This window comes from Nocardia sp. CDC519 (genome assembly GCF_059509835.1).
Map to the genome: position 1 here is coordinate 6,184,153 of NZ_CM183377.1, position 86,764 is coordinate 6,270,916.

The 86,764-nt window shown below is 68.4% G+C and carries 80 protein-coding genes, 2 tRNA genes, 1 rRNA gene and 2 pseudogenes (1 of these 85 cut by a window edge); 24 read left to right on the forward strand and 61 right to left on the reverse strand.

The genetic code is table 11. From position 1 onward, the window contains the following. The 3 genes in view from AC5W7N_RS28150 to AC5W7N_RS28160 are tightly spaced (at most 56 nt apart) and all read left to right on the forward strand, a layout consistent with a single transcriptional unit that may run on beyond the window. Positions 1–11, forward strand: the final stretch of a protein-coding gene (locus tag AC5W7N_RS28150; protein WP_014350462.1) for a DUF6766 family protein. The gene continues 322 nt to the left of window position 1, outside the view; the window shows 11 of its 333 coding nt (coding positions 323–333); the start codon falls outside the window, past its left edge; its stop codon occupies positions 9–11. A 56-nt stretch (positions 12–67) separates the two neighbouring features. Further along, positions 68–394: a plasmid stabilization protein gene (locus AC5W7N_RS28155; protein WP_163812577.1), complete on the forward strand. Its 327-nt coding sequence runs from the start codon at positions 68–70 to the stop codon at positions 392–394. A gap of 9 nt (positions 395–403) precedes the next feature. Continuing rightward, positions 404–1,045 (forward strand): UdgX family uracil-DNA binding protein, encoded by a 642-nt coding sequence (locus tag AC5W7N_RS28160; protein ID WP_194991036.1) that lies wholly within the window; start codon positions 404–406, stop codon positions 1,043–1,045. Between the two features lie 267 nt (positions 1,046–1,312). On the opposite strand, the gene AC5W7N_RS28165 is transcribed toward AC5W7N_RS28160, so the two are convergent. The 6 genes from AC5W7N_RS28165 to mbp1 all read right to left on the reverse strand — a co-directional run bounded on the left by AC5W7N_RS28165 (position 1,313) and on the right by mbp1 (position 6,574). Beyond that, positions 1,313–2,125, reverse strand: a complete 813-nt coding sequence (locus tag AC5W7N_RS28165; protein WP_495922687.1) for an RNA polymerase sigma factor SigF — start codon at positions 2,123–2,125, stop codon at positions 1,313–1,315. Beyond that, a complete protein-coding gene (locus AC5W7N_RS28170) occupies positions 2,115–2,549 on the reverse strand; it encodes an ATP-binding protein (RefSeq protein WP_163812571.1) in 435 nt (144 codons plus the stop codon). The genes AC5W7N_RS28165 and AC5W7N_RS28170 overlap by 11 nt, the downstream gene beginning before the upstream one ends. A 79-nt stretch (positions 2,550–2,628) precedes the next feature. Then, a complete protein-coding gene (locus AC5W7N_RS28175) occupies positions 2,629–3,324 on the reverse strand; it encodes a PAS and ANTAR domain-containing protein (RefSeq protein ID WP_324197461.1) in 696 nt (231 codons plus the stop codon). A gap of 93 nt (positions 3,325–3,417) precedes the next feature. Further along, positions 3,418–3,828: an STAS domain-containing protein gene (locus AC5W7N_RS28180; protein WP_163812567.1), complete on the reverse strand. Its 411-nt coding sequence runs from the start codon at positions 3,826–3,828 to the stop codon at positions 3,418–3,420. 201 nt (positions 3,829–4,029) lie between these two features. Continuing rightward, positions 4,030–6,123 (reverse strand): catalase, encoded by a 2,094-nt coding sequence (locus tag AC5W7N_RS28185; protein WP_163812924.1) that lies wholly within the window; start codon positions 6,121–6,123, stop codon positions 4,030–4,032. Between the two features lie 208 nt (positions 6,124–6,331). Next, on the reverse strand, positions 6,332–6,574 hold the full coding sequence (mbp1, locus tag AC5W7N_RS28190; protein ID WP_163812565.1) for a microaggregate-binding protein 1: 243 nt from the start codon (positions 6,572–6,574) through the stop codon (positions 6,332–6,334). A 199-nt stretch (positions 6,575–6,773) separates the two neighbouring features. Here mbp1 and AC5W7N_RS28195 point away from each other — a divergent pair, with 199 nt between their 5' ends. Beyond that, complete coding sequence (locus AC5W7N_RS28195; RefSeq protein ID WP_163812922.1) at positions 6,774–7,004, forward strand: hypothetical protein; 231 nt, start codon at positions 6,774–6,776, stop codon at positions 7,002–7,004. Between the two features lie 5 nt (positions 7,005–7,009). Continuing rightward, positions 7,010–7,243 (forward strand): metallothionein, encoded by a 234-nt coding sequence (locus tag AC5W7N_RS28200; protein ID WP_163812563.1) that lies wholly within the window; start codon positions 7,010–7,012, stop codon positions 7,241–7,243. Positions 7,244–7,256: 13 nt separating this feature from the next. Here the strand turns inward: AC5W7N_RS28200 and AC5W7N_RS28205 are convergent, their stop codons facing one another. Next, a complete protein-coding gene (locus AC5W7N_RS28205; RefSeq protein ID WP_195007395.1) occupies positions 7,257–8,723 on the reverse strand; it encodes an aminotransferase class I/II-fold pyridoxal phosphate-dependent enzyme in 1,467 nt (488 codons plus the stop codon). 72 nt (positions 8,724–8,795) lie between these two features. Between AC5W7N_RS28205 and AC5W7N_RS28210 the strand changes: the two genes are divergently transcribed. Beyond that, positions 8,796–9,905, forward strand: a complete 1,110-nt coding sequence (locus AC5W7N_RS28210; protein WP_495922691.1) for a glutamate--cysteine ligase 2 — start codon at positions 8,796–8,798, stop codon at positions 9,903–9,905. Positions 9,906–9,952: 47 nt separating this feature from the next. Here AC5W7N_RS28210 and ptsP read toward each other — a convergent pair whose 3' ends face one another. Then, positions 9,953–11,638 (reverse strand): phosphoenolpyruvate--protein phosphotransferase, encoded by a 1,686-nt coding sequence (gene ptsP, locus AC5W7N_RS28215; RefSeq protein ID WP_495922693.1) that lies wholly within the window; start codon positions 11,636–11,638, stop codon positions 9,953–9,955. Positions 11,639–11,781: 143 nt separating this feature from the next. Here ptsP and AC5W7N_RS28220 point away from each other — a divergent pair, with 143 nt between their 5' ends. The 4 genes from AC5W7N_RS28220 to AC5W7N_RS28235 all read left to right on the forward strand — a co-directional run bounded on the left by AC5W7N_RS28220 (position 11,782) and on the right by AC5W7N_RS28235 (position 16,049). Continuing rightward, positions 11,782–12,549, forward strand: coding sequence for a DeoR/GlpR family DNA-binding transcription regulator (locus AC5W7N_RS28220; protein WP_163812555.1), 768 nt, complete (start codon positions 11,782–11,784; stop codon positions 12,547–12,549). A 70-nt stretch (positions 12,550–12,619) separates the two neighbouring features. Continuing rightward, positions 12,620–13,567, forward strand: a complete 948-nt coding sequence (gene pfkB, locus AC5W7N_RS28225; protein ID WP_495922695.1) for a 1-phosphofructokinase — start codon at positions 12,620–12,622, stop codon at positions 13,565–13,567. 13 nt (positions 13,568–13,580) lie between these two features. Further along, positions 13,581–15,722 carry a PTS fructose transporter subunit IIABC gene (locus AC5W7N_RS28230; RefSeq protein WP_495922696.1) on the forward strand — a complete coding sequence of 714 codons (2,142 nt, stop codon included), beginning with the start codon at positions 13,581–13,583 and terminating at the stop codon, positions 15,720–15,722. A gap of 69 nt (positions 15,723–15,791) precedes the next feature. Continuing rightward, positions 15,792–16,049, forward strand: coding sequence for an HPr family phosphocarrier protein (locus AC5W7N_RS28235; RefSeq protein WP_163812549.1), 258 nt, complete (start codon positions 15,792–15,794; stop codon positions 16,047–16,049). A 58-nt stretch (positions 16,050–16,107) separates the two neighbouring features. On the opposite strand, the gene der is transcribed toward AC5W7N_RS28235, so the two are convergent. The 12 genes from der to steA form a co-directional block, all read right to left on the reverse strand. Beyond that, the gene (der, locus tag AC5W7N_RS28240; protein ID WP_163812547.1) at positions 16,108–17,520 is read right to left on the reverse strand and encodes a ribosome biogenesis GTPase Der; all 1,413 of its coding nucleotides are present in this window, start codon (positions 17,518–17,520) and stop codon (positions 16,108–16,110) included. After that, positions 17,517–18,194 carry a (d)CMP kinase gene (gene cmk, locus AC5W7N_RS28245; protein ID WP_495924222.1) on the reverse strand — a complete coding sequence of 226 codons (678 nt, stop codon included), beginning with the start codon at positions 18,192–18,194 and terminating at the stop codon, positions 17,517–17,519. Before cmk ends, der begins: the two co-directional genes overlap by 4 nt. A 65-nt stretch (positions 18,195–18,259) precedes the next feature. Further along, a complete protein-coding gene (locus AC5W7N_RS28250) occupies positions 18,260–19,375 on the reverse strand; it encodes a pseudouridine synthase (RefSeq protein ID WP_495922698.1) in 1,116 nt (371 codons plus the stop codon). A gap of 9 nt (positions 19,376–19,384) precedes the next feature. Beyond that, positions 19,385–20,041, reverse strand: coding sequence for an SMC-Scp complex subunit ScpB (gene scpB, locus AC5W7N_RS28255; RefSeq protein ID WP_163812543.1), 657 nt, complete (start codon positions 20,039–20,041; stop codon positions 19,385–19,387). Then, positions 20,038–20,910, reverse strand: a complete 873-nt coding sequence (locus AC5W7N_RS28260) for a segregation and condensation protein A (protein ID WP_163812918.1) — start codon at positions 20,908–20,910, stop codon at positions 20,038–20,040. Before AC5W7N_RS28260 ends, scpB begins: the two co-directional genes overlap by 4 nt. 230 nt (positions 20,911–21,140) lie before the next feature. Further along, positions 21,141–22,091, reverse strand: coding sequence for a ParA family protein (locus AC5W7N_RS28265; protein WP_228807037.1), 951 nt, complete (start codon positions 22,089–22,091; stop codon positions 21,141–21,143). A 326-nt stretch (positions 22,092–22,417) separates the two neighbouring features. Beyond that, entirely contained in the window at positions 22,418–23,347 is a 930-nt protein-coding gene (gene xerD, locus AC5W7N_RS28270; RefSeq protein ID WP_163812541.1) for a site-specific tyrosine recombinase XerD, read from the reverse strand. Positions 23,348–23,359: 12 nt separating this feature from the next. Further along, positions 23,360–24,013, reverse strand: coding sequence for an NUDIX domain-containing protein (locus AC5W7N_RS28275; protein ID WP_194992414.1), 654 nt, complete (start codon positions 24,011–24,013; stop codon positions 23,360–23,362). Beyond that, positions 24,014–25,738: a CTP synthase gene (gene pyrG / locus AC5W7N_RS28280; RefSeq protein ID WP_051016407.1), complete on the reverse strand. Its 1,725-nt coding sequence runs from the start codon at positions 25,736–25,738 to the stop codon at positions 24,014–24,016. A gap of 207 nt (positions 25,739–25,945) precedes the next feature. Continuing rightward, a complete protein-coding gene (locus AC5W7N_RS28285; protein WP_163812536.1) occupies positions 25,946–26,809 on the reverse strand; it encodes a hypothetical protein in 864 nt (287 codons plus the stop codon). A 236-nt stretch (positions 26,810–27,045) separates the two neighbouring features. Further along, complete coding sequence (locus AC5W7N_RS28290; protein ID WP_195021575.1) at positions 27,046–27,990, reverse strand: copper transporter; 945 nt, start codon at positions 27,988–27,990, stop codon at positions 27,046–27,048. Further along, positions 27,987–29,201 (reverse strand): putative cytokinetic ring protein SteA, encoded by a 1,215-nt coding sequence (gene steA, locus AC5W7N_RS28295; RefSeq protein WP_163812531.1) that lies wholly within the window; start codon positions 29,199–29,201, stop codon positions 27,987–27,989. The genes AC5W7N_RS28290 and steA overlap by 4 nt, the downstream gene beginning before the upstream one ends. A 178-nt stretch (positions 29,202–29,379) precedes the next feature. Here steA and AC5W7N_RS28300 point away from each other — a divergent pair, with 178 nt between their 5' ends. The 3 genes from AC5W7N_RS28300 to AC5W7N_RS28310 all read left to right on the forward strand — a co-directional run bounded on the left by AC5W7N_RS28300 (position 29,380) and on the right by AC5W7N_RS28310 (position 31,736). Then, a complete protein-coding gene (locus AC5W7N_RS28300; protein WP_163812529.1) occupies positions 29,380–30,726 on the forward strand; it encodes a GntP family permease in 1,347 nt (448 codons plus the stop codon). After that, positions 30,684–31,223, forward strand: coding sequence for a gluconokinase (locus tag AC5W7N_RS28305; protein ID WP_194989501.1), 540 nt, complete (start codon positions 30,684–30,686; stop codon positions 31,221–31,223). Before AC5W7N_RS28300 ends, AC5W7N_RS28305 begins: the two co-directional genes overlap by 43 nt. A gap of 93 nt (positions 31,224–31,316) precedes the next feature. After that, on the forward strand, positions 31,317–31,736 hold the full coding sequence (locus tag AC5W7N_RS28310) for an SRPBCC family protein (RefSeq protein ID WP_163812525.1): 420 nt from the start codon (positions 31,317–31,319) through the stop codon (positions 31,734–31,736). A gap of 147 nt (positions 31,737–31,883) precedes the next feature. Here the strand turns inward: AC5W7N_RS28310 and recN are convergent, their stop codons facing one another. Genes recN through AC5W7N_RS28335 form a run of 5 tightly spaced genes read right to left on the reverse strand, consistent with a single transcriptional unit; the run spans position 31,884 to position 36,589 of the window. Further along, on the reverse strand, positions 31,884–33,656 hold the full coding sequence (gene recN / locus AC5W7N_RS28315) for a DNA repair protein RecN (protein WP_163812523.1): 1,773 nt from the start codon (positions 33,654–33,656) through the stop codon (positions 31,884–31,886). Continuing rightward, positions 33,634–34,605: an NAD kinase gene (locus AC5W7N_RS28320; protein WP_416381952.1), complete on the reverse strand. Its 972-nt coding sequence runs from the start codon at positions 34,603–34,605 to the stop codon at positions 33,634–33,636. The genes recN and AC5W7N_RS28320 overlap by 23 nt, the downstream gene beginning before the upstream one ends. Beyond that, positions 34,602–35,423: a TlyA family RNA methyltransferase gene (locus AC5W7N_RS28325; protein ID WP_495922701.1), complete on the reverse strand. Its 822-nt coding sequence runs from the start codon at positions 35,421–35,423 to the stop codon at positions 34,602–34,604. Before AC5W7N_RS28325 ends, AC5W7N_RS28320 begins: the two co-directional genes overlap by 4 nt. A 1-nt stretch (position 35,424) precedes the next feature. Next, positions 35,425–35,700: a hypothetical protein gene (locus AC5W7N_RS28330; protein ID WP_163812519.1), complete on the reverse strand. Its 276-nt coding sequence runs from the start codon at positions 35,698–35,700 to the stop codon at positions 35,425–35,427. A gap of 13 nt (positions 35,701–35,713) precedes the next feature. Then, positions 35,714–36,589 carry an HAD-IIA family hydrolase gene (locus AC5W7N_RS28335; protein WP_178127732.1) on the reverse strand — a complete coding sequence of 292 codons (876 nt, stop codon included), beginning with the start codon at positions 36,587–36,589 and terminating at the stop codon, positions 35,714–35,716. Positions 36,590–36,778: 189 nt separating this feature from the next. On the opposite strand from AC5W7N_RS28335, the gene AC5W7N_RS28340 reads away from it, so the two are divergent. Then, positions 36,779–37,561 carry an SDR family oxidoreductase gene (locus AC5W7N_RS28340; protein WP_495922702.1) on the forward strand — a complete coding sequence of 261 codons (783 nt, stop codon included), beginning with the start codon at positions 36,779–36,781 and terminating at the stop codon, positions 37,559–37,561. 14 nt (positions 37,562–37,575) lie between these two features. Here the strand turns inward: AC5W7N_RS28340 and AC5W7N_RS28345 are convergent, their stop codons facing one another. From AC5W7N_RS28345 to argS, 25 genes are all read right to left on the reverse strand, one after another. Then, positions 37,576–38,448 (reverse strand): tetratricopeptide repeat protein, encoded by an 873-nt coding sequence (locus AC5W7N_RS28345; protein ID WP_495924224.1) that lies wholly within the window; start codon positions 38,446–38,448, stop codon positions 37,576–37,578. Positions 38,449–40,428: 1,980 nt separating this feature from the next. Continuing rightward, a 5S ribosomal RNA gene (rrf, locus tag AC5W7N_RS28350) occupies positions 40,429–40,545 on the reverse strand. A 649-nt stretch (positions 40,546–41,194) separates the two neighbouring features. Next, complete coding sequence (gene murA / locus AC5W7N_RS28355) at positions 41,195–42,454, reverse strand: UDP-N-acetylglucosamine 1-carboxyvinyltransferase (RefSeq protein WP_163813936.1); 1,260 nt, start codon at positions 42,452–42,454, stop codon at positions 41,195–41,197. Between the two features lie 85 nt (positions 42,455–42,539). Continuing rightward, the gene (locus tag AC5W7N_RS28360) at positions 42,540–43,133 is read right to left on the reverse strand and encodes a cob(I)yrinic acid a,c-diamide adenosyltransferase (protein WP_194992740.1); all 594 of its coding nucleotides are present in this window, start codon (positions 43,131–43,133) and stop codon (positions 42,540–42,542) included. Positions 43,134–43,176: 43 nt separating this feature from the next. Next, the gene (locus AC5W7N_RS28365) at positions 43,177–43,599 is read right to left on the reverse strand and encodes a DUF2550 domain-containing protein (RefSeq protein ID WP_175585901.1); all 423 of its coding nucleotides are present in this window, start codon (positions 43,597–43,599) and stop codon (positions 43,177–43,179) included. Between the two features lie 247 nt (positions 43,600–43,846). Beyond that, entirely contained in the window at positions 43,847–44,224 is a 378-nt protein-coding gene (locus AC5W7N_RS28370; protein ID WP_163813933.1) for a F0F1 ATP synthase subunit epsilon, read from the reverse strand. Between the two features lie 6 nt (positions 44,225–44,230). After that, positions 44,231–45,679: a F0F1 ATP synthase subunit beta gene (atpD, locus tag AC5W7N_RS28375; RefSeq protein WP_104362174.1), complete on the reverse strand. Its 1,449-nt coding sequence runs from the start codon at positions 45,677–45,679 to the stop codon at positions 44,231–44,233. A 25-nt stretch (positions 45,680–45,704) separates the two neighbouring features. After that, positions 45,705–46,676 carry a F0F1 ATP synthase subunit gamma gene (locus AC5W7N_RS28380; protein ID WP_194990840.1) on the reverse strand — a complete coding sequence of 324 codons (972 nt, stop codon included), beginning with the start codon at positions 46,674–46,676 and terminating at the stop codon, positions 45,705–45,707. Positions 46,677–46,734: 58 nt separating this feature from the next. Continuing rightward, on the reverse strand, positions 46,735–48,375 hold the full coding sequence (atpA, locus tag AC5W7N_RS28385) for a F0F1 ATP synthase subunit alpha (RefSeq protein ID WP_163813932.1): 1,641 nt from the start codon (positions 48,373–48,375) through the stop codon (positions 46,735–46,737). Positions 48,376–48,426: 51 nt separating this feature from the next. Continuing rightward, positions 48,427–49,236, reverse strand: a complete 810-nt coding sequence (locus AC5W7N_RS28390; protein ID WP_194990838.1) for a F0F1 ATP synthase subunit delta — start codon at positions 49,234–49,236, stop codon at positions 48,427–48,429. Positions 49,237–49,255: 19 nt separating this feature from the next. Further along, positions 49,256–49,816 (reverse strand): F0F1 ATP synthase subunit B, encoded by a 561-nt coding sequence (locus AC5W7N_RS28395; RefSeq protein ID WP_163813930.1) that lies wholly within the window; start codon positions 49,814–49,816, stop codon positions 49,256–49,258. 5 nt (positions 49,817–49,821) lie between these two features. Continuing rightward, complete coding sequence (locus AC5W7N_RS28400) at positions 49,822–50,067, reverse strand: ATP synthase F0 subunit C (protein WP_011207590.1); 246 nt, start codon at positions 50,065–50,067, stop codon at positions 49,822–49,824. Between the two features lie 76 nt (positions 50,068–50,143). Further along, positions 50,144–50,992 (reverse strand): F0F1 ATP synthase subunit A, encoded by an 849-nt coding sequence (gene atpB, locus AC5W7N_RS28405; protein ID WP_081505323.1) that lies wholly within the window; start codon positions 50,990–50,992, stop codon positions 50,144–50,146. Positions 50,993–51,230: 238 nt separating this feature from the next. Continuing rightward, positions 51,231–51,695 carry a Cg1360 family ATP-synthase-associated protein gene (locus AC5W7N_RS28410; protein WP_163813929.1) on the reverse strand — a complete coding sequence of 155 codons (465 nt, stop codon included), beginning with the start codon at positions 51,693–51,695 and terminating at the stop codon, positions 51,231–51,233. Between the two features lie 33 nt (positions 51,696–51,728). After that, on the reverse strand, positions 51,729–52,910 hold the full coding sequence (locus AC5W7N_RS28415; protein WP_228815292.1) for an MraY family glycosyltransferase: 1,182 nt from the start codon (positions 52,908–52,910) through the stop codon (positions 51,729–51,731). Positions 52,911–52,964: 54 nt separating this feature from the next. Then, positions 52,965–53,630, reverse strand: coding sequence for an L-threonylcarbamoyladenylate synthase (locus tag AC5W7N_RS28420; protein ID WP_138445854.1), 666 nt, complete (start codon positions 53,628–53,630; stop codon positions 52,965–52,967). 139 nt (positions 53,631–53,769) lie between these two features. Further along, positions 53,770–54,642 carry a peptide chain release factor N(5)-glutamine methyltransferase gene (prmC, locus tag AC5W7N_RS28425; RefSeq protein ID WP_495922708.1) on the reverse strand — a complete coding sequence of 291 codons (873 nt, stop codon included), beginning with the start codon at positions 54,640–54,642 and terminating at the stop codon, positions 53,770–53,772. Between the two features lie 78 nt (positions 54,643–54,720). Next, positions 54,721–55,791: a peptide chain release factor 1 gene (gene prfA / locus AC5W7N_RS28430; RefSeq protein WP_014349401.1), complete on the reverse strand. Its 1,071-nt coding sequence runs from the start codon at positions 55,789–55,791 to the stop codon at positions 54,721–54,723. Between the two features lie 97 nt (positions 55,792–55,888). Continuing rightward, complete coding sequence (rpmE, locus tag AC5W7N_RS28435; protein ID WP_036533791.1) at positions 55,889–56,119, reverse strand: 50S ribosomal protein L31; 231 nt, start codon at positions 56,117–56,119, stop codon at positions 55,889–55,891. Between the two features lie 765 nt (positions 56,120–56,884). Next, positions 56,885–58,933 (reverse strand): transcription termination factor Rho, encoded by a 2,049-nt coding sequence (rho, locus tag AC5W7N_RS28440; protein ID WP_194990834.1) that lies wholly within the window; start codon positions 58,931–58,933, stop codon positions 56,885–56,887. A gap of 315 nt (positions 58,934–59,248) precedes the next feature. Beyond that, positions 59,249–60,211, reverse strand: a complete 963-nt coding sequence (gene thrB / locus AC5W7N_RS28445; RefSeq protein WP_163813951.1) for a homoserine kinase — start codon at positions 60,209–60,211, stop codon at positions 59,249–59,251. A gap of 25 nt (positions 60,212–60,236) precedes the next feature. Beyond that, positions 60,237–61,334 (reverse strand): threonine synthase, encoded by a 1,098-nt coding sequence (gene thrC / locus AC5W7N_RS28450; protein ID WP_495922710.1) that lies wholly within the window; start codon positions 61,332–61,334, stop codon positions 60,237–60,239. Then, positions 61,331–62,620, reverse strand: a complete 1,290-nt coding sequence (locus tag AC5W7N_RS28455; RefSeq protein WP_178127935.1) for a homoserine dehydrogenase — start codon at positions 62,618–62,620, stop codon at positions 61,331–61,333. The genes thrC and AC5W7N_RS28455 overlap by 4 nt, the downstream gene beginning before the upstream one ends. 127 nt (positions 62,621–62,747) lie before the next feature. Continuing rightward, positions 62,748–64,163, reverse strand: a complete 1,416-nt coding sequence (gene lysA / locus AC5W7N_RS28460; RefSeq protein ID WP_163813923.1) for a diaminopimelate decarboxylase — start codon at positions 64,161–64,163, stop codon at positions 62,748–62,750. Positions 64,164–64,209: 46 nt separating this feature from the next. After that, positions 64,210–65,871: an arginine--tRNA ligase gene (argS, locus tag AC5W7N_RS28465; protein WP_195020724.1), complete on the reverse strand. Its 1,662-nt coding sequence runs from the start codon at positions 65,869–65,871 to the stop codon at positions 64,210–64,212. Positions 65,872–65,986: 115 nt separating this feature from the next. Between argS and AC5W7N_RS28470 the strand changes: the two genes are divergently transcribed. The 3 genes from AC5W7N_RS28470 to AC5W7N_RS28480 all read left to right on the forward strand — a co-directional run bounded on the left by AC5W7N_RS28470 (position 65,987) and on the right by AC5W7N_RS28480 (position 67,930). Then, positions 65,987–66,934: a thioredoxin-like domain-containing protein gene (locus tag AC5W7N_RS28470; protein WP_163813921.1), complete on the forward strand. Its 948-nt coding sequence runs from the start codon at positions 65,987–65,989 to the stop codon at positions 66,932–66,934. Next, positions 66,935–67,771, forward strand: a complete 837-nt coding sequence (locus tag AC5W7N_RS28475; RefSeq protein ID WP_495922711.1) for a DUF305 domain-containing protein — start codon at positions 66,935–66,937, stop codon at positions 67,769–67,771. Between the two features lie 86 nt (positions 67,772–67,857). Continuing rightward, positions 67,858–67,930: transfer RNA gene (locus AC5W7N_RS28480), tRNA-Arg, on the forward strand. An 86-nt stretch (positions 67,931–68,016) separates the two neighbouring features. Here AC5W7N_RS28480 and AC5W7N_RS28485 read toward each other — a convergent pair. After that, positions 68,017–68,868 carry a hypothetical protein gene (locus tag AC5W7N_RS28485; protein WP_495922713.1) on the reverse strand — a complete coding sequence of 284 codons (852 nt, stop codon included), beginning with the start codon at positions 68,866–68,868 and terminating at the stop codon, positions 68,017–68,019. 384 nt (positions 68,869–69,252) lie between these two features. On the opposite strand from AC5W7N_RS28485, the gene AC5W7N_RS28490 reads away from it, so the two are divergent. Next, positions 69,253–69,942, forward strand: a complete 690-nt coding sequence (locus tag AC5W7N_RS28490; protein ID WP_462736688.1) for an Rv0361 family membrane protein — start codon at positions 69,253–69,255, stop codon at positions 69,940–69,942. A gap of 10 nt (positions 69,943–69,952) precedes the next feature. Further along, complete coding sequence (locus AC5W7N_RS28495) at positions 69,953–71,374, forward strand: metallophosphoesterase family protein (RefSeq protein ID WP_495922715.1); 1,422 nt, start codon at positions 69,953–69,955, stop codon at positions 71,372–71,374. A gap of 66 nt (positions 71,375–71,440) precedes the next feature. Here the strand turns inward: AC5W7N_RS28495 and AC5W7N_RS28500 are convergent. Further along, positions 71,441–71,515: transfer RNA gene (locus AC5W7N_RS28500), tRNA-Cys, on the reverse strand. Between the two features lie 118 nt (positions 71,516–71,633). Between AC5W7N_RS28500 and AC5W7N_RS28505 the strand changes: the two genes are divergently transcribed. Together AC5W7N_RS28505 and AC5W7N_RS28510 are read left to right on the forward strand one after the other, a co-directional pair. After that, entirely contained in the window at positions 71,634–72,182 is a 549-nt protein-coding gene (locus tag AC5W7N_RS28505; RefSeq protein ID WP_175585900.1) for a MarR family winged helix-turn-helix transcriptional regulator, read from the forward strand. Positions 72,183–72,507: 325 nt separating this feature from the next. Beyond that, positions 72,508–73,110 (forward strand): annotated as a pseudogene (locus AC5W7N_RS28510) (Hsp70 family protein); the annotation flags it as partial. Positions 73,111–73,428: 318 nt separating this feature from the next. Here the strand turns inward: AC5W7N_RS28510 and AC5W7N_RS28515 are convergent. The 6 genes from AC5W7N_RS28515 to AC5W7N_RS28540 all read right to left on the reverse strand — a co-directional run bounded on the left by AC5W7N_RS28515 (position 73,429) and on the right by AC5W7N_RS28540 (position 79,386). Next, on the reverse strand, positions 73,429–74,205 hold the full coding sequence (locus AC5W7N_RS28515; RefSeq protein ID WP_194990472.1) for an enoyl-CoA hydratase: 777 nt from the start codon (positions 74,203–74,205) through the stop codon (positions 73,429–73,431). Next, a complete protein-coding gene (mmsB, locus tag AC5W7N_RS28520) occupies positions 74,202–75,065 on the reverse strand; it encodes a 3-hydroxyisobutyrate dehydrogenase (RefSeq protein ID WP_228806401.1) in 864 nt (287 codons plus the stop codon). Before mmsB ends, AC5W7N_RS28515 begins: the two co-directional genes overlap by 4 nt. A gap of 44 nt (positions 75,066–75,109) precedes the next feature. After that, positions 75,110–76,201, reverse strand: a complete 1,092-nt coding sequence (locus AC5W7N_RS28525; RefSeq protein ID WP_194990473.1) for an enoyl-CoA hydratase/isomerase family protein — start codon at positions 76,199–76,201, stop codon at positions 75,110–75,112. Further along, entirely contained in the window at positions 76,198–77,355 is a 1,158-nt protein-coding gene (locus AC5W7N_RS28530) for an acyl-CoA dehydrogenase family protein (RefSeq protein WP_163813909.1), read from the reverse strand. The genes AC5W7N_RS28525 and AC5W7N_RS28530 overlap by 4 nt, the downstream gene beginning before the upstream one ends. Before the next feature lie 4 nt (positions 77,356–77,359). Then, positions 77,360–78,862, reverse strand: coding sequence for a CoA-acylating methylmalonate-semialdehyde dehydrogenase (locus AC5W7N_RS28535; RefSeq protein ID WP_194990474.1), 1,503 nt, complete (start codon positions 78,860–78,862; stop codon positions 77,360–77,362). A gap of 122 nt (positions 78,863–78,984) precedes the next feature. Beyond that, a complete protein-coding gene (locus AC5W7N_RS28540) occupies positions 78,985–79,386 on the reverse strand; it encodes a Dabb family protein (protein WP_163813906.1) in 402 nt (133 codons plus the stop codon). Between the two features lie 106 nt (positions 79,387–79,492). Here AC5W7N_RS28540 and AC5W7N_RS28545 point away from each other — a divergent pair, with 106 nt between their 5' ends. Continuing rightward, positions 79,493–80,128 carry a TetR/AcrR family transcriptional regulator gene (locus AC5W7N_RS28545; RefSeq protein WP_309138998.1) on the forward strand — a complete coding sequence of 212 codons (636 nt, stop codon included), beginning with the start codon at positions 79,493–79,495 and terminating at the stop codon, positions 80,126–80,128. A gap of 13 nt (positions 80,129–80,141) precedes the next feature. Here AC5W7N_RS28545 and AC5W7N_RS28550 read toward each other — a convergent pair whose 3' ends face one another. Beyond that, positions 80,142–81,146: a DUF2157 domain-containing protein gene (locus AC5W7N_RS28550; RefSeq protein WP_495922718.1), complete on the reverse strand. Its 1,005-nt coding sequence runs from the start codon at positions 81,144–81,146 to the stop codon at positions 80,142–80,144. Between the two features lie 109 nt (positions 81,147–81,255). Between AC5W7N_RS28550 and AC5W7N_RS28555 the strand changes: the two genes are divergently transcribed. Next, positions 81,256–82,332, forward strand: coding sequence for an amidohydrolase family protein (locus AC5W7N_RS28555; protein ID WP_163813904.1), 1,077 nt, complete (start codon positions 81,256–81,258; stop codon positions 82,330–82,332). A gap of 1 nt (position 82,333) precedes the next feature. On the opposite strand, the gene AC5W7N_RS28560 is transcribed toward AC5W7N_RS28555, so the two are convergent. Both AC5W7N_RS28560 and AC5W7N_RS28565 read right to left on the reverse strand, forming a co-directional pair. Continuing rightward, on the reverse strand, positions 82,334–83,104 hold the full coding sequence (locus tag AC5W7N_RS28560) for an SWIM zinc finger family protein (RefSeq protein ID WP_495922720.1): 771 nt from the start codon (positions 83,102–83,104) through the stop codon (positions 82,334–82,336). Further along, positions 83,101–85,916, reverse strand: a pseudogene (locus AC5W7N_RS28565) (DEAD/DEAH box helicase). The gene AC5W7N_RS28560 and the pseudogene AC5W7N_RS28565 overlap by 4 nt, the downstream one beginning before the upstream one ends. A gap of 236 nt (positions 85,917–86,152) precedes the next feature. Here AC5W7N_RS28565 and AC5W7N_RS28570 point away from each other — a divergent pair. Next, positions 86,153–86,515, forward strand: coding sequence for a hypothetical protein (locus tag AC5W7N_RS28570; RefSeq protein ID WP_163813900.1), 363 nt, complete (start codon positions 86,153–86,155; stop codon positions 86,513–86,515). Positions 86,516–86,764 lie beyond the last annotated feature (249 nt).

Sequence of the window (86,764 nt, forward strand, 5' to 3'; positions counted from 1 at the left end):
CGGTTGTCTGAGCCGTTGATTGTTCACGCGCGAGGCGGGTACCCGTCCCGCAGACAGGAGGTGTGTCATGCCGAAGGAATGGACCGACAAACAGGAACGGCAGTACGAGCACATCAAGGATTCGGCCAAGGATCGTGGTGCGGGCACCAAGCGCGCCAAGGAGATCGCGGCCCGCACGGTCAACAAGAACCGCGCCCAATCCGGTCAGTCCAAGACCGCGAGCCGCTCCTCCACCCGTGATGTCTCGCCGCAGCATCGTGGCGGCAAGCGTTCGCACAGTGGCTCGAAGGGCCCGACCCGCGACCAGCTGTACAACGAGGCCAGACAGCGCAACATCAAGGGCAGGTCGAAGATGTCCAAGGCGCAGTTGGCCAAGGCCCTCGGCCGGTCGTAGGGCTCACCGATGAGCACCACCGCGCGGCGCGCTGCGCAGAAGCCGCCCGGTGCCGCCGAGTTCGTGCCGCCCGACGCGGATCTCGAGCAGTTACGCGAGGCCGCGGCGGGCTGCCGCGGCTGCGAGCTGTACCGCGAGGCCACCCAGACCGTCTTCGGTGAGGGCCCGTCCGCCGCACGGGTGGTGATGGTCGGCGAACAACCCGGTGATCAGGAGGACCGCGCGGGCCATCCGTTCGTCGGCCCGGCGGGCCGGCTGCTCGATCGTGCCCTGGCCGAGGCCGGTTTCGACCGCGATGAGGTGTATGTGACCAACGCGGTCAAGCATTTCAAGTTCGTCGAACGCGGCAAACGCCGCATCCACAAACAACCGAGCCGCACCGAGGTGGTGGCCTGTTCGGCGTGGCTCACCGCCGAACTCGACCTGGTGGCACCGGATCTGGTCGTGTGCCTGGGCTCGGTGGCCGCCAAGGCGGTGCTCGGCCCCTCGACCACGGTGGGAGAGTTGCGCGGCGTCGTGCTCGATCGTCCCGGCTATCAGGTGACGGCGACGGTGCATCCGTCGGCGGTGCTGCGCTCCACCGACCGCAAGGCCGCCTACGCCGAGTTCGTCGGCGATCTGGCCCGCATCCACGACATGGCACTGCCTTGATCACCGATGATCACCGACCAGCCCCCTCCCGGCAGACCCGCGAGACGAAGGAGCCGGCGTGCGAACCGACCAGCTGACCCAACCGATTCCCCCGCACGAACCCGATCCGGTGCCCCCTGCCCCGCCACCGGCTCCGATTCCCGAACCCGAGCCGGTGCCGCCTGCCCCGCGACCGGGCGATCCGCCGACGCCGCCGATCCCGCCGCCACCGGACCCGGGCCCGTCACCTGATCCGATGCCACCGACCCCGGTGTGAGCCGGCCACATTCAGTCGCGCAACGCCTGCTCGCGCACCCAGTCCAGGGTGCGCGACAGGATGCGGGATACGTGCATCTGGGAGACGCCGAGCTGTTCGGCGATCTGATTCTGGGTCATCGATTCGAAAAACCGCATGCGCAGCACCTGCTGCTCTCGTTCGGGTAGCTCGGCGATATACGGCTGAACCGCAAGATAGTCCTCGACGTATTGGTAGGACGGCTCCTCCACGCCGAGCGATTCGGTGAGCGGCAGCGGCGCGTTTTCGGAATCATCGCCGCCGGTCACCGTGTCGATCGAGGAGCTCTGGTAGGCGTTGCCCGCGATCAAGGCCTGCGTCACCTCGACCAGGTCGACGCCGAGTTCCTCGGCCAGTTCTCTGGCCCGCGGCATCCGGCCCAATCGCTGCGAGAGTTTGTCGGTGGCGGGTCCGATGGTGAGCTGAATCTCCTTGACCCGCCGCGGAACTCGCACCGACCAGGTGTTGTCGCGGAAGTACCGGCGGACCTCGCCCATGATCGTCGGGACCGCGAAGGACAGGAACGACGATCCACGCACGGGATCGAACCGGTCGATCGCATGCAGCAGGCCCACCCGCGCCACCTGCAGCAGGTCTTCGAACATTTCGCCGCGCCCGGCGAACTTGCGCGCGATGTGTTCGGCCAGCGGCAGGCAGCGGTCGACGATCTCCTCGCGCATCCGGTCGTGGCGAGGATCGTCACCGGGGATTGCGGCGAGTTTGTCCAGCAGCGGCTCGATGTGGTCGTAGCTGTCCTCGCCGGAATGGCGGCGGGCCTGACGAGGCCGCTGCCGCTCAGCCGCCATCGGAGCCCCCGCGCACCCACGTGAAGCGCGCCGTGGTGGGGTATCCGCCTGCGTTCTGGTCGAAGGGATGTTGCTCGGTGCTGATCGACTCGGTCAGGGTGCGCACGATGTGCCAGCCGAAGCTGTGCCGTTCGCCCACCGCTTCGGTGGCCGCCACCGACGTCACCGCGACGGTCATCCGATTTTCGCCATAGCTGAAATCGCAGGTGAGTTCCGAGCCGGGGACGGCGTCCAGAATCAGCGAGGTCGCCACCTCGTCGAGCGCGAGGCGGATATCGGTGACCTCGTCCAGGGCGAAGTCCGCGATCAACGAGACGGTTTCGGTCAGTGCGCGCAACATCAGCAGCTGGCCCAGTTCCGCGGGCACACGCACACCCACCGTCGTCGTGGGGTCCGCGGTTATGCGGGAAACATGCTCGGTCATGCGCACCACCTTGTCCGCCCTGATCGGGTGTCATCTGCTCGCTTACCCGGCATCATCCGCGCGAAACGCGCGGCGCGGACTATCCGGGGATGCGTTGATGCACGGTGAGCAGCAGATGATCGAACTCCGAACGCAGCCGCGGCGGCGCGCTGCGCAGCGTGGGCAGCTCGGCGATCAATTGCGCGGCCAGCGCCCGCACCTTGACGTTGGTTTCCTGCGAACGCCAGGTCAGTACCCGGAACGCCTGGTCGGCGCTGATGCCGTACACCAGCATCAGCACGCCTTTGGCCTGTTCGATGATCGCGCGCGCGGACAGCAGTTCCGGCAGCGCGTCGTCCAGTGTTTCCCTGCGCTGTTCCTCGAGGGTCTCGGTGACGTCGATGTAGTAGCCGGCCGTGCCGACTACTCCGCCGCCGTCGTCGGTCATGGTGTCGGCGACGACGATCACATGGTGGGTGCGGCCCTCGATATCGATGATGCGGTGCTTGCTACAGAACGGTTCCCCGTCGGTGAGGGCGTGGTCGAGCAGGTCGGCCACGTAGCCACGGTCGTCGGGGTGTTTGTGGTCGAGCAGCAGCTCGGTCGTCGGGGTCACAGCGCCCGGCTCGTAGCCGTGCATCCGAGCCACCTCGTCGGACCATTCCCAGCGTTGCTCGTCGAACCAGAACCGGAAACCGCCGACGTCTTCGACGCAGCTGGTTTCGGCGAGATGTTCGAACGCCTCGGTGTCATCGGTGTCGATTCCGCTCGCGGAGACCGATCCATTGTCCGTCACCGCTCGATTATCGACTGTGGAGTCCACACATGCCATCAATTCGGCGGGCGAGGATGCCGCCGCAGGTCGGCGGTGGTGGTGGGATCGCACAGGTCAGCCGCCGAGCGCTGCCTGCATGGTGGGGTAATAGCGGAACAGGGGGCGGACTCCGGTCACCTCGAGCACTCGCTCGACTTCCTTGCGGCCGCACACCAGGCGCAGGTCGAGCCCACGCGCGGCCGCATCGGACTTCGCGCAGACCAGCAACGCGGCCGACCGGATGCTCATGAAGCCGGCGGCCCGTAGATCGAGAACGACGATCGAGCGGTCGGTGTGCATGCACCTGCACAGCAGGTCGTAGAAGTCGTCGTAGAGTGCGGCATCGAGTTCGCCTTCCACCCGGGCGACGGCGCAACCGCGGCGAATACCGTCTTGCTGGGTCAACCGCCGGATATCGCGACCGTGCTGGGGCCTGGCCAGCCGGTGTAGTTCTTCGGCGTGTTGATGTTCGGTCACCAACGACATCGAATCCTCCTGTTGGACAGGGGCTTCCGATTCGTCTCCGTACCCGCGAGCGGGGACGGAGCGACGGCCGAAATGGCGAGCTCGACGACGGAGAGACAACCACCGCTACCGAACTACGAACATTCTGGCCGTGGAACCGGGGTCGGCTGGAGTCTCAACCTGGACCCCATTCTGGCATGCGAACCTGCCCCTGTCACACGATCAGGCGGGAACTCGATCCGTGACGCGCTGCCAGAGGCGATGCCCGGCCAGCGCCTCGGCGAAGGCGGCGACGAATCCGTCCGGGATGCTCGCGCCCTCGGCCGCGGCGACCACCACACCGTCCACGGCGAAGTCGGTCTCACCGGGGTTCAACTCACCGGGCAGGCCGGCGGCCCGCAGCACCTGCGTGCCCGCGCCGACCGCACCGACCGGTTTGGCGTGCTTGAACGCCTCCAGCACGAAGTGCACCGCCGGGCCGGATTCGGCGAGCGTCCCCGCGGAGTCGCCGCCACCGGCGACGATCACACCGTCGTAGAGCACCGAGGCCATCGTCGGAAGGGCGCGATCCACCAGCACCGGATCGCCGGAGCCGTCGGCCCGCAGCCGCCCGCCGTGCGGGGCCAGCACTTCGGCCGTCGCGCCCCGTTCGGCCAGCGCGGATCGGAGGATGTCGATGCCGGTCGAGTCGGCGCCGTCGGCGGCCAGGATCGCGATCTTGCGGGTGGCGATGGTGTCGGGTGCGAGGTTCAACTGCGACAGGGCAGGTGAGACCTGCACGTCGTCGACGCTTTCGCCGTCGGGGATCGGCAGCCCGAGTTCGACCGCGACCCGGCTCGCCAAACCGGGATCGATGCGCACCAGGTGGTCGAGCACCCGGGAGCGGATCTCCACTCGCCGGACCTTGCCGAGTTCGAAGCCGAAGGCCGCCACGATGTGCTCGGCCTCCGGCGGCGACATGCTGCGCCAGAACATCCGCGGCTGCCGGTAGTACTCCTTGAAGCTTTCCGCACGGATCCGCTGGGTCTCACCGTCGACCCGGCGGGTGTAGTGCCGGAAGACGTCGGCATCGGCCAGCGCCGGGCAGCCGCCGCCGATGGTGTTCTTGGTGTAGAACGCTTCCCCGCGCGGTACCGCGTGCTGGCCGTACCCGTCCTGCTGATGGTTGCGCACATCGGCCAGCGGGCGGTTGACCGGCAGTTGCGCGAAGTTCGGGCCGCCGAGCCGGATCAGCTGGGTGTCCAGGTAGGAGAAGTTGCGCATCTGCAACAGCGGGTCGTTGGTGAAATCGATGCCGGGCACCAGATTGGCGGTGTGGAAGGCGACCTGCTCGGTTTCGGCGAAGAAGTTGTCGGGGTTGCGGTTGAGCACCATCTCCCCCACCGGGCGCACCGGGACCTGCTCCTCCGGGATGATCTTGGTGGAGTCGAGCAGATCGAAGTCGAAATCGAACTCCTTGTCCTCTGGCACCAACTGCACACCCAGTTCCCAGCTGGGGAAATCGCCGGCCTCGATGGCGTCCCACAGGTCGCGCCGATTGAAGTCGGGGTCGCGGCCGGCGACCTGCTGGCATTCATCCCACAGCAGCGAATGCACGCCGAGGCGCGGCTTCCAATGGAACTTCACGAACGTGCCCTTCCCCTCCGCGTTCACGAAACGGAAGGTGTGCACGCCGAAGCCCTGCATCATCCGGTAGCTGCGCGGCAGCGCCCGGTCCGACATCAACCACATGATCGCGTGCAACGACTCGGGCTGTTCGGCGACGAAATCCCACAGGGTGTCGTGTGCGGACTGCGCCTGCGGAATCTCGTTGTGCGGCTCGGGTTTCACCGCGTGCACGAAGTCGGGGAACTTGATGCCGTCCTGGATGAAGAACACCGGGAAGTTGTTGCCGACCAGGTCGTAGTTGCCCTGCTCGGTATAGAACTTGGTGGCGAAACCACGCACGTCGCGCACCGTGTCGGCCGAGCCACGCGAGCCTGCGACGGTGGAGAACCGCACGAACACCGGCGTACGCACCTGAGGTTCGGTGAGGAATTTCGCGACCGTGTAATCGGCGAGCCAGCTGTCATAGGGCCGGAAGAAGCCGTAGGCGCCTGCGCCGCGGGCGTGCACCACCCGCTCGGGGATGCGTTCGTGATCGAAATGGGTGACCTTTTCCCTGGCGTGGAAATCGTCGAGCAGGGTGGGGCCGCGCTCACCGGCCGCGAGCGCGTCGTCGGTGTGGTCCACGCGCACGCCCTGCTGGGTGGTCAGGTAGCCGCGGTCACGGTCCTGTCTGACCGGCTGCAACTGTTCGCTCTTGGCGTCCTCGATCGGTGACGTCTCGGTCGGCTGTTCGGTGCGTTCGTCCACGGTGGGCCCTCCAGGCTGGTCGAGGCAAACCCTGTCGTGGGGCGGCTTCCCCCGTGAACGCGCACTAAACCGCCGCGCGATTCGAAAAACCTGTCCGCAGACGACAGCGGTTGCCGGGCACAGTGCCACGGCAACCGCTGTTCGTTACCACCGATTCGGATCGGACGGCTTACTCGCCTTGATGCGAACGCTGTCGCGCCTCGTCGAGATCGGCTTCACGACGCTGCTTTTCGGCTTCGGCCTCCTTCTTGGCGGCCTCGCGCTGAGAATCGGCCTTCTCTTGCTGCGCCCGGCCTTCATCGCGCAGCTCATCGTTGCCGAGTACCGTCCCTGCGGCCTCCTTGGCCTTGCCTTTGACACCTTCGACGACGCCTTCAACGCCCTCGCGGGGACCGCTGTTGGACTCCGACACGATTGTCACCTCCGTGTGATCGGTTCCTGCTGGACAGTCGCCGCATACCCGGTATGAGCGGGCTCAATCCGAGGGTGTCCGCCATCACGGCCCCGGTGTTTGTTCTGGCGGGCGCCGGGTAGCGCCTCGGTGACGGCGAAATGCGCCGTCGAGGTCATCACCGATGACGATCACAACCGCCCAGGAGGTGCGGAAAACAATGGCCATCGAACAGGAAACCGGGCACATCACCGGAACCAAGGACAAGGACTACAACCTCATCTGGTTCGCCGAGGCGTCGATGAGCAACGCGCTGCGGATGGAGGTCTACAGCCAGGACGCCGAACGCGCCGGCGACACCGAGCTGGCCGAATTCTTCCGTCGCGCCCAGGGCGAGAGCCGTAAGGGCGCCGAGCAGGCCAAGGCTCTGCTCGCCAAGCGTTTGAGTTGATCACCATGGCGATCTGCGATACCTGCGGCAACGACTACGACAAGAGCTTCACGGTCAGTCGTGACGGGCAGTCGTGGACGTTCGACAGTTTCGAATGCGCCGCGAGCCGGCTGGCACCCGCCTGCGCGCACTGCGGGTGCCGAGTGCTCGGGCACGGCGTCGAGGCCGGCCAGCAGGTCTACTGCTGTGCGCATTGCGCCCGCCGGGCCGGCCACGACGCGCTCGTCGATCACGTGTAATGCCGGTGGCCGATCAGCGTCGTGAGACGACGCGGATGGTGCGCAGCGACTGGTCGGCGGCATCGGGGACGTTCATTCCGGCCGCCACCCCGGAACGGAGATAGTCCACCACCGCGTCGTCGATCAGTTCGCCCGGTACCACCACCGGAATGCCCGGTGGGTACGGGGTGAGCTGCTCGGCGGCGATCCGGCCTGCCGCCTCGTCGGCGGGCACCGATTCCTGCGGGCCGAAGAACGCATCGCGCGGCAACATGACCGTGTCGAGCTGGATCTCCGATGGTGACGGCAGCCGGATCGGTGGCGCCGCGTCGGCCGGATCGAGCTGCTCACGCCAGGCCCGTATCCCCTCCACCAGTGCGTCGATGCTGGTGTCGTCATCGGCCATGGACAGTGTCGCCAGGATTCTGCGGTGATCGCTGAGACCGAGGTCGAGCAGGCGATGTTCGCGCAGCCAGTCCGCGGCCTGATACCCCGTGGCGCCGGTGTTCTCGATGTCCATCAGCACCTGCAACCGGTCCAGATCATGGGAGGCCTGATGGCCGAGCAGCACGTCGTCGAGGACCTCGATACCGGGGATCCGATCCAGTTCGCGGCGCGCGCGTTCGGCGACTCGCAGTGCGGCGCCGAGCAATTCGTGGCCTTCCTGCACCATCTGCCTGCGCCAGCCGTCCAGTGCCGAATAGATCAGCACGTTGGGGCTCGTGGTCATCAGCAGGTCCGCGCAGGCACTCAGCAGCGAACGGTCGATGAGATCGCCTTGCACGTGGAACACCGAGCCCTGTTCGAAGCCCATGCCCATCTTGTGCACGCTCACCACGCAGACGTCGGCGCCCACGTCCATCGCCCAGGTCGGCAGGTCGGGATGGAAGGGCAGGTGCGCGCCCCACGCCTCGTCCACGATCAGCGGCTTGCCCCGTTCGTGACAGACCTCGACGATGCCGGCCAGATCGGCGCAGGTGCCGTACGGGCTCGGGCTGACGACGAGCGCGCCCGCCGCGTCGGGATGGCGTTCCCAGGCCTCACGCACCTGCTGCGGTGACGGCGGATGCGACATATGCCGTTCGGCATCCCAGCGGGGCGTGATCCAGCGTGGTTGCACCCCGGAGAACACCAGCCCGGCCACGATCGACTTGTGGCTGTCCCTGGCGACCAGCAGCCCGCCGTCTTTGCCGCCGGCCACCGCCATCATCGCCGCCTTCACCGACAGCGAACTGCCGCAGGTGGAGAAGAAGGTCGTCTCGGCGCCGACCGCGTCGGCCATCAGCGCTTCGGCATCGGCCAGATATCCCCCGCGCATCAGCCGATCGTCGAGGCCCGGCCCGGCGAGCACGTCGGAGCGGAAGGCGTCGATACCGATGGTCTCGGCGACCCTCTTGTCGATACCGCGCCCCTGCCGGTGGCCGGGTGGTGTGTACCCGTATCTGCCCGCGCGCCGGTACTCGGCCAGCGCATCGAGCAAAGGTGCTCGTGCATGATCCATGTTGGCTGGCCTACCCGATCGGCCGGGAATTATGTCGGCGCGGGCAGCGAGGGAGGCGAGTAACCTACGAGAATGGACGCGGCCTCATCGACAGTCGGCGTTGAAGAGGAATTTCTCCTGGCGGATCCGGACAGCGGCGCACCGGCGGCGAAAAACGTCGAGGTGGCCCAGTCCGCGAAGGACATCGGTATCGATCTGCAACTGGAACTGACCCGCTGCCAAGTGGAGACGTGCACCGGCGTGCACACCCATACCGGAGAATTGCTCGCCGAATTGCGTACGCTGCGCGGCGGGGTGGCCGCCTGTGCTCGCGAACACGACACCCGCCTGCTCGCGGTCGCGATTCCGCCGACGGTCCCCGAGGCATTCCCGGTCACCGACACTCCGCGCTACCAGCGGATCGCCCGCAATTTCGGGATGCTCGCCCATGAACAGGGCCTGTGCGGCTGCCATATCCACGTCGGGATTCCCGATCGGGAAACGGCCATCCAGGTCAGCAATTTCCTGCGGCCGTCGCTGCCGATCTTCCTGGCGCTCACCGCCAATTCCTCGATCTATCGCGGCTCCGATACCGGCTACGCCAGTTGGCGCAGCGTGCTGTGGCGGCGCTGGCCCAGCGCCGGGCCGCCGCCGTATTTCGCCGATGCCGACGGCTACGACGCGATGGTTGACATGATGTTGTCCAGCGGCAGCATTCTGGACAAGAAAATGGTCTATTGGGATATCCGGCCCTCGATCACCTTTCCCACCGTCGAGGTTCGGGTCAGCGATATGCCGGCGACGGTGACCGAGACGGCCATGCTCGCCACCCTGGTACGGGCCACCGTGATGACTGCTCGCGCCGACCTCGACCGCGGCCGTACCGCGCCGATGGTGTCGGCGGAGGTGCTGCGAGCCGCGTACTGGAAGGCCGCTCGCTCGGGGCTCGACGGCGACGGCGTCGACCCGATCGACTGCCGGGTGGCGCCCATGCGCACGCTGCTCGGTGAGCTGCTCGATCGGATCGACCCGGCGCTGACGGCACTGGGCGTCGGCGACTTCGTCCACGAGACGATCGGGGTGGTGCTCGAGCGCGGGAACGGGGCACACCGTCAGCGCGAGGCCTTCCACGCGCGCGGCGAGATCACCGATGTCCTCACGGTCTTACAGGACGCCACGCTCGAAGGGTGCGTGTCGGCGTAGCCGGATGGCAGCGCATCGGTCGTCGCCGGCGAGCGTATTCCCTGAGTTCAGTGCAGGATTCGCCGCGCACGCTCCCGCGCGTCATGCGGGTCGGTCGCGTCGAGCACGGCGGCGGCCGCGGCCCCGCACTCGGCCAGCGTGACCGCCGACAGCTGCGCCCCGACACCGGCGACCGCGGGCGCGGCCGCGGACAGCGAGGTGACACCGAGCCCGGCCAGCACGCACGCCAGCAGCGGGTCGGCGGCGGCTTCACCACACACGCCCACCGGTTTCCCCGCCTGGCTGCCCGCGGCGGCGGTCCGGGCGACCAGGGCCAGCACGGCCGGCTGCCAGGGATCGGTGAGCGCCGCGAGATCCGGCGACATCCGGTCGGCGGCCATCGTGTACTGCGCGAGATCATTGGTGCCGATCGACACGAAATCGACCTCGGCCAGGATGGCCTCGGCCAGCAGCGCCGCGGCGGGCACCTCGATCATCACCCCGGCGATCAACCCCCGGTCGCGGACCTTGCTCGCGAACGCGCGCGCTTCACCGACGGTGGCGATCATCGGGGCCATCACCATGGGTGGCGTGGCGCGGCCGGTGGCCGCGGCGGCGATGGCGTCGAGCTGACGGTCCAGGATGCCGCTGTCGCGGGCGGCGATGCGGATTCCGCGCACACCCAGCGCCGGGTTGGCTTCCTCGGGGTGATCGGCGAAACGCAGGGGCTTATCGGAGCCTGCGTCCAGGGTTCGGATCACCACTTTCGCGGCGGGATAGGCGTCGAGCACCTCGCGGTAGATTCCGGCCTGCTCCTGCACGGATGGTTCGGAATCGCGGTCGAGGAAACACAATTCGGTGCGGAACAGGCCGATGCCCTCGGCCGGTGTCTCGGTCGCCGCCCGCGCGCCTGCGCCGTCCTGGACGTTGGCGAGAATGTCCACGCGGTGGCCGTCGCTGGTGGCGCCGGGACCGGTCCAGCGCGCGTTTCTGGTGGCCGTCGTGCGGTAGTCGGCGACAGCGGCCAGCGCGCGAGCCGGCTCCGGGTCGACGGTGACGGTGCCCGCCGCGCCGTCGATCAGCAGCTCGGTGCCGGCTTCGACCTCGTCCAGGCCGGTCACCGCGACCACGCACGGGATACCGAGCTGACGGGCGATGATCGCGGTGTGGCTGGTCGCGCCGCCGAGCGAGGTGGCAAGCCCGACGATGCGGGTGGGGTCCAAGCCCGCGGTATCGGCAGGCGCCAGGTCGCGCGCGATGAGGATGGACGGACGATCCGGTGTGGGGACGCCGGGCTCGGGCAGCCCGAGTATTTCGGCCACCACCCGATCGCACACATCGCGCAGATCGGTGACTCGTTCGGCCATCACCCCACCGACCTTGGTGAACATCGCCGCGAACTGTTCGGTGGCGGCGGCGGCCGCGGCAGGCGCGGCGACGCCGGTGGCGATCAGCTTCTCGGCCGCGCCGAGCCAACCGCGATCGGTGGCCATGGCGGCGTTCGCCGAGAGTACCTCGGCCGCGGCCCCGCTCGCCGCACTCGACCGGGCCCGCAGCCGCTGCGCGACCGTCTCCGCGGCCGAGTGCAGGGCGGTGATCTCCGATGCCCGATCGGACTCGGCGATTGTGTCCGATCGGGCATCCACTGCCACCCGCGAATGGGGGCGAACCGCGGGCGCGGCCGCCACGCCAGGCACCGCCGGTGTTCCGCGCAGAACCGATTCAACGGCTTCTACCTGCTGCAATCGGGTCATTTGCGGTCTCCTTCGCACCGAAATCGGACTGTGGTGTTCATATCAGCCATCGAGTGGATGTGATCCAGACTACTCCAAACCATTGACAAAGCAACACACTCAGACGTAAAACAACATAAACCAACATTCGCAGGAGGATCGGGATGTACGCAGAGGAGCGGCAGCAGGCCATCGCCACCCTGGTGGGGCAGCGCGGTCGCGTTTCGGTGACCGATCTGTCCGAGCAGTACGGCGTCACCAGTGAAACCGTGCGGCGAGACCTCGCGGTGCTGGACCGGATGGGTCTGGTGCGCCGGGTGCACGGCGGAGCCGTCCCTGCCGCCGCCCTCACCGCGATCGAACTGGGCACCTCCGAACGCGAGACCACGCACACCGCCGAAAAGGAACGCATCGCCAAGGCCGCCGTGGAATTCCTGCCACCCACCGGCGGCAGTGTGCTCTTCGACGCGGGCACCACCACCGCACGAGTCGCGGCGCTGCTGCCTGCCGACCGCGAGCTGGTCGGGGTGACGAACTCGCTGCCGGTGGCGACCAGGCTCAGCGGCCATGCCTGCGTGCAGTTGCATCTGCTCGGCGGGCGGGTGCGTGGGGTCACCCAGGCCGCCGTCGGCGCGGAGACGCTGCGCGTGCTGGCCGGGATGCGGGTCGATACCGCATTCATCGGCACCAACGCGCTCACCCCGGCCCACGGTCTGTCCACCCCGGACGTCGACGAGGCGGCGGTCAAGCGGGCCATGGTGGCCAGTGCCCATCGCGTGGTGGTGGTCGCCGATTCGTCCAAGATCGGCCGCGAGGATTTCGTACGCTTCGCCGGCATCGACGAGATCGACGTGCTGGTCACCGATTCCGGTATTCCGGCCTCGGTGCGCAACGAACTCACCGGCAGCGGCATCGAGGTGGTAGCGGCATGATCGGTCAGCGCCCGGAGGAGGCAGCGTGCGTAACCACGGAGGGCGCCCGATCATGCCCGGAGGATGCCGCGTGATCGTCACACTCACCGCGAATCCGAGTATCGACCGCACCGTCACCCTGGCCGAACCGCTGCTGCGCGGGGCGGTGCACCGGGCACGCGGCGTCGCCACCCATCCGGGCGGCAAGGGCGTCAACGTTTCCCGGGTGGTCGCCGCCGCTGGCGTGCCCACCGTCGCCGTCCTGCCCGGCAACGCCGACGATCCGCTGCTGCGCGCGCTCACCGAGGCCGGGATCGAGCATCGCAGCGTGCCGACCGCCGGTTCGGCGCGGATCAACCTCACCGTCGCCGAAGCCGACGGCACCACCACCAAGATCAACGAGCCCGGCCACCCACTGAGCACCGCCGCGCTGGAGGCGCTGGCCGCGCTCCTGAGTGAGCTCGCGGCAGCAGCCGATTGGGTGGTGCTCTCGGGTTCGCTACCGCCTGCCGTACCCGCCGACTGGTACGTCGAGCTGATCCGCCGAATGCCCGGCACCCGGATCGCCGTCGACACCTCCGACGCGCCACTGCTCGCCCTCGCGGACGGAACGTCGGTGGCGCCACAGCTGATCAAACCCAATACCGACGAACTCGCCCAGCTGACGGGCACTTCCGCCGACACGCTGGAAGAACCCCTGGTGGCCGCGCGCGCCGCCGCCGGACTCCTCGACCGCGGCTTCGGCGCGGTGCTGGCGACGCTCGGCGCCGCGGGCGCGGTCCTGGTCACCGCCGACGGCGCCTGGCATGCCGCCGCACCCGCCATCCGTCCGCGCAGCACCGTCGGTGCAGGCGATTCCGCCCTCGCGGGCTACCTGCTCGCCGATCTAGCCGGCGCCGCACCCGCCGACCGGCTACGCCGCGCCGTCGCCTACGGCAGCGCGGCTACCGCACTGCCCGGCACCGGCCTGCCCGGTCCCCACCACACCGACCCCGACGCCGTGTCCGTCACGGCGCTGGACCTCCTCCCCCATTCCTGAAGGGCGCACCGCGATGGCCGATTCGATCATCACCCCGGAAACGATCACGCTCGACGCCGATCTCGGCGCCTCGAAACAGGATGTGATCGCCGCCCTCGCACAGCGGATCACCGATGCCGGACGCGCCGAGGACGCGGCCGCGCTCACCTCCGCGGCGCTGGCCAGGGAGGAGCAGTCGGCCACCGGGCTGCCGAACGGCCTCGCCATCCCGCACTGCCGGGCCGCCACCGTCCTGCGGCCCTCCCTCGGTTTCGCGCGCCTGGCACCGAAGGTCGATTTCGGCGCCCCCGACGGCCCCGCCGATCTCGTGTTCCTGATCGCGGCACCGGAGGGCGCGGGTGCCGAACATATGAAGCTGTTGTCGAGCCTGGCGCGAGCACTGGTGAAACCGGAGTTCGTCGGCAGTCTGCGCGCGGCGGACAGCGCTGATGCTGTTGTCGCACTGGTGGATTCGGTGCTCGCTCCGCCGACAGGCAGCACGGCCACCGACCCCGCAGGAGCGGCGGCCGGCGCAGGGGCCACCTCTTCGGTCGGCGCCGTAGCTCCGCCAGGATCGTCTGCGGGTAGCGGGACCGCCGGCGTCGACAACGGCGCATCCGACAGCACGAATGCCACCGCGGCACCGGCGATACCCACTGCCACCGAAGAAGTTCCGGCCGAACAGGCTGCTGGATCGGTCGGCGCCGCCACTCGCTCGATCATCGCCGTCACCGCCTGCCCCACCGGCATCGCACACACCTACATGGCCGCCGACGCGCTGGTGGCCGCGGGTGAGCGGGCCGGGGTGCGGGTTCAGGTAGAAACCCAGGGGTCCAGCGGCACCACCCCGCTCTCGGCCGCCACCATCGCCGCCGCCGACGCCGTCATCCTGGCCACCGATGTCGGGGTGAAGGGCCGGGAGCGGTTCGCGGGCAAGCCCATTGTGGAATCCGGGGTGAAGCGAGCCATCAACGAGCCCGACGCGATGATCGCCGATGCGCTGCGCGTGGCCCGCGATCCCGCCGCGGCCGCCGCGACGACAACCACGGCACCGGAACCCGAGCCCGCCGCACTGGGCTGGGGTACCCGGTTACGCCAGATCCTGCTCACCGGCGTCAGCTACATGATTCCGTTCGTCGCGGCGGGCGGGCTGCTGATCGCACTCGGTTTCCTGGTCGGCGGCTACGAGATCGCCGACAACGCGTCCTCGATCGTGCTGGACAATTCACTCACCTCGCTACCGCCGGGCGGACTGGCCACCTATCTGGGTGCGGTGCTGTATCAGCTTGGTTCGCTCGCGTTCGGCTTCCTGGTGCCTGCGCTGGCCGGCTACATCGCCTTCGCCATCGCCGACCGGCCCGGTCTGGCACCGGGTTTCACCGCGGGCGCGGTGGCCCTCTTCGTCGGGGCGGGGTTCCTCGGCGGCCTGGTCGGTGGTCTGATCGCCGGGTTCGCGGCACTGTGGGTGAGCCGGATTCCGGTGCCGCAGTGGGCGCGTGGGTTGATGCCGGTGGTGATGATCCCGCTGTTCGCCTCGCTCATCGTCGGGCTGCTCATGCTCACCGTGCTCGGCAAACCGCTGGCGGTGGTGACCGAGAGCCTGACCGATTGGCTCAACGGACTGTCGGGGACCTCGGCCGTCGCGCTCGGCGTCATCCTCGGCCTGATGATGTGCTTCGACCTGGGCGGCCCGGTCAACAAGGCCGCGTACTCGTTCGCCGCGGCGGGCCTGTCGGTGACCGATCCGGCGACGCTGAAGATCATGGCCGCGGTCATGGCGGCGGGCATGGTGCCGCCGCTGGCCATGGCGCTGGCCTCGACCGTGCTGCGGCCGGGCCTGTTCACTCCCGCCGAACGCGAGAACGGCAAGGCCGCCTGGCTGCTGGGCGCCTCGTTCATCTCCGAAGGCGCCATCCCGTTCGCGGCCGCCGACCCGCTGCGGGTGATCCCGTCGATGATGGCCGGCGGCGCGGTCACCGGGGCGCTGGTGATGGCAACCGGGGTGACGCTGAGCGCACCGCATGGCGGCATCTTCGTCTTCTTCGCCGTCGGGCAGATCGCCTGGTATCTGGTCGCCATCGCGGCCGGCACCGTCACCGCCGCGGCCTGCGTCACGGCCGCCAAGTCCTTCGGCCGGGCCCCGACGAGCACCGATACCGCGCTCGTCGCCGCCTGAGCACCCGAAAGCCGCACCGCGCACCCCGTCCACGCTGCACACTCGTATCCACCCCACCAAGGAGAAGAAATGCCGAGTACCACCGTCACCGTCGGTTCCTCGATCGGCCTGCACGCCCGCCCCGCCGCGTTGATCGCCGAGGCCGTTGCCGCGGCAGGCGTCCCGGTCACCCTGGCCCTGCCCGGTGGTGAGCCCGTGGATGCGGGCTCGTCGCTGATGATCATGACCCTCGGCGCCACCTGCGGCACCGAGGTCGTGGTCAGCAGCGATGATCAGCCGACGCTGGACAAGATCGTCGGCATGGTCGCCAGCGATCTCGACGCCTGAGCCGGCAGCCGCGACCGAGCAAGGGCACGGCCCGTCCCGGTGCGGACGGGCCGCAGCACTACTTCCGTGGCCGCTTCTCGCGCACTCGCACCGAGATCCGCACCGGCGAACCGGCGAAACCGAACTCCTCACGCAGCCTGCGCTCCAGGAAGCGGCGGTAGCCCGCCTCCAGGAAGCCGGTGGTGAACAGCACGAACGTCGGCGGACGTGTGGTCGCCTGGGTGGCGAACAGGATGCGCGGCAGCCGCCCGCCGCGCATCGGCGGCGGAGTCGCGGCGACGACTTCCTTGAGCCAGTTGTTCAACCGGCCCGTCGGAATCCGCTTGTCCCAGGATTCCAGCGCCGTCTCCATCGCGGGCACCAGCTTCTGCACCGCCCGGCCGGTGTGCGCGGAGATATTGACCCGCTGCGCCCACGGCACCCGCACCAGCTCGCGGTCGATCTCCTTCTCCAACTGCAAGCGGCGGTCCTCGTCGACCAGATCCCACTTGTTGAACGCCAGCACCAGCGCGCGACCGGAATCGGCGACCAGGCTGATCACCCGCAGGTCCTGTTCGGTGATCGGCTGGGAGGCATCGATCAGCATGATCGCCACCTCGGAGGCCTCCAGCGCCGACTTGGTGCGCAGCGAGGCGTAGAACTCGGTACCGCTGGCGGTGGACACCTTGCGGCGCAAACCCGCGGTATCGACGAACTTCCAGATCTTGCCGCCCAATTCGACCAGGGTGTCGACCGGGTCGACGGTGGTTCCGGCGACGTCGTGCACCACCGACCGCTCATCGCCTGCCAGCTTGTTCAGCAGGCTCGACTTGCCGACGTTCGGCTTGCCGACCAACGCCACGCGGCGCGGGCCGGTCCCGCCGGTGCCCTCACGCGGGGTTTCCGGCAGCACCTCGAGCACGTCGTCGAGCAGATCGCCGGTGCCGCGGCCATGGGCGGCCGACACCATGCGCGGCTCACCGAGTCCGAGCGACCACAGCGTGGCGGCATCGGCCTCCACCCGCTGATCGTCGACCTTGTTGGCGACCAGGATGACCGGCGTCTTGGACCGGCGCAGCACCTTCACCGCGGCCTCGTCGGTCGCGGTGGCGCCGACGGTGGCGTCGACGACGAGCAGGATCGCGTCGGCGGTGTTCATCGCCAATTCGGCCTGCCTGGCCACCGACTGCTGCAGGCCCTTGGCATCGGGTTCCCAGCCGCCGGTGTCCTGCACCAGGAATCGGCGCCCGGCCCAATTCGCCTCGTAGGAGACGCGGTCGCGGGTCACGCCGGGAATGTCTTCCACCACGGCCTCTCGGCGGCCGAGGATCCGGTTGACCAGCGTCGACTTGCCGACGTTCGGCCGTCCGACGACGGCGAGTGTCGGCATCGCGATATGTTCGCCCGCCTCCAGGTCACCGTCGAGATCGGTGATCTCCCATTCGGATTCGTCGCTCCATACGCCGTCGCCGGCGAGCACGTCCTCGGTCATTTGGCCTCTCCCGTCGTGCGCACCGAAACCTGCTGCGCGACAACGCGGTACAGCTCGTCGATGACCTCGTCCATGCTCAGTTCGCTGGTGTCGACCAGCACCGCGTCCGCGGCCGGACGCAGCGGGGACACCTTGCGGGTGGAATCGAGGGTGTCGCGGCGCTGCACGTCGGCCAGCACCGCGGCGTAGTCGTCACCCCGGCCCTCGGCGATGTTCTGCTGATTGCGCCGCTGGGCCCGCGCCTCGGCGGAAGCGGACAGATAGATCTTGGCGTCGGCGTCGGTCAGCACGACGGTGCCGATATCGCGGCCCTCGACCACGATCCGGCCGGCCGATACCGCGATCTCACGCTGCAGGGCGACCAGTGCCTCGCGCACCTCGGGCACCGCCGACACCGCCGACACCGCCTTGGTGACCGCGTCGCCGCGGATCTCAGCGGAGACGTCGGCGCCGTCGAGCTGGATCAGCTCATGGCTGGGGTCGGTGCCGATGGTCAGCGGCAGGTCCACCACCGCGGCCGCGATGGCGGCCGGATCGCCGAGGTCGACGCCCGCGCGCAGCACGCGCAGCGTCGCCACCCGGTACATGGCGCCGGTGTCGAGATAGCGGGCGCCCAGACGTGCGGCGAGCCGGCGCGACACGCTGGACTTGCCGGTCCCCGACGGCCCGTCCATCGCCACCACCAGCGACGAGGACCCCGACAGCTGTTCGGGCACCTCGACCGCGCTGTCCACACTGTTCACAACGACACCGCCTCGTAGAGTTTGCCGATTTCATCGCGACCCAGCACCCGGAGGGTGCCCGGTCGTTGATCGCCCAGCGCCACCGGGCCGATATCGGTGCGCACCAGCCGCGTCACCGGATGGCCGACCGCGTCCAGCAGCCGGCGCACGATGTGCTTACGCCCTTCGTGCAACACGATCTTGACCAGCGAACGTCCCTCGCCGATATCGAGCACCTGGAAGCGGTCGACCTTGGCGGGGCCGTCCTCCAGTTCGACGCCGTCGCGCAGCTGCTTGCCGACCGCGCGGTGCACCTCACCGTTGACGGTGGCCAGGTAGGTCTTGGACACCTCGAACGAGGGATGCATCAGCCGGTGCGCCAGATCGCCGTCGTTGGTGAGCAGCAGCAGGCCCTCGGTGTCGGCGTCCAGGCGTCCGACGTGGAACAACCGCTGCCCGGCCGCGATGCGTTCGGCGACGATATCGCCCACACAGGGCCTGCCCAGATCGTCCGACATCGTCGACTGCCAGCCCTTGGGCTTGTTCAGCGCCAGGTGCACCAGCTCCTCGCGCACCACCACCCGGGTGCCGTCCACCCGGATCACGGCGTGCTGCGGGTCGATGCGCAGGCCCTGCTCGCGCACGATCATGCCGTCGACCTCGACGCGACCCTGCGCGATCATGTCCTCGGCGGCGCGCCGGGACGCGACCCCGGCCTTGGCCAGCACCTTCTGCAAACGCTCGCCCTCACCCCAGGGCAGTTTGGTGTGCGCGCCCGGAGCCGGCTCGACGTGCTGGCGCTTGGCGGGCTTGGCATTGCTCAGCTGCGGCGACGAGGCGGTCTGACGCTGCGGCTTGGCGGATTTGTTCTTGCGGGGCGGCTGCGCGCGGTCGGGCCTGCGGGCCGCGCCCTGCGCGCCGCGCTGCGACGGGGCCGCGGAGCCACCGCGCTGGGCGCCTGCCGATCCACTGGTGCCGCGCCGGGGGTCCGCACCCGTCGCGGCGCCCCGCGGGGTGACCCCGCGCTGGGCCGCACGCGCATCACGGGAGCCGATCGGGCGGCCACCCCTCGGGTGCTGGTCGTTACGTTTCCTACGGTCCGGTGTGCCATCTCGGCGAGCGGGTGTATTCACGTTGTCCTGTCAATCCTCGGTGCCGAGGTCCAGATCGTCCTCGGCGGGTTTCTTCAGCCTGGTGTAGCGGGGGTCCGTCTCCAGGCTCTCGTTGATCTCATCGATCAGGTCGACGCCCGGTAGCAGGGGCGCCAGTGGTGGCAGATCGCTCAGTGACGCCAGCCCGACCCGTTCCAGGAACAGTTCGGTCGTGCGGTAGAGCGTCCCGTTGGTCTCCGGGTCGACGCCTGCTTCGGCGATCAACCCTCTGGCCAGCAGGGTGCGCATGACGCCGTCGACGTTCACGCCGCGCACCGCGCTGACCCTGGTCCGGGTCACCGGCTGGCGGTATGCCACCACCGCCAGCGTTTCCAAGGCGGCCCTGGTCAGTTTCGACCGGGCGCCGTCGAGCAGCAGCCGTTCGACATACGGTGCGTACTCGCTGCGAGTATAGAAGCGCCACCCGTCACCGGCGAAACGCAGATCGATCCCGGAGCGCCGGGCCGACAGCTCGGCCGACATCTCGCGCAGGGTGCGCTCGACCCGCTCGGCACTGTCGTCGAGGGCCGCTGCCAGCTGTTCTACCGGGGCGGGAGTGTCGACGATGAGCAGAATCGCCTCGAGCGCCGAGCGGAATTCGTCGTCGTCGAGGGGTTCGGGGGTGAACTCTGCCACTGCCTCGGTCATCCGTAGTCCTCTTCGATGGTCACCACGTTATCTGCTTGCCCGTCCTCGGGTTGATCGCCGATCCAGCTCACCGCCAGCGGGCCGAGCGGATCGGGCTGATCGAACTCGATGCTCTTGCCGCGATAGAGCTCCAGCAAGGCAAGGAAGCGCGCTACGATTTCGATCGGCGCACCGCAGTCGGCGACCAGTTCGGCGAAGGTCGTCCACCCGCCCGCACCGCGCTCCTCGAGACGTTCGAGCACGATCGCGGCCTGTTCGGCGACCGAGACGGCGTGCGCGTGCAAATGGTCGAGACCCACCGTCGGCACGGGCCGCGGCCGGAACGCCGCCGCCGCGATCTCGGCGAACCCGGCGGCGTCCACACCCAGGGTCACCTCTGGCAGCAGGTCGGTGAAGCGGTCCTCGAGCCCCACGGCGCGCGGGTACCGGCGCAGCGCCGCCGCCTCCAGCTCCCCGAGCAGTTCGGCGACCTGCTTGAAGGCCCGGTACTGCAGCAGCCGGGCGAAGAGCAGGTCGCGCGCCTCGAGCAGTTCCAGATCCTCGGCGTCGGTCATCTCCCCCGACGGCAGCAGCCGCGCCGCCTTCAGATCCAGCAGGGTGGCGGCCACCACCAGGAACTCGGTGGTCTGATCGAGGATCTTGTCCGCGCGCAGCCCCGACTGCTCGGCCAGGTCCGCCGTCAACGCCTTGGTGTAGGCGATGAACTCGTCGGTCACCTTGTGCAACGCCACCTCGGTGACGTCGAGACGACGCTGACTGATCAGGGTCAGCAGCAGATCGAAGGGGCCTTCGAAGTTGCTCAGCCGCAGATGGAATCCGGACGGGCGCTCGGGCTCGGTGCCTGTGGCCGACCCGGGCTCGGCGCCCACGGTCGAGCCGGGCTCCGAGCCCGCATTCGAGCCGGCTTCGGCGCTCGTAGTCGAATCAGGCTCGGCGCCCACGGTCGAGCCGGGCTCGGTGCCCGCATTCGAGCCAGGTTCGGTGCCCGCACTCGAGCCGGGCTCGGTGCTCACAGCCGAGCCGGGTTCGCTGCTCGCGGTCGAATCGGTGGAGCCTGGGTTATCGGTGCTGGTCGACAGTGCTGGCTCGGACGCTCCGGTCACCGGCCGGACCGGTGGATGACTTCCCGCGCCATCGCCCGATAGGCTTCCGCGCCACCGGATTTCGGGGCCCACGTGGTGATCGGCTCGCCTGCGACGCTGGCATCGGGGAAGCGCACGGTGCGCGAGATCGCGGTGTCGTACACCAGGTCACCGAACACCTCCACCACGCGGGACATGACCTGCCGCGAATGGAGCAGTCGCGCATCGAACATGGTGACGACGATGCCGTAGAGGCTCAGACGCGGATTGAGCCGGTCACGCACCTTCTCCACGGTGTCGTTGAGCAGGGCGAGCCCGCGCAGCGAGAAGTACTCGCATTCCATCGGGATGATCACACCGTCGGAGCAGGCCAGCGCGTTCACCGTGAGCAGTCCGAGCGAGGGCTGGCAGTCGATGAGGATGTAGTCGTAGCGCGAGCGCACCGATTCCAGGGCCCGCCCGAGGGTCTGCTCCCGGCCGACCTCGTTGACCAGCTGGATCTCCGCCGCCGACAGATCGATATTGCTGGGCAGCAGATCCATGTTCTCGACCCTGGTCTGCATCAGCACGTCGTCGATGGAGACCTTCGAACCGACCAGCAGGTTGTGCACGGTGAGGTCGAGGTCGTGGTGGGCCACGCCGAGCCCGGCCGAGAGCGCGCCCTGCGGATCGAGATCGACCAGCAGCACCTTGCGCCCGTATTCGGCCAGCGCCGCACCGAGATTGATGGTGGAGGTGGTCTTGCCGACCCCGCCCTTCTGATTGCACATGGCGATGATCAGGGCCTCACCGCCGGGTGCCACGGCGGGCGGTTCGGGAACCAGACGCAACGGACGTCCGGTGGGGCCGAGCTCGACATCGTCGGGCACCGGCGCCGCTTCCACGGCGTTGCCCCACACCGAGGGGGTTCCGGTGTCGGCGTCGAGTCCCGCGCCGGCGTCCGTAAGCGGCTCCGTCCCAGCACCCATCGGCGGCTCTGCCGCTCCGGCTGTCGTCACGATCCGCTGCTCCTTATACGTTCCTGCCCGTTCCCCGCCGAGCGTAGCGAGGCCGATCAGTGCACGACCTCACTTTCGGATGGTCCAGCTCTCGGTAGACGCTACCGCTAGTTCGTCCCCGAGTGCCGCGAGTCCGACCGGCGTGTTCGCGACGCCACGCCGCGTCACGGATAACAAAACGCTACCTGTTCGTTGTCATTGCCATTGCGGAGCACTGTCGAACCGGTGACCTTTCCCGCCGGACCGGCCCTCGGCGCCTGGTCGAAGCCGCCAGGAGCGGGTGAATCCGGCGGCGCTCATGTCGCGCGCGGATGGGCAGTCGCCCAGACCTCGCGCAGGGTCTTGACGGTCACCAGGGTGTAGATCTGCGTGGTGGTGACCGAGGCGTGGCCGAGTAGTTCTTGGACAACGCGCACGTCGGCGCCGCCGTCGAGCAGATGCGTGGCAAACGAATGCCGCAGCGTGTGCGGGGAGACGCTGGCGCCGATCCCCGAACGTTCGGCCGCGCTCTGTAACACCTGCCATGCGCTCTGCCGCGACAGTCGTCCACCGCGTGCGTTCAGGAACAACGCACCCGCGTTGCCGCGCCCACGCGCCGCGAGCACCGGGCGGCCGCGCACCAGATAGGCATCCACGGCCGCCAGCGCCGGACGCCCGATCGGCACGATGCGCTGTTTACCGCCCTTACCGCGCAACACCACCGCACGCTCGGGCATATCGAGATCGTCGACATCGAGCCCGACCATCTCCGAGATCCGGGCCCCGGTGGAATACAACAGTTCCAGCAGCGCCCGGTCCCGCAGTCCGCGCGCCACCCCCTCACCGCTGGTGCCGCAATCACCGCCCGCCGCTTCCAGCAGCTTCAGCACCTCGTCATAGGGCAACGCCTTGGGCAGCCTGCGCCCAGGGGCCGGCGGTTTCACCGCATGCGCCACGTCGGTGCTGGTCATGCCCTCGGCGGTGGCGAACCGGTGCAGGCCACGGACGGCGATCAGCGCCCGGGCCACCGATCCCGCAGCCAGCGGCGGATGCCCGGCGCCGCCGGAACGCAGCGCCATGGCGAACTCGGCGACATCGCCTTCCGCGACGGCATCGAGATCGCCGATGCCGCGACCGGCCAGGAAGGCCCGGTACCGCTCCAGATCACGCCGATAGGCGGACAGGGTGTTGCGTGCGGCGCCCCGCTCGACGGCCAGATGGTCGAGGTAGGCGTCCACCTCCCGCACCGTGGCGGCCCGTCAGTCCTGCGCCCGGCGTGCTTGCCTGCCCAGCAGCGCCGTCGGCTGCCCGGGCCATGGCACGTCCGCCGCACGCGGGGCCAGTCCCTGCGCCCGTGCCGCCGACACCGCGAGCACACCGGCCACGGCGGTGGCGTTGACGATCTCGCCGGCCAGCGCGGCCCGCACCGCCTGCTCCAGCGGCATCCGCACCAACTCCAGATCGGCTTCCTCGTGCTCGGGTTCGGGGCGCTCGGTGTCATAGAGCCCACGGGCCAGATACACCCGCAGCGCCTCGTCGGTGAAACCCGGCGACAACGCCACATCCACCAGTACCGACCACTCGCGTGCGGCCAGGCCCGTCTCCTCGGCCAACTCACGTTTGGCCGCTTCGAGCGGGTCCTCGCCGTCGATGTCGAGCAACCCGGCGGGAAGTTCGAGCAGCCGGATGCCCAGCGGATGACGGTACTGGCGGATCAGCACGATGTTGTCGTCGTCGTCCAGCGCGGCCACGGCGACGGCGCCGTGATGCTCGACCACTTCCCGTTCGACGACCCGGCCGTCCGGCATGGCCACCTGATCCAGCCGCAACGCCAGGATCGCGCCGGAATACACCGTCCGGCTGGACACGGTCTCGAAGTCGTGGCTACCCGGCACGGTGGAATTGTCGCTCATCTACGAGGCCTGATCACCCGCATTGGCCAATTCCTCACCGGGAATGTCGACCGGAAGCCGTTCGGCCGCCTTGTATTTCAAGGCTGCCGCGATCAGCGCCGCGAACAGCGGATGCGGCCGGGTCGGGCGCGACTTGAGTTCGGGATGGGCCTGGGTGGCGACGAAGAACGGGTGCTTGTCGGCGGGCAGCTCGACGAACTCGACCAGATGCCCGTCGGGTGAGGTGCCGCTGAACTTCAGTCCGCTCTTGGCGATCTTGTCGCGGTAGGCGTTGTTCACCTCGTAGCGATGACGGTGCCGCTCGGAGACCTCGGTGGTGCCGTAGGCCTGCGCCACCACCGAACCCTTTGCCAGCACCGCCGGGTAGGCGCCCAGGCGCATGGTGCCGCCCAGATCGGCTTCCCCGGCCACGGCCTGCTCCTGGTCGGCCATGGTGGAGATGACCGGGTGGGTGGTGTCGGGCTCGAACTCGGCGGAGTTGGCGTCGGTGAGCCCCACCGAACGCGCCGCCTCGATCACCATGCACTGCAAGCCGAGGCACAACCCGAGCAGCGGCAGTCCGCGGGTGCGGGCGTAGCGAATGGCGCCGACCTTGCCCTCGATTCCGCGGATACCGAACCCGCCGGGGATGAGGACCGCGTCCACGTCACGCAGCGCGGCCTGCGCTCCGGCCGGGGTCTCACAGTCGTCGGACTGCACCCAGCGGATCTGCACCTTGGCCCGCGAGGCGAATCCGCCCGCGCGCAGCGCCTCGGTGACCGACAGGTAGGCATCGGGCAGATCGACGTACTTGCCGACCAGCGCGACCTCAACGGTTTCGCGCGGGGAATGCACCCGATCGAGCAGATCGCCCCACACCGTCCAGTCCACATCGCGGAACGGCAGACCGAGCTTGCGCACCACATAGGCGTCCAGGCCCTCGCGGTGCAGCACCTTGGGGATGTCGTAGATCGAGGGGGCGTCCGGGGTGGAGATGCAGGCGTCGACCTCGACGTCGCACATCAGCGCGATCTTGCTCTTGAGCGACTGCGGGACCTCGCGGTCGCAGCGCAGGATCAGCGCGTCGGGCTGGATGCCGATATTGCGCAGCGCGGCCACCGAATGCTGGGTGGGCTTGGTCTTGAGTTCCCCCGACGGCGCCAGGTACGGCACCAGCGAGACGTGCAGGAAGAAGACGTTGTCGCGGCCGACGTCGTGGCGGATCTGCCGGGCGGCTTCCAGGAACGGCTGCGATTCGATGTCGCCGACGGTGCCACCGATCTCGGTGATCACCACATCCGGTTCCTGACCTTGCAGGTCCGGGCCGCGCATGGCCAGGATGCGCGCCTTGATCTCGTCGGTGATGTGCGGGATCACCTGCACCGTGTCACCGAGGTATTCACCGCGGCGCTCCTTGGCGATGACCGACGAATAGATCTGCCCTGTCGTCACATTCGCGTCCCTGGACAGATCCCGGTCCAGGAAGCGTTCGTAGTGTCCGACGTCGAGGTCGGTTTCGGCACCGTCCTCGGTCACGAACACCTCTCCGTGCTGGAACGGATTCATGGTGCCCGGATCGACGTTCAAGTACGGGTCGAGCTTCTGCATCGTGACCCGCAGTCCCCGCGCGGTCAGCAGTTGACCGAGGCTGGAGGCGGTAAGACCCTTACCGAGTGAGGAGGCGACACCACCGCTGACGAAGATGTGTTTGGTGGCAGTTCGCGCCTGAATCCGTGTTTGACCCACGGGTCTTCACGGTAACACGAAACCCCCGGTCCTCTGTACGCCACGCCCGGTTTGCCACCCGATCGCTCGCACTCGCTCATACCACCCTCTTGCCGCTGCGACCCAGCTCACGCCCTGCCCCATCTCGGCATGGCCCGGATGCTGCCGACAGCACGGGTGGTCGTGCCGTCGTTCGGATCGTCTCGGCTTCGGGAGGTATGACCATTCTCAGCCCACGATGATGCTCCACTTTCCGAACTGTCCGGGAGGGAAGTCCTTCAGGTTCACGTAGTCACCGGCGGTATCGAGCTCGCCGGAGGCGCCGGCCCCCTGGAGATGCGAATCGGAATGACCGCTGTTGTAGAAAAAGAGCCGATCATCGTCGACGGAAACAACGTGGGTCCAATGCCCGAATTGCCCGGGAGGAAAGTCCTTCAGGTTGACATAGTCGCCAGAGCTAGCTATCTCACCGGACGCAGCCCACGGTTGCTGGTACCCGTTGTAGAAGAAGAGCCGGTTGCCACCGGCGGGCGCGATCATCCACCACGGGCCGAAGTGCCCCGCCGGGAAATCCATCAGGTTGACATACTCACCCGAGTCGTCGATCTCGGCGGTGACAGCTCCCCGAGTCTGAACGTTGTAGAAGAAGAGTCTGTTCCGGCCAACCGGAACGATGTGCGTCCACTTTCCGAATTTTCCGGGTGGGAAGTCCTTCAGGTTGACGTAGTCGCCGGTGGCATCGAGTTTCCCGACCGCGCCGGCCCCGGTAACCGCTGTGTAGAAAAAGAGCCGGCCATCGCCCAGCGGCACCACCGCCCACTGACCGAATTGTCCCGCGGGAAAGTCTCTCAGGTTGACATAGTTACCCGCGGCATCGATCTCTCCCGAAGCGGACTGTGTCGTTTGATAGTTGTGGAAGAAGAGCCGCTGACCGTCGGCGGGCACAATAAAGTGCCACTGTCCGAATTGACCGGCTGGATAGTCCTTCAGGTTGACGTAGTTACCCGAGGCATCCAGTTTCCCTGATGCGGCAGCTCCGGAGTGACTGTAGAAGAACATGACGACCCCTTCTTCGATGGTGTAAATCGCCACTGCTGTTCGATTCGGTCCAGCCAGATCGGTCGCGATTGGCGCCGCAAGCTCGCCCGGAGGTAGCAAGCCTCTTCGGCGACGCCACCAGGAGCCATGACCTCCGCACTGCCATCGAACCCGCCATGGCCCGTCCGGTCAATGGGCAGTCAGACCGGCATGGCGAGCATGGACAGTCCCGGGACCTGTAGCCGCCGATACAGTCGGTGACCTGCTCGGGCAGGTCAACCGGGTGGCGCTCAGCCCGGCAGGGCGGCGAGGGTCAGGGAGGTCGCGGTGGGGCCGGTGCCGTAGCGGCCGGTGCGCCCGGCCAGTTGCTCGGACAGGGCAAGGGCGGTGGTGACGCGGCCGAGTTCGCGGTCGAGGTTGTCGACGGTGGTGACGGCGGCGGCGAGGGGGGCGTCGTCGCGGACGACGGCGAGCGGGCCCGCGCCTTCGGCGGAGCCCGGGCGACCGGCCAGGACCACGCCCGCGCCGCGAGCACGCAGAGCGCCGGCGAAGCGGGCGGTATTGGCGCCGCGGCTGTTCTCCCCGGCCTTCGAGCCGTCACCGGTGACGACGACGGCCAGCTGGGCCGGCTGCACGGGGGTGTCGCCGTAGGCCAGGAATCCGCCGCCGCGCAGCGTCTCCAGGGCCAGGCCCAGTTCCTGCGGCGTGCTGCGCGGCTGCCCCGACGCCGGATCGAGCAGCAGCACCAGGCCGAGCAGATCGCCGGCCAGGCTGCCCTGGTCGACGGCACCGGTGCGCAGTTCGGCGCCCGCCGGGATGACGTTGGTGAGAGTCGAACGCATCCGGTCACCCTCGGTGGCGTCGACGAACGCCTCGGTGAACGCGATCCGGCCGGTGACGGCGGCGCCCGCGGTCTGCAACGCGGCCACGACACCGTCCACATCGCCGGGATCGGCGTCGGGGGTGGTGAACACCACGACGCTGCGGTCGGCGAGGGTGCCGCCGAGCAGCCGCGGCGCGGAACGGGCGATGAAGGCATCGGCGCCGTTCATCTGCCCGGTCAAGCGTTGATTCTCTGCGGTGAGGGTATCGACCTGGGCGCGTAGATCGTCCTTGTCGCTGCGCAGACCCGACAGCAGGTCCGAGGCCAGGGTCTGTGATCCGAGCACCACGCCAAGGGCGAGCGCGAGGAAGATCGCCGCGATCGAAATCGCGTGCTGGCGAAGCGAGATCACGCCGCCGTCCCACCCCGTAGGTCACGCGCCCAGAGCACGAACCGGTTCCAGGTGTCGGCGCCCCAATCCAGCATCTCGGTGCCGGAATTCGAGGCCAGCACCACCACGATCACCGCGATCAGCGCGGCCAGCACCACCAGCGCGATCGCGGTGCCGGACACTCGGTTGCGGTACAGGGTGGCCACCGCGGTGGCGTCCATCAGCGTCGAACCGATCTTGAGCCGCGTCAGGAAGGTCGCCGGGTTGCTGTCGCGGCGTCCGCGGTCGAAGAATTCGTCGAGCGAGGCGGCGGCTCCGGCGGTGACGATCAGCGCCGCACCGTGGTGGTGGGCCAGCAGCAACGCCAGATCCGTCGGTGCACCGGAGGACGGGAACGTCGTCGCGCCGATGCCCAGATCCTGGATGCGTTCCAGTCCCTTGGCGTGGCCGTCGGTGTCGGCGGGCAGGATCACCTCCGCACCGGATTTCAATGTCGCGGTGGTGATCTCGTCCGGGTCGCCGACGATCAGGTCCGGGCGGTAGCCGCCTTTGGTCAGGGTGTCGGCGCCGCGCCCGACGCCGACCATGATCGGCGCGTACTCCTTGATGAACGGCTTGAGCTTCTTCAGATCCTCCGCGTGCCCCGGCCCGTCGCCGACGACGACCACATGCCTGCCGCGCATCTCCAGTTCCAGATCCGGCACGCCGATCCCATCGATGAGCAGCGCCGATTCGGTGCGCACGAATTCGATGGTGTTGCCTGCGAACGCTTCCAGATGATCGGCGAGGCCGTTGCGGGCCTCGATCATCCGTTCCGCGATGGCGGCCTCGGTGAGTTCGATGGCCTCGACGAGGACTTCCGGCTCCTTCTTGGTGAGCCGGTCGGCGTAGACGACGCCACCGTCGATGCGGATCTTGGCGCCGTCCTTGATCTTGCTGAACGCATCCGAGCTCACCGTGTCCAGCAGCAGGATGTCGTTGGCCACCAGCACTTCCGGGCCGAGGTTCGGGTAGCGGCCCGAGATCGACGGCGAGGTGTTGATCACCGCGACCACGCCCGCTTCGACGAGACGGTCGGCGGTGAGCCGGTCCAGGTCCATTTCGTCGAGCACGACGATGTCGCCGGGACCGACCCGTTTGAGCAGACGCCGGGTGTTGCGGTCCACGCGGGCTATTCCGGTGCGACCGGGCAGCGTCTCGGTGTTCTTCGACAACAGCGCCAGCATCTTCATGACGCCGATGATGGCCGCAAACCCTCAACCATTGGTGGAGGCGCGCCGCACCTGTTACCACATTCGTCACTGTGATACCACTGCGCACCTCCCGCCACCGGCGAGTCCCCACGCAATCGGCCCGCAACCCCGGACGTGTCTGCCCGGCGAAACGCCGCTGGCCACGTAGGGTACCCGGGTGAGCACCGCGCACCTGGTCATCGCCGCGCTCGCGGGCATCGTCGTCATCGTCGCCGCGATCACCTGGCTGAAGATTCATCCGTTCATCGCACTCACCGTCGGCGCCATCGGCGTCGGCATCGGTGCCGGGTCCGGCGCCGCCGACACCGTCGACAGTTTCGTCTCCGGATTCGGCTCGACGATGGGCAGTGTCGGCATCCTGATCGGCTTCGGCGCGATGTTCGGCAAACTGCTGGCAGACTCCGGTGGCGCCACCCGCGTGGTCGACACGTTGCTCAAACTGTCCGGCCCGAAACTGATGCCGTGGACGATGGGTCTGGTCGGTGCCGTCATCGGACTGCCGATGTTCTTCGAAATCGGCGTCGTGCTGTTGATGCCGGTGATCATCCTGGTGGCCCGCCACTCCGGATTGCCGTTGATGCGCATCGCCATCCCCACGCTGGCGGGCCTGTCGGCCATGCACGGACTTGTGCCGCCGCATCCAGGTCCGCTCGTCGCCGTCGACGCTCTCGACGCCAACCTCGGTCTCACCCTGGCGTTCGGTGTGCTCGTCGCGATCCCGACGGTCGTGGTCGCCGGCCCGCTGTTCGGGACGCTGGCGGCCCGCTGGGTCGATGTTCCGGTCCCGGAGCTGTTCACCGACGAGGACGACAACGACGCCGACGACACGAAGCCCCAGCCACCCTTCCTGGTCGCCATCGGCACCATCCTGCTGCCGGTGCTGCTCATGCTCGGCAAGACTCTCGCCGACGTGATCGCGCCCGAATCCACCTCCGCGGCGAAGACCGTCCTCGACTTCCTCGGCACACCCGTCGTCGCCCTCGGCATCGGCCTGCTGGCCGGCATCGTGCTGCTCGGCTCCACCGCCCGGATGAGCCGCGACGACATCTCCGCGACGATGAACAGTTCGCTACCGCCGATCGCGGGCATCCTGCTGATCGTCGGCGCCGGTGGTGGTTTCAAGCAGGTGCTCGTCGATACCGGCATCGCCGACCTGATCGCCGACGCCATCCAGGACAGCAGCTTGCCGGTGCTGTTCCTGGCCTGGCTGGTCGCGGTGCTCATCCGGGTCGCGACCGGATCGGCTACCGTCGCCACGGTCACCGCTTCCGGCATTCTGGCGCCGGTGGCCGCCGACCTGTCCAACACCCACGTCTCGCTGATGGTGCTGGCGATCGGATCCGGTTCGCTGTTCCTGTCTCATGTCAACGACGCCGGATTCTGGCTGGTGAAAGAGTTTCTCGGGCTGACAGTTGCGCAAAACCTCAAATCGTGGACGGTGATGGAATGCCTGATATCGGTATGCGGTCTGGCCGGAGTGCTGGCGTTGAGCGTGGTCGTGTGACGCCGGTCCTGGTCGTCATGGGTGTGTCGGGGTCCGGTAAGTCGACCGTGGCCCGGCTGCTGGCGGAGAAGCTGGGCTGGGACATGCTCGAGGGCGACGATCTGCACCCCGAGACCAATGTCGCCAAGATGGCCTCGGGCACCCCGCTCACCGATGCCGACCGCTGGCCGTGGCTGCGCCGCATCGCCGACTGGATCGACACCCGCCAGTCCGCCCGCCGCCCCGGCATCGTCACCTGTTCGGCGCTCAAACGCAGCTACCGAGACGTCCTGCGCCGCGACGGCGTGATCTTCGTGCACCTGACCGGCAGCACCGAGCAGATCCGCGATCGCATCGGCCACCGCGCCGGCCACTTCATGCCCGCATCGCTACTGCAATCCCAAGTCGACACCTTGGAACCGCTGGAACCCGACGAGAACGGCATCGTCGTCGAAATCGGGCGCCCGCCTGCCGAAGAGGTCGCCGAGGTGATCGCGCAGTTGCCGCCCGGAAACTGACACCACCTGCCCGCAATTATCCGGGGTGCGCCTTTCGCAGTGCCCGGGACTACCCGTATTCTCCGGGTCACAGATATCCGAAGAGGAGACGTCATGGCCAGCACCACCGTCGATACCGTCATCGCCGCACCGCGGGAGACCGTGTACCGGCTGTTCGCCGACCGCGAGAGCATCAGCCCCTACCTGCCCGTCCAGCTCAAGCTGGTCAAGCCGGGCACCACCGAACGCGAAGGTGTCGGCGCGCAGCATCACGTCGGGCTCGGGCCGGTCGGCGTCACCGAGGAGATCACCGCGCTGGTGCCCGGCGAGCGGATGGAATACAAGATCGTCAAGGGCGCGCCGGTCAAGCGGCACGTCGGCATCGTCACCTTCGCCGACGCCCCCGGCGGCACCCGCGTCACCTACACCATGGAGTCCGAGCCGTCGCTGCCCGTGCCCGCCAAGGTGCTGGAGGCCGGCCTGAAAGTGCTGATCTCCCAGTTCATCAACGGAGCGAAGAAGGCCGTGCGCTGAGCTGACCTTCCGACAACGGCCGCGCCCGGAGTGCACCGGGCGCGGCCGTTGCGCATCGATGGGGTCTGGATCGGCTCGGCGGGCCGGCCCGGATTCCACGTGCCGATCACGCACCGGCATCGGCCGGGTTTCGGTTCCCGCGCCTGCTCAGCGCGCGGTGGCCCGCTCGGACCGCGCGATCTGCAAGAGTTCTTCGGCGTGCGCACGCCCGGTTTCGGTGTCGTCGAGGCCTGCGAGCATGCGGGCCAATTCGATCACCCGCTCGTCGTTGGTCAGGGCCCGCACGCCGGAATTCACCGCACCCGCACCGTCATCGGATTTGTTGACCACCAGATGCGTATCGGCGAAGGCCGCGACCTGCGGCAGATGGGTCACCACGATCACCTGATGGGTGCGCGCCAAACGGGCAAGCCTGCGCCCGATCTCCACCGCCGCCCGGCCGCCGACGCCGGCGTCGACCTCGTCGAACACCATCGTCGCACCGTGCTCACTGCCGGCGAGCACCACTTCCAGCGCCAGCATCACCCGGGAGAGCTCACCGCCCGAAGCGCTCTTGCTCAGCGGCAGCGACTGCGCACCCGAATGGGCCGACAGCCGGAACTCGACCTCGTCCACACCCGTCGACCCGGCGTGCAGCTCGGTCTCCCCGATGGTCAACGGGGCCGAATCCTGCGGTGCCGCAGGCACCGGCCGCACCACCACCTCGAGCCGCGCCTTACCCATCGCGAGCCCGCCCAGCTCGGCACTCACCGCCTCGGCGAGCTTGCCCGCCGCCTTGGTCCGCGCCGCCGTCAGCTTGCTGGCCGCCGCGCGCACCTTGTCCGCGGCCACCTCGACCTCTTTGGCCAGCGAGGCGAGGGTCTCCTCGGAAACGTCCAGTGATTCCAGCCGGGCCCGCGATTCCTCGGCCCAGGCGATCACCCCGTCGATATCGGGAGCGTATTTGCGGGTGAGCGTTTTGAGTTCGGCCTGGCGGGTGAGCATCGAATCCAGGGCGCCCGGATCGGACGGTAGATCCGACAGGTAGCCGCTCAGTTCGGTGGTCAGGTCGACCACCACCGCGATCGCCTCACCCAGCCGGGGCGCCAAGGCCGCCAAGGCCGGATCCTCGGCCGATTCGAGCCGAGATCGGGCGGTGCCCAGCGCATCCAGCGCGCCGGAGTTGGTCTCGGGGCTGTCGGCCGGGCCGGCCAGTGCATCGTGTGCGGTGGAAGCGGCCTCGCGCAAGGAATCCAGATCGCTGAGCCTGCGGATCTCGGCGACCAGGCGTTCGTCCTCGCCCGGCTCCGGTGCGATGCCGTCGATCTCGGCCAGCGAGTGCTTGAGCCGGTCGGCCTCCAACGCGAGTTCGCGGCTGCGCGCGGTGCGTTCGAGCAGTTCGGTGCGCGCATCCAGCCAAGCCCGGCGATGCTGCTGGTACTTGCGCAGCAGCGGTCCGACGGTGTCGGCGGCGAATTGATCCAGCGCGCTCAGCTGCTGATCCGGCCGCTGCAACCGCAGCTGGTCGTTCTGCCCGTGCACCGTCAGCAGCGGGGCCGTGAAATCCGACAGCACCGAGGCCGGAACGCCGCGCCCGCCCAGATGCGCACGCGAACGCCCATCGCTGCCGACGGTGCGGATGGCGATCACGCTGCCGTCGTCGTCACGTTCGGCGGCAGCGGCCTCCAGCACCTCGGCTACCTCGGCGCGCGCCGCCTCGTTCACCTCGTCGATGGTGAACCGGCCCTCCACCACCGCACGGGACGCGCCCAACCGCACCCGCCCGGCATCCGCGCGCGCACCACTCAGCAGATGCAAACTGGTGACGACCATCGTCTTTCCGGCGCCGGTCTCACCGGTCAGGACCGTCAGACCCTCATGGAATTGCGCGGTCGCCGTGGAGATGACGCCGAGTCCGTCAATCCTGATCTCTGTCAGCACGTGTGCTCTCCGTTCGCCGTCGGCCACGCCAGCCTGTCACGGGCAATTGGAATTTGCGCACCATCCGGTCGGCGAACGGCGCGGAATCCAACCGCACCCACTGCACCGGTTCGGCGCCGCGGACCGCTTCCACTCGACCACCCCTCGGCAGGGCGAGGGTGCGCCTGCCATCCAGGAAAACTATCGCATCGTGGCCCGTCGCAACGGATTCGACCGCGATCCGGGAATCCGGGCTGGTCACCAGCGGACGGGCGAACAGGGCGTGCGCGTTACTGGGAATGACCAGCAGCGCTTCCAGCTCCGGCCACACCACCGGCCCGCCGGCGGAAAACGCATAAGCCGTGGAGCCGGTGGGCGTGGCGATCAGGATGCCGTCGCAACCGAACGCCGACACCGGCCTGCCGTCCACCTCGAGCACCACTTCCAGCACACCCATCCTGGCGGCGTTCTCGATGCTGGCTTCGTTGAGCGCCCAACCGCTTTCGACCACCTCGTCGTCGACGCGGACCGAGACATCGATCGTCATCCGCTGTTCGACCCGGTAGTCGCGGCGCACCACCTGCGCCAGCGCCTCGTCCAGATGTTCGGCCTCGGCTTCGGTCAGGAAACCGATGCGGCCCAGATTGATTCCCAGCACCGGCACCGACGCTGTCCGCGCCAGTTCCGCCCCGCGCAGAAACGTGCCGTCACCGCCGAGGGCCAGCACCATTTCACAGCCGAGGGCGGCATCCGGCTTGTGTTCGACGACGCGCACCGGATAGCCGCCGCCTGCGCTCGAATCCGCCTCGAACTTGGTGCTGTAGGCCTCGTCGGCCAGCACCCGCAGCCCGATGCCAGCGTCGGCGAGGATCTTCGCCACCCGATGCGAGGTCTCGATGATCTCGGCCCGCCCCGGATGCGAGACCAGCAGGATCTCCCGCCCGGCGGCCTCGCCCGTCAGCGCGTTCACTGTGGACCCTCCTCAACCGCGCGTTCGACCAGGGCCGCGACCGCCGCGTGGTCGTAGTCGAACGGTCCGTCGTTGTGCAACCACAGGAAGTATTCGACATTTCCCGACGGCCCCGGCAGTGGGCTGGCCACCGCCGCCAGGGTGCGCAGACCCAGTTCGCCCGCGGCCGAGGCCACCGTGCGGACCGCTTCGGCGCGCAGCGCCGGATCACGCACCACACCGCCGGAGCCTACTCTTTCCTTGCCCACCTCGAATTGCGGCTTCACCATCGGCAGTAGGTCGGCACCGGGTGCCGCGCAGGCGGCCAGCGCGGGCAGCACCAGCGCGAGCGAGATGAACGACAGGTCGGTCACCACCAGTTCCACCGGGCCGCCGATAACCTCGGGGGTCAACGTGCGGACATTGGTGCGGTCCAGCACGCGCACCCGTTCGTCGTTCTGCAATCGCCACACCAGCTGGCCGTAGCCGACATCGGCGGCGACCACTTCACGAGCCTGCCGCGACAGCAGCACATCGGTGAATCCCCCGGTGGACGCGCCGGCATCCAGGCAACGTTTCCCGGCGACACGCAAACCGCCCGGTTCGAACGCCTCCAGCGCTCCCAGGAGTTTGTGCGCGCCACGCGACGCCCACGACACCTCGTCCGGCTGTTCCCGCACCAGCAGCGGTGTTCCGGGTTCCACGGCCGTCGCCGGTTTCACCGCGACGGCGCCATTGATGAGGACGCGGCCCGCCCCGATCAGCTCGACCGCGTGTTCTCGCGATCTGGCCAATCCGCGGCGTACCAGTTCGGCGTCCACTCGTGCGCGCCTGGCCACCTCAGATCTTGTCCACCGTCGCCAGCGCCTGCACCAGGACCTCGTGGGCCTGTTCCAGGATGTGCGCCCGCCGGGTGAGGTCGGTGCCGCTGTCCGGATCACCGTCGCCCGCGCCCGCACCGGCGCCGAGTTCGTCCAGCAGCGCATCGATCTCGGTGCGGATGCGGTCGGGATCGGCCGGTTCCGGACGTCCCTGTGCACCAGGCAGATGCTGACCGGGCAGCGGCGCCCCTGGACGGGGGCCGGGCACAGGCGGACGGGGCGTGGGAGTACTCATCGTGGCGACAACGCTATCGGATTTCGGAACGGGACGCGCGTACCGTCACGGCGCGACCAGGATTGTCGCGCAGGGTGTCGGCGAGATCACCGTCCCCCGCGGGCACCGGCGGCTGATTCAGCGCGTCCAGGGACGTCGCGACGTAAGTGGGCCACAGCTCCTCGGGCCATTCCGCGAGATCGGCCGCGGTGCTGACGCCGGTGAGCACCAGCAACGAATCCAGCTCGACGCGTGCCGCGCCTTCGATGTCGGTATCGAGTCGATCCCCGACCACGAGCGCGTTGCGCGTACCCGCCCGCACCAGCGCGTCTTCGAGCAGCGGTGCATACGGCTTCCCGGCGACGACGGGTTCGCGGTCGGAGGCGGCCCGCAACGCCGCCACCATCGATCCGTTGCCCGGCGCGAGGCCGCGCTCGTTCGGCAAGGTCTTGTCGGTGTTGGCGGCGATCCACAGCGCATCGGCACGCAGGGCGTAGGCGGCTTCGGCGAGGTCGGGCCAGCCGGTCTCGGGCGAATGGCCCTGCACGACCGCCTCCGGCGCCGAGCCGTTGAACCGGCGCACCGGCCGCAGTCCGACCGCGCTCACCTCGGCGGCGAGGTCGTCGGTGCCGACGACGAGCACCTGCGCCTGCGGTTCGAGCCGTTCGGCCAACAGCCGCGCGGCGGCTTGTGCGCTGGTCACGACGTCCTCGGTACCGGCCTGGAACCCGAGTTCGGTCAGATGCTCGGCCACCACAGCGGGCCCCCGGCTCGCGTTGTTGGTCACGTACACCAGCCGCTGGTCCCCCTCCGACAATGCCGCAGGCGCCCCGTCGATGACGACCTGCCCGCGATAGAGCGTCCCGTCCAGATCCAGCAGCAGCGCGCCGTATCGGTCCCGCACCCGCATCACATCACTCCCTCGCACCGATTCAGCGTCCACCCGAAATCCTCCCACCCGCAGTGCCCATGCGATCGACCGGCACGGCCTGCGTATCAACGCCGTCCCGTCGCGGAGCAGTGGAGGCAACAGCACCGACATGAGCCGCGAACCGAATCGAGGACAGGATGCGGCCGCAATACCTGCGATCCTGGCCAGATGACCCCATCACCACCTTCTTCCGAGTCCGCTCCACTGCGCGACTGCGGCGCCTTGGTCACCGGCGGATCCCGCGGCATCGGCCGTGCGATCGTCACGCGGCTGGCCGCTGCGGGCGCGGCTGTGGTCTTCACCTACCGCACCTCGGCCGCGGCGGCCGAGGCCCTCGTCGACGAGATCCGGGAACAGGGCGGCCGCGCACACGCCGTGCCCTGCGATCTGGCCGATAGCGAACAGACCGCCGGCGCGTTCGAGGCCACGACGGTCACTCTCGCCGACCGTTTCGGCATCGGCCTCGACATCGTCGTCGCCAACGCAGGCATTTTCACCAGTGCCCCGCTCGACGGGCTGGACCTGAGCGAGTGGGACCACGCGATGGCGGTCAATGCCCGCGGCACCCTGCTGACCTTACAATTCGCCGCGCGCAACCTGCGCGACAACGGCCGCATCATCACCATCTCCACCATCGGCACGCACTGGCCGAGCCCCGGCGAGGCCGCCTATGCCGCGAGCAAGGCAGCGGCCGAGCAGCTGACCCGCGTCGCCTCCCGAGAACTCGGCGGCCGCGGCATCACCGCGAATGTGCTCGCCCTAGGACCGACCGACACCGATCTGCTGCGCTCGACCGCGCCACCGGCCGCACTCGACGCGACCGCGGCCATGACAGCGCTCGGACGGATCGGCGGCCCCGCCGACATCGCGGGCATGGTCGCGTTGCTCGCGCACCAGGACAGCGGCTGGGTCACCGGGCAGATCATCCGCGCCGACGGCGGCCTCACCTGACCGGTGAGCCGCGCTCAGGCGTCGCCGGTGAGTTCGGCCGCTCGTTCCTCCGCGTCGGTGTCGCCGTCGAGATCTGCCGCCGCGGCGTTGAGGAACCAGGTCAGGCCCTCCTCGGCGCGGCCGGCGGCGACCAGGGCGTCGGCGTAGGCGTAGAACAGGCGGGCGGCGGCCGAGCCTGTGCGTGAGGGGTCCAGATCCGGGGTCTGCAACGTGACGACGGCCTGGTCGTACTGGCCGAGGTCCATGCGAGCGCCTGCGACCACGATCCGCAGTTCGTTGGCTTCGTCGCCGCGCAGGGCTCGCGCTTCCTCGCTGCGGCCCAGCTCGATGGCGCGTTCTGGGCGACCGAGCCCGCGTTCACAGTCGGCCATCACCGCGAGCAGACCGGAGCCACCGGACATGCGTCGTGCGGTCCGCAGCTCGGAGAGAGCTTCGGCCCATTCACCAGCGTGATAGGCCACCACACCCGCGGTTTCTCGCACCACCGCGATGCGGCCGGCCCGCTGCCGGGCGGCGCGCGCGTGCGCCAGCGCCAGCCCCGGATCGTCGTCGAGCAGGCGCGCGGCCATCACCAGATGCCTTGCGACGGTCTCGGCATTGCCCTTGTCCAAGCTGAGCAGGTCACGCCGGATCGTGGTGTCGAGGTCGGAGGCCTGAACGTCATCGGGCAGGTCCGGCTCTTCCGGCCGGGGCGGACGGCGATCCATCATCCGGCCGCCGGGCGCCCGGCCACCATCGCCGCCGCGACGCCGATCGCCACCGGGTCCATCGCCACGGCCCTCATCGCGCCGCTTCGGCCCGCGATCGTTCCAGCCGCGGCTGTCTTCGCGCCGGCCACGGTCGCCGTTGTCGGTCACATCGCCCCGCTCTCCGGTCTGCGCGACCACCGAGGGCCGCTGTTCGACGGCATCGTCGCGGTCGTCGGCGCGCGCCCCGGTTACAGCCGTGCCCGCGTCGTCGCCGCCGGTCCAGTCTGCCGGTCGATCCGCGTTATCGGCATCGCCACGCCGGCCGGACGGTGCGGCGTCAGCAATCAGTTCCGTCGCCGAAACCGGGTCTGCGTCGGAGGTCGACCGCTCGGTGTCATCCGCACCCGTCTCCTCGGTTCGGCGCAAAGCAGCGTCGTCCGCCGACGAGCTTCGACGTTCGATGTCGTCCGCCCGGGCAGCGTTTGTCGATTCGGCGTGGGACTCGCCTGCACGAGCCGGCTGGTCGCCCGTCCGCTCGGCGGGAGATTCAGTTTCTCCGCTTGCGGCCGCAGGCACCGACTCGGTCCGGGAAGAGTGGCCAGTGGCCTGCTCGGTAGCAGCGGATCCTGCGCTCAGGTCCTGGTCGTGGTCCGGGCTGGCTGCTGCCTCGATCGGCGCGATGTCGTCACGCTCGGTTCCGGAGCGATCGCCCGCATCGGTGTTCGGGAAGGACCGCTGCGACGAACGGTCGTCCTGCCGCCGGAAACCACCGCTGCGCCGGCCCTGGGTGCCCGAGTCGTCCCGCTCGGCATATCCACGCTCGGGGCGTCCGCCCTCGAACTCGCCGCGACGGAATCCACCGCCGCTCCCGCCGCGGGATTCGCCTCCTGAGCGTCGGAATCCGCCCGGACGATCGCCCGAAGTGCTCGGCCGTCCGCTGTCACCACGCCGGAAACCACCCTGGTCGGATCCGCGGCGGTCGTCGCGGCCGCCGCGAACGTCATCCGAGGAACGCCGGAAACCGCCCTTGTCCGCACCCCGGTAACGGTCGCTCCCGCCACGATCTCGATCGTCGCGTCCGCCACGAGGCCCTTCCGACGAGCGCCGGAAGCCTCCCCGGTCCGAACGGTAGCGGTCATCTCCGCCGCCTGGGCGGTCGTCACGCCGGGCGCGAGCGTCGTCCGAGGAGCGCCGGAAACCGCCCTTGTCCGCACCGCGGTAGCGATCGTCCCCGCCGCGCGCCCGGTCCTCGCGCGGTCCCTGGTCGCCGGAGCGCCGGAACCCACCGGGCCGGTCGCCGAAGTTCGCCCGACCGCCGGGCCGCGAATCGCGGTCCCGATCACCACGGAACCCGGGCCGATTGCCGCCACGCTCCGATGAACCGGTGGTGTCGTCGTATCGGCGCCGGTCATCGGGCCCGCGTCGCTCGTCCCGATCGCCCGACCGGCCGTATCCGCGCCGATCCTGGCCGGACGAGCCCCATTCGCGCCGGTCTCCGCCGCGCCGATCATCTCGATCACCGGATCGGCCGTAACCACCGCGGTTCTGGTCCGATGACGATCCGCGCTCGCTCCGCTCGCCGCCGCGACGGTCCGCGCCACGGTCGTTCCACGGCCGGTCGCCCGTATCGCGCCGCGGTGCGTCGTCGCGGCGATCCCGCCACTGTGGCCGGCCTTCGGACGAGCTGCCGCGGTCGGATTCACGCCGGTCCCGGTACCCGCCGCGATCGTCGCTGCGGTTCCAGTTACTACCACGCTGCTGTGGGCGGCTACTGCTCTCATTGCGCGGTCCGCGCCGAGCCGGCCCGGCTTCGCTGGGTTGACCGCTGTCGCGTCCACCGCGCGGGAAGCCGCCACGTTCGCCGCTGCTTCGGTCGGCGCGGTCGTGACCTCGGCGCGTTCTGCGTTCGTCGTCTCCGCTTCGGCCCCGACCGCCGCGTTCCCCCGAGGTACCGCGGTCGCCCCGATTATCGCCGCGGCCTCCGTATCCGCGCTCGGGGTCGTTGCGGCGGAAGGGTTTCCGACCGTCGTTCTGTTCCGGCACGGTGGTCCCTTTCTGAGTTGCGCGCACAGGTGGCTCGGCCACGAATTCCTGACATCTACTCGACGTTCGCCGAGCATTTCGGCATACAAACGACGATAGGGGACCCAGTGTATGGGTCCCCTATCGTGAAGGATGTTCCGGCGGTGTCCTACTCTCCCACACCCTGTCGAGTGCAGTACCATCGGCGCAGGTGGCCTTAGCTTCCGGGTTCGGAATGGGACCGGGCGTTTCCCCACCGCTATAGCCGCCGTAACTTCACCCACGTGTTACTCACCCGTTCGCCGCTCGTGTACCCCGAAGGGCCTTACCGCTCGACTTGCATGTGTTAAGCACGCCGCCAGCGTTCGTCCTGAGCCAGGATCAAACTCTCCGTTGAAGACTCTCGAAACACCCCGAAGGGCGAATCAGAAATATCTAAACTAGAGTCCGAAAACCCAGCAAAACCGAACACCAGCAAAAATTTGCTGACATTCAAAATGTCCGACCCACAACACACGGGGGTATGAGGGGCCGGAACCAATAATAATATTGGCACTGACATTCATCGACACACTATTGAGTTCTCAAAGAACACACGCACACACATCCACACTAGAATCTTGCTGGGGCTTCCGTGAGGCAACTTTTACAGCTTAGCTCGGCCGTAGACCCGAAGCAAATCCGGGGTACCGGTCCAGCTAGTGTGATCGTCAGGCGCTCCTCGTACTACCTCGTTTCCCTGGCCGCACGCTCAGCGTTTCCGCTCAGCTCCTGGGCCCCGGGTCGGTGTCCGTGTCGCTCTGACTCGAATAAAGTTACGTGGCTACATTTGCAATGTCAAATCGCCTGGTCAGGAAGGGTTTTCGGCGAGGTTTCGGCTATCGCTTCCGCGCTTCCGCTGCCCTACCGGCGATCCGGGCCGTCATTCGGTGACGCCGACCCGCCGCACCTGCCCGCCCAACGCCTGCAACTGCTCGACGAAGTTCGGGTAGCCGCGGTCGATGTGGAACACGTCGTGCACTTCGGTCGTGCCGTCGGCGACCAGGCCCGCCAGCACCAGCCCGGCGCCGGCGCGAATGTCGGAGGACCACACCGGCGCGCTCGACAACCGCGGGATTCCGCGAACCACCGCGTGATGACCGTCGGTGCGCGCGTCGGCACCGAGGCGGATCATCTCCTCCACGAAGCGGAATCGGGCTTCGAAGATGTTCTCGGTGATCATCGAGGTGCCGTCGGAGATGGCCGCGAGACCGATCGCCATCGGCTGCAGGTCGGTGGGGAAACCGGGGAACGGCAGCGTCGAGAAGTTCACCGCACGCGGACGTTCGGGCTGCACCACCCGGAAACCGTCTGGCTCGAAGGAGATCCGGGCGCCCGCCGAACGCAGCTTGTCCAGCACCAGCGACAGATGCTTCGGGTTGACGCCGGTGACGCGCACATCGCCCATGGTCATCGCGGCGGCGATACCCCAGGTGGCCGCGACGATGCGGTCGCCGATCACCCGGTGGGTGGTGGGCGAGAGCCGCTCGACGCCCTCGATGGTCAGCACCGAGGTGCCCGCGCCGTTGATCCGCGCACCCATCTGCACCAGCATGTTGCACAGGTCGACGATGTCGGGCTCACGCGCGGCGTTGTCGATCACGGTCTCCCCCTCCGCGAGCACCGCAGCCATGAGGATGTTCTCGGTGGCACCGACCGACGGGAAGTCGAGCCGGATCCGGGCGCCCTGCAGCTCGTCGGCCCTGGCCACCACGCACCCGTGCTCGATCTCGCTGGTCGCGCCCAGCAGACGCAGCCCGGCCTGGTGCATATCCAGCGGACGGGAACCGATGGCATCACCGCCGGGCAGCGCGACGACCGCGCGCTTGCACCGGGCCATCAGCGGCCCGAGCACACAGACCGAGGCGCGGAACTGGGTGACCGCCGGGAAATCGGCGTGGTACTTCGGTTCGGCGGGCGTGTCGATGGTGACGACCGACCCGTCGATCGTCACATCGCAGCCGAGGCCGCGCAGCACATCCGCCATCAGCGGGACGTCGAGGATGTCGGGGCAGTTCGTGATGGTTGTGGTGCCTTCGGCCAGCAGGGCCGCGGCCATCAACTTGAGGACGCTGTTCTTGGCGCCCCCGACCGCGACCTCACCGACGAGCCGATTGCCGCCAGTTACCAGAAAACGTTCCATGCCGCCTCTCCGCGTCTTCGGCGCACCACTGAGTGCAAGGATAATGCTCTACCGGCTCCCGGCGATCGGCCACCGAGGCAGTGAACTAGTCGTCGCGGTCCGCGGACTCGGCGCCCCCACCGGGCTGCCACAGCACATCGCCACCGGGATTGGCCACCCGGCCGAGGATGAACAACAGGTCCGACAGCCGATTCAGGTATCGAGCGGGCAGCGTACCGGTGTCGTCGGGGTGCGCTTCGACCGCCGCCCAGGCCGAACGCTCGGCGCGCCGGACCACAGTGCGGGCCACATGCAGATGGGCGGCCAAGGGAGTACCGCCGGGAAGGATGAACGAGTTGAGCGGGGCGAGCCCTTCGTTGAACTCGTCGCACCAGGATTCGAGCCGGTCGATATACGGCTGAGTGATGCGCAGCGGCGGATATTTCGGCGCCTCGACGATCGGCGTCGACAGGTCCGCGCCCGCGTCGAACAGATCGTTCTGCACCTGGCGCAGGACCTCCCCGATCCGCGGGGAGGGAGCGCCCACCGCGAGGGCGACGCCGATCGCGGCATTGGCCTCATCGCAGTCGGCGTAGGCGATCAAGCGCGGATCGGTTTTGGCCACGCGGGAGAAATCGCTCAGCCCGGTGGTCCCGTCGTCCCCGGTCCGGGTATAGATCCGGGTCAGATGCACACTCACACGACCACCTTAAACGCTGCCCCGCCGAGACCGGCGGCCGCTGTCAGTGCCCGCGCAGCCGGCGGGCGCGATCGGAGGGCCTTGACTCCACCCATGACAAAAAGGCAGCCAGCGAGCCGCGATCCAATGCCAACTCGAAGCTGCCCTGTGCATCCGATACCGCGATCACCGCGATCTCGTCGGTCATGATGTCGTATTCATCGCCCCGCGGGCCGCGCCGCTCACCGACCTCGATGCCGCGGCGGTGGATCACCGAATCCGGGCCGAGTTTGAGGCTGGACAGCTTGAAGAAGACGAGCCGGTCTTCGCCGTAGCGGATCAGTCCGTGCCGCCAGCGTTCCCCGCCGCGAGCCGGGAGCACCCGCAGAATCGCGGCCGTGCCGCCGCGGCGCAACATCACCAGACGATAGGTGGAGGCCAGGGCGAGGGCGACCAGCAGACATACCAGAATGATCAGCAGAACCATCCCGGTGTGCAATGCCGTCCATCCCTTCGTTCGCCGAATCGATCGAATCCCACCCCGTCGACCGAACCCGGTCATTCAACCACGGACTCGAGTTTACAAATGGGGCGGGCTTGTCGGCGAACATACCGCTAGCGCCGGCCGCCCGGCGATCACGGCGACCGAAACAACACTGCCGGCGGCGAGATCGCCACCGGCAGTGTCGTATTCGATTGTGTTGTGCCGCTTGGACGCTCGACAGCGTCCGAGCTCAGGCGTTCGCGTTCTGCTCGACCGCGCGCACCCGGCCCTGCGCCACCCGCTTGTCTTCGTCGGAGGCCGTCCCTTCGGCAAGCACCCGGCGGGCCGCCTCGATATCGACCTCGCCGGCGAACTCGGCGGACTCGGCCAGCACCCGCACCGAGTCGCCGGTGACCGAGAAGAACCCGCCGTGCACCGCCGCGACGATGCGCTGACCGTCGGTATCGACGATGGTCACCGTGCCGCCCTCGACCAGCTGGCCGAGCAGCGGCTCATGGCCTGCCATGATGCCGATCTGGCCCTCGGTGGTCTGCGCGCTGACGAACGACGCCCGGCCGGACCAGAGCAGCCGTTCGACGGCGACGAGATCAACTGACATATCGGCCATCGGTGACTACTTTCCGGCGATCTTCTTGGCGGCCGCCTCGACGTCGTCGAGACCACCGCAGGAGTTGAACGCCTGCTCCGGGTAGTGGTCGAACTCGCCCTTGCACACGCGGTCGAAGTCGTCGATGGTCTGCTCCAGCGGAACCACCGAACCGGGCTGACCGGTGAACTTCTCGGCGACGATGAAGTTCTGGCCGAGGAACTTCTCCAGGCGGCGGGCACGGCCGACGAGAACCTTGTCCTCTTCGGAGAGCTCGTCCATACCGAGGATGGCGATGATGTCCTGCAGTTCCTTGTACTTCTGCAGGATGCGCTTGACCTCGTTGGCCACGGCGAAGTGCCGCTCGCCGACGATCGACGCCTCGAGGATACGAGAGGTCGAGGTCAGCGGGTCGACGGCCGGGTAGATGCCCTTCTGCGAGATCGGGCGGGAAAGCTCGGTCGTCGCGTCCAGGTGGGCGAAGGTGGTCGCAGGCGCCGGGTCGGTGTAGTCGTCGGCGGGGACGTAGATCGCCTGCAGCGAGGTGATCGAGCGACCACGGGTCGAGGTGATGCGCTCCTGCAGCTCACCCATCTCGTCGGCCAGCGTCGGCTGGTAACCCACGGCCGAAGGCATACGACCCAGCAGGGTCGAGACCTCGGAACCGGCCTGGGTGAACCGGAAGATGTTGTCGATGAACAGCAGCACGTCCTGGTGCTGCACGTCGCGGAAGTACTCGGCCATGGTCAGGGCCGAGAGGGCGACGCGCATACGGGTGCCCGGCGGCTCGTCCATCTGGCCGAAGACGAGGGCGGTGTCCTGGAGGACGCCCATCTCTTCCATCTCCAGGCGGAGGTCGGTGCCCTCACGGGTGCGCTCACCGACGCCGGCGAACACCGACGTACCGGAGAACTCACGCGCGATACGGGTGATCATCTCCTGGATCAGAACGGTCTTACCGACACCGGCACCACCGAACAGACCGATCTTGCCGCCCTTGACGTACGGGGTCAGCAGGTCGAGGACCTTGACGCCGGTCTCCAAGATCTCGGTCTTGCCCTCGAGCTGGTCGAAGCTCGGCGGCTTGCGGTGGATGCCCCAGTTCTCGCCGTCGCGGCCGAGGCCGGGGCTGTCGAGGCAGTCGCCGAGGGCGTTGAAGACGTGGCCCTTGACGACGTCGCCGACGGGCACCGAGATCGGCTTGCCGGTGTCGCTGACGGAGGCGCCACGGACCAGGCCGTCGGTGGGCTGCATCGAGATGGTACGCACGATGTTGTCACCGAGGTGCTGGGCGACCTCGAGGGTGAGGGTCTTGGCCACCGAGGCCAGGGTGATGTCGGCGTGCAGAGCGTTGAACAGCTCGGGGATGGCACCACGCGGGAACTCGACGTCCACGACGGGGCCGATGACCCGGATGACGCGGCCTGCAGCAGCGCCGGTCCGGCTCGAGTTGTCTTGTGTGACAGCTGCGGTCATTTGGATAAGTTCTCTTCCTGCGCTTTTAGTCGCGGTCCGAGCTCGACGCCAGCGCGTTCACGCCGCCGACGATTTCGCTGATTTCCTGCGTGATCTGGGCCTGACGCACCGAGTTGGCTTCGCGCTGCAGCACGCTGGCCAATTCGTTGGCGTTATCAGTGGCCGCCTTCATTGCGGTGCGCCGAGCCGCGGACTCGGATGCCGCTGCCTCGAGCAACGACGCGTAGATACGCGTATTGACGTACTTCGGCAGCAGGGCCGCCAGCAGCACATCGGCGTCGGGCTCGAATTCGTACTGCGCCTGCGGGTCGGCCGTGGCCGAATCGCTGAACGAGTCCTCGCCCATGTCGAAGTTCTCGTCGACAAAGCTCACCTGGATCGGCGCCAGACGACGCACCTCAGGGGTCTGGGTCAACATCGACACGAAACGCGTGTACACGATGTGCAGTTCGTCGACGCCCGCGATGTCGCCGGTCCCGTTGGGATGCGGCACCTCGCCGTCGGCGCCCGCCATGAAGGCATCGACCAGATGGCGGCAGGCCGCCGAAGCATCGGTGTACTTCGGCTGCTGCGAGAACCCGGTCCACGACGCGACCAGCGGACGGTTGCGGAAGGTGTAGTACGTGAGGCCCTTGTTGCCCATCACGTACAGCACCGGCTCCTTGCCCTCGCCGCGCAGGGTGGTCATCAGTTCCTCGGCGCGCTTGAGCACGTTGGAGTTGTAACCACCGCACATACCGCTGTCACTGGTGATCACCAGCACGGCGGCGCGGCGCGGGTCGGCCCGCTCGGTCAGCAGCGGATGCGACAGGTTCTTCGACGCGCTCGCCAGCTCGCCGAGGACCTTGGTGATCTCCTCCGCGTACGGCTTCGCGGCCGCGACCCTGGCCTGGGCCTTGGAGATTCGCGAGGTCGCGATCAGCTCTTGGGCCTTGGTGATCTTCTTGATCGAATTCACACCACGAATGCGGGAGCGCAATTCACGCAAGCTTGCCACGGTTCACACTCCCTTCATTCGCCAGAAGAATCGAATAACGCATTGGTCGTCGCCCGACTTACTTCTCGACGTGCTTGCGCGTGACCGACAGCGACTCGACCTCTTCGTGGTCCAGCTCGCCGGCAGCGGCCTCGTTCACCACACGGCTGCCGTCGGAGGCGAGGAAGCCCTGCTTGAACTTGTCGGTGGCCGCCTTGATCTGATCGGCCGCCTCACCGTCGAGCGGCTTGGCGCCACCCTCCAGTGCGGCGAAGGCCTCGGGCACGCTGCGGTGCAGGTCTTCGAGCAGTTCGCTGTTGAAGCGACGGATGTCGGCGACCGGGACCGAGTCGTAGTAGCCGGCGTCGACCAGGTAGATCGAGACGATCTGGTCCTCGACGGCGACCGGGGAGTACTGGTCCTGCTTGAGCAGCTCGACCCAGCGGGCACCGCGCTCGAGCTGGGCCAGCGACGCGGCGTCCAGGTCGGAGGCGAAGGCGGAGAACGCCTCCAGCTCGCGGTACTGCGCCATTTCCAGACGCAGCGAACCGGCGACCTTCTTCATGGCCTTGGTCTGGGCGGCGCCACCGACACGGGAGACCGAGGTACCGACGTTGATCGCCGGGCGGACACCCTTGTTGAACAGGTCGGACTCGAGGAAGACCTGACCGTCGGTGATGGAGATGACGTTGGTCGGAATGAACGCCGAGACGTCGTTGGCCTTGGTCTCGATGATCGGCAGACCGGTCATCGAGCCGGCGCCCATCTCGTCGGACAGCTTGGCGCAACGCTCCAGCAGGCGCGAGTGCAGGTAGAAGACGTCACCGGGGTACGCCTCGCGGCCCGGCGGACGACGCAGCAGCAGCGAGATGGCGCGGTAGGCCTCGGCCTGCTTGGTCAGGTCGTCGAACACGATCAGGACGTGCTTGCCCTGGTACATCCAGTGCTGGCCGATGGCCGAACCGGTGTAGGGGGCCAGCCACTTGAAGCCGGCGGAATCGGAGGCCGGGGCCGCGACGATGGTGGTGTACTCCATCGCGCCGTGCTCCTCCAGCGCGGCCTTCACGCCGGCGATGGTGGAACCCTTCTGGCCGATGGCGACGTAGATGCAGCGCATCTGCTTCTTGGGGTCGCCGGACTCCCAGTTGGCCTTCTGGTTCAGGATCGCGTCGATGCAGACCGCGGTCTTGCCGGTCTTGCGGTCACCGATGACCAGCTGACGCTGGCCACGGCCGATCGCGGTCAGGGCGTCGATGGCGGTGATGCCGGTGGCCATCGGCTCCTCGACCGGCTGGCGCTCCAGCACGGTCGCGGCCTGCAGCTCCAGCACACGGCGGTCTTCGGCCTCGATCTCGCCGAGGCCGTCGATCGGCTGACCGAGCGGGTTGACCACGCGGCCGAGGAACTTGTCGCCGACCGGGACCGAGAGCACGTCGCCGGTGCGGCGGACCTGCTGGCCCTCTTCGATCTCGGCGAACTCGCCGAGGATGACCGCACCGATCTCGCGGTCCTCGAGGTTCAGCGCCACGCCGAGCACGCCGCCCGGGAACTCGAGCAGCTCGTTGGCCATTGCCGAGGGCAGGCCGGAGACGTGCGCGATGCCGTCACTGGTATCGGTGACCACACCGACTTCTTCGATGGAGGTCTCGGGGGTGTAGCTCTGGGTGTAGCTCTCGATCGCGCTACGGATCTCGTCGGAGGAGATCGTCAGCTCCGCCATGTTCTTCCTGCTCTCGCTGTCTGGTCTCGAATGTCGGGGTTGGGTGGCGGGTTACGCCAGTTCGCGGCGCAGCCGCTCCAGTCGGCCCACGGCGGTGCCGTCGATCACGTCGTCACCGACGCGCACGACGAGCCCGCTCAGCAGACTCGCGTCGACCTGCACGTGCACCGTGACCGGCTTGCCGTAGATGCGCTGCAGGGAGGCGGCCAGCCGCTCCTTCTGCTGCGCCGTCAGGGCGATGGCGGCCCGCACGTGCGCGACGATCTGGTCGCGTCGCGACGCTGCCAGGTCGGACAACTCGTCGAAGGCCGTGCCGAGGCCGGTCTGCTGCCTGGTCACCGCCTGCTCGGCGAGCGTGACGGTGATGGGCTCGGCCTTGCCGGTCAGCAGGCGGGTGATCAGTTCACGCCGCGCCGCTTGCGGCTTCGCGCGATCCGACAGAGCCTGCTCCAGGTCGGGGTTGTCGGCGATGATCCGGCCGAGCCGGAACAGCTCGTCCTCGACCGCGTCGAGCCGGCCGCTGTCGGCGGCCGACTCCAGCAGCGCTTCCTGGCCGAGCAACTCCAGGGTGTCGACCAGGTCGGCGGTGCGGGACCAGTCCTGGGCCACCGCGGTGGTCAGCACCGCTTGGGTGGCGACGCTGACCTTTCCGCCGAAGACCCGCTCGCTCAGTTCGGCGCGAGCCGAACCGGGCACCGACACGTCCGCGAGCGCAACACGCAGCGAACGCTGGTCGTCCAGCACGGCGACGACGGCGAACAGTTCCGAACCCGTCGTCGCGGCAACACTGTCGCTTCCGGTCAGAGCGGCCCGAAGCGCTTCCCGCGAACGGGAGCTGGCCTCGCGGCTCGCTGCGTACATGCTTCTCACTTTCGCGTCGCTACCTTCCGACCCCGATGCCGGCGTCGGTGTCGTCGAGTTCGCTGAGGAACTTCTCGATCGACGCCGCCTGCTTGGCCTCGTCCGAGACCGACTGCCCGATGACCTTCTCGGCCAGGTCGACCGCGGTACGGCCGACCTCGGAACGCAGTTCGGTCAGGATCTGCTGGCGCTGGGCTTCCAGCTGGGCGTGGCCAGCGGCCACGATCCGGTCGCTCTCGGCCTGGGCCTCCGTGCGCATCTGCGCCAGGATCTGCTGGCCCTGGGTGCGCGCGTCCTCACGGATGCGCGCGGCCTCGAGGCGGGCGTCGGCCAGCTGCTGCTGGTACTGCTGCAGCGTCTGCTGAGCCTCTGCCTGCGCGGCCTCGGCCTTGGCGATACCGCCTTCGATCTTCTCGCTGCGCTCGTCGAGCACCTTGGTCAGGCGCGGCACGACGAACTTGTAGAACAGCACCGCGATAACCGCGACACAGACGATCGACCAGACGATGTCGTACGTTTCGGGGATCAGAGGATTGATCTCCTCCGAACTCTCCTCTGCGAGCAAAGAAATCGCGTTCATCGGAATCAGAAGATGAAGCCGGCGACGAGGCCGATCAGGGCCAGCGCCTCGGTGAACGCGATACCGAGGAACATGTTGGTACGGATGGTGCCCTGCAGCTCGGGCTGGCGGGCGATACCCTCGATCGCCTTACCGACGACGATGCCGACGCCGATGCCCGGGCCGATGGCGGCCAGGCCGTAGCCGACGGCGCCGAGGCCCTTCAGCGTCGACTCGTTGGCAGCTTCCTGGGCCAGGTACGAGAGGCTCATGAGTCTTCTTTCCCTTTCTGTTGCTCACCCGCCGGTCGGCGTGGTGTAGCAGGTCTCCAGTGATTTGTTAGTGCGGTCAGTGGGAATCTGCGTGCTCGGCCAGGCCGATGTACACGGCGGTCAGCAGTGCAAACACGTAGGCCTGCAGGAAGATGACCAACATCTCGAACATCGTGAACCCGATTCCCGCCAGCAGCGAGAACGGCGAGAACACCTTCATCCAGTTGGCGGCGTCGAACAGGAAGAACCAGGTGGAGCTGAAGAACAGCACCAGCATGATGTGACCGGCCAGCATGTTGGCCATGAGTCGGACGGTCAGCGTGAACGGACGCAGGATGAAGGTCGAGACGAATTCGATCGGAATCAGCAGTACGTGCAGCGCGGGCGGCACGTTCGGCACCACGATGCTGCTACGCATGTACTTGAAGAAGCCGTACTTCTTGATACCGACGTAGTTGAACGCGATGTAGGCGATGACGGCCAGCACCAGCGGCATTCCGATCCGCGCGTTCGAGGAGATATTCAAGAACGGGACGATGCTGGAGAAATTCAGGAAAAGAACCGTGAAGAAGATCGTCGCGATCAGCGGGAAATACTTGCGCCCGGTTTCCTTGCCGAGGACCTCTTCGCAGATCTGCTCTTTGACGAAGACCAGGCCGATCTCGGCGACGTTCTGCAGCCCGCGCGGAACGATGCGGGGCGAACGGAAGGCCAGCGCCATGAGGCCGATCAGGACCGCCGACATCAGGATGCGAATGAGCATCAAGCGATCGAGTTCGAACGGCGTTCCCTCGAACAGCACCGCCGGAGGGAAAAAGTCGGTTAGCGATGGCGCGTGAAATTCCGCGGCCAAAGTGGTGACGCTCAGCGTTCTCTCCCGTGTTCGGGCCGCGGGTTCGGTCGTTCCCGCGGTTCGATCGGACATTGACGATCAATGTGGGTCGACTCAGGTCGGCTCGAAGTTCGTCAGCAGCTGCGCGGCATTCCCGCTCGGGCGTCTGTACGTGTGTCGGCGACATCGTCGACATGCAGAACCGGAACGGAGCCCGGCACGGCAGTAGCATAGCGTCACCCGGCGGGATCGTGGTGATCCCCCCTATGGTCGCTTGCTTACCAAGACTTTACCAAGTTATCTACGACAGCGTGTAGCTGGGTGCGATTTGTTACCGATCGGTACCTTGACCGGCCTCGCGATCGGGCACCGTCACGTACGGAACCTTTTGCCGCAGAACGCCGTACGTCTCGGCACCGAGCACGATGACCAGCGCTCCGATGACGGTCAGGAACAGCGCCACGCGGTCGTAGAAATCGAATTGATTCAAGATCGCGATAACCACCATGGCCACCAGCAGCTTGCCCGCCCAGCTGACCAGCATCACCAATCCGGCCGTGGTCGGCGGCAGTTTCGCGCCGAAGAGCACCACGGCGGCGGTGGTCAGGATGAAGCCACCACCGATGGCCGCGCCCAGCAGCGCGCCCCAGACGCCGGCGAGGCCGGAAACCGCACCCGCGATCGCCACCGCGAGCACCGTCAGCACGACCAGCCCGACCAGGCCGTAGCGCAGCGCGGCGCGCAGCGGAGCGTCGGGGCCTGGGTCTGTGTACGGTGTCGAACTCACGAGCCGCACTCTACCCGTGCCGTTTGTCCTGCGCCGATGCCGTCATCCCGCGGGCTCCTGCGGCTCACCGGGATGCTCGGCGTGTTCGGCGGCGGCCGCGCGCTCTCGCCGCAACCCCGGAACCGCCGTCGCGACCAGGGCGAATACCAGTCCGCCCGCCATCAGCAGGACGACGACGCGCCGGTCCATCAGCGAGGTGCCGACCGCGCCGAAGGCCAGCACACCGACCCACAAATAGATGAGCAGCACCACACGCCGCTGCGAGTGGCCGATCTGCAGCAGCCGGTGGTGCAGGTGCATCTTGTCCGGGGTGGAGAAGCTGACCCCGGCCCGCACCCGGCGCACGATGGCCAGCAGCAGGTCGAGCACCGGAATGAACATCACCGCGCCGACCAGCAGCAGCGGCGAGAGCAGGCCGACGATGTCGCGCGGACCGTAGCCGGTGAGCGGGATACGCCCTGACGCGCTGGTCGACACCGCGGCCAGCACCAACCCGATCAGCATCGAGCCGGAATCGCCCATGAAGATCCGGGCCGGCGAGAAATTGTGCGGCAGGAAGCCGAGGCACGCTCCGGCCAGCGCGGCGGCGAGCAGCGCTGGCGGGTAGGTGTCGACCGAACCGCCCTGTTCGGTGAGCAGGCCCACCGAGAACGCGAACACCGCGATCGAGGAGATCAGGCCGAGGCCCGCGGCCAAGCCGTCGAGGCCGTCGACGAAATTCATCGCGTTGATCAGCGTCACCGCGACCGCGACCGTCACCAGGGCGCTCTGCAAGCCGTCCAGCACCACGGTCTCGTTGTTGAACGGGTTGTAGATGACGTACCAGCTCAGCCCCATCACCGCCATCACACCCGCGGCGGTGACCTGACCGGCGAATTTGGTGAGCGCGTCCAGGCCCCAGCGGTCGTCGACGATGCCGACCGCGACGATGATCGTCGCCGCGACCAATACCGCCGCGATATCGGGCCGGTAGTCGAAGCCGCGGCGCAGCGCGGGCAGCTGGTGGGCGAACAGCACGGCCGCCACCACGCCCAGATACATGCCGACCCCGCCCATCCGCGGAATCGGCTTGACGTGCACATCGCGTTCGCGCGGCACCGCGACAGCGCCGAACCCGATGGCGAGCACCCGGATCCCGCCGGTGGCGAGAAAGGTCACCACCGTGGACACCAGCAGCACCAGCAGCAGCTCGCGCAGCGGGACGACGGCACCGGAACTTCCCAATGCGTGCACCGCGATCACTCGCGATACCGCCCGCTCATCCGATCGGCCATTCGGTCACCGGGCAGCAGGCCCGGACAGCGCCTCTGGCGCCATACCGAGCACCTCGGCGATATCGGCGACCGAGACCGCGCCCTCGCGCAGGATGCGCGGCTGATCGGCGGTCAGGTCGACGATGGTCGAGGCGATCGCGTGCTCGGCGGGGCCCCCGTCGAGGTACACCCCGACGTGCTCGCCCAGCTGGGCGCGTGCTTCCGCGGCGGTGGTTGCGGGCGGCTGCCCGGAGACGTTGGCGCTCGACACCGCCAGCGGGCCGACGGCGCGCAGCAATTCCAGCGCGACCGGATGCAGCGGCATCCGCAGCATCACCGTGCCTCTGGTGTCGCCGAGATCCCAGGCCAGCGAAGGTGCCTGCTGCACAACCAGACTCAGCCCGCCCGGCCAGAACGCCTGGATCAGGTCTCTGGCCTGCGGACGCACCGAGAACACCAGCCCGTCGATGGTGTGCCAGGAACCGACGAGCACCGGCACCGGCATATCGCGCCCGCGCCGCTTGGCGGCGAGCAGCTCGGCGACCGCCTGGCTGTCGAACGCGTCCGCGGCTATGCCGTAGAGCGTGTCGGTGGGCATGACGACGAGCCGCCCGGATTTCAGGGCGCTGGTCGCGGCGGACAGTCCGGCGGCGCGCGAGTCGGGATCCGCGCAGTCGTAGACGGTACTCACGGCACCCATCCTGTCACGCGGGCGCCGCGGCGCCGTCGGCCCCCGGGTAGAACGCGAATTCGCCACGCGCCACGGACAAACCATGCCAGGGCGGCGGACCGCAAACCCCTGCTCGCGGCCCTCGGGGCGGGTTGCCGGTTCAGCTACGCACCGCCGCCACGAAGCGCGGCTTGCCCGCGAGATCGGGATGCTCGGTGATCTCGGTGAACGCGCCGGTCCCGGCGAGCAGGGCGGCCAGCGCGGAGCCGTTGGAATCGTCGTGCTCGATGGCGGTACCACCGCCGGGGCGCAGCAGACGGGCGATGGTCGGCACCAGCCCGCGGATGACGTCGAGGCCGTCCGGGCCGCCGAACAGCGCCCGGTGCGGATCGTGGTCGGCGACCTCGGGGTCGAGTTCGGCGCCGACGGGGATGTACGGCGGATTCGACACCACGATATCGACCCGGCCGTTCAGCTCGGTGAGCAGCGCGGGGTCTGTCGCGTCGTCGGCGTACAGGGTGATCGGGGTGTCGCCGGCCGCGATCCGCAGGTCAGCGTTGTGCCTGGCCCATTTCAGGGCCGCCGGGTCGATTTCGACCGCGTGCACCTCGGCGTCCGGCCGGGCGTGTGCGATGGCGAGGGCGAGCGCGCCGGAGCCGGTACACAGATCCACCACGACCGGCGTGTGATCGTGGCGCACGGCCTCCAGGTGCGCCAGCGCCCAGGCGAACACCAGCTCGGTCTCCGGACGCGGGATGAACACCCCCGGCCCGACCGCCAGATCGATCCGTCCCATGGCCGCGCGGCCGATCAAGTGTTGCAACGGGATTCGCTGCGCGCGCCGACGCACCAGCTCGTGCAGTTCGGCGCGCTGCTCGGGGGTGAGCAGCGGCGCGAGCAGCAGCCGGGCACGCGGCACACCGAGGACGTGGGCGGCCAGCTGTTCGGCGTCGGCGCGTGGGCTCGGGACGCCCGCGGCCTGAAGTGTTTCGACGGCCTCGACGAGCGCGGGCCGCAACGGTGTGCGGGTCATGGCCTCGACTCTGCCCGATGGCGGGGCATGGCGGGAACTCTTCGGTCCCGACCGGTCATGCCCGGCGGCACATGGCCGTCACTCCGCGGCCATGCGGGCTTCGCGGTCGGCCTTGCCGAGTGCGTCGAGCAGGGCGTCCATATCGCCGTCGAGCACCGCGTCCAGGTTGTGCGCCTTGAAGCCGATGCGGTGATCGGCGATGCGGTTCTCCGGGAAGTTGTAGGTGCGGATGCGTTCGGAGCGGTCAACGGTGCGGATCTGGCTGGCCCGCCCGGCCGCGGCCTCCTGTTCGGCCTGTTCCTCGGCCAGCGCTTGCAGCCGTGCGGCCAGCACCTGCATGGCGCGGGCCTTGTTCTGCAACTGGGAGCGCTCGTTCTGGCAGGTCACCACGATGCCGGAGGGCAGGTGGGTGATGCGCACGGCGGAGTCGGTGGTGTTGACGCCCTGGCCACCCTTGCCAGAGGAGCGGTAGACGTCGATGCGCAGATCGGTCTCGTCGATCTGGACCTGCTCGACCTCATCGGGCTCGGGGTAGATGAGCACGCCGGCCGCGGAGGTGTGCACCCGGCCCTGCGATTCGGTCACCGGCACCCGCTGCACCCGGTGCACCCCGCCCTCGAACTTGAACCGCGACCAGACACCGTCGCGGGCGGCGTCGCGGCTCTTGATCGACAGCGTCGCTTCCTTGTATCCACCCAGATCGGAATAGGTGGCGTCGAGGATCTCGACCTTCCAGCCGTGCCGTTCGGCATAGCGCACGTACATCCGCGCCAGATCCGCGGCGAACAGCGCGGACTCCTCGCCGCCCTCACCGGACTTCACCTCGAGCACCACATCGTCGCCGTCGTGCGGGTCGCGCGGGGCCAGCAGGTCGGTCAGGGCCTGCTCCAGCTCGCTCACCTGCTGCTCCAGCTCGGGGACCTCGGCGGCGAAGGCCGCGTCGTCGGCGGCGAGCTCGCGGGCGGCGGCCAGATCGTCGCGGGCGGCGCTGAGCTTGCGGTAGGTGGACATCACGGGCGCGAGTTCGGCGAACCGCTTACCGACGCGGCGGGCCGCGCCCGCGTCGTTGTGCAGCGCCGGATCGGCGAGCTGGGTCTCCAAGCCCGCGTACTCGGCCAGGATGTCGTCGATCGCGGACGGCTGGGTCACGGTCGGCTTCCTCTCGTGCGTGTTCGATATCGGTGGTCGGGCCGAGAAAACACCGACGCCCGGACCTGCTTGGCAGGACCGGGCGTCGGCGAGGAAGCTACTTGGCGTCGGCCTTCTTCTCGGCGCGCTTGCCGTAGCGGGCCTCGAAGCGGGCCACGCGGCCGCCGGTGTCCAGGATCTTCTGCTTGCCGGTGTAGAACGGGTGGCACTGCGAGCAGACCTCGACGGTGATGTGACCGGATTCCTTGGTGGAACGGGTCTGGAACGTATTGCCGCAACCGCAGACGACGGTGGTGTCGACGTAGGTCGGGTGGATTCCTGCCTTCATGGGTGTCCTCTCGAAAATGGCGCCGGGTCGCTCGCGCGGATGGCGTCGAACGTGAACCGGAGCCGACTAGGCGGGATTGTCCGCGAACAGCGCGGACGCACGGCGATCCAGTATGCCAGATTCACCGACACGTCTATCGAACGCCCCCGCGGACCCGATTGTTCCCCGGCGAGTAATCCCCCTTCGCTATCGCCCCAGGAAGTGGGGGGACGCGCACCGGCAGCACTCGAGGAACCCTGAAGTCGGGTAGTCGGCTACTCAAGAATACGAACAGCTCCGTTCATAGTGTTGGAATCCGATGCACGTCGGCGTGCCGAGACATGGAAAGGAGATCCTGTGAACAGCCGGATGAACAACCGTGTGGCCTTCGCGGTGCTGGTCGCACTGGTCGTGGCTGTCGCGGCGGGATGGTTCGCCGCGCCGGGTGGCACGGACTCTCCGTCGTCGGCGGGCTCCGGCCTGCCCTCGGCATCGGGTTTCCCGGCGGAGATCCAGACCCCGGCCCACCCGGTGGACCAGCAACGACAGCACGCACCAGCATCCGACACCGCCCTGACGGCCGCCTCGCGGCGCACCTCGTTCGACGGCGCCGCGCTCATTCTCGCCTTTCTGATCGCGGGAGCCGCCGCGATCGGCGTCGTGTTCTTCTCCCCCGCCGCGATCCGAGGGCCGCGCAGTTCGCGCGCGGCCCCGGAAACGGCTCGAGGGCTCCACCGCAGTGGAGCCCTCGAGGCCGTGCTCACCGCCGCGCGGCGGTTCGGCGCATCACTCGTCGAGCGCGCCCGGCGCGGTCTTGGAGACCTGCATCAGGAACTCCAGGTTGTTCTTGCTCTTCTTCAGACGGTCGATCAGCAGGTCGATCGCCTGATGCGAGTCCAGGCCGGACAGTACGCGCCGCAACTTGTGCAGCACCGCGGCCTCGTCTGGGCTCAGCAGTAGTTCGTCCTTACGGGTACCGGACGGTGCGACGTCCACCGCCGGGAACACCCGCCGCTCCGCGATCTTGCGGTCCAGCTTGAGTTCGGCGTTACCGGTGCCCTTGAACTCCTCGAAGATCACCGTGTCGCCGGTCGACCCGGTCTCCACCATGGCGGTGGCGATGATCGTCAGCGAGCCGCCGTTCTCGATGTTGCGGGCCGCGCCGAGGAACCGCTTGGGCGGGTACAGCGCCGTGGAATCCACACCACCGGAAAGGATTCGGCCCGAGGCAGGCGAGGAGTTGTTGTAGGCGCGACCCAATCGGGTGATCGAGTCGAGCAGCACGACGACGTCCTTGCCCATCTCCACCAGACGCTTGGCCCGCTCGATCGCGAGCTCGGCGACCGAGGTGTGGTCGGCGGGCGGACGGTCGAAGGTGGAGGCGATGACCTCACCCTTGACCGAACGCTGCATATCGGTGACCTCTTCGGGCCGCTCGTCGACCAGCACCACCATCAGGTAGCACTCGGGGTTGTTGACCGCGATCGCATTGGCGATGTCCTGCATGATCGTGGTCTTACCGGCCTTGGGCGGGGACACGATCAACGCGCGCTGACCCTTACCGATCGGCATGATCAGGTCGATGACGCGGGTGGTCAGCTTGTTCGGGGTGGTCTCGAGCCGCAGCCGCTGGTTCGGGTACAGCGGGGTGAGCTTGTTGAAGTCGGGCCTGCGCTTGGCCGCCTCGACGTCACCACCGTTGACGGTGTCCAAACGGACCAGCGGATCGAACTTCTGCCGCTGATTCGACTGCTCACCGTCGCGCGGGGCGCGCACCGCACCGGTGATCGCGTCACCGCGGCGCAGCCCGTTCTTGCGGACCAGGTTCATCGAGACGTACACGTCGTTCGGGCCGGCCAGGTAGCCGGAGGTGCGCACGAACGCGTAGTTGTCGAGCACGTCGAGGATGCCCGCGACCGGCTGCAGCACGTCGTCCTCGCGGATCTCGAGCTCGCGAGCCTCGCCGCCGCCACCCTCACGGTCGCGGCTGCGCCTGCGCTCGCGGAACCGGCGTCCGCGCCTGCCGCGGCCGCCTTCCTCGTCGTCACCGCCACGGTTGTCGCCGCGGCCGTCGCGCCCACCGGCGTTCTGGCCGCGGTCACCGGACTGGCCCTGCTGCTGGCCACGGTCGCGACGACGCTCGCCGCCGTCGCCTTCCGGTTTGGCCTCTTCGGTGCGGGTCTCGGTGGCGGTGTCACCGCCGCCGGCGTTGCCGCGGGCCTGATCGGCGTTGCCGCGCGCTTGGTCGCGGCCGCGACGCTGCCTGCCACGGCCACGCTGGCCCTGCTCACGACCGGACTCGTCGGAGTTCTCGGCGGCGGGCGCTGCGCTCTCGGCAGCGTTGTCGGCGGAATTCTTCTCGGAAGTCTTGGCGCGCGCGTCCTTGGCCGCGTCGGCGGGCGGTGCCTGGGTGGCCGTGGCCGCGGCGGGCTGCGAGTCCTGAGCGGGCGCGGTGTTCTGCGCGGCGGGTTCCTTCGCGGGCGCGACGTCCAGCGTCGGCTGCTCGGCGCGGGCCGCGGCCGCGTTCTTCGCCTCGGTCTTGGTGGCGGACTTGGCGGAACCGCGCGCGGGCTTGTCCGCGGCCGCCGCCTTCCCGGCCTGATTTTCCTTGATGGCGGCGATCAGATCGCCCTTGCGCATACCGGAGGTCCCTCGGATACCGAGCTCCCCCGCGAGTGCGCGCAACTGCGGCAACAACATTCCAGTCAGCCCCGATCGTGCGACGTCGGTGTGTTCGCTCATCTTCGAAATCTGTCCGGAGTCACTATCGCGGTCTCCCGAGGCCTGCGGGTTGGAATCCACCCCGGGTGTCGCGAGCAGGTCCGTATCTGTCACGGAGATCCTTTCCTTCCCTCGATGGGCCGTGTGCTGTGTCGAGGGTTCGTTCCGCAGTCCGGTCGCTGTGCCGGGCTCGGATGTGTAGCCGTATCGCCTGCTCCGTCGGAGTCGGAGGCTTCGCCACCGATCATGAAAAAGGTGGGAGAGATCATTCCAGTTGCGCAGCTCCGCAACACCCCCATGGCCTGGAGGCTCGAGCCTGGAGCCTGCTGGAGCGATTGCCCTGATGAAGCACCGGCGTCTGACGCGCACGATGTACGGACTTGCCCAGGATAGCTGGCAACTGTGAGCCTCGGCAAGGTGGACTCGCCGTCAGTGGATGCCGACGCCCTCGGCGAGTCCGGGCTCGACCACCCGCAGACCGTCGGCCACGGCCTGTTCGCGCAGCTCGGCGGGGAAATCCGAGGTGGTAAGGGCCAGGATCGTCGGGCCGGCACCGGAGACGGTCGCGGCGATTCCGGCAGCCCGCAACCGGGCGATCCAGGCGGTGGTCAGCGGCAGCGCGGGCGCACGCTGGGCCTGGTGCAGGCGGTCGGCGGTGGCGGGCATGAGCAGATCCGGGCGCTCGGTCAGCGCCACCACGGCCAGCGCGGCCCTGCTGACGTTGAACGCGGCGTCACCGTGTGGGACCACCTCGGGCAGCAGGCCACGGGTGTGCGCGGTCGATGACCGGTCCTCCGGGATCAGCACCACCGGGCGCAGCGCCGGATGCGGGGTCACCCGCACCGCGCGGTAGGCGCGGTTGTGGTGTTCCACCGTGGCACCGTCCAGGCCGGCGTCGGCGGCGCGATCGGTTTCCGACCAGGACACCACGATGCCGCCGAGCACGCTGGCCGCCGCGTTGTCGGGATGGCCCTCGAACTCCGAGGCCAGCTGCACCAGCCGGTCGGTATCGACGGTCGACGCTGGATCGAATTTCGCCGCGAGCCCACAGCCCGCGGCCAAACCGCCGACGACCGCGGAGGCCGACGAGCCGAGACCACGGGAATGCGGAATCACGTTGCGGCACACCACATCGAGACCGTCGGCCCACACCCCGGCCGCTTCCAGTCCGCGCTCGATCGCGCGGACCACCAGATGCGAAGGGCCCCAAGGCACGTCGTCGGCGCCCTCACCCTCCACCCGGATGGTGAGACCGGTGCTCGTGGTGCGCACCTCGATCTCGTCGTAGATGCCCAATGCCATACCGAGCGAATCGAATCCGGGACCGAGGTTGGCGCTGGACGCGGGCACCCGCGCGGTCACCGACAATCCGGCGGGCAGCGTCCTGGTCATCACCTGGCTCTCGCGCGCGGTCAACTCAGGCCAGCTCGAGTTCGGCGGCGACCGCGACCGGGTCGACCGGGATCGCCTGGACCTGGGGCATGCCCAGCAGCGCGGTATCGGGGTCCTTGAGACCGTTGCCGGTCACCGTGCACACCACGGTCAGCCCGGAATCGAGCCAGCCCTCCTTGCGCGCCGCGAGCAGCCCCGCAACGCTGGCCGCCGACGCGGGCTCGACGAACACGCCCTCGGTCGCGGCGACGAGCCGGTAAGCCTCGAGGATCTCCTCGTCGGTGGCCGCGCGGAAGGCGCCACCCGACTCGTCCTTGGCCTCGACCGCGCTGTTCCACGAGGCCGGGGCGCCGATCCGGATGGCGGTGGCGATGGTCTCGGGGTCCTTCACCGGGGCGCCGTTGACCAGCGGGGCGGCACCGGCGGCCTGCACGCCGAGCATGCGCGGCAGCGAGTCGGTGATGCCGTCGGCCCGGTATTCGCGGTAGCCGCGCCAGTAGGCGGTGATGTTGCCGGCATTGCCGACCGGGAGCACATGTACATCGGGCGCCTTGCCGAGCACATCGCAGATCTCGAACGACGCCGTCTTCTGGCCTTCGATGCGCGCCGGGTTCACCGAGTTGACCAGTCCGACCTCGGGGAACTCCGAGGTCACCTTGCGGGCCAGCTCGAGGCAGTCGTCGAAGTTGCCCTGCACCTGGATGACCTTCGCGCCGAGCATGACGGCCTGGGCCAGCTTGCCCATCGCGATCTTGCCCTCGGGGATCAGCACCGCACAGCTCATGCCAGCGCGGGTGGCGTAGGCCGCCGCCGACGCGGAGGTGTTGCCGGTGGAGGCGCACAGCACGGCCTTCTGGCCGCGGTACTTGGCATCGGTGATGGCCATGGTCATGCCGCGGTCCTTGAACGAACCGGTCGGGTTGAGGCCCTCAACCTTCAGGTAGACCTCGCAGTCGGTCAGCTCGGACAGATACGTCGCGGGCACCAGCGGAGTACCGCCCTCGAAGAGGGTGACCGGCTCCCAATCGGCACCGACCGCGAGCCGATCGCGGTAGGCCGTGATCAGACCCGGCCACCGGGAGTGCACTCCGGTCTGGTGGGCCACTCCCGCTGTCGAACTCATTCTTCGGTGCCTTCCAATCTCAAAACGCTGGTCACGGAGGTGACGGACGGCAGTTCCGCCAGCGCGGACACAGTATCCGCGAGCGCCGACTCCGTCGCATGGTGGGTGACGACGACCAGGCGCGCACCCGCGCCATGGCCTTCCTGACGCACGGTCGAGATGCTCACCCCGTGATCGGCGAACTCACCGGCGACCGCCTGTAGGACGCCGGCGCGGTCGGCGACCTGGAGGTTCACGTGGTAGCGGGTGGGTGTATCGCCGATCGGCGCGATCGGCAGCTCAGCATAAACCGATTCACCGGGCGCGCGGCCACCGTAGAACTTGTTGCGCGCGGCCATCACCAGATCACCCAGCACCGCGGACGCGGTGGGAGCGCCACCGGCGCCCTGGCCGTAGAACATCAGGCGGCCCGCGTTCTCGGCCTCCACGACGACGGCGTTGAACGCGCCGTTGACGGCGGCCAGGGGGTGTTCGCGCGGGATGAGCGCCGGGTAGACGCGCACCGAGACCCGCTCCTTACCGCCCTCGTCGGGTCCGGGTTCGCCGGGGCCCGCGGGCACGCGCTCACAGATGGCGAGCAGCTTCACCGTGCAGCCGACCGCGGAGGCGGTCTCCAGGTCCTCGGAGGTGATCTTGGAGATGCCCTCGCGGTAGACGTCGGCGGCGGTGACCCGGGTGTGGAAGGCCAGCGAGGCCAGGATCGCGGCCTTGGCGGCGGCGTCGAAGCCCTCGACGTCGGCGGTCGGGTCGGCCTCCGCGTAGCCGAGGCGGGTCGCCTCGGCGAGGGTGTCGTGGTAATCGGCGCCGGTTTCATCCATCGCGGAGAGGATGAAGTTGGTGGTGCCGTTGACGATGCCGACCACCTTGTTCACCCGGTCGCCGGACAGCGACTGGATCAGCGGACGCACCACCGGGATGGCGCCGGCGACGGCGGCCTCGAAGTAGAGGTCGGCCCGGCTGCGTTCGGCGGCCGCCGCGAGTTCACCGGTGTAATCGGCCAGCAGCGCCTTGTTCGCGGAGATCACGGACTTGCCCGCGTTCAGGGCGGCCAGGATCAGGCCGCGGGCGGGGTCGATGCCGCCCATGACCTCGACGACCAGGTCGACATCGGCGCGCGCGACGAGTGCTTCGGCATCGGTGGTCAGCAGTTCGGCCGGGATCCCGCGATCGCGGTCCAGGTCGCGCACGGCGACACCGCGCAACACGACCGGAGCACCGACCCGCGACCGCAGATCATCGGCGTGGTCCCGGAGAATGCGCACGACCTCGGTGCCGACGTTGCCCATACCGAGCACCGCCACGCCGATCGGCCGTTCGTTTCCCCAGGTGCCGTTCTTCGCGGCCACAGCCGCGCCGGCATCATTCGCCTCGGTCACGTTGATTGCACCTCCACCTTGCTCATCACGTCGTACATCAGACCTCGAGTCCGATCAGGTCCGCGACGGTCTCGCGGCGCAGCAGCAGTCGTGCCTGTCCGTCGCGGACGGCGACCACCGCGGGCCGGGTCAGCATGTTGTACCGGCTCGACATCGAGTAGCAGTACGCACCGGTCGCGGCCACCGCGACCAGATCACCCGGACCGGCATCGGCCTGCATCCAGGTGTCCCTGATGACGATATCCCCACTCTCACAATGCTTTCCGACGACGCGAGCGACCACCGGCTCGGCATCGGAGGCGCGCGAGACCAGGCGGCAGTCGTAGTCGGCCTGGTACAGCGCGGGGCGGATGTTGTCGCTCATCCCGCCGTCCACGCTGACGTAGCGCCGCCGCAGGCCGCCGTCGAGTGAGACGTCCTTGATGGTGCCGACCTCGTACAGGGTGACGGTGCCGGGGCCTGCGATGGCACGTCCCGGCTCCACCGCGATGACCGGCTCCGGCAGCCCGGCGCGCTCGGCCTCCTGGGCGACGAGCTTGCGCAGGTTGGCGGCGAACTCGTCCAGCGGCGGCGGATCGTCCGCCTCGAGGTACGAAATACCAAGCCCGCCACCGAGATCCAGGATCGCGATCTGCGCGGTGCGCTCGGCACCGAATGTGTCGACCGCGTCGCGCAGCAGTCCGAGCATGCGGCGCGCGGCGATCTCGAAACCGTCGATCTCGAAGATCTGCGAGCCGATATGGCTGTGCAGGCCGACCAGACGCAGATTGTCGGCCTCGAAGACCCGGGCCAGCGCCTGCATGGCGTCGCCGCCCGCGATGGAGAAGCCGAACTTCTGGTCCTCGTGGGCGGTCGAAATGTATTCGTGGGTATGGGCTTCCACGCCGACGGTGACGCGCACCAGCACGTCCTGCACCACACCGGCGCGTCCGGCCACCGCCTCGAGCCGTTCGATCTCGATCAGCGAGTCGACCACCACGTGCCCGACCCCGGCCGCGACCGCGGCCTCCAGCTCGGCGACGGATTTGTTGTTGCCGTGCAGGGCGATTCGCTCGGCGGGGAAGCCGCCGTTGAGCGCGACGGCGAGCTCACCGCCGGAACACACGTCCAGCGACAGGCCCTCGTCGCGGATCCAGCGCGCGACCTCACCGCACAGGAACGCCTTGGAGGCGTAGTGCACCTTGGCGTTGGGGCCGAACGCGCGCACCATATCGCGGCAGCGGGAACGGAAATCGTCCTCGTCGATGACGAACAGCGGCGTGCCGAATTCGGCGGCCAGTTCGGTGACCGGGATGCCGGCCAGCCGCACCACGCCGTCCTCGCCGCGGGTGGCGTTGCGCGGCCACACGTGCGCGGGCAGCTCGATGAGCTGCTTCGGGTCGGCCGGGCGCTGCGGCAGGTTGGGGGCGTGCGGGATTTCGGCGTGCCGGGGTCCGGCAGGATGGGCGCTCACTAGTTCTCCTCCGTTGCCGGTGCGTTCGATGCCTGGTGCAGGGTGCTCACATGCGCTCCGGTGCGGAGACGCCGAGCAGGGCCAGGCCGTTGGCCAGCACCTGCTTGGTGGCGTTCACCAGCGCGAGGCGGGCGACGTTGGTCGGCGAGACCGGTTCGTCGCCCAGCGGCAGCACGCGCAGGGACTTGTTGGTCTGGAACGGGTGATAGGCCCCGGCCAGTTCCTCCAGGTAGCGGGCGATGCGATGCGGCTCGCGCAGGCTCGCGGCGCTGGCGACCACCCGCGGGAATTCGCCGATGGTGCGGATGAGCGCGCCCTCCTCGTCGGCGGTGAGCAGCGAGAAATCGGGCTCGACGGTGCCGTACTCGGGGAATTCGGCGGCATTGCGGCCGATGGAAGCGGCGCGGGCGTGCGCGTACTGCACGTAGTAGACCGGGTTGACGCTGTCCTGTTTGGTCCACAGATCCAGGTCGATGTCCAGGCTCGAATTCACCGAGCTGCGCACCAGCGAATAGCGTGCGGCGTCCACGCCGATGGCCTCGACCAGGTCGTCGAGGGTGACGACGGTGCCGGCACGCTTACTCATCCGCACCGCGACACCGTCGCGCAGCAGGTTCACCATCTGACCGATGAGCACCTCGACGGTGGCCGGATCGTCGCCGAACGCGGCGGCGGCGGCCTTCAACCGGCCGATGTAGCCGTGGTGGTCGGCACCGAGCATGTAGATGCACAGGTCGAAGCCGCGGGCCCGCTTGTTCTGGAAATAGGCGATGTCACCGGCGATGTAGGCGGCATTGCCGTCGCTCTTGATGACGACGCGGTCCTGATCGTCGCCGTATTCGGAGCTGGCGATCCACCAGGCGCCATCCTTTTCGTACAGGTCGCCGGAGTTCTTGAGGGTGTTCACCGCCTCCTCGACCGCACCGGAGGCGAACAGCGAGCTCTCGTTGAAGTACACGTCGAAGTCGGTGCCGAAATCGTGCAGCGTCTTCTTGATGTGGGCGAACATCAGCTCCACGCCCTCGGCGCGGAACCGCTCCAGGCGCAGTTCGGGCTCGATATCGAGCACACCGGGATGCTCGGCCACGATCTTGTCCGCGATCTCCTTGATGTAGGCGCCCGCGTAACCCTTCTCCGGGGTCGGAGCGCCGGTGGCGGCCGCGACCAGCGATTCGGCGAAGCGGTCGATCTGCGCGCCGTGATCGTTGAAGTAGTACTCGCGCACCACCTCGGCGCCCTGGGCGGCGAGAATGCGGCCGAGCGCGTCACCGACGGCGGCCCAGCGGGTGCCGCCGAGGTGCACGGGACCGGTGGGGTTGGCGGAGACGAACTCGAGGTTGATCTTGGTGCCGGCCAGGGTGTCGGCGGTGCCGTAGGCCGCGCCTGCCGTGCGGACCTGCTCGAGAATCGCGCCCTGCGCGGAAGCGGCCAGGCGGATGTTCAGGAATCCGGGGCCGGCGACCTCGGCCGCGGCGACGGCGTCGGTGGCGTCCAGCGCTTCGGCCAGCCAGGTGGCCAGCTCACGCGGATTGGTTCCGGCCTTCTTGGCGACACGCATGGCCAGATTCGTGGCATAGTCGCCGTGTTCCGGATTACGGGGACGCTCCACGGTGACCTCGTCGGGCAGGACCGCCGGGTCCAGTCCACGTTCGACAAGCACCTTCGCCGCGGTCGCGTGAAGGAGATCTGCAAGGTCAGCTGGAGTCACGAGTCTCTATCCTATGGTCTGGGCAGGTGTGCACCACGAGTGGGCACCAGGTGTTCGTCCTCACGCGGGCACCGCGCACACGACCGTCCACCACGTCGAAAGAGCACGATCAGCGATGCCGAGCAAGACCAGCGCCACGTCGGCCAAGGCCGTGAAGGCCGCGGGAAAGGCGGCGCCCGGCCGGAAAAAGGGCAGCGGCAAGGGTAAAGGTACACGTCAGCGCCAGATTCCCTGGCTGGCCATCGGGGCCGCCGCCGTGATCATCGCGCTGATCGGCGCCCTGGCCTACAACCTGGTACCGAAGTACCAGGAAGCGGCGGAACTGGAGAAGTTCACCCCCAGCGAGGACAACCAGGACCCCTCGCTCGCCATCGACGGCGTGGTGAAGAAGGAATACCCGGCCGGCCTGCACATCCAGCCGAATCAGCGGGTGGCCTACGACCAGAGCCCGCCCTTCGGCGGCCCGCACGACAGTTCCTGGGCCACCTGCACCGGCATCGTCTACGACAAGCCGATCCGGGTGGAGAACGCCGTGCACTCGCTCGAGCACGGCGCGGTGTGGATCACCTACAACCCGGACAAGGTCGACGCCGCGGGGATCGAGACGCTGGCGAGCAAGGTCAAGGGCGAGCAGTACACGATGATGTCGCCCTACCCCGGCCAGGATTCGGCCGTCGCACTGCAATCGTGGGGGCATCAGCTCAAGCTCGACAGCGCCGACGACAAGCGCGTCGGCCAGTTCATCACCGCGCTGCGGCTGAACTCCTATGCCTACCCCGAGGTCGGCGCGGACTGCTCGACAATCGTCTTCGACACCGAGAACCCGCCGCCGTTCGACCCCACTCCCCCCGGCCCCGACGCGGTGCCGATGGACGGTGGCGGCATCACGCCCGATCCGACCGAACTGGGCGGCATGCCGGGCGGGGTGCCCGGTGTCCCCGGCGTTCCCGGCATCCCCGGTCTGCCGGGTGGTCTGCCCGGTATGCCCGGCGGTGCGCCGGTGCCGGGTGGTGCGCCCGTTCCGCAGGCTCCGCAGGGCGCCCAGCCGGGCGCGGGCCAGTAGATGGGATCGACGGAGCTGCCGAAGGACTCCGAGGAGACCGCGGCCCGGGCTTCCGGTACGGATACCGACAGCGCGGCCGACTCCGATGTCGCCGCCCGAGGTGATGTTCCCGAGACCGGTAACGACGAGGAATCGGCAGAGGACGACTCCGGCTTCGCCGGGCAGGTCCGGCGCCAGCGCACGGCCCTGCTGGTGATCGGCGTCATCGGGGCGATGGTGCTCGGCTTCGCCATCGGGGTGCTGGCCCGTCAGCCGCTGGACCGGGATTCCGGGCCCTCCCCCAGCGCCGTCGACGTCGGGTTCAGCCAGGACATGTCGGCTCATCACGCCCAAGCGGTGGAGATGGCGGGGGTGGCGCTGATCCGGTCCGGCGATCAGGATGTGCGGCGGCTGGCATACGACATCCTCACCACCCAGCAGAACCAGGTCGGCCGGATGCAGGGCTGGTTGCAACTGTGGGGCGAACCCGCCCGCGCGGTCGACGGCTACATGGGCTGGATGACCGGGCACGCCGGCGGCCACGACCACACGGGCACCGGCCAGACCTCGCCGCACGCCACCGAGGGACCGATGCGCGAGATGCCGGGAATGGCGAGCCCCGAGGAGCTGTCGGCGCTGCGCCGGGCCGAAGGCACCGAGCTGGATGTGCTGTTCCTGCAACTGATGCTGCGCCACCACCAGGGCGGGCTGCCGATGATCCAGTACGCCGCCACCTACGCCGAGACAGCGGCGGTGCGGACCCTGGCGAGCAACATGGACCAGACCCAGCAGGGCGAATCCCAGCTGATGACCGGCATGCTCACCGCCCGCGGCGCCGCTCCCCTGCCGCTGAACTGAGCCGCTTTTGGCACACGGCCGACGGATGCGATACGCTTTGGCCGCCCGATCGGACGGCCCTCCCGGCCCCGACCGGCCCGATCCCCGCCCTCGTAGCTCAGGGGATAGAGCGTCTGCCTCCGGAGCAGAAGGCCGCAGGTTCGATTCCTGCCGAGGGCACAGCACGAAAGACCCCGACCAGTGTTTCGCCGGTCGGGGTCTTTCTCGTTCAGGCTCTCAGGTGGCCGATCCCCGCCCCAGATGGGTCACCCCAGCGAATCCGCCAGTCGAGCGTGCAGATCCAACAACTGCGGGATCTGCTCGGCCGGGCGCCTACCGAAACCGCATTCGGTGGCGATACCGAAATCGGGGACGACGGCCGCGGCCGCCTCGATCCGCCGCCGTCCGCCGGCGAACCCGTCACCGGCGTGCACCACACCGAGGTACAGCGTGGTGCTGGGTGCGAGGCGGAGATCGGCCAGCGGCGCGAAGTACGCGGCGTCGGCACGATCGCGCGGCACCGGCAGATGAATCCACTCCACCGGCCGGTTCGCAGCCGATGCGATGCCGTTGGCGACCGCCACCAGCGTCGAAGTGTCGGCGGGTTCGACGAAATGGCGATGGCCGAAATCGCCGTAGCACAGGTGATATCCGAGCTCCACGCCCTCGGGAACGGCGGCGCCCAACCGGACCAGCCGCTCGGTGACGCCCGCCAGCAACTGGTCGTAGCCGGACCCGAACCAGGGCGGGAACACCCCTTCGAAGAGAGCGAACTCGACCGCGGCATCCCACTGGATCGCCAGATCGCGCGCCGGGACCTCGGCCACGATCATCTCCAGCTCAGCGAGCAGCGCGGCCTCGTAGCGCCGCTCCAATTCCGCCTGCGGACCGGCCGTGAAAGCACCGATCACCGCGATCGGCGAGGGCAAGCTCACCTGGAACCGGATACCGCCGTCGATCACCCCGTCGGCGCGCAACCGTTCGAAGACCTTCCACGACTCCACCGCGGCCTCGGCGTAGCCGAGCGGGCCGAGGTCGATCGAGAGCGGATCGACACCAGGGCGCGGTCGCACCCGCTCGCTCGGCCCGTACTCCGGGCTCGGCGGCGGCACCGTCATCAGATCAGGATGAGCCTGAAGGCAGGCCAGCTGCCAGACGACCCAGTTGTCGCGAATGCCGGTTTCACCGTCGGGTATCCGGGCAACTCGCCTACCGAGGCGAGCGGACACCTGGCGGAACACGGCTTCGGGGCCATCCATCGGCACGCTGCCGCACAAGTGAATTCCGCGTCCGACCATGACTACCTCCAGCTTTCCCGGCGTGCACGCCTGGCACCGGCGCAGGCGCCCGAACAGCCTGACACCGGACCGGGATCCACGTTTCCCAGTGCTGGTGACGCTCGCCCTGTGGCGTGCCTGCGGTCATCGAGCCGGACGCGGACAGCGGGCACCGGGTGTCGTAATGTTCCACGCACACCCCGGGGATAGGGAGGACGAACCCACATGACGTACCCACCAGCAGGACAGCCGCCGCACGGGCAGCAGCCCCCGCATGGGCAGCAGCCCCCGCATGGGCAGCAGCCCCCGTACGGGCAGCAGCCGCCCTATGGTCAGCAGCCGTACGGGCAGCAGCCGCCGCCGTACGGGCAGCAGCCGCAGTACGGGCCGCAGCCGGGCCAGTATCCGCCGCAGGGCGGGTTCCCGCAGCCCGGCGGGTACCCGCCGCAGCAGCCGCCCAAGAAGAAGACCGGCCTGATCGTCGGCCTCGTGGTGCTCGCACTCGTGGTGGTGGGCGGTATCACCACCGGCATCGTGCTCACCATGCAGGGCAAGACGCCGCTGGCCTCGGACGAGAAGCAGATCGAGAATTCGATCCGCGAGTTCTACGACACCATGGAGAACGAGGGCATCATCGCCGCGGCCGAGCTGTCGTGCGCGGCCGACCGGGCCGAGTTCGACAAGGCCTCGCAGAGCGAGAAGGACATGATGGACAAGGCGTCCTTCTCGATCGAGATCGACAAGGTCGACAACGTGGTGATCACCGGCGACAAGGCCACCGCGAAGGTCACCGGCACGTTCAGCATTTCCATGCCCGGTGAGGACAGCACCGACCCGGAGAACACCTCGGACGAGACGCTCGCCAAGGAAGACGGCAAGTGGAAGATCTGCTCGGACTCCGACGACAACAACTGATCCGCCGCCGGTGACCTGCTGCGGACCCTCGCGCCGGAGCTTCCTCGGCACCATCGGCCTGGCCGCGCTGCTGCCCGCTATGGGCGTAGTGCGGCCGGGTTCGGTTCTGGCCCAGCCGAATCCGATCGTCGCGGGCGATCTGGAGCTCGTCACCGTCACCGATCGGTCGGCCGTGCTCACCTGGACCACACGTGCACCGGATGCCGGCGGACGCTTGCTGCCGGTGCCCACCGACGGCGAAGTCCGGCTGGTTCCCGCGGACAGTTCGCGTGCGCCGATCCAGGTCTGGGCCTCGGAGGCGCGAACCCCCTTCCACTACGCGCAGTTCGATGGACTGGAGCCGGGTCGGCGCTACCGTTTCGAAGCCTGGTCCCATGGGGTGCGGGCCGCGCCCGCGGTATCGCTCACCACGCGTCTGCCCGGCAGCCCCGAACTGCTCGGCGAGTTCACCACGCTGGTCCCGCCCCCTGGCCGGCTGCTGCGCACGGTAGCGCTGGCCAATGACGTGCATTTCGGCGAGGAGGTCAGCGGACTCGTCATCGGGGAGCTGCCGCCCGGTTTCCGCCAGGAACCGGGGCTGCGGCCGTACCCGGAGGTGATGCTCGCGGCCTTGCTCGACGACCTGCGCCGCCCGGATCGCGACGCCGGGATCCTGCTCCTGGCCGGTGATCTCACCAGCGAGGCCACTCCGGCCGAGACCCGTGGCGTGCGCGCCCGGCTCGACGACTGGGGTACGGCAGGCACCGACTATCTGGCCGTGCGCGGCAACCACGACCGCCCGCACACCGGCGCCGAATACCGCGACTGCCCCGCAGTCCCCGGAAACGATTCTCATTCCGATTGCTGGGCAGCGGAATTCGGGGCGCGTCAGCAGCCGGTGGAGCATGATCTCGGCGGGTTACGGCTGATCGGCCTCGACACCAGCGAGCTGGACGGCGCGGGCGGCACGATCGAGGCGCCGCAGCTGGCGCGGCTCCGCGAGCTCCTGCGCGCGGAGCCCGAGCGTCCCACCCTGGTCTTCGGGCATCATCCGGTCACCGTCGAATCCGGCCTGACCAACACCGCGGGCCCCGGGTTCGTGCTCAACCGCCACGACAGTGCCCAACTGCAGGCCCTGTACGAGCGCGCACCCGGGGTATTCCTGCACCACAGCGGTCATACCCACCGCAACCGGCGCACCCGCCCCGACACGGCCTGCGCCGTCGAATTCCTCGAGGTGGCGGCGGTGAAGGAATATCCGGGCGGCTACAGTCTGCTGCGGATCTACGAGGGCGGGTACATGCTGAATTTCTACAAGACCCGCACCGAGCAGGCGCGCCGCTGGAGCACACTGACCCGCGGTGAGTACTTCGGCCTGTTCCCCGATTACACCCTCGGCACGTTCGCCGACCGTAATCATGTTGTGCCACGGGATTTCTCGGGCCTGCACTGAGACCACCCGGCACCTCGCCCGGCAGTGACGGAACCGGGCGAGGCACCGCGGCGGCGCACCCATGCGTGGAGCGAGCGGCGGGAATCGAACCCGCGTGAACGGCTTTGCAGACCGTTGCCTGAACCACTCAGCCACGCCCGCCTCGCCTCTGAATACTGCCGGGTCCGCCGCCGGACGCCCAGGGTTGCGATCACCGTGATCGCAAGGCACGGGTCGCGGCGCGGCGGCCCGGCGGTGGGCACATGGAATGATCGGATCCATGTCCAGGTCACGTCCGCTACCGCTCGACCCGATCCAGGAGGCCCACCGGCAATGGGTGGGCCACGGCTGGGGCGCGGTGGCCGACGGGATGGCGGCGGTGACCTCGCTGGTGCGGGCCCAGCAGATCGTGATGTCACGGGTGGACGAGGCGTTGAAGCCCACCGGGCTGACCTTCTCCCGCTACGAACTGCTCATGCTGCTGAGTTTCAGCAAGACCGGGGCACTGCCGATGGCCAAGGCCAGCGCCAGGTTGCAGGTGCATCCGACCAGCGTCACCAATACCGTCGACCGCCTGGAAGCGGCCGGATTGGTGGTGCGGGTACCGCATCCGAGCGATCGGCGCGCCACGCTCATCGAAATCACGGATCCGGGAAGGGAAGTGGTTGCCAAGGCCACTGAACGTCTCAATGCCGAAGTCTTCGCGCACCCGGGACTCGAGCCCGACCGGCTGCGCACACTGCTGCAGATCCTGGCGGAATTCCGGCACACCGCGGGCGACTTCGACACCGGTGAGGAACCGGCCCGCTGGAGCGCCACCGATTCGTGAACCAGCACAACGACAAACCGCGCGAAACGCCCAAGTAGCACAAACGGCGAAAACCGTACCGTCCATTACTCCTCCGAGACTTCCGCTGGGTAACGTTCCGGCATCCAAGTAGCGAATTTCGCGCCCGTTCGTCTTGGCAACGCTGCGCCGGTGGTCCACCATGGAGCGCATGGTGCTGGTCCTCGGGGTGTCGGCGGGTGCCTGTGGTGCGCGCGCTGTGCTCACCCACTCCGACCAACCCCATCTGGATCCCATCGACCGATGCCAGGTTCCACGGCGTGCCGGGGCGGGGATCGAAGAGGCAGTGTTCGAGGCGATCCGCAGGATGCGGGTCGCCGCCGCGCGGCGCGACGAACTGATCACCCGCATCGCGGTGACCTGTCGATGCTCGCTGCACGCCGACAGCATCAGGGCCGCGGCCGGTGGGCACGAGCTCACCATCGTCGACGAGCCGCTGGCCCAGCTGCGCTACCTGCGCTTCACCGGGGCGCTGCCCGATGCCGACACCGTCATCCTCTACGACCTGGGCAGTTCCGGGCTCACCATCACCCATATCGACTGCCGCACCGACGCCGTGCTGGCCTCGCGACGCAGCACGGTGCTCGGCGGTGACGGCTACGACGCCCTGCTGCGCTGGCAGCTGGCCCGCGGCGGCGTGCTGACCGACAAACCGACCATCCGCAAACATCGCGAAGCGCTCAGCAGTGCGCGGGTGGTGACCGCGATGAACCCCGGCACCGACGAGCGTGCGGTGGTCACCCGCAGCGATCTCGCCGAACTGTGCGCGGCAGGCATTCATCATTCGGCCTCGTTCGTCCGCCAGCTCGCGGAGGAGACGGGGGTGCGCGCGGACGCGATGGTGCTGCTGGGTGGTTGTACCCGCAACCCGACCCTCCGGGCCGAACTGGAACGGCTGGTCGGGATGCCGATCGTCTACGATCCCGAGCCCGAATACGTCTCGGCGCGCGGGGCGGTGCTGCTCGCGGCCGAACGGCGCGCGGCCGAGATCAAAATGCCGCGCCTGCGCCACCGCGGGCTGTCGGCGAGCCTTGCCGGTGGCGGTCCGGTCGGGCGCCGCAAGCTCGTCGCGGCCCTCGCGGTGACCGCGGGGCTCGGCGCCACCATCGCGGGACTGCTCACCGTCAACGGCGAATCGGCGCGGCACCCCGATGGGGGTACCGCGCCGACACCGATGGAGGTCGACAGAACTCCCTTCATATCCAAACACTGGACGAGATCACATCGATCAGCGGTTGGTGAACTTCGCCTGCCGCTTCTCCACGAAGGCCGCCATGCCTTCCTTCTGATCCTCGATGGCGAACAGCGAGTGGAAGACCCGGCGCTCGAATCGCAGACCCTCGGACAGGGTGGTCTCGAAGGACCGGTTCACCGCTTCCTTGGCGATCATCGCGACCGGCAGCGACATGGAGGCGATGGTGTCGGCCACCTCGAGCGCGGTGTCGAGCAGTTCGGCGGCAGGCACGATCCGGGAGACGAGCCCGGCGCGTTCGGCCTCCTCGACGTCCATATTGCGGCCGGTGAGCACCAGGTCCATGGCCTTGGCCTTGCCGATGGCGCGGGTCAGCCGCTGCGAACCGCCGATACCGGGGATGACGCCGAGCTTGATCTCGGGCTGACCGAACTTGGCGGTATCGGCGGCGATCAGCAGATCGCAGATCATCGCCAGCTCACAGCCACCGCCGAGCGCGTACCCGGCGACGGCGGCGATGGTCGGCTTGCGGAACTCCGCGAGCCGGTCCCAGCGGGCGAAGTAGTCGTTCATGAACATGTCCATGTACGACTTGGGCTGCATTTCCTTGATGTCGGCGCCCGCGGCGAAGGCCTTCTCGGAGCCGGTGATGACGACGGCGCCGATCTCGTCGTCATGCTCCAGTTCGTCGAGTGCGGCGATAACGTCATCGAGGACCTGCGCGTTCAGCGCGTTCAGCGCCTTCGGCCGGTTCAGCGTGATCAGGCCGACCCGGCCCTTGCGCTCCAGCAGAATGGTCTCGAATTCGTTCACTGTGCACCCTCTTGCTCGCTGCGGTTACGGATGTCGGTGACGATAGCGGAGAAGTCTTTACCAGCAGCCGACTGGTTGAACCGCTCGTAGATCTGCGCCGCCAGCAGGCCGAGCTGACCATCGACACCGTTGTTACGCAGCGCATTCGCGGCCAGGCCGAGGTCCTTGTTCATCAGCGCGGTGGCGAAACCGGGCTCGTAATCGTTATTGGCCGGGCTGGTCGGCACCGGACCGGGGACCGGGCAGTAGTTGGTCAGCGCCCAGCTCTGGCCGGAGGCCTTGGACACCACATCGAAGAACGACTGATGGCTCAGCCCCAGCTTCTCCCCCAGCACCAGCGCCTCGGACAGGCCGATCATCGAGATACCGAGCAGCATGTTGTTGCAGATCTTGGCGACCTGGCCGACGCCGTTCGGGCCGCAGTGCACGACCTTGGCGCCCATGACCTCGAGCACTGGAAGCGCCTCGGCGAAATCGGCCTCCGCGCCGCCGACCATGAAGGTCAGCGTGCCTGCGGCAGCACCGGCGACCCCACCCGACACTGGCGCGTCCAGTGCGCGATGACCTGCGGCGATCGCCATCTCGGCGGCCGCCTTGGCGTCGGCGACGTCGATGGTCGAACAATCGATGAACAGCGCGCCGGGCCGCGCGGCCGGCACCAGTTCGCCGTAGACGTCGCGGACCAGTTTGCCGTTGGTCAGCATGGTGATCACGATGTCGCGGTCGACGGCGGCGGCGACGCCGGATTCGACCAGCCGGATCCCGGCCTCGCGGGCGGCCTCCTGGGCGGCGGGCATCGGGTCGAAGGCGTGCACGTCGTATCCGGCGCGCACCAGATTGGCGGCCATCGGCGCACCCATATGGCCGAGGCCGAGGAAACCGATGGTCTTGCGGGCAGGCTCGTTCACTGCTGTCCCTCCGGGCTCGGGGCGGTCAAACCCAGTTCATGGCCACCCAATTCGGTGAAATAGGCCGCGACCTGCTCGTCGGTCACCGCGTCCAGGGTGGACGGAGACCATTGCGGGTTGCGGTCCTTGTCGATCACCTGCGCGCGGATGCCCTCGACCAGGTCGTGGGAACCGAGCGTGGCGATCGAGACGCGATACTCCTCGTTCAGCACCGCCTCCAGCGATTCCGCGCGCCGGGCCGAACGCAGCGAGCGCAGCGTGACCTTCAGCGAGACAGGCGATTTCGAGAGCAGTTCGGTGGCCGCCGCTTCCGCCTCGGGTCCGTTGGCGCGCAACCGCTCGACGATTTCCTCGACCGTGTCGGCGCTGTAGCAGGCGTCGATCCAGGAACGCTGGGCCAGTAGCTCCGATTCCGGTGCGGCCGTGGCGAATTTGGCGATGGCGATATCGGCGGTCTCGGTGCGCAGCGTGTCCAGCAGCGCCGGGATGTGCTCGGACGGGATGTAATAGTCGGCGAAACCGGCGGCGATGGCGTCACCGGCGCGCATCCGGGCGGTGGTGAGCGCGACATGGGTGCCGAGCTCGCCCGGAGTCCTTGCAAGCAGATAGGTACCGCCCACATCGGGAACGAACCCGATCCCCACCTCGGGCATCCCGATCATGGACCGCTCGGTGACGATGCGGTGCCCGGCATGACCGGACAACCCGACGCCGCCACCCATCACGATGCCGTCCATCACCGCGACATACGGCTTCGGATACCGGCCGATCAGCGCGTTGAGGATGTACTCGTCACGCCAGAACCGGCCGGACGCCGATTCGGCGCCGGTGGCCTGGGACGCCGAATCCTGCTGTGCGCTCTTGGCATCGTTGTGGATGGCGACGATATCGCCGCCCGCGCACAAACCGCGCTCGCCGGCGCCGGTGAGCACCACGGTCCGCACCTGCGGGTCTTCGGCCCAGGCCCGCAGCGCCTCGGTGATGGTGAGCACCATCGCGTGGTTGAGCGCGTTGATGGCCTTTGGCCGGTTCAGGGTGATGACGCCGAGCCCGTCACGGGTCTCGATCAGGACTTCGGGTTCACTCATGCTGCTCCTGCCCCACGGGCGGCCGAGGTCATCGACCTGGCGACGACCACCCGCATGATCTCGTTGGTGCCCTCGAGGATCTGATGCACGCGCAGATCCCGGACGATTTTCTCCAGACCGTACTCGGCGAGGTAACCGTAGCCGCCGTGCAGTTGCAGGGCCTTGTTGGCGACCTCGAACCCGGCATCGGTGGCGAAACGCTTGGCCATCGCGCACAACTCGACCTTGTCGTCGGCATCGGCGTCGAGGGCGTCGGCGGCCCGCCACAGCAGCGTGCGCGCGGCCTCCAACTGCGTGCGCATATCGGCCAGGTCGAACTGCAAGGCCTGATTCTTCAACAGCGGCGCCCCGAACGCCTGCCGCTGCGCCAGGTACGGCACGGTCTTGTCCAGTGCCGCCTGCGCGCCGCCGATCGAGCAAGCCGCGATATTGAGTCTGCCGCCGTTGAGCCCGTTCATGGCGATGCGGAAGCCGTCACCCTCGGCGCCGAGCCGATTGGCGACCGGGACACGGGCGTCGGTGAGGATCACCTGCCTGGTCGGCTGCGCCTTCCAGCCCATCTTCTTCTCGTTCGGGCCGACGGTGAGGCCGGGCGTGTCGGCGGGCACGATCAGCGCCGAAATGCCGCGTGCGCCTTCGTCTCCGGTGCGCACCATCATCACGTAGACGTCATTGGCGCCCGCGCCGGAGATGAACTGTTTGGCGCCGTTGAGGATGTAATCGTCGCCGTCGCGGACCGCCTTGGTGGTCAACGCCGCCGCGTCCGAGCCGACGCCCGGTTCGGTGAGGGCGTAGCTGCCGAGGATCTCCATCGACGTCATGCCCGGCAGCCAGCGGAAACGCTGGGCGTCGTCACCGTAGGCGTCGATCATCCACGCCGCCATATTGTGGATCGAGATATAGGCGGCGACCGCCGGGCAGCCGGTGGCCAGCTCCTCGAAGATGCGCACCGCGTCCAGCCTGCGCAGCGCGGATCCGCCCACGTCCTCGGCGACATAGATGCCGCCGAGGCCGACCGATCCGGATTTGCGCAGCACCTCGATCGGGAAGTGCATGTGCTCATCCCATTCGAGTGCGTGCGGGGCGAGGAACTCGTCGGCGAAATCGCGTGCGGTCTCGCGGATGGCGCGTTCGTCGTCGTTCAGTGTGAACATCGCATCAGTCCATCGTGGGGATGACGAAGTGGTCCGCGTTCTCCTTCAGACCCTTCGGCCAGCGCTGGGTGACGGTCTTGGTCTTGGTGTAGAAGCGGATCGAATCCGGGCCGTGCTGGTTCAGATCGCCGAAACCGGAGCGCTTCCAGCCGCCGAAGGTGTGGTAGGCGATGGGCACCGGGATCGGCACGTTGATGCCGACCATGCCCACCTGGACACGGGCGGCGAAATCACGCGCGGTATCGCCGTCGCGGGTGAAGATCGCGACACCGTTGCCGAACTCGTGCTCGCTGGCCAGGCGCAGGCCTTCTTCGTAATCGTGCGCGCGCACCACGCTGAGCACCGGCCCGAAGATCTCCTCGGTGTAGATCCGCATCTCGGGGGTGACCTTGTCGAACAGGGTCGCGCCGACGAAGTAGCCGTCCTCGGCGCCGTCGACGGTCAGGCCGCGACCGTCGACGACCAGTTCGGCACCTTCATCGATGCCGATCTGGATGTAGTTGTTCACCCGGTCCAGGCCGTCGGCGCCGACCAGCGGGCCGAAGTCGACGCCCGGATCGTCGGAGCGGCCGACATTGAGTTTGTGCACCCGCTCGGTGAGCTTGGCGACCAGCCGGTCGGCGGTCTCCTCACCAACCGGAACGGCCACCGAGATGGCCATGCAGCGCTCGCCCGCCGAGCCGTAACCCGCGCCGATGAGCTGATCGGCGACGTCGTCGAGGTCGGCGTCGGGCATCACGATGGCGTGGTTCTTCGCACCGCCGAAGCACTGGGCGCGCTTGCCGTTGGCGGTGGCGGTCTCGTAGATGTACTGAGCGATCGGAGTGGAACCGACGAAGCCCACCGCCTGGATGCGCGGATCGTGCAGGATCGCGTCGACGGCCTCCTTGTCGCCGTTGACGACGTTGAACACCCCGGCGGGCAGCCCGGCCTCGAGGAACAGCTCGGCCAGTCGCAGCGGCACCGAGGGATCGCGCTCGGAGGGCTTGAGCACGAAGGCGTTACCACAGGCCAGGGCCGGTCCGGCCTTCCACAGCGGGATCATGGCCGGGAAGTTGAACGGGGTGATGCCCGCGACCACGCCGAGCGGCTGACGCATCGAGTAGACGTCGATGCCGGTGCCCGCGCTCTCGGTGTATTCGCCCTTGAGCAGGTGCGGGATGCCGGTCGCGAATTCGATCACCTCGAGGCCACGCTGGATATCGCCCTTGGCGTCGGCGAGGGTCTTGCCGTGCTCGCTCGACAGCAGCGCGGCCAGGCTGTCCATCTCGTCCTGGACCAGGGTCAGGAATTTCATCAGGACCCGCGCCCGCTTCTGCGGATTGAACGCGGCCCATTCCGGCTGCGCGGCGGCGGCGTTCGCGATGGCCGCCTGCACCTCGGAGGTACTGGCCAGCGGAACCCTGGCCTGCACCTGCCCGACATTGGGATCGAACACGTCACCGAAGCGGCCGGAGGTGCCGGGGACCTGCTGTCCGCCGATGAAGTGGGTGAGTTCACGAACCATGCGAATCCTGTCCTCAGGGTGGTTGAACAGTGGCAACATGCGGCGCATGCGCAGGTTTACGGTCGTCCAATAGTTGGACGTCCAAGCAAAATGCTACACCCACCCACTTCGTCACACCAGACTCAGGCGATGAGCACCTCGGGAATCGTCGACATGAGCCGATCCCACTCCGGATACATCCGCACCTTGCGCTGATGCAGCGCCATGATCCGGGCACCGAGCTCCGGATCTGGGTCATCGGAGATATCCGGGCCGATCGCCACCTTGGCCAGATACGGGATGATCACCGGATCCCCGGCCAGGTGCACCGGATCGTGCATATAGCGCTCCAGCGCGGCCAGATCCGCGATACCCACGCAGTACGAGTGTGTGTATCCCGACGCGGGATCGCCGAGATCCTGTCCGACGCAGGCGAATTCGACCGATTCCACCGCGGCGGTGCGGCGCATTGTCGCCAAGACCAGCTCCTTCTGCTGCTCGGTGACCTCCTCGCGGAAACCGAAACGTAGTACGTGCACGATCATCAAGCCTCCAGTTGAACTTGCTGGTTCAAAATGCCGTACCTACTAGTACAGTCAGAAGAATGAACCCGCAAGTTCAAAATCTGTTCGTTCCCGATAAGCTCCCCCCGTGACTTCACCGACGACCGGCCGGGGACGCATCGACAAACGGCAGGCGATCCTCGATGTGGCATTCGAGGTCTTCGCACGCCGCGGCTATGACCAGGCGTGCGTCCAGGAGATCGCGGATGAGGCCGGGGTGGCCAAGCCGACCGTGTACAACCACCTCACCGATAAGCCGACCCTGCTCCGGGAGGCGATGCGCGCGGCGGCCGATTCGGTCGCGGCGCAGTGTTCGGCCGCGCTGGAACCACTGCGCGGCTCGAGTCCCGATCCGCGCGCCGCGCTCGGGGAGGCCGCCTATCGCCTGGCAACGGTGTGCGCCGGCGCCCGAGCCACGGCATTACATCGGCTGACCTACGCACAGCTGGTCACCTTCCCCGAGCTGGCCGCCGAGGTCCTGGAGCGGGTGCCGCAGCGGCTGGCCGAGGCGCTGTCCGACCGGCTGGCTCGCTACATGCTCGACGGGCGGCTGCGCCATGCCGATCCGGAACGCGCGGCCGAGCAACTACTGGCCCTGCTCACCGGGCCGCTCGAACGGCACAGCAGGCTCGGCACCCGTGAGGTCCCGGAGGCGACTCTCCGCGATATCGCGAACGCGGCGGTCGAGACCTTCCTCCGGGCGTACGCACCCGAGGCTTCCTAGCCGCTGGTTCGCGCTATCGCGAGGCGTGGCCGGCGCGGGTGAGCAGGTAGCCGCCGGCGCCGAGAACCAGGGCGCCGACGATGAGCACCGCGCCGGCCGCGGCGACGGAGCCATCGGTCCAGTCCCAGACCGCTTCCGCCGCCGCCAGGGCGAGAGCAGCGCCGCCGCCGAGGACGAGGACCCAGGAACGTTCGGTCAGGTAGAGGGCGAAGCAGAGCACGGCGATCAACGCGGTGAGCCAGTAGGCCAGGACCATGGACTCGTATTCGCCGCAGGTCTGGGCGCCGAAGATCGCGAAGAGCACCGCGATCAGGTAGCCGGCCCAGCGTTCGCCGAAGGCGCCGAACCGGGTGAGGACGGCCCAGCCGACACCGAGCAGCAGGATGCCGAACCCGGGCCAGCCCTCGCGGAGCCCGGCGACATCGGTGATCACCCCGGAGACGACAGCAGCGCTGAATATCGCGCACACGATCATCCCGGCCGGCGACGGCAGCGCGAGATATCCGATCGCGGCGGCGATCAGGCCCGCGATGCAGGCGTAGACCCAGGCGGAATCGGTGTCACCGTCCTCGATCGCGCTACCGACGGTTCCGGCGACCAGCGCGGCGGTGAGTGCGAACAGGACCGCGGCGAGCCGGAGGCGGGACGCCGGCACCCGGATGACTGTGGAGGCACGGTCACGGAAGGACGGGAACAGCCCGGCCGGGCCGCCCGCGACCGCAACCCCGATCACCGCGACCACCACGGTGATCAACATCAGAATCGCCACACGGCCGGTGCGCGCCAGGTCTTCCCATGAGGCGGCCAACACCAATGCGATCCCGGCGAGCAACAATCCCGCGCCCGCATAGGCAGCGACCTCGGCCAGCACCTTGGTGCGGGCGGGCCGAGTGACCGGTTCGGCCAGCGCGGCGAGCACGCGGTCCAGTTGCTGCTCGGTGAGCACCCCGGAATCGACCAGGGGGCGCAAGGCGGCCGCGTGCGCCGACCCCGATCCCGCACTGTTGTCGTGGTCCACGCCGCCAGTATGTCCGACCCGCCCGCGGTTTCGGCCGTACTCCGGATGCGGGCACGGCTCGCGTGTGACAATCGCCCGGACCGGGTGAACGGCGGACGGAACGGACATCATGGATCTCACCGACATTCCGATCATCGACGCGCATATCCACCAGTGGGATCCGCTGTCGACGCCACGCGATTTCAGCGGTCTGGCGCGGTTGTTCCGGTATCTGCCGCTGCCGATCGGTATCGCGATGAAGGTGGCGCCGCGCCGTGACCGCGAATTCGTCGGCGATCCGACGCCGTATATGCATCCGTATCTGCCCGCGAACTACCGCAACGATACGGCCGGGCTGAAGGTCCGCACCATCGCCCATATCGAGGTCGAATGGACCGGGGCCGGACCGCTGGCGAAGGCGGACGAGACGCGCTGGGTGGCGAGTCTGCCGTTCGGTATCGACACCCCGCGCCTCGGCGCGATCATCGCCAGTGCCGATCCGGCGGCACCGGGCTTCGCCGAGTTGCTCGAGGCACACGCCTCGGCGTCGCCGCTGCTGCGCGGCATCCGCACCATGGTCGCGCATCATCCCGACCCGGACGTGCGCTCGTTCACCAGCACGCCCGGTGACCTCACCGCGAACGCCTTCCTCGAAGGCTTCGCCGAACTCGCGCGGCGGCAGCTGTCGTTCGAGGCGTGGGTGTATTCGCATCAGCTGCCGGATGTGGCCGCGCTGGCCGCGCGGTACCCCGAGGTCACCATCGTGCTGAATCATCTCGGCACACCCGCCGGAATCTTCGGCGCGGTCGGCAAGCACACCGGATTCAACCCGGGGCATCGGCGCGAGCTGTTCGTGCGCTGGCGCGACGACATCGCCGCCGTAGCGGCCCAGCCGAATGTGGTGGCCAAGGTCAGCGGTCTGATGATGCCGATCCTCGGACATCCGGTTCCACCGCGCGGCAGCGCGACACCGGTTCCCCAGCTGATCGAACGAATCGGCCCGATGTTGCGGCACGCGGTGGACTGCTTCGGGGTCGAGCGGCTGGTGTGGGGTTCGAATTTCCCGGTGGACAAGCCGATCACCACCATCGCCGGCAGTGCGCAGGCCGTTGCGGCGGTCGTCACCGAACACGTGGGCGATTCGGAGTGCCTCGATCAGGTGTTCCGGGCGAACGCACAGCGCGTGTACCGCATCGACGAAGCCTGAGTCAGGCCTGCCGCAAGTCGTCGTACCAGGCGGTCAGGGTGCGCAGGCCACTCGCGGCGACGGTCTCGTCCTCGGCGAGCATGCGCAGCGCACGGCGCAGCAGGGTCGGGTCGAGATCCGCTGTCGCGGGCCGGAATTCGGGTGTCGGCAAGGCGGGCAGCTCGAGCCCTTCGCCGTAGGGGTCGCTGTCACCGCCGGTGCCGCCGCCACGCTCGACTCCCCCGATCAGCGTGTCCAATGAGAGCCCGCGCAGGGTGAGCAGATCACGCGGGTACTCGTCGAGCCGTTCGGCGAGTAGGTAGCACAGCGCCGCCACATGCTTGCACGGCCAGCCCGGGTCGGGGCAGGTGCAGCCGAAATCGAGATCCGCCGCGGTCTCGGGCAGCAGATGCGGTGCGAGCGCGGCGGGCAGCGCGCCGGAGGCGATATGGGCCAGCATGCCTGGCGCCGAGCGAATCTCCTCGACCAGCAGATCGATCTCCTCGGCGCGCAGCGGCCGCACCGTGCAGGTGGCGGTGAACGGGCGCGGCTGGCTGCCCTGCACTTCACCGACGACCGCGCCACGTTCGATCCGGTAACTGACGACCTGCCCGGATCGCGCGTAGCTGCGCCCACGCGCGAGCCGCCCCGGTTCGGCCATCCGTTCGACCGCCTGGATGAACGCCCGACCCCACGCCGTACGCGCGAAAGCGCCCCGTCTGCTGCGCGCTTCGACGCCACCGGACACCGGCCGTCGCGGACCGAATTCGCGGTAATCCACGCGTGGACTCATTCGCCCACCGCCTCCGCGCCGAGCGTGAACAGATCACGCAGCTCGTCGGTGCTCAACTCGGTGATCCAGTGCTCCCCCGAACCGACCGCGAGATCGGCGAGTTGGCGTTTGCCGCTGATCATTTCGTCGATGCGTTCCTCGATGGTGTCGACGCACACCAGCTTGCGCACCTGCACCGCGCGTTGCTGGCCGATCCGGTACGCCCGATCGGTGGCCTGGTTCTCCACCGCCGGGTTCCACCAGCGGTCCAGGTGCACGACATGATTGGCGGCGGTCAGATTGAGGCCGGTGCCACCGGCCTTGAGCGACAGCAACATCAGCGGCGGTCCGTCCGGTGACTGGAATTCGGCCACCATGGTGTCGCGACGCCGTTTGCCGACTCCGCCGTGCAGGAACGGGATTCTGGTACCGAACCGCTCGGCCAGATACGGCTCGATCAGCTCGCCGAATTCGCGGAACTGGGTGAACAGCAACGCTTTTTCCCCATCGGCGAGCACCGCGTCGAGCACGTCTTCCACCAGGGCGAGCTTGCCGGAGCGATGGCCACCCCGGCGCAGCACCGACGATCCGTCGCCGAGGTAATGCGCCGGATGGTTGCAGACCTGTTTGAGGCGGGTCAGCGCACCGAGGACCGCGCCCTTACGGGCCATGCCCTTGGCATCGCGGAGCTTGTTCAGCATGTCGTCGACGACGGCCTGGTAGAGCGCGGCCTGTTCGACGGTCAGGTTGGCGCGCACCGTCATCTCGAGTTTGTCGGGCAGATCGGAGATCACGCTCGGATCGGTCTTCACCCGGCGCAGCACGAACGGTGCGGTAATGGTGCGCAGCCGGGTGATGGCGTTCTCGTCGCGTTCGCGTTCGATCGGCACGGCGAACCTGGCGCGGAAGGTCTGGGCGCTGCCGAGCAGTTTCGGCATGGTGAAATCCAGGATCGAGCGCAGTTCCTCCAGCCGGTTCTCCACCGGGGTTCCGGTCAGTGCCAGCCGGTGCCGGGCCGGAAGTGCGCGGGCGGCCCTGGCCTGCCTGGTGCTCGAGTTCTTGATGTGCTGGGCCTCGTCGAGCACCACGCGTTCCCAGTCGCGGGCGGCCAGATCCGCGACGTCGCGGGCCATCAGGGCATAGGTGGTGAGCACCAGGTCGGCGTCGGCGATGGCGGCCCACAGCTGCTCGCCCTTGGCGCGCCCGGCGCCGTGATGGACGAGCACGCGCAGGTCGGGCGCGAATCGTTCGGCCTCGCGCTGCCAGTTGCCGACCACCGACATCGGGCACACCAACAGAGTCGGGCCGACCGGCCGATCGCCCGCGCGTTCGTGCAGCAGCAAGGCGAGCACCTGGATCGTCTTGCCCAGCCCCATGTCGTCGGCGAGGATCGCGCCGAGACCCATCCGGCTCATGGTGGCCAGCCAGGACAGGCCGCGCTCCTGATACGGCCGCAGCTGTGCCTTCAATCCGATCGGCGCGGGCACCGGTTCCTCGGAACCGGACGGGTCGAACAGTTCGGCCGCCCACCCGGTGGCGCTGACCTCGGTGACCGGCACCTGATCGACGCGGGTCGCGGCGATCTCGCCGATCATGTCGGCCAGCGTGACCTCGGCGTCCTCGGCATGCAGCGCGACGTACTTCGCGGCCGCGGCGAGCACCTTGTGATCGGCCTGCACCCACTCCCCACGCAACTGCACCAGATCGGATTTCGCGTGGATCAGCCGCTGCATCTCGTCGCGGCTGAGCACGGTATCGCCGAGGGCGAGCTCCCAGCGGTAGGAGACACCAGCCCGGGCAGGCCGACGGTGCTCTCGGCAGCGGCCACGGCGCTGTTCACCCGCAAGCGCATCGTCGGCGCTGTCACCGTCCAGGCGCGCGGCAGCAGCAGCCGGATGCCCGCCTCCTGCAACGCGTGCACACCGTGCGCGACCAGATCGACCACCACCTCGGTGGGCAGCAGCAGATCCATGGTGCGCGGATCGCCGGGCAGGTCGCGCAGCCGCGGATAGGCGCGCTGCGCTTCGCCGAGCCGCTCCACCGCGGCCCGCACCAGCTGCGGATCACCGTGCAGTGGAACGGAAGTGGGCGCCCGGCCGTCGACGCGCAGGCAAACCTCCAGGCGCCACAGCGCCACCTCGTCGGTATCGTCGGCGTCGGGTTCGAGCAGCCGCAGCACCAGTTCCGGTTCGTCGGCGGCGAGACTGGTGCGCCAGCGTTCCAGCATCTGCGCGGCCTGGTGACTGCCTGCCTCCACCGGGGCGTCGGCGGTGAGCCCCTGGACCAGCGGATGCGGGCCGTCCCGAGCCGGGATCAGTTCGCGGACAATGGGATCGGTGAGTTCGGTGACCATATCGTCGAGGACGGCGGCCGGTTCACCGGCCACCCGCAACGCCGCGGGCATCGCGGAGGCGAGTTCGGCCAGCCAGGCCCGCTGGCCCGCGCCGCCCACCAGCCGCCAGCGCGCCCACCATTGCCCGTCGTCGCGGCGCAGCTCCGGTACCACCCGTCCGGCCCGCACCCAACGCTCGATACCGAGTGCGACATGAGCGAGAAACCGCAGGTCACCTGCCACTGCCGCGGCGGGCAGACGTTGCCGCAGCGCGGCCGCGGCGGCATCGGGAGCCAAGGCGTGCGCGGGCACCCGTTCACTGCGGAAGCCACCGTCACCGGCGAGCAGCACCTGCGCGCGATGCCGGAATTTGGCGGTGCGGACGACATCGCCCAGCAAACCCGGCACGGGCTTCGCGGCGTCGGCATCGGGGCCCGCGCCGTGGCCGGGAGGGTGCCACAGCAGCAGCCCGGATCCCGGCGACCACAGACCGTGCAGCATGGCCTCATCAAAGCACCCGGCACCGACACCGCGGCGCACGGTCGCGCCGCGCAGCTCTGGATTTATCCGCCCGCGCGGACGATACTTGGCATATTCGCTGGTCACCGCGGAGTTTCAGATGCTCGGCAGGCGCGGTAGCGGAGTCGTTCGACAGGCAGGCAGGTGTCGGCCAGACGCCGGCAGCATGACAACGCGGTCACTCACACAACGGCGGTACTACAGCGGAGGGCAGCTCCATGACGATTCTGCTCCAGGTTCTCGAGCAGAGCTTCACGCCGACCACACCGTGGGAACGGCGCAAATTCACCTTCGTCAACACGCACTGCATCGTCGGGATGCGGCTGGACGGCGAGTCCGGCGTCTGGCTGGATCTGTCCCGGCCGGGTGAATCGCAGCGGCTGGCGCACACCGCCGACCCGCACGATGCGATCACCTTCCTGCTCACCACCTTCGCCAAGATCGCCGAATGCGAAGATCGCGGCGGCTCCTGGTTGATCGGCCACGACGGCACCCACAGCGCCACCATCGCCGCCACCCGGTTCCCACCGCACGGCGCCCAGGACACCGCCGACGAGCTGCTGGCCCGCGCCTGGCTGTAGATCCGGGGTTCGCCCGAACCACCGGAACCTGTCGGTGGGTACCGGTACACCTTGTGCATGCGGGTGGGCACAGGGCGGGATTCGACGGCGATCGCATCAGCGGCCACACAACGGGCGGAGAGCGCCCCTGCGGGGGCAGTGGCCGCGCGGCGCACGATCGTCAACACAGCACACGCACCGACCCGGCGTGGGGGGGGCCGCGAAAAGCCAGGGGGGGAGAGGAGTGAAAAAAAAACAAAACAGCAAGAG

Excerpts from the sequence above, each read along its gene's own strand:
- steA (WP_163812531.1), bottom strand. The coding sequence starts at position 29,201 with ATGAAGATGCTGGCGCTGTTGTCGAAGAACACCGAGACGCTGCCCGGT.
- AC5W7N_RS28180 (WP_163812567.1), bottom strand. The coding sequence starts at position 3,828 with ATGTCGTTGGTGACCGAACATCAACACGCCGAAGAACTACACCGGCTG.
- AC5W7N_RS28390 (WP_194990838.1), bottom strand. The coding sequence starts at position 49,236 with ATGTACGCAGCGAGCCGCGAGGCCAGCTCCCGTTCGCGGGAAGCGCTT.
- AC5W7N_RS28155 (WP_163812577.1), top strand. The coding sequence starts at position 68 with ATGCCGAAGGAATGGACCGACAAACAGGAACGGCAGTACGAGCACATC.
- AC5W7N_RS28365 (WP_175585901.1), bottom strand. The coding sequence starts at position 43,599 with ATGGTTCTGCTGATCATTCTGGTATGTCTGCTGGTCGCCCTCGCCCTG.
- atpB (WP_081505323.1), bottom strand. The coding sequence starts at position 50,992 with ATGTCCGATCGAACCGCGGGAACGACCGAACCCGCGGCCCGAACACGG.
- AC5W7N_RS28195 (WP_163812922.1), top strand. The coding sequence starts at position 6,774 with ATGGCCATCGAACAGGAAACCGGGCACATCACCGGAACCAAGGACAAG.
- rpmE (WP_036533791.1), bottom strand. The coding sequence starts at position 56,119 with ATGAAGGCAGGAATCCACCCGACCTACGTCGACACCACCGTCGTCTGC.
- der (WP_163812547.1), bottom strand. The coding sequence starts at position 17,520 with ATGACCGAGGACGTGCTCGCCGGCGACGGCGTATGGAGCGACGAATCC.
- AC5W7N_RS28340 (WP_495922702.1), top strand. The coding sequence starts at position 36,779 with ATGACCCCATCACCACCTTCTTCCGAGTCCGCTCCACTGCGCGACTGC.
- AC5W7N_RS28490 (WP_462736688.1), top strand. The coding sequence starts at position 69,253 with ATGACGTACCCACCAGCAGGACAGCCGCCGCACGGGCAGCAGCCCCCG.
- AC5W7N_RS28525 (WP_194990473.1), bottom strand. The coding sequence starts at position 76,201 with ATGAGTGAACCCGAAGTCCTGATCGAGACCCGTGACGGGCTCGGCGTC.
- cmk (WP_495924222.1), bottom strand. The coding sequence starts at position 18,194 with ATGGACGGGCCGTCGGGGACCGGCAAGTCCAGCGTGTCGCGCCGGCTC.
- AC5W7N_RS28210 (WP_495922691.1), top strand. The coding sequence starts at position 8,796 with ATGGACGCGGCCTCATCGACAGTCGGCGTTGAAGAGGAATTTCTCCTG.
- thrB (WP_163813951.1), bottom strand. The coding sequence starts at position 60,211 with ATGACCAGGACGCTGCCCGCCGGATTGTCGGTGACCGCGCGGGTGCCC.
- AC5W7N_RS28170 (WP_163812571.1), bottom strand. The coding sequence starts at position 2,549 with ATGACCGAGCATGTTTCCCGCATAACCGCGGACCCCACGACGACGGTG.
- atpD (WP_104362174.1), bottom strand. The coding sequence starts at position 45,679 with ATGACCGCAGCTGTCACACAAGACAACTCGAGCCGGACCGGCGCTGCT.
- AC5W7N_RS28165 (WP_495922687.1), bottom strand. The coding sequence starts at position 2,125 with ATGGCGGCTGAGCGGCAGCGGCCTCGTCAGGCCCGCCGCCATTCCGGC.
- AC5W7N_RS28305 (WP_194989501.1), top strand. The coding sequence starts at position 30,684 with ATGCGGTCTGGCCGGAGTGCTGGCGTTGAGCGTGGTCGTGTGACGCCG.
- AC5W7N_RS28505 (WP_175585900.1), top strand. The coding sequence starts at position 71,634 with ATGTCCAGGTCACGTCCGCTACCGCTCGACCCGATCCAGGAGGCCCAC.
- AC5W7N_RS28160 (WP_194991036.1), top strand. The coding sequence starts at position 404 with ATGAGCACCACCGCGCGGCGCGCTGCGCAGAAGCCGCCCGGTGCCGCC.
- AC5W7N_RS28535 (WP_194990474.1), bottom strand. The coding sequence starts at position 78,862 with ATGGTTCGTGAACTCACCCACTTCATCGGCGGACAGCAGGTCCCCGGC.
- AC5W7N_RS28275 (WP_194992414.1), bottom strand. The coding sequence starts at position 24,013 with ATGAGCGACAATTCCACCGTGCCGGGTAGCCACGACTTCGAGACCGTG.
- AC5W7N_RS28330 (WP_163812519.1), bottom strand. The coding sequence starts at position 35,700 with ATGAGTACTCCCACGCCCCGTCCGCCTGTGCCCGGCCCCCGTCCAGGG.
- AC5W7N_RS28395 (WP_163813930.1), bottom strand. The coding sequence starts at position 49,816 with ATGAACGCGATTTCTTTGCTCGCAGAGGAGAGTTCGGAGGAGATCAAT.
- mmsB (WP_228806401.1), bottom strand. The coding sequence starts at position 75,065 with ATGGGTGCGCCGATGGCCGCCAATCTGGTGCGCGCCGGATACGACGTG.
- AC5W7N_RS28370 (WP_163813933.1), bottom strand. The coding sequence starts at position 44,224 with ATGGCCGATATGTCAGTTGATCTCGTCGCCGTCGAACGGCTGCTCTGG.
- ptsP (WP_495922693.1), bottom strand. The coding sequence starts at position 11,638 with ATGACCCGATTGCAGCAGGTAGAAGCCGTTGAATCGGTTCTGCGCGGA.
- AC5W7N_RS28560 (WP_495922720.1), bottom strand. The coding sequence starts at position 83,104 with ATGAGTCCACGCGTGGATTACCGCGAATTCGGTCCGCGACGGCCGGTG.
- AC5W7N_RS28220 (WP_163812555.1), top strand. The coding sequence starts at position 11,782 with ATGTACGCAGAGGAGCGGCAGCAGGCCATCGCCACCCTGGTGGGGCAG.
- AC5W7N_RS28470 (WP_163813921.1), top strand. The coding sequence starts at position 65,987 with ATGCCGAGCAAGACCAGCGCCACGTCGGCCAAGGCCGTGAAGGCCGCG.
- AC5W7N_RS28555 (WP_163813904.1), top strand. The coding sequence starts at position 81,256 with ATGGATCTCACCGACATTCCGATCATCGACGCGCATATCCACCAGTGG.
- AC5W7N_RS28475 (WP_495922711.1), top strand. The coding sequence starts at position 66,935 with ATGGGATCGACGGAGCTGCCGAAGGACTCCGAGGAGACCGCGGCCCGG.
- AC5W7N_RS28455 (WP_178127935.1), bottom strand. The coding sequence starts at position 62,620 with ATGGGCAACGTCGGCACCGAGGTCGTGCGCATTCTCCGGGACCACGCC.
- AC5W7N_RS28230 (WP_495922696.1), top strand. The coding sequence starts at position 13,581 with ATGGCCGATTCGATCATCACCCCGGAAACGATCACGCTCGACGCCGAT.
- AC5W7N_RS28570 (WP_163813900.1), top strand. The coding sequence starts at position 86,153 with ATGACGATTCTGCTCCAGGTTCTCGAGCAGAGCTTCACGCCGACCACA.
- scpB (WP_163812543.1), bottom strand. The coding sequence starts at position 20,041 with ATGACCGAGGCAGTGGCAGAGTTCACCCCCGAACCCCTCGACGACGAC.
- AC5W7N_RS28200 (WP_163812563.1), top strand. The coding sequence starts at position 7,010 with ATGGCGATCTGCGATACCTGCGGCAACGACTACGACAAGAGCTTCACG.
- atpA (WP_163813932.1), bottom strand. The coding sequence starts at position 48,375 with ATGGCGGAGCTGACGATCTCCTCCGACGAGATCCGTAGCGCGATCGAG.
- AC5W7N_RS28310 (WP_163812525.1), top strand. The coding sequence starts at position 31,317 with ATGGCCAGCACCACCGTCGATACCGTCATCGCCGCACCGCGGGAGACC.
- AC5W7N_RS28265 (WP_228807037.1), bottom strand. The coding sequence starts at position 22,091 with ATGGGTGCTGGGACGGAGCCGCTTACGGACGCCGGCGCGGGACTCGAC.
- AC5W7N_RS28205 (WP_195007395.1), bottom strand. The coding sequence starts at position 8,723 with ATGGATCATGCACGAGCACCTTTGCTCGATGCGCTGGCCGAGTACCGG.
- AC5W7N_RS28540 (WP_163813906.1), bottom strand. The coding sequence starts at position 79,386 with ATGATCGTGCACGTACTACGTTTCGGTTTCCGCGAGGAGGTCACCGAG.
- AC5W7N_RS28235 (WP_163812549.1), top strand. The coding sequence starts at position 15,792 with ATGCCGAGTACCACCGTCACCGTCGGTTCCTCGATCGGCCTGCACGCC.
- thrC (WP_495922710.1), bottom strand. The coding sequence starts at position 61,334 with ATGAGTTCGACAGCGGGAGTGGCCCACCAGACCGGAGTGCACTCCCGG.
- AC5W7N_RS28335 (WP_178127732.1), bottom strand. The coding sequence starts at position 36,589 with ATGCGGGTGCGGGACCGATACGGCGCGCTGCTGCTGGATCTGGACGGG.
- AC5W7N_RS28530 (WP_163813909.1), bottom strand. The coding sequence starts at position 77,355 with ATGTTCACACTGAACGACGACGAACGCGCCATCCGCGAGACCGCACGC.
- murA (WP_163813936.1), bottom strand. The coding sequence starts at position 42,454 with ATGGAACGTTTTCTGGTAACTGGCGGCAATCGGCTCGTCGGTGAGGTC.
- AC5W7N_RS28400 (WP_011207590.1), bottom strand. The coding sequence starts at position 50,067 with ATGAGCCTCTCGTACCTGGCCCAGGAAGCTGCCAACGAGTCGACGCTG.
- prmC (WP_495922708.1), bottom strand. The coding sequence starts at position 54,642 with ATGACCCGCACACCGTTGCGGCCCGCGCTCGTCGAGGCCGTCGAAACA.
- AC5W7N_RS28485 (WP_495922713.1), bottom strand. The coding sequence starts at position 68,868 with ATGACGGTGCCGCCGCCGAGCCCGGAGTACGGGCCGAGCGAGCGGGTG.